Annotated in this window: 115 protein-coding genes, 6 tRNA genes and 1 pseudogene (1 of these 122 running past the window's edge); 55 read left to right on the top strand and 67 right to left on the bottom strand. The window is 68.7% G+C overall.

Annotation, left to right across the window (positions count from 1 at the left end):
* The first annotated feature begins 238 nt into the window (after window positions 1-238).
* On the top strand, window positions 239-1,237 hold the full coding sequence (locus FN829_RS07375) for a hypothetical protein (protein ID WP_142986354.1): 999 nt from the start codon (window positions 239-241) through the stop codon (window positions 1,235-1,237).
* Window positions 1,237-2,043 carry a mechanosensitive ion channel family protein gene (locus tag FN829_RS07380; RefSeq protein WP_142986355.1) on the top strand — a complete coding sequence of 269 codons (807 nt, stop codon included), beginning with the start codon at window positions 1,237-1,239 and terminating at the stop codon, window positions 2,041-2,043. The genes FN829_RS07375 and FN829_RS07380 overlap by 1 nt, the downstream gene beginning before the upstream one ends.
* Window positions 2,044-2,424: 381 nt before the next feature.
* On the opposite strand, the gene FN829_RS07385 is transcribed toward FN829_RS07380, so the two are convergent.
* Both FN829_RS07385 and FN829_RS07395 read right to left on the bottom strand, forming a co-directional pair.
* A complete protein-coding gene (locus FN829_RS07385; RefSeq protein ID WP_142986356.1) occupies window positions 2,425-3,261 on the bottom strand; it encodes an IS5 family transposase in 837 nt (278 codons plus the stop codon).
* Between the two features lie 1,084 nt (window positions 3,262-4,345).
* A tRNA-Gly gene (locus FN829_RS07395) sits at window positions 4,346-4,416 on the bottom strand.
* Window positions 4,417-4,546: 130 nt separating this feature from the next.
* Here FN829_RS07395 and FN829_RS07400 point away from each other — a divergent pair.
* The gene (locus FN829_RS07400) at window positions 4,547-5,947 is read left to right on the top strand and encodes a M28 family metallopeptidase (protein WP_142986357.1); all 1,401 of its coding nucleotides are present in this window, start codon (window positions 4,547-4,549) and stop codon (window positions 5,945-5,947) included.
* A 55-nt stretch (window positions 5,948-6,002) separates the two neighbouring features.
* On the opposite strand, the gene FN829_RS07405 is transcribed toward FN829_RS07400, so the two are convergent.
* Window positions 6,003-6,959: an NAD+ synthase gene (locus FN829_RS07405; protein WP_142986358.1), complete on the bottom strand. Its 957-nt coding sequence runs from the start codon at window positions 6,957-6,959 to the stop codon at window positions 6,003-6,005.
* Window positions 6,960-7,264: 305 nt separating this feature from the next.
* On the opposite strand from FN829_RS07405, the gene FN829_RS07410 reads away from it, so the two are divergent.
* On the top strand, window positions 7,265-7,834 hold the full coding sequence (locus FN829_RS07410; protein WP_142986359.1) for an Rrf2 family transcriptional regulator: 570 nt from the start codon (window positions 7,265-7,267) through the stop codon (window positions 7,832-7,834).
* Here FN829_RS07410 and truA read toward each other — a convergent pair.
* Together truA and FN829_RS07420 are read right to left on the bottom strand one after the other, a co-directional pair.
* Window positions 7,831-8,715, bottom strand: coding sequence for a tRNA pseudouridine(38-40) synthase TruA (gene truA, locus FN829_RS07415; RefSeq protein WP_142986360.1), 885 nt, complete (start codon window positions 8,713-8,715; stop codon window positions 7,831-7,833). The two genes, FN829_RS07410 and truA, sit on opposite strands and share 4 nt — an antisense overlap.
* A complete protein-coding gene (locus tag FN829_RS07420) occupies window positions 8,712-9,149 on the bottom strand; it encodes a universal stress protein (RefSeq protein ID WP_142986361.1) in 438 nt (145 codons plus the stop codon). The genes truA and FN829_RS07420 overlap by 4 nt, the downstream gene beginning before the upstream one ends.
* Before the next feature lie 80 nt (window positions 9,150-9,229).
* On the opposite strand from FN829_RS07420, the gene FN829_RS07425 reads away from it, so the two are divergent.
* Complete coding sequence (locus tag FN829_RS07425) at window positions 9,230-9,796, top strand: peptidylprolyl isomerase (RefSeq protein WP_142986362.1); 567 nt, start codon at window positions 9,230-9,232, stop codon at window positions 9,794-9,796.
* Window positions 9,797-9,852: 56 nt separating this feature from the next.
* Here FN829_RS07425 and FN829_RS15885 read toward each other — a convergent pair whose 3' ends face one another.
* Both FN829_RS15885 and FN829_RS07430 read right to left on the bottom strand, forming a co-directional pair.
* Window positions 9,853-10,002, bottom strand: coding sequence for a hypothetical protein (locus FN829_RS15885; RefSeq protein WP_185955714.1), 150 nt, complete (start codon window positions 10,000-10,002; stop codon window positions 9,853-9,855).
* Window positions 10,003-10,535: 533 nt separating this feature from the next.
* The gene (locus FN829_RS07430; RefSeq protein ID WP_142986363.1) at window positions 10,536-10,985 is read right to left on the bottom strand and encodes a universal stress protein; all 450 of its coding nucleotides are present in this window, start codon (window positions 10,983-10,985) and stop codon (window positions 10,536-10,538) included.
* A 129-nt stretch (window positions 10,986-11,114) separates the two neighbouring features.
* On the opposite strand from FN829_RS07430, the gene FN829_RS07435 reads away from it, so the two are divergent.
* Window positions 11,115-12,734, top strand: coding sequence for an amidohydrolase (locus FN829_RS07435; protein ID WP_142986364.1), 1,620 nt, complete (start codon window positions 11,115-11,117; stop codon window positions 12,732-12,734).
* A 35-nt stretch (window positions 12,735-12,769) separates the two neighbouring features.
* Here FN829_RS07435 and trpG read toward each other — a convergent pair whose 3' ends face one another.
* From trpG to FN829_RS07465, 6 genes are all read right to left on the bottom strand, one after another.
* On the bottom strand, window positions 12,770-13,390 hold the full coding sequence (gene trpG / locus FN829_RS07440; RefSeq protein WP_142986365.1) for an anthranilate synthase component II: 621 nt from the start codon (window positions 13,388-13,390) through the stop codon (window positions 12,770-12,772).
* A complete protein-coding gene (trpE, locus tag FN829_RS07445; RefSeq protein WP_142986366.1) occupies window positions 13,387-15,063 on the bottom strand; it encodes an anthranilate synthase component I in 1,677 nt (558 codons plus the stop codon). Before trpE ends, trpG begins: the two co-directional genes overlap by 4 nt.
* Window positions 15,060-15,704: a phosphoribosylanthranilate isomerase gene (locus FN829_RS07450; RefSeq protein WP_142986367.1), complete on the bottom strand. Its 645-nt coding sequence runs from the start codon at window positions 15,702-15,704 to the stop codon at window positions 15,060-15,062. The genes trpE and FN829_RS07450 overlap by 4 nt, the downstream gene beginning before the upstream one ends.
* Window positions 15,704-16,786 (bottom strand): anthranilate phosphoribosyltransferase, encoded by a 1,083-nt coding sequence (gene trpD / locus FN829_RS07455; RefSeq protein ID WP_142986368.1) that lies wholly within the window; start codon window positions 16,784-16,786, stop codon window positions 15,704-15,706. Before trpD ends, FN829_RS07450 begins: the two co-directional genes overlap by 1 nt.
* A 138-nt stretch (window positions 16,787-16,924) precedes the next feature.
* A complete protein-coding gene (locus tag FN829_RS07460) occupies window positions 16,925-17,593 on the bottom strand; it encodes a universal stress protein (protein WP_142986369.1) in 669 nt (222 codons plus the stop codon).
* A 95-nt stretch (window positions 17,594-17,688) separates the two neighbouring features.
* Window positions 17,689-18,972 carry a tRNA pseudouridine(54/55) synthase Pus10 gene (locus tag FN829_RS07465; protein WP_142986370.1) on the bottom strand — a complete coding sequence of 428 codons (1,284 nt, stop codon included), beginning with the start codon at window positions 18,970-18,972 and terminating at the stop codon, window positions 17,689-17,691.
* Between the two features lie 98 nt (window positions 18,973-19,070).
* Here FN829_RS07465 and FN829_RS07470 point away from each other — a divergent pair, with 98 nt between their 5' ends.
* Window positions 19,071-19,451, top strand: a complete 381-nt coding sequence (locus tag FN829_RS07470) for a DUF5830 family protein (protein WP_142986371.1) — start codon at window positions 19,071-19,073, stop codon at window positions 19,449-19,451.
* A 26-nt stretch (window positions 19,452-19,477) separates the two neighbouring features.
* On the opposite strand, the gene FN829_RS07475 is transcribed toward FN829_RS07470, so the two are convergent.
* The gene (locus FN829_RS07475; protein WP_142986372.1) at window positions 19,478-20,728 is read right to left on the bottom strand and encodes a DUF7115 domain-containing protein; all 1,251 of its coding nucleotides are present in this window, start codon (window positions 20,726-20,728) and stop codon (window positions 19,478-19,480) included.
* Window positions 20,729-20,885: 157 nt separating this feature from the next.
* Here FN829_RS07475 and FN829_RS15890 point away from each other — a divergent pair.
* Together FN829_RS15890 and FN829_RS07485 are read left to right on the top strand one after the other, a co-directional pair.
* Window positions 20,886-21,039, top strand: a tRNA-Met gene (locus FN829_RS15890).
* Window positions 21,040-21,132: 93 nt separating this feature from the next.
* Window positions 21,133-22,113, top strand: a complete 981-nt coding sequence (locus FN829_RS07485) for an NAD-dependent epimerase/dehydratase family protein (protein WP_185955715.1) — start codon at window positions 21,133-21,135, stop codon at window positions 22,111-22,113.
* Between the two features lie 43 nt (window positions 22,114-22,156).
* Here the strand turns inward: FN829_RS07485 and FN829_RS07490 are convergent, their stop codons facing one another.
* The 5 genes from FN829_RS07490 to FN829_RS07510 all read right to left on the bottom strand — a co-directional run bounded on the left by FN829_RS07490 (window position 22,157) and on the right by FN829_RS07510 (window position 27,558).
* Window positions 22,157-22,651 carry a metal-dependent hydrolase gene (locus tag FN829_RS07490; RefSeq protein ID WP_142986374.1) on the bottom strand — a complete coding sequence of 165 codons (495 nt, stop codon included), beginning with the start codon at window positions 22,649-22,651 and terminating at the stop codon, window positions 22,157-22,159.
* Between the two features lie 19 nt (window positions 22,652-22,670).
* Complete coding sequence (glmU, locus tag FN829_RS07495; RefSeq protein ID WP_142986375.1) at window positions 22,671-23,855, bottom strand: bifunctional sugar-1-phosphate nucleotidylyltransferase/acetyltransferase; 1,185 nt, start codon at window positions 23,853-23,855, stop codon at window positions 22,671-22,673.
* 88 nt (window positions 23,856-23,943) lie between these two features.
* Window positions 23,944-25,308: a phosphoglucosamine mutase gene (gene glmM / locus FN829_RS07500; RefSeq protein ID WP_142986376.1), complete on the bottom strand. Its 1,365-nt coding sequence runs from the start codon at window positions 25,306-25,308 to the stop codon at window positions 23,944-23,946.
* 67 nt (window positions 25,309-25,375) lie between these two features.
* Window positions 25,376-25,705: a 4Fe-4S dicluster domain-containing protein gene (locus FN829_RS07505; protein WP_142986377.1), complete on the bottom strand. Its 330-nt coding sequence runs from the start codon at window positions 25,703-25,705 to the stop codon at window positions 25,376-25,378.
* An 80-nt stretch (window positions 25,706-25,785) separates the two neighbouring features.
* On the bottom strand, window positions 25,786-27,558 hold the full coding sequence (locus FN829_RS07510) for a glutamate--tRNA ligase (RefSeq protein ID WP_142986378.1): 1,773 nt from the start codon (window positions 27,556-27,558) through the stop codon (window positions 25,786-25,788).
* A gap of 396 nt (window positions 27,559-27,954) precedes the next feature.
* Here FN829_RS07510 and FN829_RS07515 point away from each other — a divergent pair, with 396 nt between their 5' ends.
* The gene (locus FN829_RS07515; protein WP_142986379.1) at window positions 27,955-28,185 is read left to right on the top strand and encodes a hypothetical protein; all 231 of its coding nucleotides are present in this window, start codon (window positions 27,955-27,957) and stop codon (window positions 28,183-28,185) included.
* Between the two features lie 2 nt (window positions 28,186-28,187).
* On the opposite strand, the gene surE is transcribed toward FN829_RS07515, so the two are convergent.
* Together surE and carA are read right to left on the bottom strand one after the other, a co-directional pair.
* Window positions 28,188-29,141 (bottom strand): 5'/3'-nucleotidase SurE, encoded by a 954-nt coding sequence (gene surE / locus FN829_RS07520; RefSeq protein ID WP_142986380.1) that lies wholly within the window; start codon window positions 29,139-29,141, stop codon window positions 28,188-28,190.
* A 170-nt stretch (window positions 29,142-29,311) separates the two neighbouring features.
* Entirely contained in the window at window positions 29,312-30,373 is a 1,062-nt protein-coding gene (gene carA / locus FN829_RS07525; RefSeq protein WP_142986381.1) for a glutamine-hydrolyzing carbamoyl-phosphate synthase small subunit, read from the bottom strand.
* A gap of 231 nt (window positions 30,374-30,604) precedes the next feature.
* Between carA and FN829_RS07530 the strand changes: the two genes are divergently transcribed.
* Together FN829_RS07530 and FN829_RS07535 are read left to right on the top strand one after the other, a co-directional pair.
* Complete coding sequence (locus FN829_RS07530) at window positions 30,605-31,036, top strand: pyridoxamine 5'-phosphate oxidase family protein (RefSeq protein WP_142986382.1); 432 nt, start codon at window positions 30,605-30,607, stop codon at window positions 31,034-31,036.
* A 131-nt stretch (window positions 31,037-31,167) separates the two neighbouring features.
* A complete protein-coding gene (locus FN829_RS07535; RefSeq protein ID WP_142986383.1) occupies window positions 31,168-31,581 on the top strand; it encodes an Lrp/AsnC family transcriptional regulator in 414 nt (137 codons plus the stop codon).
* Between the two features lie 46 nt (window positions 31,582-31,627).
* On the opposite strand, the gene udk is transcribed toward FN829_RS07535, so the two are convergent.
* Window positions 31,628-32,326 carry a uridine kinase gene (gene udk, locus FN829_RS07540; protein WP_142986384.1) on the bottom strand — a complete coding sequence of 233 codons (699 nt, stop codon included), beginning with the start codon at window positions 32,324-32,326 and terminating at the stop codon, window positions 31,628-31,630.
* 154 nt (window positions 32,327-32,480) lie between these two features.
* On the opposite strand from udk, the gene FN829_RS07545 reads away from it, so the two are divergent.
* From FN829_RS07545 to FN829_RS07555, 3 genes are all read left to right on the top strand, one after another.
* Entirely contained in the window at window positions 32,481-33,098 is a 618-nt protein-coding gene (locus FN829_RS07545; protein ID WP_142986385.1) for a CBS domain-containing protein, read from the top strand.
* 52 nt (window positions 33,099-33,150) lie between these two features.
* A complete protein-coding gene (locus tag FN829_RS07550) occupies window positions 33,151-33,696 on the top strand; it encodes a GNAT family N-acetyltransferase (RefSeq protein ID WP_142986386.1) in 546 nt (181 codons plus the stop codon).
* Window positions 33,697-33,784: 88 nt separating this feature from the next.
* Window positions 33,785-33,858 (top strand) — tRNA-Thr (locus FN829_RS07555).
* A gap of 46 nt (window positions 33,859-33,904) precedes the next feature.
* On the opposite strand, the gene FN829_RS07560 is transcribed toward FN829_RS07555, so the two are convergent.
* Together FN829_RS07560 and FN829_RS07565 are read right to left on the bottom strand one after the other, a co-directional pair.
* Entirely contained in the window at window positions 33,905-34,246 is a 342-nt protein-coding gene (locus tag FN829_RS07560; protein ID WP_142986387.1) for a hypothetical protein, read from the bottom strand.
* Window positions 34,243-35,286, bottom strand: a complete 1,044-nt coding sequence (locus FN829_RS07565; protein WP_142986388.1) for an Mrp/NBP35 family ATP-binding protein — start codon at window positions 35,284-35,286, stop codon at window positions 34,243-34,245. The genes FN829_RS07560 and FN829_RS07565 overlap by 4 nt, the downstream gene beginning before the upstream one ends.
* A gap of 94 nt (window positions 35,287-35,380) precedes the next feature.
* Here FN829_RS07565 and FN829_RS07570 point away from each other — a divergent pair, with 94 nt between their 5' ends.
* Window positions 35,381-36,151 carry a response regulator gene (locus FN829_RS07570; RefSeq protein WP_185955716.1) on the top strand — a complete coding sequence of 257 codons (771 nt, stop codon included), beginning with the start codon at window positions 35,381-35,383 and terminating at the stop codon, window positions 36,149-36,151.
* 6 nt (window positions 36,152-36,157) lie between these two features.
* Here the strand turns inward: FN829_RS07570 and FN829_RS07575 are convergent, their stop codons facing one another.
* Together FN829_RS07575 and mvk are read right to left on the bottom strand one after the other, a co-directional pair.
* Entirely contained in the window at window positions 36,158-36,901 is a 744-nt protein-coding gene (locus FN829_RS07575; RefSeq protein ID WP_246066474.1) for an isopentenyl phosphate kinase, read from the bottom strand.
* A gap of 83 nt (window positions 36,902-36,984) precedes the next feature.
* Window positions 36,985-38,001 carry a mevalonate kinase gene (gene mvk, locus FN829_RS07580; protein ID WP_142986391.1) on the bottom strand — a complete coding sequence of 339 codons (1,017 nt, stop codon included), beginning with the start codon at window positions 37,999-38,001 and terminating at the stop codon, window positions 36,985-36,987.
* A 128-nt stretch (window positions 38,002-38,129) separates the two neighbouring features.
* On the opposite strand from mvk, the gene FN829_RS07585 reads away from it, so the two are divergent.
* Window positions 38,130-38,693 (top strand): mechanosensitive ion channel domain-containing protein, encoded by a 564-nt coding sequence (locus FN829_RS07585; protein ID WP_142986392.1) that lies wholly within the window; start codon window positions 38,130-38,132, stop codon window positions 38,691-38,693.
* A gap of 70 nt (window positions 38,694-38,763) precedes the next feature.
* Here the strand turns inward: FN829_RS07585 and rpsB are convergent, their stop codons facing one another.
* The 13 genes from rpsB to FN829_RS07650 form a co-directional block, all read right to left on the bottom strand.
* Window positions 38,764-39,603 (bottom strand): 30S ribosomal protein S2, encoded by an 840-nt coding sequence (gene rpsB / locus FN829_RS07590; protein ID WP_142986393.1) that lies wholly within the window; start codon window positions 39,601-39,603, stop codon window positions 38,764-38,766.
* Between the two features lie 15 nt (window positions 39,604-39,618).
* Window positions 39,619-40,821 carry a phosphopyruvate hydratase gene (eno, locus tag FN829_RS07595; RefSeq protein ID WP_142986394.1) on the bottom strand — a complete coding sequence of 401 codons (1,203 nt, stop codon included), beginning with the start codon at window positions 40,819-40,821 and terminating at the stop codon, window positions 39,619-39,621.
* Window positions 40,818-41,000, bottom strand: a complete 183-nt coding sequence (locus FN829_RS07600; protein ID WP_066417411.1) for a DNA-directed RNA polymerase subunit K — start codon at window positions 40,998-41,000, stop codon at window positions 40,818-40,820. Before FN829_RS07600 ends, eno begins: the two co-directional genes overlap by 4 nt.
* Window positions 41,001-41,003: 3 nt before the next feature.
* Entirely contained in the window at window positions 41,004-41,198 is a 195-nt protein-coding gene (locus FN829_RS07605; RefSeq protein WP_066417409.1) for a DNA-directed RNA polymerase subunit N, read from the bottom strand.
* Window positions 41,199-41,210: 12 nt separating this feature from the next.
* Window positions 41,211-41,609 (bottom strand): 30S ribosomal protein S9, encoded by a 399-nt coding sequence (locus FN829_RS07610; RefSeq protein ID WP_142986395.1) that lies wholly within the window; start codon window positions 41,607-41,609, stop codon window positions 41,211-41,213.
* A complete protein-coding gene (locus FN829_RS07615; protein WP_142986396.1) occupies window positions 41,603-42,052 on the bottom strand; it encodes a 50S ribosomal protein L13 in 450 nt (149 codons plus the stop codon). Before FN829_RS07615 ends, FN829_RS07610 begins: the two co-directional genes overlap by 7 nt.
* The gene (locus FN829_RS07620; RefSeq protein ID WP_142986397.1) at window positions 42,049-42,402 is read right to left on the bottom strand and encodes a 50S ribosomal protein L18e; all 354 of its coding nucleotides are present in this window, start codon (window positions 42,400-42,402) and stop codon (window positions 42,049-42,051) included. Before FN829_RS07620 ends, FN829_RS07615 begins: the two co-directional genes overlap by 4 nt.
* 38 nt (window positions 42,403-42,440) lie before the next feature.
* Window positions 42,441-42,525, bottom strand: a tRNA-Leu gene (locus FN829_RS07625).
* Between the two features lie 136 nt (window positions 42,526-42,661).
* Window positions 42,662-43,414, bottom strand: a complete 753-nt coding sequence (locus FN829_RS07630) for a DNA-directed RNA polymerase subunit D (RefSeq protein ID WP_142986398.1) — start codon at window positions 43,412-43,414, stop codon at window positions 42,662-42,664.
* Window position 43,415: 1 nt separating this feature from the next.
* Window positions 43,416-43,805: a 30S ribosomal protein S11 gene (locus tag FN829_RS07635; protein WP_142986399.1), complete on the bottom strand. Its 390-nt coding sequence runs from the start codon at window positions 43,803-43,805 to the stop codon at window positions 43,416-43,418.
* A 4-nt stretch (window positions 43,806-43,809) separates the two neighbouring features.
* Window positions 43,810-44,337, bottom strand: a complete 528-nt coding sequence (locus FN829_RS07640; RefSeq protein WP_142986400.1) for a 30S ribosomal protein S4 — start codon at window positions 44,335-44,337, stop codon at window positions 43,810-43,812.
* A complete protein-coding gene (locus FN829_RS07645) occupies window positions 44,334-44,855 on the bottom strand; it encodes a 30S ribosomal protein S13 (RefSeq protein ID WP_142986401.1) in 522 nt (173 codons plus the stop codon). Before FN829_RS07645 ends, FN829_RS07640 begins: the two co-directional genes overlap by 4 nt.
* 56 nt (window positions 44,856-44,911) lie before the next feature.
* Window positions 44,912-44,997, bottom strand: a tRNA-Ser gene (locus FN829_RS07650).
* Window positions 44,998-45,231: 234 nt separating this feature from the next.
* Between FN829_RS07650 and FN829_RS07655 the strand changes: the two genes are divergently transcribed.
* From FN829_RS07655 to FN829_RS07680, 6 genes are all read left to right on the top strand, one after another.
* Window positions 45,232-46,272 carry a zinc-binding dehydrogenase gene (locus FN829_RS07655; protein ID WP_142986402.1) on the top strand — a complete coding sequence of 347 codons (1,041 nt, stop codon included), beginning with the start codon at window positions 45,232-45,234 and terminating at the stop codon, window positions 46,270-46,272.
* Window positions 46,262-46,603, top strand: coding sequence for a hypothetical protein (locus FN829_RS07660; RefSeq protein WP_142986403.1), 342 nt, complete (start codon window positions 46,262-46,264; stop codon window positions 46,601-46,603). Before FN829_RS07655 ends, FN829_RS07660 begins: the two co-directional genes overlap by 11 nt.
* An 80-nt stretch (window positions 46,604-46,683) precedes the next feature.
* Window positions 46,684-47,262, top strand: coding sequence for a (d)CMP kinase (gene cmk, locus FN829_RS07665; RefSeq protein WP_142986404.1), 579 nt, complete (start codon window positions 46,684-46,686; stop codon window positions 47,260-47,262).
* Window positions 47,263-47,301: 39 nt separating this feature from the next.
* Entirely contained in the window at window positions 47,302-48,324 is a 1,023-nt protein-coding gene (locus FN829_RS07670) for an RNA-guided pseudouridylation complex pseudouridine synthase subunit Cbf5 (RefSeq protein ID WP_142986405.1), read from the top strand.
* A gap of 22 nt (window positions 48,325-48,346) precedes the next feature.
* Entirely contained in the window at window positions 48,347-49,507 is a 1,161-nt protein-coding gene (locus FN829_RS07675) for a succinylglutamate desuccinylase/aspartoacylase family protein (protein ID WP_142986406.1), read from the top strand.
* 46 nt (window positions 49,508-49,553) lie between these two features.
* Window positions 49,554-49,624 (top strand) — tRNA-Pro (locus FN829_RS07680).
* Window positions 49,625-49,837: 213 nt separating this feature from the next.
* Here the strand turns inward: FN829_RS07680 and FN829_RS07685 are convergent.
* The gene (locus FN829_RS07685; RefSeq protein WP_142986407.1) at window positions 49,838-50,308 is read right to left on the bottom strand and encodes a type IV pilin; all 471 of its coding nucleotides are present in this window, start codon (window positions 50,306-50,308) and stop codon (window positions 49,838-49,840) included.
* Window positions 50,309-50,614: 306 nt separating this feature from the next.
* Here FN829_RS07685 and FN829_RS07690 point away from each other — a divergent pair, with 306 nt between their 5' ends.
* Window positions 50,615-51,661 carry an AI-2E family transporter gene (locus FN829_RS07690; RefSeq protein ID WP_142986408.1) on the top strand — a complete coding sequence of 349 codons (1,047 nt, stop codon included), beginning with the start codon at window positions 50,615-50,617 and terminating at the stop codon, window positions 51,659-51,661.
* 21 nt (window positions 51,662-51,682) lie between these two features.
* Here the strand turns inward: FN829_RS07690 and FN829_RS07695 are convergent, their stop codons facing one another.
* Window positions 51,683-53,071, bottom strand: coding sequence for an NAD(P)/FAD-dependent oxidoreductase (locus FN829_RS07695; RefSeq protein WP_142986409.1), 1,389 nt, complete (start codon window positions 53,069-53,071; stop codon window positions 51,683-51,685).
* Between the two features lie 208 nt (window positions 53,072-53,279).
* On the opposite strand from FN829_RS07695, the gene FN829_RS07700 reads away from it, so the two are divergent.
* Both FN829_RS07700 and radB read left to right on the top strand, forming a co-directional pair.
* Window positions 53,280-54,635 (top strand): sodium-dependent transporter, encoded by a 1,356-nt coding sequence (locus FN829_RS07700; protein WP_142986410.1) that lies wholly within the window; start codon window positions 53,280-53,282, stop codon window positions 54,633-54,635.
* Window positions 54,636-54,772: 137 nt separating this feature from the next.
* Window positions 54,773-55,483 (top strand): DNA repair and recombination protein RadB, encoded by a 711-nt coding sequence (radB, locus tag FN829_RS07705; RefSeq protein WP_142986411.1) that lies wholly within the window; start codon window positions 54,773-54,775, stop codon window positions 55,481-55,483.
* Window positions 55,484-55,563: 80 nt separating this feature from the next.
* On the opposite strand, the gene FN829_RS07710 is transcribed toward radB, so the two are convergent.
* The gene (locus FN829_RS07710; protein WP_142986412.1) at window positions 55,564-56,703 is read right to left on the bottom strand and encodes a CBS domain-containing protein; all 1,140 of its coding nucleotides are present in this window, start codon (window positions 56,701-56,703) and stop codon (window positions 55,564-55,566) included.
* Between the two features lie 145 nt (window positions 56,704-56,848).
* Between FN829_RS07710 and FN829_RS07715 the strand changes: the two genes are divergently transcribed.
* Together FN829_RS07715 and FN829_RS07720 are read left to right on the top strand one after the other, a co-directional pair.
* Entirely contained in the window at window positions 56,849-57,523 is a 675-nt protein-coding gene (locus FN829_RS07715) for an HAD family hydrolase (protein WP_142986413.1), read from the top strand.
* Window positions 57,524-57,610: 87 nt separating this feature from the next.
* On the top strand, window positions 57,611-58,375 hold the full coding sequence (locus tag FN829_RS07720; RefSeq protein WP_142986580.1) for an aldo/keto reductase: 765 nt from the start codon (window positions 57,611-57,613) through the stop codon (window positions 58,373-58,375).
* A 42-nt stretch (window positions 58,376-58,417) separates the two neighbouring features.
* On the opposite strand, the gene FN829_RS07725 is transcribed toward FN829_RS07720, so the two are convergent.
* Window positions 58,418-59,020 (bottom strand): hypothetical protein, encoded by a 603-nt coding sequence (locus tag FN829_RS07725; RefSeq protein ID WP_142986414.1) that lies wholly within the window; start codon window positions 59,018-59,020, stop codon window positions 58,418-58,420.
* Window positions 59,021-59,291: 271 nt separating this feature from the next.
* Here FN829_RS07725 and FN829_RS07730 point away from each other — a divergent pair, with 271 nt between their 5' ends.
* On the top strand, window positions 59,292-60,185 hold the full coding sequence (locus tag FN829_RS07730) for a bifunctional methylenetetrahydrofolate dehydrogenase/methenyltetrahydrofolate cyclohydrolase (RefSeq protein WP_142986415.1): 894 nt from the start codon (window positions 59,292-59,294) through the stop codon (window positions 60,183-60,185).
* 239 nt (window positions 60,186-60,424) lie between these two features.
* Here FN829_RS07730 and FN829_RS07735 read toward each other — a convergent pair whose 3' ends face one another.
* Window positions 60,425-61,816 (bottom strand): bifunctional metallophosphatase/5'-nucleotidase, encoded by a 1,392-nt coding sequence (locus tag FN829_RS07735; RefSeq protein ID WP_142986416.1) that lies wholly within the window; start codon window positions 61,814-61,816, stop codon window positions 60,425-60,427.
* A gap of 230 nt (window positions 61,817-62,046) precedes the next feature.
* Between FN829_RS07735 and rpl7ae the strand changes: the two genes are divergently transcribed.
* The 4 genes from rpl7ae to ndk are packed head-to-tail and all read left to right on the top strand — an operon-like array spanning window position 62,047 to window position 63,312.
* The gene (gene rpl7ae, locus FN829_RS07740) at window positions 62,047-62,409 is read left to right on the top strand and encodes a 50S ribosomal protein L7Ae (protein WP_094529274.1); all 363 of its coding nucleotides are present in this window, start codon (window positions 62,047-62,049) and stop codon (window positions 62,407-62,409) included.
* Between the two features lie 6 nt (window positions 62,410-62,415).
* The gene (locus FN829_RS07745) at window positions 62,416-62,640 is read left to right on the top strand and encodes a 30S ribosomal protein S28e (protein ID WP_112077388.1); all 225 of its coding nucleotides are present in this window, start codon (window positions 62,416-62,418) and stop codon (window positions 62,638-62,640) included.
* Between the two features lie 3 nt (window positions 62,641-62,643).
* Window positions 62,644-62,832 (top strand): 50S ribosomal protein L24e, encoded by a 189-nt coding sequence (locus FN829_RS07750; protein WP_142986417.1) that lies wholly within the window; start codon window positions 62,644-62,646, stop codon window positions 62,830-62,832.
* Entirely contained in the window at window positions 62,833-63,312 is a 480-nt protein-coding gene (ndk, locus tag FN829_RS07755) for a nucleoside-diphosphate kinase (protein ID WP_142986418.1), read from the top strand.
* Between the two features lie 288 nt (window positions 63,313-63,600).
* Here the strand turns inward: ndk and FN829_RS07760 are convergent, their stop codons facing one another.
* The 5 genes from FN829_RS07760 to FN829_RS16370 form a co-directional block, all read right to left on the bottom strand.
* Window positions 63,601-64,851: an outer membrane protein assembly factor BamB family protein gene (locus tag FN829_RS07760; RefSeq protein WP_142986419.1), complete on the bottom strand. Its 1,251-nt coding sequence runs from the start codon at window positions 64,849-64,851 to the stop codon at window positions 63,601-63,603.
* Window positions 64,852-64,902: 51 nt separating this feature from the next.
* Window positions 64,903-67,389: a DUF2309 domain-containing protein gene (locus FN829_RS07765; protein WP_142986420.1), complete on the bottom strand. Its 2,487-nt coding sequence runs from the start codon at window positions 67,387-67,389 to the stop codon at window positions 64,903-64,905.
* On the bottom strand, window positions 67,379-68,863 hold the full coding sequence (locus tag FN829_RS07770) for a proton-conducting transporter transmembrane domain-containing protein (protein WP_142986421.1): 1,485 nt from the start codon (window positions 68,861-68,863) through the stop codon (window positions 67,379-67,381). Before FN829_RS07770 ends, FN829_RS07765 begins: the two co-directional genes overlap by 11 nt.
* A gap of 146 nt (window positions 68,864-69,009) precedes the next feature.
* Entirely contained in the window at window positions 69,010-69,495 is a 486-nt protein-coding gene (locus FN829_RS07775) for an Lrp/AsnC family transcriptional regulator (RefSeq protein WP_142986422.1), read from the bottom strand.
* A 136-nt stretch (window positions 69,496-69,631) separates the two neighbouring features.
* Window positions 69,632-69,757, bottom strand: a complete 126-nt coding sequence (locus tag FN829_RS16370) for a hypothetical protein (RefSeq protein ID WP_281286053.1) — start codon at window positions 69,755-69,757, stop codon at window positions 69,632-69,634.
* Here FN829_RS16370 and FN829_RS07780 point away from each other — a divergent pair.
* The 3 genes from FN829_RS07780 (at window position 69,734) to FN829_RS07790 (ending at window position 72,827) form a co-directional block, all read left to right on the top strand.
* Complete coding sequence (locus FN829_RS07780) at window positions 69,734-70,417, top strand: AAA family ATPase (protein WP_246066476.1); 684 nt, start codon at window positions 69,734-69,736, stop codon at window positions 70,415-70,417. The genes FN829_RS16370 and FN829_RS07780 overlap by 24 nt on opposite strands.
* A 131-nt stretch (window positions 70,418-70,548) precedes the next feature.
* Window positions 70,549-70,833 (top strand): translation initiation factor eIF-1A, encoded by a 285-nt coding sequence (gene eif1A / locus FN829_RS07785; RefSeq protein ID WP_066417331.1) that lies wholly within the window; start codon window positions 70,549-70,551, stop codon window positions 70,831-70,833.
* 149 nt (window positions 70,834-70,982) lie between these two features.
* Window positions 70,983-72,827 carry an SLC13 family permease gene (locus tag FN829_RS07790; protein WP_142986424.1) on the top strand — a complete coding sequence of 615 codons (1,845 nt, stop codon included), beginning with the start codon at window positions 70,983-70,985 and terminating at the stop codon, window positions 72,825-72,827.
* A 31-nt stretch (window positions 72,828-72,858) separates the two neighbouring features.
* On the opposite strand, the gene FN829_RS07795 is transcribed toward FN829_RS07790, so the two are convergent.
* Window positions 72,859-73,455 (bottom strand): hypothetical protein, encoded by a 597-nt coding sequence (locus tag FN829_RS07795; protein WP_142986425.1) that lies wholly within the window; start codon window positions 73,453-73,455, stop codon window positions 72,859-72,861.
* An 89-nt stretch (window positions 73,456-73,544) separates the two neighbouring features.
* Between FN829_RS07795 and FN829_RS07800 the strand changes: the two genes are divergently transcribed.
* Complete coding sequence (locus tag FN829_RS07800) at window positions 73,545-74,000, top strand: DUF5814 domain-containing protein (protein ID WP_142986426.1); 456 nt, start codon at window positions 73,545-73,547, stop codon at window positions 73,998-74,000.
* Window positions 74,001-74,159: 159 nt separating this feature from the next.
* Window positions 74,160-74,999 (top strand): COX15/CtaA family protein, encoded by an 840-nt coding sequence (locus FN829_RS07805; protein WP_142986581.1) that lies wholly within the window; start codon window positions 74,160-74,162, stop codon window positions 74,997-74,999.
* Window positions 75,000-75,011: 12 nt separating this feature from the next.
* Here FN829_RS07805 and FN829_RS07810 read toward each other — a convergent pair whose 3' ends face one another.
* Window positions 75,012-76,097 carry an alcohol dehydrogenase catalytic domain-containing protein gene (locus FN829_RS07810; protein WP_142986427.1) on the bottom strand — a complete coding sequence of 362 codons (1,086 nt, stop codon included), beginning with the start codon at window positions 76,095-76,097 and terminating at the stop codon, window positions 75,012-75,014.
* Window positions 76,098-76,362: 265 nt separating this feature from the next.
* Between FN829_RS07810 and FN829_RS07815 the strand changes: the two genes are divergently transcribed.
* Window positions 76,363-77,523, top strand: a complete 1,161-nt coding sequence (locus tag FN829_RS07815; RefSeq protein ID WP_142986428.1) for a sensor histidine kinase — start codon at window positions 76,363-76,365, stop codon at window positions 77,521-77,523.
* Here FN829_RS07815 and FN829_RS07820 read toward each other — a convergent pair.
* The 3 genes from FN829_RS07820 to FN829_RS07830 form a co-directional block, all read right to left on the bottom strand.
* The gene (locus FN829_RS07820) at window positions 77,520-79,043 is read right to left on the bottom strand and encodes a replication factor C large subunit (RefSeq protein WP_142986429.1); all 1,524 of its coding nucleotides are present in this window, start codon (window positions 79,041-79,043) and stop codon (window positions 77,520-77,522) included. The two genes, FN829_RS07815 and FN829_RS07820, sit on opposite strands and share 4 nt — an antisense overlap.
* Before the next feature lie 42 nt (window positions 79,044-79,085).
* Complete coding sequence (locus FN829_RS07825; RefSeq protein WP_142986430.1) at window positions 79,086-80,123, bottom strand: ATP-binding protein; 1,038 nt, start codon at window positions 80,121-80,123, stop codon at window positions 79,086-79,088.
* A gap of 96 nt (window positions 80,124-80,219) precedes the next feature.
* Window positions 80,220-80,888: a MarR family winged helix-turn-helix transcriptional regulator gene (locus FN829_RS07830; protein ID WP_221929827.1), complete on the bottom strand. Its 669-nt coding sequence runs from the start codon at window positions 80,886-80,888 to the stop codon at window positions 80,220-80,222.
* Window positions 80,889-80,985: 97 nt separating this feature from the next.
* Here FN829_RS07830 and FN829_RS07835 point away from each other — a divergent pair, with 97 nt between their 5' ends.
* Entirely contained in the window at window positions 80,986-82,380 is a 1,395-nt protein-coding gene (locus FN829_RS07835; RefSeq protein WP_142986431.1) for a response regulator, read from the top strand.
* A 105-nt stretch (window positions 82,381-82,485) separates the two neighbouring features.
* Here the strand turns inward: FN829_RS07835 and prs are convergent, their stop codons facing one another.
* From prs to FN829_RS07855, 4 genes are all read right to left on the bottom strand, one after another.
* Entirely contained in the window at window positions 82,486-83,361 is an 876-nt protein-coding gene (gene prs, locus FN829_RS07840) for a ribose-phosphate diphosphokinase (protein ID WP_142986432.1), read from the bottom strand.
* Between the two features lie 241 nt (window positions 83,362-83,602).
* The gene (gene serS, locus FN829_RS07845; protein ID WP_142986433.1) at window positions 83,603-84,973 is read right to left on the bottom strand and encodes a serine--tRNA ligase; all 1,371 of its coding nucleotides are present in this window, start codon (window positions 84,971-84,973) and stop codon (window positions 83,603-83,605) included.
* 424 nt (window positions 84,974-85,397) lie between these two features.
* Window positions 85,398-85,607, bottom strand: coding sequence for a DUF1328 family protein (locus tag FN829_RS07850; protein WP_142986434.1), 210 nt, complete (start codon window positions 85,605-85,607; stop codon window positions 85,398-85,400).
* A gap of 122 nt (window positions 85,608-85,729) precedes the next feature.
* Entirely contained in the window at window positions 85,730-86,215 is a 486-nt protein-coding gene (locus tag FN829_RS07855) for a hypothetical protein (RefSeq protein WP_142986435.1), read from the bottom strand.
* A 116-nt stretch (window positions 86,216-86,331) separates the two neighbouring features.
* On the opposite strand from FN829_RS07855, the gene FN829_RS07860 reads away from it, so the two are divergent.
* From FN829_RS07860 to yciH, 5 genes are all read left to right on the top strand, one after another.
* Entirely contained in the window at window positions 86,332-87,660 is a 1,329-nt protein-coding gene (locus FN829_RS07860) for a dihydroorotase (RefSeq protein WP_142986436.1), read from the top strand.
* Window positions 87,661-87,897: 237 nt separating this feature from the next.
* Complete coding sequence (locus FN829_RS07865) at window positions 87,898-88,959, top strand: AAA family ATPase (protein ID WP_185955717.1); 1,062 nt, start codon at window positions 87,898-87,900, stop codon at window positions 88,957-88,959.
* A gap of 4 nt (window positions 88,960-88,963) precedes the next feature.
* Window positions 88,964-90,130 (top strand): DUF58 domain-containing protein, encoded by a 1,167-nt coding sequence (locus FN829_RS07870; RefSeq protein WP_142986437.1) that lies wholly within the window; start codon window positions 88,964-88,966, stop codon window positions 90,128-90,130.
* A complete protein-coding gene (locus FN829_RS07875) occupies window positions 90,127-92,400 on the top strand; it encodes a transglutaminase TgpA family protein (protein WP_142986438.1) in 2,274 nt (757 codons plus the stop codon). The genes FN829_RS07870 and FN829_RS07875 overlap by 4 nt, the downstream gene beginning before the upstream one ends.
* A 102-nt stretch (window positions 92,401-92,502) precedes the next feature.
* On the top strand, window positions 92,503-92,796 hold the full coding sequence (gene yciH / locus FN829_RS07880; RefSeq protein ID WP_004046732.1) for a stress response translation initiation inhibitor YciH: 294 nt from the start codon (window positions 92,503-92,505) through the stop codon (window positions 92,794-92,796).
* A gap of 132 nt (window positions 92,797-92,928) precedes the next feature.
* On the opposite strand, the gene FN829_RS07885 is transcribed toward yciH, so the two are convergent.
* Window positions 92,929-93,762: a geranylgeranylglycerol-phosphate geranylgeranyltransferase gene (locus FN829_RS07885; RefSeq protein ID WP_142986439.1), complete on the bottom strand. Its 834-nt coding sequence runs from the start codon at window positions 93,760-93,762 to the stop codon at window positions 92,929-92,931.
* A gap of 156 nt (window positions 93,763-93,918) precedes the next feature.
* Here FN829_RS07885 and FN829_RS07890 point away from each other — a divergent pair, with 156 nt between their 5' ends.
* The 6 genes and pseudogenes from FN829_RS07890 (at window position 93,919) to FN829_RS07915 (ending at window position 99,635) form a co-directional block, all read left to right on the top strand.
* Window positions 93,919-94,962 (top strand): hypothetical protein, encoded by a 1,044-nt coding sequence (locus tag FN829_RS07890; protein WP_449272321.1) that lies wholly within the window; start codon window positions 93,919-93,921, stop codon window positions 94,960-94,962.
* A gap of 646 nt (window positions 94,963-95,608) precedes the next feature.
* Complete coding sequence (locus tag FN829_RS07895) at window positions 95,609-95,860, top strand: hypothetical protein (protein ID WP_142986441.1); 252 nt, start codon at window positions 95,609-95,611, stop codon at window positions 95,858-95,860.
* A pseudogene (locus tag FN829_RS07900) lies at window positions 95,857-96,325 on the top strand (nucleic acid-binding protein). The gene FN829_RS07895 and the pseudogene FN829_RS07900 overlap by 4 nt, the downstream one beginning before the upstream one ends.
* Before the next feature lie 354 nt (window positions 96,326-96,679).
* The gene (locus FN829_RS07905) at window positions 96,680-97,756 is read left to right on the top strand and encodes a metal ABC transporter substrate-binding protein (RefSeq protein ID WP_142986442.1); all 1,077 of its coding nucleotides are present in this window, start codon (window positions 96,680-96,682) and stop codon (window positions 97,754-97,756) included.
* Window positions 97,753-98,562, top strand: coding sequence for a metal ABC transporter ATP-binding protein (locus FN829_RS07910; protein ID WP_142986443.1), 810 nt, complete (start codon window positions 97,753-97,755; stop codon window positions 98,560-98,562). Before FN829_RS07905 ends, FN829_RS07910 begins: the two co-directional genes overlap by 4 nt.
* On the top strand, window positions 98,559-99,635 hold the full coding sequence (locus FN829_RS07915) for a metal ABC transporter permease (RefSeq protein ID WP_142986444.1): 1,077 nt from the start codon (window positions 98,559-98,561) through the stop codon (window positions 99,633-99,635). The genes FN829_RS07910 and FN829_RS07915 overlap by 4 nt, the downstream gene beginning before the upstream one ends.
* A gap of 82 nt (window positions 99,636-99,717) precedes the next feature.
* Here FN829_RS07915 and FN829_RS07920 read toward each other — a convergent pair whose 3' ends face one another.
* Window positions 99,718-100,395, bottom strand: coding sequence for a TIGR00266 family protein (locus FN829_RS07920; protein ID WP_142986445.1), 678 nt, complete (start codon window positions 100,393-100,395; stop codon window positions 99,718-99,720).
* Window positions 100,396-100,522: 127 nt separating this feature from the next.
* Here FN829_RS07920 and FN829_RS07925 point away from each other — a divergent pair, with 127 nt between their 5' ends.
* Window positions 100,523-101,839 (top strand): ArgE/DapE family deacylase, encoded by a 1,317-nt coding sequence (locus FN829_RS07925; RefSeq protein WP_142986446.1) that lies wholly within the window; start codon window positions 100,523-100,525, stop codon window positions 101,837-101,839.
* Window positions 101,840-101,916: 77 nt separating this feature from the next.
* Here FN829_RS07925 and FN829_RS07930 read toward each other — a convergent pair whose 3' ends face one another.
* The 4 genes from FN829_RS07930 to FN829_RS07945 form a co-directional block, all read right to left on the bottom strand.
* A complete protein-coding gene (locus tag FN829_RS07930; protein ID WP_142986447.1) occupies window positions 101,917-102,567 on the bottom strand; it encodes an HVO_0476 family zinc finger protein in 651 nt (216 codons plus the stop codon).
* A gap of 713 nt (window positions 102,568-103,280) precedes the next feature.
* Complete coding sequence (locus FN829_RS07935; protein WP_142986584.1) at window positions 103,281-103,754, bottom strand: GNAT family N-acetyltransferase; 474 nt, start codon at window positions 103,752-103,754, stop codon at window positions 103,281-103,283.
* Window positions 103,755-103,759: 5 nt separating this feature from the next.
* Window positions 103,760-105,163: a DUF92 domain-containing protein gene (locus tag FN829_RS07940; RefSeq protein WP_185955718.1), complete on the bottom strand. Its 1,404-nt coding sequence runs from the start codon at window positions 105,161-105,163 to the stop codon at window positions 103,760-103,762.
* A 344-nt stretch (window positions 105,164-105,507) separates the two neighbouring features.
* Entirely contained in the window at window positions 105,508-106,284 is a 777-nt protein-coding gene (locus tag FN829_RS07945) for an HAD-IIA family hydrolase (RefSeq protein ID WP_142986448.1), read from the bottom strand.
* A gap of 156 nt (window positions 106,285-106,440) precedes the next feature.
* On the opposite strand from FN829_RS07945, the gene FN829_RS07950 reads away from it, so the two are divergent.
* The 3 genes from FN829_RS07950 to FN829_RS07960 all read left to right on the top strand — a co-directional run bounded on the left by FN829_RS07950 (window position 106,441) and on the right by FN829_RS07960 (window position 108,701).
* Entirely contained in the window at window positions 106,441-107,214 is a 774-nt protein-coding gene (locus FN829_RS07950; protein ID WP_142986449.1) for a GTP cyclohydrolase III, read from the top strand.
* 1 nt (window position 107,215) lies between these two features.
* Window positions 107,216-108,409, top strand: coding sequence for a glycosyltransferase family 4 protein (locus FN829_RS07955; protein WP_142986450.1), 1,194 nt, complete (start codon window positions 107,216-107,218; stop codon window positions 108,407-108,409).
* Between the two features lie 61 nt (window positions 108,410-108,470).
* Window positions 108,471-108,701, top strand: coding sequence for a hypothetical protein (locus FN829_RS07960; RefSeq protein WP_142986451.1), 231 nt, complete (start codon window positions 108,471-108,473; stop codon window positions 108,699-108,701).
* Between the two features lie 23 nt (window positions 108,702-108,724).
* Here FN829_RS07960 and FN829_RS07965 read toward each other — a convergent pair whose 3' ends face one another.
* From FN829_RS07965 to FN829_RS07975, 3 genes are all read right to left on the bottom strand, one after another.
* Entirely contained in the window at window positions 108,725-108,931 is a 207-nt protein-coding gene (locus tag FN829_RS07965) for a hypothetical protein (RefSeq protein WP_142986452.1), read from the bottom strand.
* Window positions 108,932-109,004: 73 nt separating this feature from the next.
* On the bottom strand, window positions 109,005-109,463 hold the full coding sequence (locus FN829_RS07970) for a PaaI family thioesterase (RefSeq protein ID WP_142986453.1): 459 nt from the start codon (window positions 109,461-109,463) through the stop codon (window positions 109,005-109,007).
* Between the two features lie 232 nt (window positions 109,464-109,695).
* A protein-coding gene (locus tag FN829_RS07975; RefSeq protein WP_142986454.1) for a hypothetical protein crosses the window boundary here: on the bottom strand, window positions 109,696-110,540 show its 3' portion. 49 nt of this gene lie beyond the right edge of the window; 845 of the gene's 894 nt are visible here — the last part of the coding sequence; its start codon lies off the right edge, out of view; its stop codon occupies window positions 109,696-109,698.

Here is a 110,540-nt window from a genome sequence, read left to right on the forward strand (position 1 = left end):
TCCACCCTCGCGCGTGGTACCGCGAGTTCCGCGAGCTCGTGTTGACCGCCGTAGTCTACAACCTCGAACAGGCTCTCAAACAGTGATCCCCACGCAGTCATCGGATTCAACAAAGCAATCCCTTCCGAATCAATGACTGGTCCCAATCACGCCAGCACAATAACACGGGAGACCACGACTGGGGCGAAATCGACTTCGGATCCCGTACTGTCAACTGTCTGGACGCAAAGGTTAGAGGATGATAGATGACAGTGCCGGTGAAGGGGGACATCAGGAACCGGACGTTGACGTCTCCACGCTTCTCGGTGACGATTACGAGGCGTTCGAGGCGGTCCTCGCGGGTGAGGTGGATGGACCGGTCGCTGTCGTTGGCGATCCATTCTCCGGACGGGGTACCGTCTTAGACAGGGCGGTACGGGATCTGGACGCGATCCGGGTCTCCCTGAAGCCGGGTGATGGGATCGACCGTATCCGCGAGAGAATGAACGACGGACCGGTCGTGGTTGAGGACTGCCAGCACCTCTACGAACGACGCGTCGGAGGGTTCGCGGAACTGTCTACATTTCTCGACGACCTAGCGAGCGCCGATGCGACCGTGGTGACCGGCTGGAACCGGTACGCGTGGGCATACCTCGCAGCAGTGCAGGCCCTCGACCGGGAGTTTTCCGTCACTGTTGAGCTTCAGTCCCTCTCCGCAGAACGGATCGCAGAACTCGTGCTAGATCGGTACGACGAGATGCCGGCATTCGTTGCAAACGACCCCGAGCAACGCGGGTTGATCGACACGACACGCCACGAGATTGGCTGGCGGGACTGGTCGGTGTCGGTGCCGGTTCCTATGCTGGACCCAGTCGCGGTCAGGGACTTGTTTTCGGACGGAAATATGGATCCAAAGGACGTGACGTTCGGACGGCTCGCTGCGGTCTCGAACGGGAACCTCGGCGTCGCCACGGCGATTTGGGAGACTCATCACGGATCGGAAGTACGCCCGAGCGATATCGCCGTCCCCGCGTCCGGCCGGGACCTGGACCGCGAGGAGGCGTTCTGTCTGCGGCTCGTACTCGCGAAAGAGCGGATCGATCTGGCACAGCTCACGAGAATTGTTGACGGACTCGAGCGCGTCCTCGGGCGCCTCTCGCGCGACGGCCTCGTCTCGGTCGAGGACGGTATCGTGGAACTGACACCGGCGGTGATGCCAGCCGCCGCTGCGGCGACCGAACGGGGGCGGATACTGTGATGGTGCTTCAGGTGCTGGTGAACCTAGGAATCGATCAGGAGACGCTCACGGGTATCGTGGGATTGCTCGTGGCCGCGTACCTGGCCGGCCGGGTCGTCGGCTATGCGCTCACGGCGATTGCCGAGCGTAGCCCCCGCAGACGGATTAGCATCAAGATGTTGATCCCGATTGCGCGGTTTCTGATCTACGGGACCGCGGTGTTTCTGGTCCTGGGACCGCTACTTCAATTATCGACCGCACAGTTGCTCGCCGTGTCGGGACTGCTCGGGGCAGCCCTGGGGTTCGGGTTGAAGGACCTCTTCGCAGGGATAATCGGCGGGGTGGTGCTCGTCACCGAGCGCCCCTATCAGGTCGGCGACAAGGTCACCATCGACGGCGACTACGGCGAAGTGACCGACATCGGCCTCCGGGCGACGACACTGACGACGCCCGACGACAGCGCTGTCAGGGTCCCGAACGCCACGCTGTTCACCGCGAACGTCTCGAACGCCAACGATGGCCACCCGGAGATGATGGTCGTCGTCGAACTCGCGGTCACCGCCTCAACGGACGTCGATCGGGCGAGTGCGATAGTCAAGGAAGCCATGGTGACCTCGAAGTACGTCTACGTCGACGACGACCATCCGTTCACGGTTCTGGTCGAGGATGAGTCCTACTATCGAACGATTCGCGGCAAGGCTTATGTGGCCGACCTGCGCGACGAGTTCGCGTTCGCCTCGGACGTGACCAAGCGCTCGATGGGCGCCTTCGCCAGCGAAGGGATTGAAATGCCCGAGGCGCCCGTCCACGTCTCCGAGCACCGCTGACCGTTCGCGTCGCCCGCCGGGTTCGCCCAAGCGGAGGGAGTATCTCAGGGTCAACCCCCGAATGAATCACTTCCCGTCTCTAATCAGGTGCCCGCTTGTCGTAATAGTTCAGACCACGCTTAATATTTTGAAAAGAACTCCGGATCCTGCTGCATACAACCTCTGTATTCAGCAGTCCATTCCTCTCAGCAGTAGGGACATTCGCACTACGCTCTTGTGAAGCAGATTGTTGGTAAGTACTCTGAACCCGGAGGGACCAGCTAAGGGACATCTCTGCTCAGCCGCTCACACCCCGTTTTGAGTCAGGAGTCTCAAGACGCTACCGAGAACAAAACCGCTAGACAGCCCTCCACAACAATGTACTTCCCAAGAGCGTTCGCACTATTCATGCGAAACAGCGAGGCTTCGTTCCACGTTGTGAACGACGCACTTGATGACGAGTTCGCGGAACTGCTTCCACCACCGGCGTGACCGCACGAACGCACCGAACTTCTGTTTGATCGCCGCGTTGACTGTCTCGTTCACGTTCCGTTGATGGTAGAGATCGCCATCCAGCCGTGCATTCCACGCTTTGTGGAGTGAGGTGAACTCACGATGCTTGATGAGTGGTCGAATATCGTGGTCGCGGGCGAGCCGGCGGAGCTTCTGGTCGTCGTATCCCTTATCACCGGTCAAGACCGCGATGGACGCTGCGTTCCGTTTCACTACCTGTGGCGCAATCTGCGTATCGTGTTTTCGTGTCGTCGTTACGTGGATGTCGAGAACAGCGTTGGTCGCCGTATCGACCAATAGCGTTGTCTTCAACTGCTGGATAGTGAGGTTCGTCCGCTTCGTGTAGTGTGTTGAGGCATGCGCCCGCTCGAACCCGGACGCATCGATGCCGGTGACACCGTTCAGCGGCAAGTCCTTGAGCGAGACGTTCAGCAGCACCCGCCAGACGGCCATCTCCAAGCGATCGAACGCCTTGCAGAGTGTCGAGGGTGCGGGGATCGAATCGAGATCGAGGGCGTCACGAATGCGAGGCATCTCGATGAGTTCGTCAACAAGGTCACGGTATGTGGTCGTCTTCTTCACCTTGAGACAGAGCAGAACGACATGTTGGCGGAGCGTGAACCGCTTCCGTGAATAGCGAGTCGAAAACCGTGCCACAGCACGGCGAGCCAGCATCATAGCCCTTTCAACGAATCGAAGAAGTCGTGACTTTGGGACAGTATCCATTTCCTCCAGCTACTCACCAGTCATGTTTGTCAGCAAGGGTTTCAACAAGCCCGAATATCCCAGACGTTGCGTTCTTAGTCCGGCAAAACGGACACCTTGAGGTGGGTTTCAGTTTTGTCTGTTCGGACGCTTGATGTCTTCGGCGGCCTGGATTTCGTCTGTTTTCTCGACTTCGGCGAATAGCTCTCGATACGCGTCGGGCTCGAAGAGGTTGTAGAGACTGCAAGGTGAATACACCCGCCTTTAGGCGGGTGATGAAACCGACATGGCGTTGGATTTCCAGCGATAGTCATACGGCCGGAGTTTCCAATGTGTACTTTCAAGTGGAAAGAACCGCTATACAATGGCAAGGTTAGGTCGGAACAAAGCAGATTCCGAACGACCTTTGGAGGCGGCCTGTCCGCCCACAGTAACGAGGCAGTATCCGAAATGCCGATGTGGTGAACACGAATCCTCGGGGGGTTCGTCTCGTGCCTGTCGGCCTGAGCAAGCCCAAAGGTACCTCCAAATCCGCTGACGCACCAGCGATCCTCTGCTGGCAAAAACAACAGGTGAGGGTCAACGGTGCCGAGGATAGGAGTAACGGCCACTTGGCATGGCCAGGCAGCCACCGACCACGACGACTGGGTTAAACGAGCTCCCGTAAAGTGGCGGAGTCCGTGGTTACAAACCTGAAACTCCCACCGCTCGGGATTCCTCCGCCTTCAGGCGGAGGAGGATGTCAAGTCTTGAATGCTTGTAGAACGGGCGTTCGACGCTGATCGGGGTACGTAGAACGGGATCGTTGCTGTCGCGGTGAACTCGAATGCGGAGAACGTCTCTAAAACCCCAATCGCGAGGCACTCCGCGCCTCTGGCAGCCGGCGGCGGAGCCGCCGGCGACTGCCCCTTTGAGTCCCACCCGACCGCGACCGCCCCGCACCTCACGCCTCCCCAGCCTCGTCGCTGGCGCGGAACCGCGCCAGCGACTCCCTCGCGGGCTCCTCGTGCCCTGCGGGGCACTCGGAGGCGCGCCACCGCTTGGGAGATCGATAGGCGACTCGTCTGGGTGAAGCGAACGCTACCTGGCGGAGTCAGAGAGAAAATGCACCGTCCGGGAATTGAACCCGGGCTATTAGCTTGGGAAGCTAATGTCCTACCACTGGACCAACGGTGCTCGATTCGGAGTACCCGACGGCCCCACTTCAACGTAGCGTTTCGCGGGCCGTCCCCCGATCGCGTCGACCGCGTCAACCCGCTACCACCGGTTTCCACAGGATTAACCGGAACGCCCGGAAGGAACCCGCATGGACGAACCTCCCTCCGACCCGGACGCCGTCGAGCGAGTGCGGGACCGATACGCCGACCTCGCGCCCGCGCTCGCTCGGACATGGGCGTCCGAGGAGCCGTGGCGGTTCCTCACCGATCTCACCGCGATCGGGAGCCGAATGGCCGGTAGCGACGGGGAACGGCGGGCGGCCGACCTCGTCGCCGACGCCTTCGAGCGCGCCGGCCTCGACGAGGTCCGGACGGACCCGTTCGAGCTGACCGCGTGGGAGCGCGGCGGGGCCGACCTCCGGGTCACGGTCCCCGGCCGCGACGGAACCGAGCGGACCCGCGAGTTCGAGGCGATCGCGCTCCCGTACTCGCCGGCGGAGACGGTCGAGGGCGAACTGGTCGACGTGGGGTACGGCACGCCCGAGGAGATCGACGACGCGGACGTGACGGGCCGGATCGCGGTCGCGTCGACGACGACCCCGTCGAACTCGCGGTTCGTCCACCGAATGGAGACGTTCGGTCACGCGATCGAGGCCGGCGCGACCGGGTTCGTCTTCGTCAACCACCTCGAGGGCCAACTCCCTCCGACGGGCTCGCTCACGTTCGGCGAGCCGGCGGCGGCCCCGGCTGTCGGCGTCTCGGCGGAGACCGGCGACTGGCTCCGCGAGTACGCCGCGAACGCCGAGGGTCCGGTCGCGAGCGTCGAACTCGGCGTCGACGCGTCGTTCCGGTCGGCTGAGTCGCGGAACGTGATCGGGCGAGCCGGTCCCGACACCGACGAGCGGATCCTGCTCTTAGCCCACTACGACGGCCACGACATCGCGGAGGCGGCGCTCGACAACGGCTGCGGGATCGCCACGGTCGTGACCGCCGCGGGGATCCTCTCGGAGGCGGACCTCCCGATCGGCGTCGACGTCGTCGCCGTCGGCTGCGAGGAGGTCGGGCTGCTCGGCGCGGAGCGGCTGGCGGAGACGACCGACCTCGAGGCCGTCCGCGGCGTGATCAACGTCGACGGCGCGGGGCGGTTCCGCGACCTCCGCGCGCTGACGCACACCTCCGGGGCGGCCCGGTCGGTCGCGTCGGCGGTGTCGACGGCGACCCGACACCCGATCGAGGTGGACCCGGATCCCCACCCGTTCTCCGACCAGTGGCCGTTCGTCCGGCGCGGGGTGCCCGCGCTCCAGCTCCACAGCGACTCCGGTGAGCGCGGCCGGGGCTGGGGCCACACTCACGCGGACACGCGCAACAAGGTGGACGATCGAAATCTGCGGGAACACGGGATGTTGACGGCGCTGCTCGTCGCCGAGTTCGCGGCCCAAGGCCGGGACCCCGAGCGGCTCGAGGCGGACGCGCTCGTCGACGCGTTCCGCGAGACGGAGTTCGAGACGGGGATGCGCGCGGCCGACCTGTGGCCGGCGGCGTGGGAGTGAGCCTCGGCACGGAAGTGAGCGACGACGCGGGAGTGAACGACTGAGCCGGAGCGAGTCACTCCGACCGACGGCGGTCCGGCATCGGCGGCAAGGCGCGTTTGTGTTCGGTCGCCCGGTGGCGCTCGAGGAGGTCGTCGACCACCTCCCGCTCGAGACCGAGCCGTGACGCGATCTCGTCGACCGGGACTCCCTCGTCTATCGCGAGCCGGAGCGCGGGGTCGACGGCGTCGTAGTCGGCCCCGAGATCGTCGGCGTCGCGCTGTCCCGCGAGCATGCCCGCGGTCGGCGGCTTCTCGAGGACGAACCCCGGAACCTCGAGCGACTCGGCGAGCGCCCGGACATCGGTCTTGTAGAGGTGTCCGATCGGCAGGAGATCGACCGCCCCGTCGCCGTGTTTCGTCAGGTAGCCGAGCAGGTGCTCGCTGCGGTTCGTCGTCCCGCAGACGAGCCGGCCGGTCGCGTTGGCGGCGAGGTATGCGAGCGTCATGCGCAGGCGTGCGATGACGTTCCCGACGAGCGTCGGCTCGTCGTGGAGGCCGAACCGGTCGGGTGCGACGCTCCCGAACTGCGCGAGGAGCGGCTGGAGGTGGACCGTGTCGTGGTCGATCCCCAGCGCCTCCGCGAGCCCCTCGGCGTCCCGCGCGTGGTGAGCGCCGATCTTGTTACACGGGAGGATCAGTCCGTAGACCCGGTCGGACCCGAGCGCCTCGACCGCGATCGCGGCGGCCACCGTCGAGTCAAGCCCGCCGCTCATGTTGATCACGATCCCGTCGGCCGCCGCCGCCGACACCGTCTCGCGAACGAACGAGACGGCACGTTCCAGCTCTGTCGCCGGATCGATCGGGTCACCAGGAGCGGCCGGCCCGGTCGGACCGGTCGGAGCGGAACCGGCCTCGCCGCCCTCGCGGGGGGCGCTCGGATCGCGATCGGACTCGACTCGGGTGGACGTGTGCGGTCCGTCGCCGTCGTCCTCCGTTCCCGTCTCCGGGTCGCCGCGTGTGGAGGTGTCCATGGCGTCTCGCCGTCCCGAACGGACGCGTAAATACGCTCCGTGGGTATTGTTTAAGGTCGTTCTCCGACCGATAGCGGGCGTTCGCTGCCCCACGGGTCCCCGCGACCGGTCGGTCGATCACGAACCGACGCGATCCCGTCCGATACCGCAGGAAACCGATGCGTCGATCGAGGAAAATCACACGTTCCTTCCGTCTCGCAATTCGTTATCCATATCATGAAGAACAATCCGGTATAATGCCCGATAGAAGTATATTAGGTATTTATAACCGAACGTTTATACAATAATACAGCCATCTAACTCACATGTCGGCAATACAGTTGAGTTCGAGTCAGAAGCGGATCCTCACGTCGCTCGTGAACCTCGTCGACGACGAGGACGGCGTCGTCTGCGGGCGGGAGATAGCCGAGGCGATCGACCGGAACCCCGGAACCGTCCGCAACCGGATGCGGAGCCTTCGCTCGCTCCAGCTGGTCGAGGGCGTCCCCGGCCCGGACGGGGGGTACACGCCGACCCGCAGCGCCTACGAGACGCTCGATCTGGAGCGGATGGAGGACGCCGAGCCGGTTCCCGTCGTCCACGACGGCTCGCCGGTCGAGGGGGTCACCGTCCGCGAGATCGAGCTCTCGAGCGTCAACAATCCCGAGCTGTGCCGCGCGGAGGTCGTGTTGTGCGGGTCCGCCCGACCCTTCGAGCGCGGCGATCGCGTGACGGTGGGACCGACGCCGGCCTCGGGGCTCCGCGTGTCCGGCGTCGTCGACGCCGCCGACGTCGACGGCGACACCCTCATGGTCCGCGTCGAGTCGATGGAGACGGTCGCCGACCCGGCGGAGGCGACCGGCGGCTCGGTGGGGAAACGGTCCGCGAGCGACTAGTCCCCGAACGCCTCGCCGTCGGCTCTCCCGATCCGGTCCCGGATCGCGCCGGTCGCCGCGGCGACCCGCCGGGCGTCACGGTGGCGCTCGCCGAACGCGCCGACGGCGCTCGCGGCGGCCTCCTCGTCGACCTCGAAGTCGACGCCGTCGTACGCGACGTCCCACAGCACGAGCGGTTCCGGTGCGGCGGGACCGACGCCGTACTCGCCGGGGACCGGCTCGTCGGCGAGGAGCCGGTCGACGAGTTCCGAGTCCGCGGTCCCCCGGCCGACGGCCTCGGCCGCGCCGACGATCCGCCGGACGAGCGCCCGCGGAAAGCCGCCCGCGGCGACCTCGACGACGAGGAAGTCGCCCTCGCGGGTCGCCGTCGCCCGGAGATCGCGAACGGTTCCGGCGTCGTCGCTCGTGAGGTTGTGGAAGTCGTGCTCGCCCGAGAGTCGCGCGAGCGCGTCGTGAACCGCGTCGTCGTCGATCGCGTGCTCACCCCGCCGGTCGACGTCGACCGGCTCCGTCGCCGGCGCGTACAGGAAGTACCGGTACGTCCGCCGGACCGCGTCGTGGGTGGCGTGAAACCCCGCGTCGACGTCGGCGGCCGCCCAGATCCGGACCGATCCGGGGAGTCGACCGTTGAACGCGCGCGGCGTGAGCCACTCCGGAGCCTCGAACGCGACGGTCTGGGCCACCGCGGAGACGCCCGCGTCCGTCCGGCCCGCCGCGGCGTATCCCGGCGGCGTCGCGTGGGTCGGGCCGTCGCCGCGCGCGACGAGCCCGTGTTTCGAGAGCGCGGCGAGCAGCGTCCCCTCGACCGTTTCGGCGTGCGGCTGGCGCTGAAACCCGGCGTACGCCCGGCCGTCGTACGCGACGCGGAACGCCCGGGTCACGCCTCGTCGTCGGCCATCGGGACCGTGACGACCGGCACCGGCGACGTTCGCACGACCTTCTCCGTGACGCTCCCGAGGAGGACGCGCTGGAGCCCCGTCCGCGTGTGGGTCGGCATCACCACGATGTCGGCGCCGGTGTCCCCGATGGCGTTCTCGATCACCCGCAGGGGGTCGCCGTGGATCACGCTGCCGACGGCGTCGATCCCGGCGGCCTCGAGCTCCTCGGTCACCGTCTCGACGCGGCGCTCCGCGCCGGCCTCGACGCGCTCGGCGAACGCGCCGGCCCGCGGCCCCGCGAGCGTGTGCTCGAGCGTGTCGACCGCGCTCACGACGTGGACCGTCGCGCCGTAGCGCTCGGCGAGGCTCCGGGCGTGCGGGACCGCGTCGTTCGCGGCGCTGCCCGGCGCGACCGGCAGGAGGATGTCGTCGTACATGATCGGAAGTGGAGCCGCCGGGCGCAAAACGCTACCGGCGGATGGGTAGCGTTTTCCGACCGGACGACCTCTCTCGGGCCATGGCACGAGACGTTTCCAACGCCGACAACCCGCAGGTGACGCTTCACACCAACCACGGCGACGTCGTCGTCGAATTGTTCGCCGACCGCGCGCCGCGGACGGTCGAGAACTTCCTCGGACTGGCCCGGCACGACCCCGCCGCCGACGCCGACCCCGCCCGCGACACCAACACGTGGAAGGACCCCGAGAGCGGCGAGGTCCGCGGCGACTCGCTGTACGAGGGGAACGTCTTCCACCGCGTCATCGACGACTTCATGATCCAGGGCGGCGATCCGCTCGAGTCCGGCCGCGGCGGCCCCGGCTACCAGTTCGACGACGAGTTCCACGACGAGTTGACCCACGACGGTCCCGGAATCTTATCGATGGCCAACTCCGGGCCGAACACCAACGGCTCGCAGTTCTTCATCACGCTCGACGCCACCCCGCACCTCGACGGCAAACACGCCGTCTTCGGTCAGGTGATCGAGGGGATGGACGTCGTCGAGGAGATCGGCTCGGTCCCGACCGGCCGCAACGACGAGCCGCGCGACACCGTCTCGATCGACCGCGTCACGGTCGAGGAGTAACGCCGCGACGCGCCGGCGACATCGTCAGTCGATATCTCGTTCCGACTTGGTCGCGGTCATACAGCCACCTTTTTGATCGTCGGGTGCCCTCGCTCACTGCGTTCGCTTCGGGAACCACTCCTCGAAAAACCTGGAGGGAAAAATCCGACTCCGCCGTCTTCGACGGCTCCGTCGGTGAACCGCTCGCTTCGCTCGCGGATGCTCATTACAGGCGAAGCAACGATCACTTGTAATGCGGTGGCGCGCCTCCGAGCGTCCCAGAGGGACGCGAGGAGCCCGCGAGGGACGTCGCGAACGAAGTCGTTCGAAAGACCGGAGGTCTTTCGTGATGACGAAAATCTCCGATTTTCGAACCATGAGCGACGAGGCTGGGGAGGTGTGAGGTGCGGAGCTGTGTGGTTCGGGTGGGAATCAAAGGGGCAGTCGCCGGCGGCTCCGCCGCCGGCTGCCAGAGGCGCGGAGCGCCTCGCTGTCGCGAGGGCGACAGCGGCCGAAGTAAGCACCGCAGCGAGTGAGCAAAGCAAACGAACGAGGAGCACAACGAGGCCCCCGAGTCCTCGCGACTGGGGCTTTGGCGATGTTCGCTCCACCAGCAACGTTCCCGTTCTCATCAGCCCGATCTCCATCGAAACACCCGTCATATAGGCATCTTTCATCGACCAGTCGTTTCGAACGAAAACGTGCCGGAAAATAGGATCGCAACGGAGCCGACCACGACGCCGTGGTCGCGCCCCTCACCTCACTCCGAGACGGTCGTCTTCACGATGCTCACCGGCGCGGGCGACTGCCGGGAGACGCGTTCCGTGACCGAGCCGAGCATCCGCCGGTACTCGCCCGGTCGCGTCTTCGAGCCCATCACGGTGAGGTCGATGTCCTCCCGGTCGATGTACCGGAGGATCGATTCGTCCGGCTTCCCGTACACGAGGTCGGTCACGACCTGAACGCCCGCGCTCTCCGCGCGCTCGGCGACCGCCTCAAGCGCCTCGCGGCCGTTCTCCTCGAGGGTTTCTTCGGCCCCCTCGGAGCCGTCCACGAACTCGTCGCCGGAGTAGGCGTTGACGATGTCGCTATCGACGACGTAGAGCACGTGGAGCGTGGCGTCGTAGCGATCGGCCGCGTCGATGGCGTGGTCGGTCGCGCGGTCGACGCCCTTCGTGCCGTCCGTCGGGAACAGTATTCGATCGTACATATGCGAGGATTGGTCCGGTGACCGAATAAAACGTGTGCCCGGTTCCCGGGTCGAGGGAGCGTGTGGATCCCCTCGGGTCAGCCCGGTCCCGCCCCAAACGGTTAATCCGCCGCGCGCGGGAGGACCTTCATGAGCGAAGCCGCCGATCGGGTCTTCCTGAATGGGGAGGTCCACACGCTAGCCGAGTCCGACGAGACCCACGAGGCGGTCGCCGTCCGAGACGGGGAGGTCGTGCGACTCGGCCGGACGTACGACGTCGAGTTCCTCGCCGGCGTCGACACCGACGTCGTCGATCTCGATGGCCGGACGCTCCTGCCGGGCTTCATCGACGCGCACACGCACCTGACGACCGTCGGGCGAACGCTCGTTCACGCGGACCTCTCCGCCGCCGACTCGCCGGCGGAGGCGGTCCGGCTGCTGGCGGAACGGGCCGAGGAGGTCGAGCGAGCGGACGGCGGCGACGAGGCGGGTCCCGGCAGCGACGCCGCCACCGCCGACGCCGACCCCACGAGCGAGTGGGTGATCGGCTACGGCTACGACGAGTCGACGTGGGCGGAGAAGCGGTACCTGACGCGCGATGACCTCGACCGTGTCTCGACGGACCGCCCGGTGGCCGCGTTCCGCGAGGACCTCCACGTGGCCGCGGTCAACGGTGTCGTCCTGGACCGGTTCGCCGACGCGCTCGAGGGAGTCCCCGACGAGACGGTCCCGACCGACGACGCGGGCGAGCCGACCGGCGTCCTCCTCGAGGCCGCGATCGACCCGATCCGCGAGGCGGTCGAGCCCGGCGTCGCAGGGACGCGCGCGGCGGTCGAGGCGGGCCTCGAACTCTGTGCCGAGCGGGGGATCACGGGCTTTCACGACATGGTCCGGAACTCACACGCCCCGCGGGTCTACCGCGACCTCGACGCGGAAGGCGAACTGACCGCGCGCGTTCGCATCAACTACTGGACCGACCACCTGGACGCGCTCCGGGAGGTGGGGCTGGCGACGGACGCCGGCTCCGCGTTCGTCGAGACGGGCGCGATCAAGTCGTTCACCGACGGGAGCTTCGGCGGACGGACCGCCAAACTCTCCGAGCCGTACGCCGACGACGCCGAGGAGACCGGACAGTGGGTGATCGACCCCGACGAGCTACGCGAGTGGGTGCGCGAGGCCACCGAGGCGGGCTACCAGTTCACGGCACACGCCATCGGTGACGAGGCGATCCGGGCGGCTCTCGACGCTTACGAGGAGGCGGCAGCGGGCGATCCGGGCGCGGACCGCCACCGGATCGAACACGTCGAACTCGCCGCCGACGACGCCATCGAGCAACTCGCGGAGACCGGCGTCGTCGCGAGCGTCCAGCCGAACTTCCTGAAGTGGGCGGGGGCGGACGGGCTCTACGAGGCGCGACTCGGCGAGGAGCGAACCGCCGAGACCAACCGCTACCGCGAGATGCTCGATTCGGGCGTTCGGCTCGCGTTCGGCTCCGACGGGATGCCGATGGGGCCGCTCCTCGGCGTCCACCACGCCGTCAACGCCCCCGCGGCGGGCCAACGGCTCTCCGTGACGGAGGCGCTTCGCGCGTACACCCGCGGCGCGGCGTACGCCGGCTTCGACGAGGACCGGCTGGGCACCGTCGAGCCCGGCAAGCGCGCCGACTTCGTCGTCTTAGCGGAGTCGCCGTGGGAGAACCCGGAGGCGATCCGCGAGATCGACGTGGCGATGACGGTCGTCGACGGCGAGGTCGTTCACGACGCGCGCTGAGAAACGGGGTGGTCGGGGCCGGGAGGGTACGCGACCTACGCGACCGACTCGAGGAAGTTGCGGATCACGTCGTGGCCGACCGCGGTGAGGACGCTCTCGGGGTGGAACTGGACCGCCTCGATCGGGTGGTCGCGGTGCCGGATCCCCATCACGATCGGCTCGCCGTCGTGGTCGGTCGTCGCGGTGACCGCGAAGGAGTCGGGCACCTCCGTGGCGACGAGCGAGTGGTACCGACCCGCCCGAAAGCCCTGGTCGAGCCCGGCGAAGACGCCCTCGCCGTCGTGGTCGACTGGGAACGCCTTGCCGTGGACCGGCTCCGGCGCGTGCCCGACCGTGCCGCCGTACTCGTGGACGGCCGCCTCCAACCCGAGACACACCCCGAGGGTCGGCACGTCGGGGGACAGATCCCGGAGCACCGACGCCGAGACCCCGACGTCCCGCTCGTTCCTCGGATGACCCGGTCCGGGACTGATCACCACGGCGTCGGGCTCTTCGGCCTCGACCGCCGACAGCGACGCGGTGTTTTTGAGCACCGCTATCTCGACGTCGTCGGGTTCGCCGCCGGCGTTTTCCTCCCTGCCGATCGACAGCTCCGAGACGTACTCGACGAGGTTGTAGGTGAACGAGTCGAAGTTGTCGACGACGACGACCTTCATCGCCCGACCCCCTCGAGCGCGGGTTCTCCCTCGCGAACCCGGTCGATCGCGGCGAGAACGCCCTCCATCTTGCGCTCGGTCTCCTCGTACTCCGCTGTCGGGTCGGAGTCGGCGACGATCCCCGCGCCGGCGCGGACCGTGATCTCGTCGATCCCGTCCTCGCCGGTGGCGCTCTCGCCGTCGCTTGTGCCGATCCCCTCGCGTATCGTCGCCGTGCGGATCACGATCGCGAAGTCGGCGTCGCCGGTCCACGAGTAGTAGCCGACGCCGCCGCCGTACGCCTCCCGCGGGGTCGTCTCGAGGTCGTCGATGATCTCCATCGCACGCACCTTCGGGGCGCCGGTGAGCGTGCCCGCGGGGAACGCCGCCCGCGTGGCGTCGAACGGGTCGCAGTCGGCCGCGAGCGTCCCCGTCACCGTCGACTCGATGTGCTGGACGTGGCTGTACTTCAACACGTTCATGAACTCCTCGACGCGGACCGAACCCGGCTCCGACACCCGGCGCACGTCGTTGCGCGCGAGGTCGACGAGCATCGTGTGTTCGGCGCGCTCCTTCCCGTCCGCGAGCATCTCGCCGGCCAGCCGGCGGTCCTCGACCGGACTCGTCCCGCGCGGACAGGTGCCCGCGATCGGGTTCGAGACGACTCGGTCGCCCTTCACCGAGACGAGCGTCTCCGGGCTCGCGCCGACCACCGTCCGGTCGTCGTGGCTGAGGACGTACATGTACGGCGAGGGGTTGATCTCCCGTAGGGCCGCGTACAGCCCGAGCGGGTCGACGTCGCCGCGGAGCCGCCGGCTCCGGGATATCACGCCCTGGTAGATGTCGCCGTCGAGCACGTGGCGTTTCGCGGTTCGGACCGCCTCCTCGTAGGCCGCCTGCGGGTCGGCTTCCTCCTCGCGGACGCGGACGCCGCCGGGGTCCGGTGGGTCGGCCGCCGCGAGGTCGGCGGCGACTCGGTCGGCCTCCGCGGCGAGTTCGTCGTACACCTCGCCGGGGTCGTCGTCGACGTCGACGATCGGCGTGAACACCAGGTCGACGGTCCCCTCCTTCTCGTCGAAGACGACCGTACGCGTCGTGAGGAGGAACTCGGCGTCTGGGAAGTCGGTCTCGGGGCGCTCGACGCCGACCTCCTCGAGCCAGAGGTCGTACACCGCCTCGTACGCGAGGAAGCCGACGAACCCGCCGGAGAGTATCTGCCGGTCCGTCTCGGGGAAGCCGCGGCGGCTCACGTCGGGAAACGCCGCGCGGATCCGGTCGATGGCGTCGCCGTCGCCGTCGCCGTCGGTCGCACCGGCGTCGGTCGCGTCGGCGTCCACGTCGTCGATGAACTTCGCCGCGGAACCGAGCCGCGTCACGCGAGTCTCCTCGGGGTGGACCGAGACGACCGCCTCGGGATCGTAGCCGACGAACGAGTACCGGGCGTGTTTGTCGGCCTTGCCGCCGGCAGTGAACGCCCCGTCGGGGTCGCTCGAGGCCACCTTCTCGCCGGATTCGAGGAGGAAGCCGTACGGCTCGTCACCGACGAGCGTGGCGTACGCCGAGAGCGGGGTCGTCTCGGGATCGAGCGACGCGGCCGCGCGGACGACGACCGGCCGCTCGGCGTCCGCGACCAGCTCGACGAACTCGGCTCTCGAGCGGTCGAGCAGAGTCGTCCCGCCCCCGACTCCGGTCATACGACCTCCATCTCGCGACCCGCGTTGGCGACGAAGCGGGCGACCGCGTTGTGGTCCTTCCGCCCCTCGACGCGCTCGACGCCGGAGGCGACGTCGACGGCGTACGGGTCCGCGACCCGCACCGCCTCGGCGACGTTCTCCGCGGTGAGCCCGCCGGCGAGCACGACCGGAACGGTCAGTCGATCCGCCAGTTCACCGGTCGCCGCCCAGTCGTGGGTCTCGCCGGTGCCACCGGCCCCGGACTCGCGCGTCGAGTCGACGACGAGCGCGTCGGCGACGCCGTCGAACTCCTCGGCGCGCGCCGGGTCCTCGGCGTCGATCGCGACCAGTACCTTCCGCTCGGTCTCCGCGCGGATGAACCGGAGTTCGTCGGGCGTCCACTCGCCGTGGAGTTGGAGGGCGTCGGGGCCGATGGTCCGGACGAGTTCCACCACGCGCTCGGCCGAACTCGGCATCGTGACGAGCGTCGCCGTGACGAAGGGCGGCACGTCGGCGAGGAGGTCGGCCGCGTGCGCCGGATCGACCTCGCGGGAGGTATCGACCGGAACTTCGCTTATCACGCCGACCGCGTCGGCGCCCGCTTCCACGGCCGCCCGGAGGTCCGCACCGTCGGTGAATCCGCACACCTTCACCCGCGCCATCACTCGCCCTCCGACCCGGAGCCAGTCGCCGCGCCCGGCCCGCCCGACACGCCCGATCCGGCCGCCGCCGGCTCCGCGGGCGCCCCGTCGCAGAGCGCCGCGAGCTTGTCTGCGGCCGACCCGGAGTCGATCGCCTCCGCGGCGCGCTCGACGCCGGCCGACAGCGAGTCCGCCTCGCCGGCGACGTAGATCGCCGCGCCCGCGTTCGCGAGGATCAGGTCGCGTTTCGCCCCCGCGACCGAGCCGTCGACGATCCCGCGGAGGTCGGCGGCGTTCTCCTCGGGCGTCCCGCCGGCGACCGCCTCGATCGGCGCTCGATCCACGCCGAGGTCCTCCGGCGTGATCGTGAACTCTCGTACCGCGTCGCCGTCGACCTCTGCGGCGACCGTCTCGTCGTGGATCCCGATCTCGTCCATCCCCGCGCCGTGGACGACGAGGGCGCGCTCGACGGGCATGTGGGCGAGCGCGCGGGCGATCGGCCCGACCAGGTCGGGGTCGTAGACGCCGAGAAGCTGGGCGTCGGCTCCGGCGGGGTTCGTCAGCGGGCCGAGGACGTTGAAGATCGTTCGCATTCCGAGCTCCTTTCGCGGGCCGATGACGGCCTTCATCGCGGGGTGGAAGACGGGCGCGAGCATGAACCCGATCCCGTCGGCCTCGATGGCGTCCTCGACCGCCGCGGGCTCGGCCTCGACGTCCGCGCCGGCGACCTCGAGCACGTCGGCGCTGCCGGACGACGAGGAGACGGAGTAGTTGCCGTGTTTGGCGATCGGGACGCCAGCGCCCGCGGCGACGATCGCCGAGGTCGTCGAGACGTTGATCGTATTGTAGTCGTCACCGCCGGTCCCACAGGTGTCGACCAGCGGCGACCGGTCGGGCTCGATCGTCCGCGCCGCGTCGCGCATCCCTTGCGCGAAGCCCGCGATCTCCGCCTCGGTCTCGCCCTTCGCGCGCAGGGCGGCGAGCAGCGCCCCGATCTGCGCCTCGGTCATCTCCTCGAAGACGAGCCGCGCGGCCTCGCGCGCCTCCTCGAGCGACAGGTCCTCCCCGTTCGTCACGCGTTCGACCGTGTTTTGGATGTCCATGATGATCACCGATGTATGTGTTCGGGTTGTGATGTACAAGTATGTACACTAAGTTAACGCTGTCGCCGTCGCTGTGCGGTCGACGGTGCGCTCGCGGCGACGGTGTGGAGGATCAGGGAGATACGTGGGTTCGGGGTGTCACTCCTCGAGTATCGATGTCTCGCCGTCCGCCTCGACGACGACCACGGGAACCGCGGACTCGTCGACGACGGTGTCGGTCGTCGAGCCGAAGACGAACCGACCGACCGTCCCCGTGGTCGGCGTCCCGACGACGACGAGGTCGTAGTACGGCGACTGCTCGACGATCGCGCCGGCGGCGGTCCGGTCCTCGACGAGCCAGCGGTCGACCCGGTCGAAGTCGGCGAGGCGGTCGCGCGCGGCCGCGAGCAGCGGATCGCCGGTCGTTGCGGCGTCGGCATCGACCCCGACCGCGGTGGCGTCGGCCGCCGCCGCGTCCGCGCCGTCTCCCTCTCCGCCGGTTCCGTCGCCGTCGCCGAGCGCGGCCTCGGACGGGACCACGTGGAACAGCTCCAGCCACGCATCGGTCGCCTCGGCGATCCCCCGCGCGAGGTCGACGGCCGCCCCCGAGTGCGGGCCGGGGCCGACCGCGACGAGGATCGAGGCGATCCGGTCGGGCCGGTCCGCCCGGTCTACGCCCTCCAGCCGCGCGTCCGCGGCCGTCCCGGTCGTCGCGAGCGCCTCCGCAACGGCCGGCTCGACGACCGGCTCGCCGAGGTCCGCCGATCCGACGGTCGAGTCGCCGGCCGTCTCGTCCGCGGCCGCGTCGTCGGCGTCGCTCCCGTACATACCCTACGCGTCAGACGTGCGCATGATAAATCCCGTTGGTCCGACGCGTCTCGCCGGATGCTCGGGGTAGCTCTCGCGGAAGCTACTCCCGAAGACTACTCGCGGAAGAACGCCTCGTCCTCGAACGGCTCCGATTCGCCCTCCACGGCGATCACGTCGAGCGCGGTGACCTCGGCCCCGACGCCGAGGAGCCCGGCGAGGCTCGGCTCCGTCCGCCCCTCGTCGCCGGAGATCAGCTCCTTGATGTAGAGTCCACCCGCGCCGTGGATCTCGACGGTCGCGTGCCGCGAATCCTCGAGTTCGGCGGTCGCCTCGTACACGTCGCGCTCGCGGGTCAGGCTCGCGCGCCGGTGGTCGACGCGGTTCGGGGTGTACTGCTCGACGGTCGCTCCCTCGAGTTCGTCGATCGCGGCCGCCAGGTCGTCGACGTCGACGTCGGCGTCGAAGGTCACCTCGGCGCGGTAGCGCTTCGAGGCGTCGTGTTCCTTGACGCGTTCGACCATGTCGTAGGTCGCGAGTCGAAGCCCCTCGACCTCGACCGCGCCGTCGGCGAACGCGTTGACGTCGGCCTCGAGCCGGTCGGTGTCGACCCGCCGGCGACGTGGTTCCGCGATTTCGATCACGAACGGGCGGCCGGTGCCGAGCATGAGCGCGTCGACGTCCTCGCGGCCCGCGCCGTGGAACGTCGCCTCCGTGCCGTCCATCACGTCCTCGACGATCGGCGCGGTGTACTCCTCGACGCTGTCGTCGTAGAGGTACCCCGAGCCGCCGCAGTGGTCACACGGGTCCGCCCCTTGCCGGCCGGACCCCTTACACTCCCGGCAGGGCCACTCGGTCTGGGGGATGTCCCGCTCCAGCTTCCGGTAGCGCCCGTAGACGAACGCGGAGTTCACTTTCGCGTCGACGGCGTCCTCGGCGAGGTCGATCGTGAACTGGACGTCCGGGCGGTCGAAGGAGACCTCCGTGTCCGTGAGCCGACCGAACCGTTTGCCGACCTCGCGGTTGAACTCGGACTTGAACGGCTCGCCGGCGTCCGCCTCCAGCCCGGCCTCCTCGCGGAGCAGCGCCTCGTTCTCCTCGATCAGCGGCGGCGGCCGCGTCCCGACGTTGTAGGTCGAGAACTCGATCTCCTCGACGGCCTCGGCCGCACGCTCGGCCCACGCGTCGAACTCGGCACAGCGCCCCTCACACACCCAACAGTCCTCGGTCGCGACCGATTCGTGGTCGTCGTCCTCGCGCAACGCGAGCGAGACCCGCAGCGCCGACCCGCGCTCGGCGTTCGACAGCCCGAAGCTCCGGTCGGCGACGAGCCGACCGAGACAGGCGTCACACACCGGGCCCGTCGCGGTCGCGCGCGCGGCGACTTCCAGTACGTCCATGCGGTGGGAAGCCGGCCGCGGGGTAACTGTCTTGCCCTTGGACTCCACCTCCGCCCGCTCCCGACCGACTTATGTCCGTCACGACCGTCGGCCCGGCCGTGAGCGAGCCGGCGACGCGCGCGGAAAAGGTCGACCTCGGCGTCGAGCTCCTCGCACACCTCGAACGCGACGAGCTCCGGCTTCCCGAGGCGATGGACCGGATCGAGACGGTGACGACGAACCCCGCTCTCACCCGCGAGATCCTCGACACGGCGGAGAAACGCGGCGTGATCGACCGCGAGAACGCCCGCCTCCGCGTGCTTCGGGGCGGAACCTACGTGGAGTACGACAGCCAGGTGGTCGCGCGCGAGGGCGACTTCGAGTGTAAACGGTGCGGCGCGGGGATCACGACCGGGCACTTCGTCCGGTTGGAGGCCGGCGAACTCGGGCCGTTCGGCTCCTCGTGCGTGCGGAAGGTCATCGGTCGGGACGCCGACTGAGACGGGAGCGACCTCGAAAGGTCCCGTTACCGTCCCTGTCGCAATTCCTCGATGAGCCGCTCGATGAGTTCGGACTGTCGCTCGATCTTCGCCGACTGCGCCTCGACGGTCTGCCGGAGCGCCGTGACCTCGGTCGCGAGGTCGTCGTCCTCCACGCCCGCGCTCTCGAAGGGCGATCCCTCGAATCCGTCGCCGTCGATCGATTCCGTCGTATCCGGTGACCTGTCCGCGTTCGCCGGGTCCGCGGTCGCGTCGGCGTTCCCCGTCGAGCCGTTCGCGTCGGCCGCCGACGTCCCGAAGTCGTCGCCGAGCGGGTCGTCCCCGCCGGCCGCGTTCGCGTTTCCGCCGGCCGTGTTCGCGTTTCCGCCGGCCGCGTTCCCGACCGCTCCGCCGGTGCGGCCGTGGCTCTCCACGGACTCCGTACCGCCGCGGTCGAAGTCGGTTCCGATCGAGCCGCCGACGTCCGTCTCCGCGATCGCTTCGGATCTCTCTTCCGGATCGGCGTCCGAACGCGTTTCGAATCCCTCGCCCGTTTCGGCCGCTGCCTCCGCATCGGCCGCGGGTGACGCCGAGAGCGGGTCCGGTCCCTCGCCGAAATCGGTCGTCCCGGTCGTCTCCTCTCCCGCGTCCTCGGCGTCGTCCGCGACGGTCACTCGAAGTTCCTCGAGGCTTCCCACGTCGTGGAACGCACACACCGCGTCGACGAGGCTCTCCCTGACGGCCCGAGCCGATTCGTTGGGGGCCTTGAACCGCTCGGATCGTCCGCCGTGCGTGAGCACGACCGCGGTCGCGACGGTCCCCTCCTCGAAGTCGAGGTCGGTCAGGTCGGCGTAGGGGAACTCCTCGAACTCCTCGTCCCAGACGGCCGAGCCGACGTGTTTCACGAGCCGGCTGTCGGTGACGACGAGGGTGAGCTCCGAGAAGCGGAACGTCCGCGCGACCGACTCGCCGGGGTCGGTCACGCCCCGCGCGGAGAGGACTCCGGCGAGGACGGGGTGGACCACGTCGTCGAGGCGTTTCGACGGGACGGTAAGCGTCTCCTCGCCGTCGAGACCGTAGCCGAAGACGACCTTCGACTTCCGTCGGCCGGTCGAGACGGCGATCCGCTCGGCGTCGTGCGGGTACTCCTCGACGGTCTCGTCGGAGAGCAGGCCGTCGGCGCGGTACACGAGCGTTCGCGTGGGCGTGACCGCCAGGAGGTCGTCCCCCCCGAGCGGGACCCGTGCGACGACCTCCTCGTCGCCGGCGGCCCCCGACAGTAGTTCCGGAAGGCTCATACGCCGAACGTCCGGGGCGTCCGGCATAAATCCGCGGGGTCCGTTTCTCGGTCGTGGATCCGGTCGACGACGACGCTCGCGTGATCGCGTGCGGACCCCTCACAGACCCCCGACGGATGGGAAGCTTAAAGAGTGTCATCGCGATACGTAAGCGTGAGGCCGGGTGGCTTAGCTGGACATAGCGCCGCACTCATAGGGTTCGGAGATTCGGTGCGGTGACGCCTTGGAAGCGTCCGCGTCCTTCCCGTGGCTCCGCCGAGCCTCGGACCTGGGACATGCGGAGATCGTGGGTTCGGAGCCCACCCCGGCCATACTTCCTCTCGTCGACGGTACTCACTGACGTCCCCCGATCCGGATACTGCCGGGATCGATACATCCAATCCACGTCGGACGCCGATCAGCCCGTGACACCCTCCGACACCGACGCGGGAACCGAGACGGTACTGGTGACCGGCGGCACGGGCTTCATCGGATCACACCTCGCCCTGCGGCTCGTCGACGACGGCCACGAGGTCGTCGCCGTCGACGCCGCGCCCGACGCCGCGCTCCTCGATCGGCTCGGCGTCGCGGAATCCGTCGAGGTCCGACGCGGCGACGTGACCGACGTGGCCGCGATCGCTCGGGCGATCCGCGAGAGCGGAGCCACGCGGATCGTCCACCTGGCCGCGCTCTTGAGTGAGGACGTTCGAACCGACGAGCTCGCGACCACGCGAGTGAACGTGCTCGGCGCGAACCACGTGCTCGAGGCCGCTCGGCTCTTTTCGGACCGGATCGACCGCGTCGTGGTGACGTCGAGCGAGACGGTGTACGGCCCCGGATCGGCGTACGAGGGACCCGTCCCCGAGGACGCGCTGTTGTCGCCGGACTCGCCGTACGCCGCCGCGAAGCGCCACGCCGAGTGTCTCTCGCGACGCTATCGGGAGGACCACGGCGTCCCCGCGGTCGTGCTCCGACCGACGGGCGTCTTCGGACCGTTCAGACGGAGCTTCACGGCGTTTTCGGACCTCTTCGAGCGGCCGGCGGTCGGCGATCCCGTCCGCGTCGAGGGCGGTGGAACCGCCGTGAGCTGGCTCTCCGTGCGGGACGCCGCCGACGCGTTCCGGCGCGCCGCGCTGGCGTCCGACGGCGACCTCGAGCACGGCGTCTACAACGTCCGCGGCGAGGTCGCAACCGTCGCGGAGACCGCGGAGGCGGTCCGGCGGCTCCTCCCGGGCGCGGCGGTGACCGTGGCCGACGACGCCGACCACGACTGGTCCGCCCAGCGGCTCGCGCTCGACCGCGCACGGACCGATCTCGGCTACGAGATCGACTACGGCCTCGAGGAACTCACGCGCGAGTACGTCGACGCGGTTCGGCGCGACGCCGGGCTTGGCACCGTCGACTGATCCGGGGAGCGCGGCCGCCGCGACCGATCCCCGCCTTCCAGCCTCACCCGCCGACGGCCGTCCCGGTCAGGACCGCGATCCCGGCGACTACGCCGCCGGCGACGAGGAGGGCGTAGTTCGCGACTGGGTTCGCCGCCGTCACCAGATCGAGGGTGTAGTGGTCGTCTCGGACGGGCGCGTACGGGCGGATCCCCATCGGCGTGATCGCGTCGGCGAGGAGGTGCGAGACGACCGTCCCCGCGCCGAGGACGAACCCGAGTGCGGCGAGCGCGAGTGCCGCGATCGGTCCGCTCTCGATCCCTACTGCGCCGCCGACGAGACCGAACGCGACGCCGACCGCGAGCGCGAACCAGACCGTGTGGGTGATCCCGCGGTGTTTCACGAACGGGACGCGCGTGTCCAGATCAGGAAGCATCGCCGTCCAGGCGACGATGGCGGTTCCGACCGCCGCGAGTTCGAGGCCGGCGAACGCGGCGAGGCCGAACCCGACCGGCGCGTACACCGCGAGCGCGGCCCCGACGTGTCCCTTCCTGTACACGGTCGATCGCTCACTCGGTTCAGCGGTCCCGCAGGACCGTCTCGCCGGGCGCGACCGTCGCGCCCGCGGAGAGGACGATCCCGACGTTGATCGTACAGTTGATCCCGGTGCGGACCCCGTCGCCGCAGACGATCCCGAACTTCCGGCGGCCCGTGCTCACCCGGTCGCCCTTCACCGTGAGCTCGACCGGCTCGCCGTCGTGTCTGAGGTTCGCGACCGTCGTCCCCGCGCCGAGGTTGACGTCCTCGCCGAGCACGCTATCGCCGAGGTACGTGAGGTGTGGCACCGCCGAGTCAGCCATCACGACGCTGTTTTTCACCTCGACGCCGTGGCCGACGCGGGTGTCCGGCCCGAGATACGTCGTCCCCCGGACGTACGCGTTGGGGCCGACGTGGCTGCCGGCGGCGACGTACGCCGGCCCCTCGATCACGACGCCGGGCTCGATCGTCGCGTCGTTCTCGACGATCACCGTGCCCCGTAACTCGGCGTCGTCGCTCACGTCACCGCCGACCTCGCGGTCGAGGTCCGCGATCTTCCACTCGTTGGCGGCGAGCAGCTCCCACGGCCGGCCCACGTCCAGCCAGCGGTCGAAGGGGATCGAGCGCACGTCGGTCGTCTCACACGCCCGCTGGAGCACGTCGGTGAGCTCCAGCTCGCCGCGTTCGCTCTCGTCGACGTCGAGCCACGCGAGCGCTGCGGCGGGGAAGACGTACGCGCCGGTGTTCACGAGGTTCGAGGGCGGGTCCGCGGGCTTCTCGACGACGCCTTCGACCCGGCCGTCGGTGACGCGCAACACCCCGTACGACGAGGGATTCTCGACGCGGTAGGAGCCGACCGCGGCATCCGAGTCGTACAGTTCCTCGAGCGACTCGCGGTCGTAGAGGGCGTCGCCGTTCAACACGACGAACGGTGCCTCCTCGAGTTCGCTTCGGGCGGTGCGGACGGCGTCCGCCGTCCCGCGCTGTTCGGTCTGCGTGACGGTCTCGACCGGCACCGACCAGTCGCGCTCGGCGATCGCGGTCCGGACCGCGTCCGCCTCGTAGCCGACGACGACGACGACCCGGCTCGCGCCCGACTCGATCGCGTCCTCGAGACAGCGGACGACGAGCGGTTTGCCGGCGACCGGCAGCATCGGTTTCGGCGTGTTCGCCGTCAGCGGGCGCATCCGAGTCCCTTCACCGGCCGCGAGTACGACGGTCTGCATATACCCGAACGTCTCCGGACTCCGGGAAAGGTATTGCGACGTCGGACGACAGCGGCGACAGCGGCGGCCGCGCCGAGCGTGCCGAGCGTCAGTCTCCCGCGTCCGCGAGCGCGCGATCGACTATCCCGCTCGCGCGCTCTAGGAGGGCGTCCGCGGCGTCGGCCTGGCGGGCCTCCGCCGTGAGCCGGATCAGCGGCTCGGTCCCCGAGGCGCGGAGGAGGAACCACCCCTCGTCGGCGTCGACGCGGACCCCGTCGAGCGTCGAGACGTCGTCGAACTCGTCGGTCACGCGCTCCGCGACCAGCGCCATCGCGTCGGCCTTGTGGTCCGTCCGAACCGAGCGCCGCCGGATCGGGTAGCGCTCCATCGCCGCGACACGCTCCGAGAGGGGCCTCTCCGCGATGAGCGCGGCGAGCCGGACCGCCGCGAGCGGCCCGTCCGGACACAGCGTCTCCTCCGGGAAGATCCACGCGCCGGAGGGTTCACCGCCGAAGGCGACGCCCGCCTCGGCGGCGCGCTCGGCCACGTAGACGTCGCCGACGCGCGTGTAGACGAGTTCCGCACCGATCTCGGCGAGCGCGTCCGCGGCCGCGAGGCTTGTGTCGACCGGAGCAGCCACTCGATCCCCGTCTCCGGCCGCCGCCCGACCGAAGACGGCGAGGAGCAGGTCGCCGGGGACGAACTCGCCCTCCTCGGTGACCGCCATCATGCGGTCCGCGTCGCCGTCGTGAGCGATCCCGAGGTCGGCGTCGATCGCCTCGACGGTGGCAGTGAGCGTCGCGCAGTTCTCGGCGGTCGGCTCGCTCGGGCGGGCGGGGAACCGGCCGTCCGGCGTCGCGTTCAGCGTCTCGACGTCGGCACCCAGCTCGTGGAGCGCGTCGGCGGTCACGCCGCCCGTGCCGTTGCCGACGTCGACGACGACGGAGAGATCGGCGAGGGGATCGGAGGCGGCTGCTCCGGCCTCGTCCGTCTCCGTCGCGCGCTCGACGGCCGCGACCAGCGCGTCGCGGTGGCGGTCGGTCGCGGCGGTGATGCGCTCGTACTCGCCCTGTCCCTCCCAGTCGGCGAGGTCGAACGCTTCCTCGCGGATCCGCTCCTCGATGACGTCCTGTCGCCCCGGCGGGTACGCCTGCCCCGAGGGGGTCCACAGCTTGAGCCCGTTGTCGGGCGCCGGGTTGTGCGAGGCTGTCACGACGATCCCGGCGTCCGCGTCCCGCGTTCCGATCGCCCGCGCGACCGTGGGCGTGGCGGCACGGCCCACGTCGATCACGTCCGCGCCGGTCTCGCGGAGGCCGGCGACCAACGCGTCGCGGAGCGTCTCTCCCGTCTTTCGCGCGTCGCGTCCGACCACGACCCGGTCCGTCTCGGTGCCGACCGCGCGCCCCACGTCGAGCGCGACGGCCGCGGTGACGGTCTCGCCGACGGGGCCGCGGATCCCGCTGGTTCCGAACATACCTGTGGCTCCCGTCGGGGAGCCTTGTAACCTCGGGAAAGGAGGGGCGAGAAGGCGACGACCGATCTCAGATGCGGTTCTCGCGGCCGGGGTCCACGTCGATGGCGTCGACCGGGCAGACGTCGACACAGAGCATACAGTCGATACACTGGTCCTCGTCGGTCGGGTTCGCCTTCCGATCGGACTCGGGGTGGCCGGGCGTGTCGACCCACTCGAAGACGTCGACCGGACAGTCCTCCAGACACGCGCCGTCGGCCAGACAGATGTCGAAGTCGACGGCGACGTGGGTCCCGCGGACCCCGAGCTTCTCCGGCGGCTCGACCGGCCCCCACACGTCGACGTCGTGCTCCTCGCCGGTCCGCTCCAGGTTCCGCTCGAAGTTCGGGTCGATGCCCATCTTGCCGTGGCTTTCGCGCGTCGACAGTTAAACTCCGCGACGCGGATCGGCTGACGTCCCGTCCGGTCGGAGGCACCCGCTCAGGGATGCGCGTAGTACGCCACGAGGTCCTCCTCGCCGGTCGGCCCGTCGGGCTCGTCGGTGCCGGTCGGGTCGAACGAGTCGAGCCGGGCGAAGCCGATCCGCTCGAACTGGACCACGTCATCGACGGCGGCGTCGGCGATCCCCGGCTCGGCGTATCCCCGCACGTCGCCGTCGAGGGTCCGCATGAGCGTCTCGAGCGACTCCTCGACGGGAACCCAGTGGACCACGTCGACGTCGCCGTCGCGGACCACGTCGATGTCGGCGTCGAGGTAGACGAGCTCGTCGTCCTCGCGGCGCACGGGGCCGTACCCCTTCAGCCAGACCCGCTCGCCGGCCGGCGGGAGGTCGGACGCCTCGACGAGGACCCGTCCCGCCGGGATCGTCCGGTCGCCGCGGTCGGGGTGGTCGGGGTGTCGCGCGGGGCGGCCGGCGGCCGGCGCGGGCGCGTCGCCGTCGACGACCGGAAGCTCGACGGCCGGGTCGTCCTCGCGGTCGCGCACGAGGAAGAACCGATCGGCTCCGTCGTCGACGAGGTCGCGGTTGTTGGCGTACACCGACGACATCGCCAGATCGACGTCGGAGGTCGACATCCCGAGGTCGGTCATCGACTCGACGAGCGCCTCGCCGCGGATCCCTCGCCGGCGGACCGATCGAATGGTCGGCGCGCGCGGGTCGTCCCACCCCGTCAGCTCGCCCGCCGCGATGAGCTCCTTGATCGTCGACGTCGAGAGGCTCACGTCGTACTCGTCGAGCTGGACGTGACCCCAGTGGAGGACCTCGGGGTACTCCCAGTCGAAGTAGTCGTAGACGAACCGCTGGCGCTTCGCGGAGTCCTGGAGGTCGATGCCGCGGATGATGTGGGTGACGCCCGTGAGGTGGTCGTCGACGCCCGACTGAAAGTCGAGCATGGGCCAACAGCGGTACTCCGCCGCCTCCTCGCGGGGGTGCGGCGTGTCGATCATCCGGAACGCGACCCAGTCGCGCAGCGCGGGGTTCTTGTGGTCGATGTCGGTTCGCACCCGGAGGACCATCTCGCCGGCGTCGTACTCGCCGTCGACCATCGCCGCGAACTCCTCGCGGACGGTCTCCTCGTCCTTCTCGCGGTGCGGACAGGCCTCGCCGTCGTTCTTCAGCTCCGAGAACGCCTCGCCGGAACACGAGCAGGTGTAGGCCCCGCCGCGGTCGATCAGCTCGCGAGCGTGCTCGTAGTAGGTCTCGAGGCGGTCGGACGCCCGCAGGACGCGGTCGGCCTCGAAGCCGAGGTACTCGATGTCCTCGAGGATCGCGTCGTAGGCGTCGAGATCGGGCCGTTTCGTCTCCGGGTCGGTGTCGTCGAACCGGCAGATGAACTCGCCGTCGTACCGCTCCTTGTACGTCCCGATCACCGCGGGCATCCGGGCGTGCCCGATGTGCCAGGGGCCGTTGGGGTTCGGCGCGGCGCGCATCACGACCGCTCCCTCCTCGGCGTTCGGCAGGTCGGGGAGGACGTGTTCGTCCCCCTCGTCGTCGGCTTCGAGTTCCGCGAGCTGATCGGGCGCGAGGGTCTCGAGCCGCTCGCGTCGCTCCGTCTCGTCCATCCGGCCGACCTCGGCCACGATCGGAGCGATCACGCCGGGGATCTCGTCGCCGTGCGGGCGGAACTCGGGGTTCTCGCCCATCAACGGGCCCATGATCGCGCCCACGTCGGGGTCGCTGCCGTGTTTGAGCGCGTTGAAGAGCGCGGCCGTCTCGCCGGCCGCCTCGACCCGCTCGCGGAGTTCGTCGTCCATACTGTCGGGTTGTCGGGGTCGACTCAAAAACGCCGCGAAACCGTCGGCGTCACGGCGGGAGACGCGGATCGCGTCGGCGAGACGCCGGCGATCCGCCCGCTCCCGTCCCACCGTCGGGGCCGCGGGTAGGGGCGTGGACACGTCGGAGACGCGCGGCTATAAACGGTCGAGACCGTTCACGCCGTCGAGATTCGCTGACGGGCGTGAACGGTCGCGAGATTTATATATTAACGACGACCTACCGGGCGGATCCGGCAGGGTCGACGACCGGCGATCGCTGCCGATCGACCGGCAGTCGACCGCGTTCGGTCAGCGGGATTATATCGGCCCGGGACGTGGAGCGGGTATGGAGACGCGAGGGTTCGGACCGGGGCGCACACGCCCCGGGGGTACGGGATGGTAGAGCCGATGTCGCGGGAGGAACGCGACGCCGGAAATCGGAAGGTGAAGATCGGGTTCCTGCTTCTGGTGGCGGTCTCGCCGCCGCTCATCGCCATGCTCGGGGACCCGACGCCGGCCCAACTCGCGATCGCCGCGGTCGGCGGGCTCCTCCTCGGACTGCTCGTCGTCTGGTATCTGAGCCGGCTGGCCGCCGAGTTCACCGACGGCTCCCGACGGCTCCGGTAGGCCTACTCGCCGGCGGCCTCGAGCGTTCCGTCGTCGATATCGAGCGTTTCGCCCGCGACGTCGAACGTCTCGCCGACCCGGTCGCCGGCGACCGACCGCGACGAGGACAGCGGCGAGACGCTCACCTCGCCCTCGACCGTCGCGAGTCGGTCGGATCCCGGGTCGTCGGCCACGTCGCCCCGGAGGAACTCCCGCCAGAAGCGGTCGCGCAGTTCCATCCCCATCTCGCCGCGCCGCTCGCCGAATCCGGAGGCGTCGCCGCCGGGATCGCCCGAGCCGGCGGTGTCAGTCTCGCGTTCCCCGTCCTCGCCAGTCGCGTCCGTCCCCGGCGCTGCGGCCTCCGTCCCGGGGTGGAACTCGATCACGTCGAAGCCGCGGGCGGGTTCGGTCACCCGATAGGTCGGGTCGGCGGCGGCCTCGTCGTCCGCGGCGGGGACGTTGACGTTGAGCACGTCCGCGCCGAAGGGGAGACGCCCCCCGTCGTCGACGCGGGCGACGAGATCGGCCGCGACCCGCCCCGCGAGCGCGAAGTCGTCGTGGGAGACCGTCGGCGGGATCGGGAGGTTGCCGCGGTCGTACAACGAGACCGCGATCGCGGGCGTCCCGAGGAACGCCGCCTCCATTGCCGCGCCGACGGTCCCCGACTGCCCGAGGACGTGCGCGCCGATGTTCGGCCCGTGGTTACAGCCGGAGACGACGACGTCGGGCTCCAACTCGAGGGCGACTTCCGCGACGGCGACGCAGTCGGCCGGCGTCCCCTCGACCGCGTAGCCGAGGTCGCGCTCGGTGTACTCGACGGTGGTCTCCCACCACGACCGGTTTCCGCCCACGCCCGACTGGTTCGTCGCCGGTGCGATGACGGTCACGTCGTACTCGGCCGAGAGCGCCTCCGAGAGCGCCCGGATCCCGGTCGCGTCGATCCCGTCGTCGTTGGTGAGGAGGACCTCGCGTGTCATGGTGGTCTCTGGGAGGTCACGGGTGAAAACGCCGCCGGAAGCGGCCGAGTGGCGCGATAGGACGTACTATAGCGCGAAAGAGCGCCGGTGGAGGGCTGGTACTCCGACGGTGAGGTGGATACGGGGTGAGATGGATGCGGGGTGAGGTTCGGACCGAGTCGGGGTCGCGGTCAGTCGGCGGCGACCGGCTGGCGCGACTCCGCCAACTCCAGCACCTCGTCGAAGAAGCCGAGCGAGTCGTGCGGACCGGGGTTCGCCTCGGGGTGGTACTGGCGAGTGATGACGTCCAGCTCCTCGCTGTCGAGTCCCTCGACGGTGTCGTCGTTGACGTTCACCTGCGTCACCTCGAGCGGGCCGGTGTCGGCGACGGTGTAGCCGTGGTTCTGGGTGGTCATCACCACCTTGTCGGTGCGGAGGTCCTTGACCGGCTGGTTGACGCCCCGGTGGCCGAAGGACATCTTCTCGGTCGAGCCGCCGAGCGCGCTCGTGATCACCTGCTGGCCGAGACAGATGCCGGCCATCGGCAGGTCGCCGGCGTAGGCGTCGACGACCTCCTGGGCTGCGACGAAGTTCTCCGGGTCGCCGGGGCCGTTCGAGACGAACAGCACGTCGGGCTCGACCGCCGCCACGTCCTCGGGGGTCGCGTCGTACGGGAGGACGTGGACGTCCGCGCCGCGCTCGGTGAGCGAGGAGATGATCGACCCCTTCGCCCCGCAGTCGAGCAGCGCGATCGTCGCCTCGTCGCCGCCCTCGTGGACCGTCGGTTCCGAGACCGAGACGCCCGCGCCGATGTCGACGTGCGCGCTCATCGGCTCGCAGGCCTCCATCTCCTCGATCGCGTCCTCGGGGGTCGCATCCTCGCCGGCGGCGATCCCGCAGGCCATCGCGCCCTCCTCGCGGACGGTGGTGACGATCTCGCGGGTGTCGAGGTGGTCGATCGCCGGGACGCCCTCGCTCTCGAGCCACTCGGCGACGTCGTCGGTCATCTCGCGGGCGATCGCCGCGCGGGGCTGGACGGAATCGGACTCGAATCGCTCCTCTCGGACGCCGTAGTTCCCGATCAGGGGGTACGAGAAGGTCAGCACTTGCTCGGCGTAGGAGGGGTCGGTCAGCGATTCCTCGTAGCCGGTGTACGCGGTCGTGAACACGAGTTCACCGCGTGTCCGCCCCGGCGAACGGGTGCGCGCTTCGAGCACGCGTCCGTCGGCCAGCGCGATGTAGGCGTCCGACATTACGAGATACGTACGGAGGAACCGTATTAAATGCGTCGTTCGAAGTTCAGTTGCGAAATTCGTAACGGGATGTGTCGAGAAGCCGAGAGCGACCGTCCGTCAGAGCCCGATCCCCGGTCGTTTCCGATGATGGACGCCGGCTCGACGGAGTGACGACGCGATCGATGAGTCCCGAGAGGACGCCGTCGATCCGTACCACCTGTTTTGTCGCTCCGCGTCGTCTCGACGACTATGGACCACGTCGAGTACGTGTACACCGCCGGAATGACCGAATCCGAGATCGAAGACCGTTTGCGGTCGGGAGAGCACGGCGTTCTCGGATTGGCGAACGACGGCGACGCGTACGCGATCCCGCTGAGCTACCACTACGACGGCGATCGGCTCCTCCTCCGAGTGAGCGAACACGACGACGAGAGCGAGAAGGGGCGGTTCCTCGAGACGACCGAGACCGCCACGTTCGTGTGCTATGAAGCGTCGACGAACGAATCATGGAGTATTCACGTCCGCGGACCGATCCGGGAGTGGAAGACGGACGTCGACGAGACGACGGTCAACGAGTGGTTCCAGCCGTTTCGCCTGTTCGACGAAGCCGTTTCGAGCGTCGAATTCACCCTGTATGAGATCGGGATGAAGACCGTCATCGGTCGAAAAACGATCGAGTAACGGCGTCACGTGTCGAAAACCGCATCGAAATCGGCTACGAACATCGCACTCACGCTCCGTTGTCGTTGTGGAGTTCGAAGGGTAGTTACGATCTTCGTAAGCCGTAAGTCGCCGCCGTCCCTCCTCGCCGTATGGACGACCTCGACCGCCGGATCCTCTCGATCCTGCGACGGGACGCGCGAACCCCTTACACCGAGATCGCGGACCGGGTCGGCACCTCCGAGGGGACGGTCCGCAACCGCGTCGACCGGTTGACCGAGGAGGGCGTCATCGAGCGGTTCACGGTCACCACCCGGACCGGCAACGTGAAGGCGATGATCGAGATCTCCGTGGAGATGAACGTCGACACCGCCGCCGTCGGCGAGCGCATGGTGGAGTGGGAGGAGGTGGACTTCGTCTGGCAGGTCTCCGGCGAGGACGACATCGTCCTCGTCGTCGACGCGGTCGACACCCGCGCCGTCAACGAACTCATCACGCAGGCGCGCGAGCTGGACGACGTCAAGTCGACGAAGACCCGGCTGATCCTCGACGAACGGCTCGGTTGATCCGGACGAGCACGGTCGCGGTGAGCCCGCGAGCCGCCCGCCCGTCTCATTCGTCGGCGTCGAGATCGGGCGACCGCTTCTCGGCGAGTTCGCGCTCCAGGCTCCCGCGCTCCCAGTTACGCATCGCGTTCCCCTCGATCTCGGCGTGGAGCTTCTCCTCGATCAGGTTGACCGCCACGCTGTTCGCCCCCTCCGGGATGATCAGGTCGGCGTGGCCCTTCGTCGGCTCGATGAACCGCTCGTGCATCGGCTTCACGGTCGAGAGGTACTGGTCGATGACGCCCTCCAGATCGCGGCCCCGCTCGAGTACGTCGCGGCGGATCCGCCGGAGGATCCGCACGTCGGCGTCCGTCTCGACGTACAGCCGGAGGTCCATCATCCCGTTTATCGCCTCGTCGTGGAGCGCGAGGATCCCTTCGAGCACGATGACGTCGGTCGGCTCGACGGTGGTCCGCTCGTCCTTCCGGTTGTGGACCTCGAAGTCGTACTGGGGCATCTCGACCGGCTGGCCCTCCAACAGGGTCTCGAGGTGGTCGCGGAGGAGTTCCCACTCGAAGGCGGACGGGTGGTCGTAGTTGACCTCCTGGCGCTCCTCGAAGGAGAGTTCCGAGCGGTCCTCGTAGTAGTTGTCGAGCGGGATCCGCGTGACGTCGTCGCCGAGGTTCTGCGTGACGAGCCGGGAGACCGTCGTCTTCCCCGCGCCGGTCCCCCCCGCGATCCCGATCACGAACGAGGGTATGGTCATACCCGCGTTCCGACGCGGGGGCGTTTCAAGCCTCCCTTTCCGCTCGCCGTTTTCGGGGTTCTCCCGGCGTCATCCGCCGAACCGCGTTCTACGCCCGGAGGCGTGATAACGGTACCGGGGGCAGTTTTTAGCCGGTCGACGCCGATCCGCGAGTATGCGCATAGATACCACGGTTCGCGACGTGATGCACCGGGAGTTCCTCGGGGTCAGCGAGTCGGACACGCTCGCGGACGCGGCCGCGCTGTTGGTCGAGGAGGGAACCGACTGTCTGGTCGTCCTCCGCGGCGGGGAGGCCGTCGGCCGGCTCGCCGCGCGGGACGCGCTCGCGGCCGTCCTCGAGGGCGACGTCGACGACGCGACCGTGGGCTCGGTGATGCGACCGCCGCTGCCGACGGTCGCGCCCGACGACGGGCTCCGGGCCGTCGAGGAGCGGCTGGTCGCGGAGGGGATCGACCGCGTCGTCGTCGCCGCCGACGGGGAGGCGGTCGGGGTCGTCACCGCGCGCGACTCGCTCGCCGCGGGCGCGGCGCGGGACGAGGATCCTCCCGAGGAGCCGACGGGCGCCGCAGACGTGCGGAACGGCGCCCGTCTCGAGACGACTCGGTCGGGAACGGCCGACGCGGCGCGGGGGTCCGAGCGGGCTCGGACCGCCTCCTCGACGGACGCCGCCGGCGCACCGACCCAGGGCGTCTGTGAGGTGTGCGGCGCGCTCGCACCGGACCTCGCGGACGCGAACGGACAGGCCATCTGTCCGAACTGCCGGGAGGTCTGAGCCGACGCGTCGAGCGGCAGGCTCAAAGCACGGAAGGAGGCTACTACGAGTCGTGTCGAAACCCGATGAACCGCGGATCGTCGCGGCGACCGTCGACGACGTCGACGCGATCACGGACCGGTGGGTGGCGCTCGCCCGCGGCCAGCGCCGGCACGGGTCGACGCTGCTCGCGTCGGCGAACCGGGCCGCGGTCAGGGAGTGGGTCGCCCGAAGCGTGGTCACCGGCGAGCTGCTCGTGGCGCGGGACGGCGAAAAGGGCGGCGGGGAGAACGACGGGAACGGCGGCAGGAGCAACGACGGAGCGGACGCCGAGGACCCGATCGTCGGGTTCGTGGCGTTCTCGATAGAGCGCGACGGCTACGAGCGCGACCGGACGCGCGGCGTCGTTAGCAACCTCTTCGTGACGCCGGAGCGCCGCGGCGAGGGGATCGGAACGGCGCTGCTCGCGGCGGCGGAACGCGAGCTGGCGGACGCGGGCGCGGACGCGATCGCGCTGGAGGCGCTCGCGGATAACGAGCGCGCGCGCTCGTTCTACGCGGATCACGGCTACGACCTCCACCGGGTCGAACTCCGCAAGGAGATCGGCGACGGGGAGTGAGTCGTACCGGAGGTCGTTCCGAGACCCGTCCCGGGAGGTTCGCCGAAAGCGACACGCACTCATACGAGCGTCGAGAACGTTCGACCGCGCCAGGGGAGCATGGGTGGTTCATGCACTCGACTTGTAATCGAGACTTCCGGGGTTCAACTCCCTGCCCTGGCTTCCGACCGTCCGACGTCCCGGGCTTCGACCTCTCCGACGACCGCGACTACCGCTCGATCCCGCCCTGCTCTTTGATCCGCATGATGTGGCGGACGTTGAGATAGATCTCCTCGGGCGAGGTCGACTCGGCCGAGTCGTATAGGTCCGACACCCGGTACAGCACCGCCGAGAGCTGCTTGCTCTCCGAGCTGTCGCCCCGCACGTCCTCGGCGACCTCGCGAAGGAACTCCCGAACCTCGTCGTCGGGCGGGAACTCCTCGGCCGCCGCGTCGGTCGCCGAGTCCGGCACGACCGGATCGACGCCGGCGGCCGCGAGCGGGTCCGCGGACCCCTCGTCGCCGTCGGCCGACTCGTCTTCGCGTTCCACCCGTTCGTCCTCCCCGGTCATCGTCCCTCGCCGGCCTCGCGGCGGCGGACGACGCCGGCGTTGTTCGCGACGTTCTCCGTGATCACCCGGAAGGCGTCGGCGGTGTCGCCCTCGCCGAGCACGACGGGCGCGCCGTCGTCGCCGCCGGTCCGCACCGCGGGATCGAGCGGGATCCCGCCGAGGAACGGCAGGTCGTGGTCGGCCGCCATCGCCTTCCCGCCGCCGGAGCCGAATATCTCGTGGAACCCGCCGCAGTCCGGACACCGGAACCCGGCCATGTTCTCCGCGATCCCGAGCACGTTCGTGTCGTGTTTGCCGAACATCCGGAGGCCCTTCACCGCGTCGTCGAGCGCCACGTCCTGTGGCGTGGTGACTATCACCGCGCCCGTCAGCGGCAGCGTCTGGAGGATCGTGAGCTGGGTGTCGCCCGTTCCCGGCGGCAGGTCCATCACGAGGTAGTCGAGCTCGCCCCACTCGACGTCCTCGACGAGCTGGGTGATGATCTTGTGGACCATCGGCCCGCGCCAGATCACGGGGTCGTCCTCGCCGGTGAGGAAGTCCATGCTCATGAGCTTCACGCCGTACCGCTCCGGCGGCACGATCGTCTCGCCGTCCGTCTGCGGCCGCTCCTCCGCCGCGACCATCCGCGGGACGTTCGGGCCGTACACGTCGGCGTCGAAGAGCCCGACCCGCGCGCCGAGCTCCGAGAGCCCCGCCGCGAGGTTCACCGCCACCGTCGACTTCCCGACGCCGCCCTTCCCGGAGGCGACCGCGATCACGTTCTCGACGCCGGGCAACACCTGCTCGGCCGCCGAGAGGTCGTCGGGGATCGACGCCGACAGCTCCACGTCGAGGCCGGTGTCCGCGAGCGCGGCCCGCACGCCGTCGGCGATCGTCGACTCGTGTGGCGAGAACGGGGCACCGAGCGCCAACGAGACGTGAACCGTCCCGGCCTCCTCCTCGAGGTCGACCCCGTTCACCAGCCCGAGCGAGACCACGTCGTCGCCGAGATCGGGGTCCTCGACCTCCCGCAGCCGCTCTCTGACGTCCGCTTCGTTCATGTCCGAGAGGAGGGCGGTGGCGCGAATAAGGGTTCGGTACGGCGATCGGATCGGTCCCCGAAGCGTTTATGTCACGACGGAATACCGTTCACGTATGCACGACGGCTCGGAGTCGACCGCGCCGATCCGGCTCCTCCACGTCGAGGACGACGCCGCCTTCGCCGACCTCACGGCGACGTATCTCGACCGGCTCGCGCCGGCCGTCAGTCACGAACCCGTCCCCACGATCGACGAGGGGCGCGAGCGGTACCGCGAGGCGTCCTTCGACGCGGTCGTCTGTGACTACGACCTCCCCGACGGCACGGGGATCGACTTCCTCGAGCGGGTGCGCGAGGACGACACGGAGCTCCCGTTCGTGCTGTTCACCGGCAAGGGGTCGGAGGAAGTCGCGAGCGAGGCGATCTCCGCGGGCGTCACCGACTACCTCCAGAAGCGCGGCGGCGGCGACCAGTTCGAGGTGCTCGTCAACCGACTCCGGAACGCGGTCGACAGACACCGACTCATGCGACAGGTCGAACGGAGCATCGCCGCCCTGGAGGCGGCAAACGAGCCGATCGGGATCCTCGGTGCCGAGGGTCGGTACCTCTTCGCCAACGAGGCGTACGCCTCGGTGTACGGCCGGTCCTCCGAGGAGGTCGTCGGCCGCCACTGGGAACAGTTCTATCCCGACGACCAGATCGAGCGGTTCACGGAGGAAATCCTCCCGATCGTGACCGAGGAGGGACACTGGACCGGCGAGGCGACCGTCCGCGACGAGGACGATCGGCTGATCCGCGAACGGCTCGTCCTGACGCACACGACCGACGGCGGACACGTGTGTATCATCCGCGGGGCGGAGCCGATCGAGGCGTCGGACGGCGAGTGAGTCGAGTCAGTCGATCCGCGTTCCGACCGCCTCGCCGCGGAGGAACGCCTCCAACCCCGCCGGACCGAAGACCGACGCCGGCGCGTCGAGCGCCAGCAGCTCTCTCACCTTCGCCGCCATGCCGCCGGAGACGTCGGTCGCGTCGCTCGCGCCGAGCGCGTCGGCGACGGACTCGAAGGACTCGATCGAGGGGATCACCGACCCGTCGGCGTCGAGGACGCCGGCGACCGTCGAGCAGACGCCGACCCGATCGGCTCCGAGCCCCGCGGCGAGTTCGACGACGAGTTCGTCGCCGGAGACGACCGTCACGCCCTCGCCGGCGGTGGCGACCCCGTCGCCGTGGAGGACCGGGACGAACCCCTCCCCGAGCAACGTCGCCGTCGAGGAGAGCGGCAGGTCGAGGCTGCCGTCGACGCCTCCGGGTCGCGCCGCGAGCGAGAGCGGGTGAACCGGAACCGCGGGTACGCCCCGGTCGTGAAGCGACGAGAGGACGGCCCGGTTGAGCCGCACCATCGCGCCGTGGACGTCCATGACCGCGTCGGCGTCGTGGGTGCCCTCCGTCGTCGAGACCCCGTGTTCGCTGGCGTGGTGGTGTCCGAAGCTCCCGCCGCCGTGGACGACGACGAGCCGGTCGACCGAGCCGCGGTCGAGGGCAGCTGCGAGCGCGTCGGTGGCGGTCGCGAGCGCCGCGTCGTCGACCGTCTCGGGGCGGTCCTTCTCGGTGATCACGCTCCCGCCGAGTTTGAGCACGACGGGCGGGTCGGCGGCGGGGGCGGACGAGTCGTCGGCGGGGGCGGACGAGTCGTCGCCGTCCGAGCCGCACTCGCCGGCGGTCACGGCTCCACCACCCGGACGCCCTCGGTCGCCAGCTCGGCACGGAAGGCCTCCTCACATCCCTGGGTGTACGAGAGCGCGGTCGGCGTCTCGGCGTCGGAGTCGAGCGCGACGATACAGCCGCCGCCGCCGGCCCCGGTGAGCTTGGCTCCGTGTGCCCCGGCGTCCCGCGCGGCCCACACCATCGCGTCGAGCGAGCGCGCCGAGACGCCGAGCGCGGCCAACAGCCCGTGGTTGAAGTCCATCAGGTCTCCCAGTTCCTCGAGCAGCTCGCGGGAGGGGTCCGCCTCGGGGACCGCCTCCGCCAACAGCTCCTCGCCGTCGCGAACGATGTCGCCGATCGCTCGAACCGTGTCGGCGGCGAATCGGTACTCCTCGCGCAGTTCACGGACGCCGGCGACGAGCGCGCCGGTGTCGCCCGCGCCGCCGTCGAACCCGATCACGAACGGGAGGTTCGGCGCGTCGATCGCCTCGCAGTCGTCGCCCTCGACGCGGACGGCACCGCCCATCGTCGAGCAGAACGTGTCCGCGCGGGAGGCCTGTCCCTCCTGGACCTCGAACTCGGCGCGGTAGGCGCGGTCGGCCAGCTCCTCGCGGTCGAGCGGCTCGCCGAGCGCGCGCGTCGCGGCGTCGATCCCCGCGACGACGACCGCGGCCGACGACCCCAGTCCCGCACCCAGCGGGATCTCGCTCTCGACGGTTATGTCGAAGCCGGCGTCGGGCGCGTCGGCCGCCGAGCGGGCCTGTCGGACCGCGGCGTCGACGTACCCCATCGCGGCCTCGACGAGCGGCGCGGGCGCGTCGATGTCGGGACGGTCACCGGTCCCGCCGGCGTACTCGACGGTGAACCCGTCGAGCGAGAGGTCCTCGGCGGTGACCCGGACGTGGTCGTCCTCCCGCGGCTCGGCGGTCACCCGCGCCCGGCGCTCTATCGCCGCCGGGACCGCGGGCTCGCCGTAGACGACGGCGTGTTCGCCGAAGAGGTACACCTTCCCCGGCGCTTCACAGACGGTCATACGACCCACCTCTCCCCGCGGGTTTACAGGTATTGCGTTTGGCGGGTCGCCGGACCGGGACGCCGTGGAGACGCCGACGAGTCGGCCGTTCCCGTACCTTTTCACCGTCGGCCGTCCTCGTGCGCCCCATGACCCCGATACCGTCGCTTCTCACCGGGTCGCTCGCCGACTTCCTCGACGGCGTGTTCGCCGCGATCCCCCGGGCGCTGTCCGGGTTCGTCTTCCTCGGACTGGCGTACGTCGCCGTCAGGATCGTCCTCGCGCTGGTTCGGACCTCGATCGGGCGGCTGTACGTCGACGACCGTGAACTCGTCGGTGACCTCCTCGTCACCGTGATCGCCGTCTTCCTGTGGTTCGGCGTCGCGCTCACGTTCCTCAAGATCCTCGGCATGGGCGACATCGCGGCGAGTCTGGGCACCGCCGTCGGGTTCATCGCGCTCGGCGTCTCCTACGCGCTCTCGGAGATGATCGAGGACACCGTGGCCGGGATCTACCTGCTGAAGGACCCGGACTTCAACCCCGGCTACCGCGTGGAGGCGAAGGGCGTGACCGGCACCGTCGCCGCCATCGAGCTGCGGAAGACCCGGATCGACACGGACGCCGGCGACCGGATCGTGATGGCCAACCGGGAGATAGAGTCGCGGTGGACGCTCGACGTGCCGGAGTCAGAGACCGGCCCCGAGAGCGACTGAACGCCGGAGCCGTCGCTCGACGGGATAGAGCGGCGGTGAAAAGCGAGTCGAACTCGGATCGAAAGCCGGCTTACAGCTCGTCCTCGAAGTCCTCGAGGGCGAAGACGGTGTCCGTGCCGCGGCGGTCGAGCGTCTCGTTGGCGAGCAGCCAGTAGACGACCGACAGCGCGCGTCGACCCTTGTTGTTCGTCGGGATGACGAGGTCGACGTTCGACAGCTGGTTGTTCGAGTCGCACATCGCGATCACGGGGATGCCGACCGTGATCGCCTCCTTGACGGCCTGGGCGTCGCCGATCGGGTCCGTCACCACGACGACGTCCGGCTCGATGTAGCCGGCGTAGTCGGGGTTGGTGAGGGTTCCGGGGATGAACCGCCCGGTGCGGGCGCGAGCGCCGACCGCGTCGGCGAACTTCTCGGCCGGGAAGCGACCGTACTGCCGCGAAGAGGTGACCAGGATCTGTTCCGGGTCGTAGTTCGCGAGGAAGTCGGCCGCCGTGCGGATCCGGCCGTCCGTCTCGCTCACGTCGAGCACGTAGAGCCCGTCGTCGCGGACGCGGTGGATGAACCGCTCCATGTCGGCCGTCTTCTGTTGGGTCCCGATGTGGACCCCCGCGGAGAGGTAATCCTCGACGGGAATGAGCAGGTCGACGTCGTCGTCGGGCATGACGTCGTCGTCGAACGGCGAGGCCTCCTCCTCGTCCTCGAGGTCCGCCTCGTCGCCCTCGGCGGCCGCCTCGACGTCGTCGGCCGCGGCGGTCGTCTCTTCCGTTCCAGCGTCGGCGGAGGCCTCCTCGGCACCCGCGTCTGCGGTCGATTCCTCGGTCGTGTCGGCCTCCTCCTCGACGTCCGCGTCGACCGCCTCGGTCTCGGCGTCCTCGTCGAGTTCGACCGCGTCGTTGTCTTCACTCATGCGTGTGGGTATCCGTCATACCGCGTCGTCCGCGATGCGGACCAGTTCGTTCAGCTTGGCGGTTCGCTCGCCGCCGACCGTGCCCGTCTTGATGTAGGCGGCGTCGGTCGCCACGGCGAGGTGTGCGATGGTCGTGTCCTCGGTCTCGCCCGAGCGGTGGGAGATGACGCTCTCCATGCCGTTCCGGGTCGCGAGCTCGACCGCGTCGAACGCGTCCGAGAGCGTCCCGATCTGGTTCGGCTTGATCAGGATGCTGTTTCCCGCGCCGACGTCGATCCCCTCGCGGAGCCGCTCGACGTTGGTGACGAATAGGTCGTCGCCGCAGATCAGCGTCCGGTCGCCGACCCGGTCGGTCAGCGCCGCGAACGCCTCGTAGTCGTTCTCGTCGAGCGGGTCCTCGACGTACGCGAGGTCGTACTCCTCGACGAGGCCGGCGACGTACTCGATCTGTTCGTCCGTCGACTTGATCTCCTCGCCGTAGACGTACGCCTCTCGGTCGTCGTCGTACAGCTCGGCCGCTGCCATGTCGAGCCCGAAGCGGATCTCGAAACCGACCTCGTCTTCGACCGTCTCGACGGCCTCCGCGACGACCTCGAACGCCTCCGCGTCCGAGATCGGCGGGGCCCACGCGCCCTCGTCGCCCTTCGCCGCGGGCACGCCGCGCTCGTCGAGCACGTCCGCGACCGCCGCGTGGACCGCGGCGTTCGCGAAGACGGCCTCCGAGACGCTCGGCGCGCCGACCGGTGCGGCGAGGAACTCCTGGATATGAGTCGCCTCCTTGGCGTGTTCGCCGCCGCCGACGACGTTGCCGAGCGGGATCGGGAAGTTGTCGCCGCGGAACGCTCCTCCCAAATGCTGGTACAGCGGCGCACCGAGCACGTCCGCGCCGGCCTTTGCCGCCGCCATCGAGATCGCGACCGCGCTGTTCGCGCCGATCGCGGAGAAGTCGTCGGTGCCGTCGGCCGCGCGCAACGCGGCGTCGACCGACCGCTGGTCGCCGGCGAAAAGCCCCTCGAGCCGCGGAACCGCGCGCTCGCGGGCCTTCGCGATGGACTCCTCGGCGGGGAGCTCGATCGCCTCGAATTCGCCGGTCGACGCGCCGCTCGGCGCTGCCGCGCGACCGAAGCCGCCGGACTCGGTGAGCACGTCCGCCTCGACCGTCGGGTTGCCCCGCGAGTCGAGGATCCGACGGAGCGACACGTTCGTGATCCGGGTCACGCGTCGGCCTCCCTCCGGACCGTGAACGGAAGCGCGCCCGCGTCGTACTCCTCCGCGGCGACGAGGATCGGCTCCGTCTGGTCCGTCTCGATCAGCACGGGTGCCCCGTAGGACACCTGTAGGGCGCGCGCCCCGAGGATCCGCGCCTTCTCGTACCGATTGTATCTCTGTGTTGACATGTATTACTGGTACGGCGAGACGACGTCGACGAGGTCGCGGTGGCTGACCAGCATCCGCCGACAGCAGTGTCGGTTCACGCCGAGGTCGTCGAGCACCTCGCCGGGGTCCTCATCGCCCTCGCGAGCGCGCTCTTTGAATTCCTCCCAGTGTTCACCCACGACGTTGCCGCACGTGAAACACCGGACGGGGATCATCATAACTGGATCACCTCAGCGGTAGGACTTCTGGTAGCGGGCACGCGCGCCGGGTCCGCCCCACTTCTTGGGTTCGGACTGGCGCACGTCGTTGACCAGCAGCGTGCGGTCGAAGCTCATGTACGCGTCGCGCAGCTCCGCGTCGCCGAGGTGCTGGACGAGCCCACGAGCGATGGCGGTCCGCGTCGCGTCAGCCTGACCGCTGAACCCGCCGCCGGTCACGTCGATGTCGATGTCGACGCCGTCGCGGATGTCGTCGCCGGCGATGCGGAACGGCTCCAGCATCTTGAGGCGCGCCTGCTCTGGTTCGACCAGCTCGACCGGCTGGGAGTTGATTCGAACGCGGCCCTCGCCGTCGCGCACCGTGGCGCGGGCGACGGCCGTCTTCTTCTTACCGGAGGTGTTCGTTACCATGTGACGTTAGCTCCCAGGGACTCGGAGACGTCCCCGAGCGTGGTGAACTTGATGTTCGAGAGTCGGTCCAGCGACGTGCCGTCGAGAACGACCGCCTCGGCGTCCTCGTCGCGCTCGTAGGGGTTACCCACGTAGACGCGAACGTTCGAGAGGGCCTCGCGGCCGTCTTCGCTCTTGTACGGCAGCATCCCGCGGATGGCCCGCTTGAAGATGCGGTCCGGACGCTTGGGGTAGTACGGCCCGCTGTCCGAGCCGAGGTTCGCGCGAGTGTGGTAGGTGTCCATCGTCGCCTCCTCGTTGCCGGTGATCACCGCGTGTTCGGCGTTGACCACGGCGACCGTCTCCCCGTCGAGGACGCGCTGTGCGACCTTCGAGGAGACTCGGCCCAGGATACAGTCCCGGGCGTCGACGACGACGTCGGCGTCGACCTTCGCGAGGCTCATCGGATCACCCGGACGTTGCCGCCCTCGGGGTTGTCCTCGACGAACCGGTCGAGCGACACCGCCTCGCCGGCCTGATCGATCTTCGTGCGGGCGGTGCCCGAGAAGTCGACGGCGGCGACGGTGACGTTCTTCTCCAAGACGCCGCTGCCCAGCACCTTGCCGGGGACGACGACCGTCTCGTCTTCGTTTGCGTACCGTTCGATGCGACCCAGATTGACCTCGGCGTGGGTACGCCGCGGCTTCTCCAGTCGGTCGGCGACGTCCTGCCACACGTTGGCACCGGAGTCACGCGAGACCGACTTCAGATCGGCGATGAGGTTCTGTAAGTTCGGATTCGTCTTGCTACTCATAGCTGTCCCTCCCTGTGGGGGGTTCCTGAAAAGCGGAGTGCAGGGAGCAGGATTTGAACCTGCGGACCTCTACAGGACAGCGCCCTGAACGCTGCGCCGTTGGCCTGACTTGGCTATCCCTGCGTGCACTCCTGGGTAATCCGGCTCCCTTCAAACCACTTTCGGTCCCGCCGTTCGGAACCGCGCCGTCGTCGTCGACGGCGTCGCCGCTCGCGAACGGGGCGAGCGCCGTGTGGGTGGTTCGGGGAGTCGACATTCCTTAGACCGCGACCTTCGTTCGAAGTTCGTCCGCGCGCTCCTCGATGGAATCGATCGCGCGGAGCAGCAGTTCCTCGACCGTGAACGAGCCGTCCGTCTCGATGTGGAAGACGAACGCGCCGGGGACGTCCTCGACGCGCACCTCCTTTCCGGGGTACCGCTCCGAGAGGTCGTTACCGAACTCGTCGGTGACGACGACCTCTCCCTCCGGCGTCTCGATGACGCCGCGGAGGACTCGCGGCTCCTCGTCGTCGAACTCGCCGCGGTCGCCCTCGACCGTGACGCGCTGGAGGTGTCTGTAGCCGACGGAGACGCCGCCCTGATGTTTGGCGTGCTCCTTGCCGGCCTCGAGGACCGCGTCGGCCTCGAACTCCAGCCGCTGTCCCTCCTTCAGTTCGACGATGGGCACGTTCTCGTCGGCGGGCTCGACCAGCGGCTCCGCGGACTCGATGTCCCCGGAGTAGGCGGTCGCCGGCCCCTCGACGTCGAGCGCGAGCGTGACGGTGTCGCCGATCTCGAACTCGTCGAGCGGCGTCGTCAGCGGAACGAGCCCTAATCGCAGCCCGATCATCTCGTCGAACATCACGGAGGAGTTCTCGACGAACCGCACCGTGTCGATCGAGAACGTCGGGACGTCGGCGATCATCGCGCGGCGGATGCCGTTCGCGAACGCCGGCGTGAGCCCGCGGATCAGCACCCGCGCGCTGCGATCGTCCCGTTCGACGTACTCCACGTCGAAGTCGGCTTCCGTCATGTCAGACTCGCTTGTTCTTTGGCGCCTTCGTCCCGTCGTGCGGGATCGGCGTGACGTCCTCGATTCGACCGATCTCGACGCCGGCACGCGACAGCGCGCGGATCGTCGCCTGCGCGCCGGGGCCGGTCGACTTGTTGAGGTTGCCGCCGGGGCCGCGCACGCGGACGTGGACGCCCTCCAAGCCGGCCTCCTTGACCCGCTCTGCGACGACCTCGGCCATCTGCATGGCGGCGTACGGCGACGCCTCGTCTCGGTTCTGTTTCACCACGGTGCCGCCGGACGACTTGGCGATCGTCTCGGCGCCCGTCTCGTCGGTGACCGTGATGAGCGTGTTGTTGAACGACGCGTACACGTGGGCAATTCCCCACTTTCCGTCCTCGGATTGGCTCATGTGTTTACTCCTGTGACTCCGCGCGCTCGGGGTGTAGGTCGTCCGCGAGCGGACTCGTCTCGTCGAAGGCGATGGCGCCCTCGTCGCTCACGTCGACCTTCACCGAGGGGCGCGTCACGCGCGCCCCGTCGACGGTGACGTGTCCGTGAACGATGAACTGGCGTGCCTGCTTCGTCGAGGAGGCGAACCCCTGTCGGTACGCCACCGTCTGTAGGCGGCGCTCGAGGAGGTCCGTCACGTCGAGCGACAGGACCGTCGAGATGTCGTCGTTGTCGCCGAGCACGCCGATGCGGCGCAGTCGCGCGACGAACTCCGAGCCCGCCTCCTGGGCGGCGTCGACGTCACCCTGGGCCTCGCCGAGGAGGCGTCGCGCCTCCCGGCGCATGCGACGCAGTTCCGACTGCGCCCGCCAGAGTTCCTCCTTGTTCTTCAGACCGTACCGCGAGAGGAGGTCGGACTCCTCGGCGATCCGCTCGCCCTGGTACGGGTGGTTCGGCGTCTCGTAGCCTTTGGTGTTCTTGCCGGTGCTCATTCCTCGTCACCCGCTTCCTCGTCGGCCATCTCCTCGCGGATCTCCTCGACGTTGACGCCGATGGTCCCCTCGGTCCGGCCCGTGGACTTCGTCCGCTGGCCGCGGACCTTCTGGCCGCGCTTGTGTCGGACGCCCTTGTACGATTCGATCTGCTTCATCCGGTTGATGTCGTGACGCCGCTTCTCGTTGACGTCGGTGCCGACGAGGTGGGTCGTCTCCCCGGTGAAGAAGTCGTTCTGTCGATTGGTCATCCATGACGGGACGTGGTCCTCGAGGTTCTCGGCGACGTCGACCACCGCCTCGATGTCCGCCTCGTCGAGAAGCCCGAACGTGGACGTCCGGTCCACGCCGGCCTCCTCGGCGACCAGCCGCGCCATGCGCGTGCCGATGCCGTTGAGTTCAGATAGGCTTCGCTCGACCGTCTTCGTCCCGTCGAGGTCCGCGCCCCCGATCCGAACGAAGTACTGGAGGTCTTCCTCCTCCTCCGGCGAGTCGTCCTGTGATTCTTCCGTGCTCATGTGTTGATCGCAGTGAGCCCTACCGGCGCGATCCGGCGGTGCTCGGTCGTTTCGAGCGTTGCGGCGGGGATTCGAACCCCGGAGGCAGTGACGCCACAGAGTTAGCAACCCTGCGCCTTGGGCCAGGCTTGGCTACCGCAACTCGCGTCGTATCGTCGCCCTCGCGGACTCGGGGTCCGGTACCCCTGCAGTTCGTGCGTTCGAATGGACCACGCATCGGTACTTAAACGTCACGAAAGCCCGGAGACGTGGCTCTCGTTGACACGGGAGAGTCGGGCACTGGGGAACGCCCACGAGGGTGCCGGCGACGACGGCGATCGCTGCCGCCGCCACCGATTGCCATACCGTTTAGTGATCCGCTGCGATGGGTGTTCCCATGAAGGCCGTCCAGTTCGACGCCCACGGCGCCCGCGACGTGATCGAGTACGGCGAGTTCCCGGATCCCGACCCCGACCGCGGGGAGGTGCTCGTCGACGTCAAGGCCGGCGCGGTGAACCACCTCGACGTCTGGACCCGCCGCGGGCTGCCCGGCGTCGACCTCGACATGCCGCACGTCCCCGGCAGCGACGCCGCGGGCGTCGTCGAAGCGGTCGGCGAGGGCGTCGATCGGTTCGAGCCCGGCGACCGCGTCGCGGTGAGCGCGGGCGTCGCCTGCGGGAGCTGCGAGTTCTGCCGGGACGGCGAGGAGTCGCTCTGCGTCTCCTTTCACATCTTGGGCGAACACGTCCGCGGCGTCCACAGCGAACGGGCGGCGGTGCCCGCCGAGAACCTCGTTCCCGTCCCGTCGGGCGTCGACTGGGAGATCGCCGGCTCGGTCTCGCTCGTCTTCCAGACCGCTTGGCGCATGCTTCACACGCGTGCGGACATCGAGGCTGGCGAGAAGGTGCTCGTTCTCGGCGCGTCCGGGGGTGTCGGCCACGCCGCGGTCCAGATCGCCGACCACGCGGGGTGTGAGGTGTTCGCGACCGCCTCGAGCGAGGAGAAGCTCGCGCACGCCGAGGACTGTGGAGCCGATCACGTCGTCGACTACGAGGCGAACGACTTCGCCGAGGAGGTCGCCGACATAACTGGAAAGCGCGGCGTCGACGTCGTCGTCGACCACGTCGGCGCGGCGACGTACCCCGACTCGCTGAAGTCCATGGCGAAGGGCGGGCGGCTCGTCACCTGCGGGGCGACGACCGGGCCGAACCCGGACGCGGGGCTGAACCGGATCTTCTGGAACCAGCTCTCCGTGATCGGTTCAACGATGGCGACGCCGGGCGAGGTCGACGACGTGCTCGAGCTCGTCTGGGACGGCACCTTCGAGCCGCGGGTCCGCGAGACGCTCCCGATGAGCGAGGCCGCGCGCGCCCACGAGATGATAGAGAACCGTGAGGGCTTTGGCAAAGTGGTCCTGAAACCCGACAGTGAGTTCTGAGACCGACGCGGACGGCAGGTACGTCCACACGCCGGACGAGATCCCGGCCGACGGCGACGCGGAACGCTCCGCGACGGACGCCGAGGCCGCCGCGGACGCGGCCGACGAGACCGCGGAACCGGCCGCCGACGGCTTCGGCCGGAAGGGGTGGGCGCTGACCGCCGTGCTGTTCGCCTGCGTCCTCGTCATTCCCGGAATCATCTACGCGTACCCGTACGCCGCCGGGGCGTTCGGGTTCACCTTCTTCGCGACGTACCTCGCGCTCCCGCTCGTCCCCGCGGTCCTGCTCGGGCTCGTCGCGGTCTGGTCGATGACGGCCGCGACGGAGTAACACGCTATGAACTACCACGCTGCGTCGCGGTCCCGAACGCGAACGATAACCGTTTTGAACGGGCCTGCCGGAGGGTGGATATGTTGATCACCGTCTCCGGCCCGCCGGGAAGCGGGAAGAGCACGAACGCCGCGGGGCTCGCCGAGGCGCTCGGGCTCGACCACGTCTCCGGCGGCGACATCTTCCGGGAGATGGCCGCGGACCGCGGCATGACGCCCGTCGAGTTCAACGAGCACGCCGAGGACGACGGCGACATCGACCGCGACCTCGACCGTCGGCTCCGCGAGATCGCGACGACCCGCGAGGCGGTCGTGCTCGAATCGCGGCTGGCCGGCTGGCTCGCCGGCGAGCACGCCGACCTGCGGTTCTGGTTCGACGCCCCCGTCGCGGTCCGTGCCGAGCGGATCGCCGATCGGGAGGACAAGCCCGTCTCGCAGGCCCGCGAGGAGACGCTTCGCCGCGAGGCCTCCGAGCGGAAGCGGTACCTGGAGTACTACGACGTCGACATCGACGATCTGTCCATCTACGACGCCGCCTACAACACCGCCCGATGGGGACCCGACCGGTTCCTCGACGCGCTCGTCGCCACGGTCGAGGCCTACGACCCCGACGACGACGAGGGGAAAGTCCCGATCGAGGGCGTCTCCTACGACTTCTGAACGGTGCCGAATCCGGAATTCAGGCATACACCACCCGAAATGACCGACGACATCGACACCGACACCGATCCCGGATCCGCCGCCGCCGCGAGCGACGACTCCGCCGCCGCGGGTGACGACCCGATCCGCGCCCCGCCCGGCGAGCGGTCGGTCCCCGAACTGCTCAGGTTCGGCGTCGTCAACGTCGACAAGCCCGCGGGACCCTCCTCCCACCAGCTCTCCGCGTGGGTGCGCGACGCGATCAACGGGACGCTCGCGGTCCTCGATCCCGACGGGCCGCGGATAGACGGCGTCGCCCACGCGGGCACGCTCGATCCCAAGGTCACGGGCTGTCTCCCGACGCTCACCGGAATCGCGACCCGGATGGCACAGGTGTTCCTCGAGGGCCGGAAGGAATACGTCTCGGTGCTGGAGCTCCACGGGCCAGCGCCCGCGGATTTCCGGGATGTCGCCGCGGAGTTCGAGGCGGAGATCTACCAGAAGCCGCCTCGAAAGAGCGCGGTCACCCGCCGGCTGCGGACTCGGACGATCCACGACCTCGACGTGCTCGAACTGGAGGAGCGGCGCGCCCTGCTCCGGATCGGCTGTGAGTCCGGGACGTACGTCCGCAAGCTGTGTCACGACCTCGGGCTCGCCGCCGGCGTCGGCGCGCACATGGGACACCTCCGCCGGACCGCCACGGACCCCTTCGACGACACCGATCTCCACACGCTCGAAGACCTCACGGACGCGCTCGCGTGGGCGGAGGACGGCGACGACGAACTCCTCCGCGAGGTGGTCCGCCCCGCCGAGGAGGCGCTGGTCCACCTCCCGTCGGTGACGGTCGCGCCCTCCGCCGCGCGCAACGTCGCCACCGGGGCCCCCGTCTACGCGCCCGGCGTGATCGACAGCGACCTGGACGCGGCCGACGCCGCGGACACGCCGAACCGCGAAGACCAAACGGAGCCCCCGCTCGTCGCCTGTTACGTGCCGAACGGGACGGCCGTCTGTCTCGGCCGGTTCGTCGGCGATCCGGCCGCCGAGTCGGGGACGGTCGTCGCGCTCGAACGCGTTCTTTTATAGCTCCGCCGGCAGCCGTTCGTCCATGGAAGCCGACCGACACCGACTCGAACTCGGAAGCGCGAGCGCCGCACCCGGAACCGTCGACCGCGGCTGGCTCGACGTCGCCGACCTGCCGACCGGAACGCCCGAGCGACTCCCTGTGATCGTCGCCAACGGGGCCGACCCGGGACCGACGCTCTGGCTGACCGGCGGGGTCCACGGCGACGAGGCGACCGGAATCGCCGTCGTCCTCGAAACGATGGACGCGCTCGCCGACGACCCGGAGGCGCTGGCGTCGCTCGCCGGCGCGGTCGTCGCCGTCCCGGTCGTCTCGCCCGCGGGTCTCCGCCGGAACGCCCGGCACACCTACTACGACGACGAGGATCCCAACCGGTACTTCCCCGACGCAGACGCGACGTCTGCGCGTCCGCCGAAGCTCCAGGAGCGGATCGACGCCCGGCTCTACGGGGCGATCGTCGGCGAGGGAGACGCGGGCTCGGACCCCGCCGACGCCGTCGCCGCGGACGCCCTGATCGACTGTCACACCGCGGGCGTCGACAGCGAGCCGTTCGCGATCCGGGACCGGGTGCTGTACGGCGACCGCCGGAGCGAGTCGGCGGCGGAGGCGCTCGCGACCGAGCTCGAGTCCGTCGTCGACGCCTTCGGCTTTCCGACGCTCACGGAGTACCCCGCCGCGGAGTACGTCGAGGAGAACCTCCAGCGATCGCTCGCGGGAGCCGTCCTCAACGAGGCAGGCATCCCCGCGTTCACCGCCGAACTCGGCTCGCACTCCGTCGTCGACGACCGCCTCGTCGCGGGCGGCGTCGCCGGCGCGTTCGCGGTCGCGGTCGAGCGCGGCCTGCTCGCTCCCGACGACGTCCCCGCGCGCGTCGGCGAGCCCGCGGAGCACGTCGACGAGGTGCCCGTCGACTACCCGGTTCGGCGGTATCGCGGTCCGACGACCGAGACTTCGGGGCTCGTTCGCCATCGCGTCGACGCGGGCGAGTCGTTCGCCGAGGGCGACGTCCTCGCCGATGTCGTCTCCGCGACGGGCGAACAGCAGGAAACGATCCGGGCCGACCACGACGGGTACGCCATCTCGCGACGTGAAGGGCTGGCCGTCTACGAGGGCGACCCGATCGCGAGCCTGGCGGTGCGCGACGATGGCGACCTCGTCGTCCCCCGCGAGGACGGCGAAGACTGAAACGAAGTCCTTAATTACGGGACGGTCGTTCCTCCGAGTGCGACCCGGGACCGTGGGGTAGTGGTATCCTCTGCGGATGGGGTCCGTAGGACCTGAGTTCGACTCTCAGCGGTCCCATCAAAAATTTTACTGGTCTTCATTATCGAGGACTTCAGTACCCTCTAACGCCCGAAAGCGACATTCTGGGGTACGTTATGAACCGCCAGATCGGCGGGTCTGAAGAACCGATCGGCTACCGAAACAGCAACTGTCTCGAATCGTATAGGTCCTAGAAGTATCTTCGGCGTCAGTATCGGACGAGAATAACAAACGGGTGAAAGTGAGAGTCGTCTACGGTGAGCTGAAGCTTAAGTCATCAGCGAATGCGAAGTTATCCACGACTTCGAGTGTTCTGTCGACGAGGATGGAATCACTCGGCTGGTGAATGATTCGAACACGGACCTCTTCTCCGCTGCTAACATTGTTAGAACCGGTAGATGTGGTATTAATTCGATCTCCAACAGAAAGTCTATCACTAATGGTAGTCGTACCTTCATTATTGCCACTAGACACAATGACACGAAGCGTGTCCGATTCGATGGGATCTCCTCCACCGTGTTCGATCACGGTTTGATTATTTGTCTCGTCGAGGCTGACCTCTAGTTGTGCCGTCGGTTGACTGTCTCCGAGCGAATCCCCCAGACCGAGTACGAACGTCCCGATGACGGCCGCCAGGATCACCGTAATGGCGACCATAAGGATGACGCCGATAACGGGACTCACCGCGCGGTCGTCCGTGTTGAACAGGTTGTGTGGTTTCATTGTCTGAATCCAGCGGTTCGTCGGTTCGGGACGTCGAACCCCCTCGATCCCCCGACCGGATGCTGGTTAGTTGAAGGGAGGCGGACCTTCCATAAGTACTTGCTGCCATAAATATCAACGTTGAAAATTAGTTGTCGGTGAGAAATGATTGGACGATCGAGGTTTTCTCGGCGGAGTTCGTGGACGATCCGTGGGGCGGCGGCTGCGCAGCCAGACGTGCCGACACACCGCACGGATTTATACGGTCTCACGTTCCTCACGGACACACCCGATGCCCGAACGAACCCGCCGACGCCACCCATCGAGATGAGCGACGGCACAGCGTCCCGGCCGTCACCGCTGAACGGGCTGTCGGTTCTGGCGCTCGCCAGCGCCGTCTTCGCCGCCATTCTCATCGCCACGTACCTCCAGTACGTGTTGCTCGCGGTCGTCATCGCGTACGTACTCGCGCCCGTCCAACACCGCGCGGAGGAACACGTGCGGCCGGGAATGGCCGCGATCTCGGTGATCACGGGGGCGACCCTCGTGGTGTTCGTCCCACTCGCGTACGTCCTCACGGTCGCGCTCCGACAGGGACTCGCACTTCTCTCCGCCCTCCGACGCGGCGAGTTACGGGACCTCGTGGTCGACGAGATCGAGATATTCGGATACGTCGTCGACATCGACGTCCTCTACGTGACCTACCAGGAACCGATCAACACCGCGATACAGCGGCTCGCGAGCTGGGGACTCGGGCTGCTCCGCGGGATCCCGGACCTGACCGTGGGGCTGTCCGTGACGCTTTTCGTCCTGTTCACGCTGTTGCGCGACGGCGACCGACTCTTCGCGTGGGCGCTCACCGTCGCGCCGGTCTCCGAGCGCGTCCAGCGCGACCTGATCGCGGAACTCGACGACCTGATGTGGGCGTCGGTCGTCGGGAACGTCATCGTCGCGGGGATCCAGGCGCTGCTTCTCGGCGTCGGGCTGTTCTTACTCGGCGTGCCCGGCGTCACGTTCCTCACCGTGGCCGCGTTCGTCCTCACGCTGCTCCCGCTCGTGGGCTCCTTCGGCGTCTGGGTCCCGCTGTCGCTGTATCTGCTCGTGCGCGGTCGGACCACCGCGGCAGTCATCCTCTTCGTCTTCGGCGTCCTCGTCAGCCTCTCGGACACGTACCTCCGTCCCGCCGTGATCAACCGGGCCGGCGCGATCAACGTGGCGATCATCGTCGTGGGGATCTTCGGCGGGATCGTCCTCTTCGGCGGGGTCGGCCTCTTCGTCGGGCCGGTCGCGCTTGGCGGAGCGAAGGTAGTCCTCGACCTGTACGCGCGCGAGCGGGAGGCGGAAGCGAGAGTGATCGACCGTGGTGTGGAGTGAGAGAAGGGAGCCTAGAGGGACTCAGTAGACGTACTCGTCCTCGGCGATCGTCACGTAGTCGCGTCTCGTCTTCCGCTTGTTCCACTTGTAGCCGAGGATGAGCTTCAGCGACTCCCATCCCGACCGGTACGGCTGTGCGAGCAGCCCGCCGTCCGTCTCCGCGGCGAGCATCGCGTCCGCCGCGCCGATGATCCGGTCCCAGTCTGCCGGCTCGTAGTCGGCGACCATGTCCGCCATCGTGACGTTCCGGACGACCTCGTCGCCGATGGCCTCCTTCCACCGTCGGTTGTACGGAGCCAGATCGCCGGCGGCGGCGAGTTCACCCGCGATCGCGCCGGTGCGGACGGCGACGTGGTCGCCGCCCTCGTGGAACGCCGAGGTGGTCCCCATCGCGCCGCCGGCCACGGCGATGCCCGCCTCGGTCGGCGAGTCGATCGGCCGGGTCGAGGAGATCGGGTACGTCTCCGTCCCGCCGCGTTTGCCCGCGTCCTCGACGAGCGGGAAGTCCTCCTTGACGTCGTACTCGTCGCCGTACTGCCACTCCAGCAGCCGGCGGACGTACTCCGCACCGCTCGGAATCGAGTCGTCGTCCGCGGTGAGCAGCTCGTAGGCGTCGACGTCGAAGTCGTCGATGTCCATCCCGATCGGCATCGTGAGCCCGATCCGGCAGACGCGGTCGTCGTTCGGGAAGATCCACGGGTAGGCGGTCTCGCCGGGCATCACGCCCCACCAGAAGACGATCGCGTCCTTCACCTCCTCGTACACCGCCTCGGGCACGCGGCGGTACTCCTGGTAGGCGATGTGATTGGCCTCCGGCGGCGCGAGCCGGTCGGATCCACCCCGACCGGTCGGCAGGTACTCGTCGAGCACTCGGTTCGTCACCGTCCGCTGGGGTCCGTCCGCGAGCACGACGAAGTCGGCCCCGATCTCGTCGCCGTCGGCGAGGCCGAGCGTATGGCGGGGCGTCTCGCCGTTCGCTCCCGCGTCCAGGTCGGTGTCGACGCCGCGGACCGAGACGCCGACCCGGTACTCCGCGCCGGCCTCCTCGGCACGCTCGCGCAACCAGTCGTCGAAGCGGGCGCGCTGGAAGGTGTATCCGAACCCGTCGTAAGAGGACTCAATCCCCGTGTCGTACAGGGTTGCTGCGGACGACGGGCCGCGGAACTCCGCCCGATCCAGCTCCCGTTGAACGACGCCGTCGGCGAACTCGTCGGGGTGGATCCCCATGATATCGACCCAGTAGTCCAAGATCCCGGCGGCGTCGGTGGAGTCGGGACCGAGCCCCTCGCGATCGGCCCGCGGCACGCCCTTCTCCAACACGAGGGCGTCCGCGCCGCCGCTCGCGGCCGCGTGCGCCGCGGACGAACCGGCAGGCCCACCGCCAACGATCGCGACGTCTACGCGTTCCATACCCTGTGAGGTCGACCTCACGGCATTAAATTCACGGTCGCCGCCGGGATCCGAGCGACGCCAGGGGGTTCGGACGCCCTCGCGACCGGGTCGGTCGCTCTCGGCCCGCCGGGAATCGGTCGAAAACGATCGTTCATCCAGTTTTATCGGCGATTCTCGGCGTCGGAAAGACACGCTTTTGGTTCCCAACCGGGTCCGTCCGACAACGATGGCACGCGAGACGTGGGCGACACGAATGGGATTCATCCTGGCAGCGGTCGGGAGCGCGGTGGGGCTCGGGAACATCTGGCGGTTCCCCTTCATCACCGGACAGGAGGGCGGCGGAGCGTTCCTGCTCCTCTACCTGCTTTTCGTCGTGTTGATCGGCTTCCCGGCGATCCTCGTCGAGTTCGTGATCGGCCGGTACACCGAACTGAACCCGGTGGGGGCGATACGTGAACTCGGGAGCGGGGCATGGAACTACCTCGGCTGGCTGTTCGTCGTCACCGGCTTCGTCACCCTCTCGTACTACAGCGTCGTCGCCGGCTGGTTCCTTCGGTACACCCTGATCGGAGTCACCGACGGGTACGCGCTCGCGGGACCGGAGGAGGCGACCGCGCTGTACGGCTCGGTCACCACCGGACTCGACTCGCTCCTGTTTCACGCCGTGTTCATGGCGCTCGTCATCGGGATCATCGCCGCCGGCGTACGGCGGGGAATCGAGGTCGGCGTGAAGGTGATGGTGCCGGCGATCATCGTGGTGCTCGTCGGGCTCGCGGCGTACGCGTTCACGCTGGATGCCGCGGGCGCGGCGTACGCGTACTACCTCACGCCGGACTTCGGCTACCTCGCCGCGAACTGGACGAGCATCCTGCCGGCCGCCGCCGGACAGGCCTTCTTCACGCTCTCGCTCGGGATGGGGGTGATGATCACCTACGCCTCCTACCTCGGCGAGGACCGGAACCTCGCAACGGACGCGGGCATCATCGCCGCGCTCGACACGCTCATCGCCGTGATCGTCGGCTTCGTCGTCTTCCCGTTCCTCTTCGCGGCCGGGATCGAGCCCGGCGGCCCCGGTCCCAGTGCGATCTTCGTGAGCCTCACGTCCGCGTTCACGGGGATCCCCGGCGGTCGAATCATCGGGATCGTGTTCTTCGCGATGGTCGGGATAGCCGCGCTCTCCTCCGCGATCAGCATCCTCGAAGTGCTCGTCTCGTACCTGATCGACGAGTTCGACGTCGAGCGCGTCCCCGCGTCGGTCGCCATCGGCGTCGCCGTCTTCCTGCTCGGCGTCCCGGTGACGATCGACCTGATCTTCCTCGGGTTATACGACAATCTGGCCGGCGGCGTCCTGCTCGTGTTAGGCTCGCTGCTGCTCGCGCTGTTCGTCGGCTGGGTGATCCCCGACGTCGCCCGCAATGAACTGGAAAAGGGGATCGGCAGCCTCGGCGGACTCGGAACCGCCTGGATCTGGATCGTCCGGATCCCGATCGTGATCGTCGTCCTCGTCTCGCTGTATCTGGGAGTCGTCGGCTACGTCGACTTCCTGACCGGCGGCTTCGCCGAGTGGCTGGCGGCGCGATAGATCCGTCTCCTGCGGTCCTGCCGGTTCCGTTGACCGAACCCGTCCGGCGGTCCTGCCGATCCCGTTGACCGAACCCGTCCGGCGGTCGAACCGACCGTACCGACTGCTTAAAGGCGAACGGGACTGAAGCATCGTCAGTGAGCGAACCGATCCCGATCGGCTGTGAGCCGGTCGACGACCTGCTGGGCGGCGGGTTCGAACGCGGGGTGGTCACGCAGGTGTACGGTCCCCCCGCCGCGGGCAAGACCAACCTCGCGCTCTCCGCAGCCATCGAGGTCGCGGCGAGCGGCGACCGGTCGCTCTTCATCGACACCGAGGGGCTCTCGATCGACCGGTTCGAGCAGATGGCGGGCGCACGAGTCGACCGCCCGGACATCGACGAGGACGTCGAGGAGCTGGCCTCGCGGCTGGTGATCACCGAGGCGTACGACTTCGAGGACCAGCGCGAGGCCGTCCGCGACGCCGAGGAGCTCGCGGCAGAGGTCGATCTGGTCGTGTTGGACTCCGCGACCGGCTTCTACCGGCTCGAGCGCGCCGACGACACGGAGGGCGGTCAGTCGCTCCGGAAGGTCGCGAAACAGGTGACGCACCTCCTCTCGCTGGCGCGACGACACGACCTCGCGGTGGTGATCACGAACCAGGTGTTCACGGATCCCGAGAGCGACCGCGACCGCGCGCTCGGCGGCAACACGCTCAACCACTGGACCGGCGCGATCCTCCGTGTCGACCGCTTCCGCGGCGGGAACCGTCGAGCAACCCTGGAGAAACACCGGTCGAAGCCCGCCGGAGACTCCGCCACGTTCCGGATCGTCGAAAAGGGACTCGCGGCGGGCGCGAACGAGGACTAGCGTCGGAGAGAGCGGGTCGAGCCGGAAAACGATCGAACGTGGGCGAGCCGGAGTGTCGGGCCGAGGTGAGTCGGACGCGCTTAGAGCTCGCCGAGCTTCCGGAGCAGCTGGCCGCGGTACTCCTCGTCGGCGTTGACGCCTTTGATCTCGAGGACGTTCCGCTCCAGCTTGTCGAGCGCCACGTGGAACGCGTGTTCGGCGCCGTACCCCTCGCCGGAGCCGCCGACCTGTCCCTGGTCCGTCCGCAGGCGGATCTGACACTGGATGAGCGGGGTGCCGCGGAGCTTCTCCTTGTGCTGGTGGAGCCGGACGTGCGCGTGCATCACCTGCATCTGGGCGTACTTGTCCGCGACGCTTTCGATCGACTCGACGACGTGTTCGCGCGAGGTGTGCTCGAGGAGGTCGACGTTCGTGATCTGTACGTCGAGCGAGTCCTCTTCAGTGAACGTGAGCGCGCGCAACACGTCGGTCTTGGTGACCATCCCCGCGACCGCTTCGATGCCTTCGGGGGTGACGACGAGCCCGGAGACCTCGTTGTCGAACATACGCGAGACCGCCTCCTCCGCGGTCTCGTCGGCGGTCGCGGTCACGACCGGACTCGACATGATGTCGTACACGGGGAGATCGAGCATCCGATCGATGTCGCCGGCGCGGTCCCCGCTGCCCTGACGCTCCTGGTCGCGGACGACGAACTCGACGATGTCGTTCGTGGTGACGACGCCGGCGAGCATCCCGTCGTCGTCGAGCACCGGCAGTCTGGAGATCCCGTTCTCGCGGAGTCGGTTGATCGCTCGCCCCACGCTGTCCTTCTCGTTGATGCCGATCACGTCGGTCGTGGCGATCTGATCGACCGTGATCGCGTCGAGGCTCTCCAAGACGGCCTCAAGGATCTGATCGACCGTCACGATGCCGTAGAGCTTCTCACCCTCGTACACGGGCGCGATCTTCACGTCGCCCTCGACGAGGAGCCGGGCGGTCTCGCGGACGTCCTCCGTCCGCTTCACCGAGGGCGCGGGCTTGACGACGGCAGAGACCTTCGTGTCGTCCTCCATCCGTGAACGCAGCAGCTGTTTCTCACCGACGACCCCCGCGTACTCGCCGTCCTCGGTGACGACTATCCCCTTCGGATTCTCGCGCTCGAAGATGGATCGGACCTTGGCGAGCCGCTCGTCGGCGTCGACCTCGACGTACTCCGGCACTGCGATATCAGCGATGTTCATGGTCCAACCGGAACGTTGGACGCGCCGGGTATTGAAAGTACAGGGGTCGTGGTGGTGCGTGAGATTCCGACGCGAACCGCGGAACGCGGAGCGTCCGGAACGGTCCGGTGAAAGCTTTTTGACCGTTACCCCCCGAGAACGCGACGTGTACGACGCCGTCGTCCTCGATCACGACGGGGTGATCGTCGGTCGGACGCCGTTCGACACCCTCCGTGAAGCCGCCTGGGAAGCGTTCGAGCGGCTGGGCGTTGCCGATCCCGACCTCACGCACGTCGACGACGTCGCGGTCGGCGTCGATCCGGCGACGCTTTCCGACATCTGTGAGCGGTATGAGATCGACCCGGTGGAGTTCTGGCGCGTCCGCGACGAGACCGCGTCCGACGCGCAGATCGCCGCCTCGCGAGCCGGTCGCAAGACTCCCTATGAGGACGTCGACGCGCTCTTACATCTCGACGCCGCGCTCGGAATCGTCTCCTCGAACCAGCAGGCCACGGTGGACGACCTCCTCGCGCACTTCGGGCTCGCGGACCGCTTCGACGTCGTCTACGGTCGCGAACCCTCGATCGCCAGCCTCTCGCGGAAGAAACCCTCCCCGTACTACCTCGAGCGAGCGCTCTCCGACCTCGACGTCTCGACCGCGCTGTTCGTCGGTGACAACGAATCGGACGTCCGCGCGGCCGACAACGCCGGGATCGACTCCGCCTTCATCCGCCGGCCGCACCGCCGCTCGTTCGAACTCTCCGCGCAGCCGACCTACGAGATCGACGACCTCCACGACCTCGTGAGCCTCTGTGGTCGCTCGCCGATCGGGTCGCCGTAAGCGGTGGCTTCCGCGAAAGTCACGCGCCTCCGCCGGAACCGCGACGCCGACGTTTATGCGTCGCCGACCGTGATTCGAGACGTGAACCTGAACCTCCCGCCGGTGGGACTGGGAACGATGGGAATCGAGGACCCCGAGCCGATCGCGACCGCGCTCGGGGTCGGGTACCGCCATCTCGACACCGCCCGGATCTACGGCAACGAGGCGGTCGTCGGCGAGGGACTCGCCGCGAGCGACGTCGACCGCACTGACGTGACGGTCGCGACGAAGCTCTGGATCGACGCGCTCGCCGGCGACGACGTGGAATCGACCGCGCGAGAGAGCGCCGACCTCCTCGGCATCGACCGGATCGATCTCCTGTACGTCCACCGCCCCCGCGGCGCGTACGACCCGGAGACGACGCTCCCCGCGCTCGATCGGCTCGTCGACGCCGGGGTCGTCGGTGCGGTCGGCGTCTCGAACTTCGAGGTCGACGACCTCGAGCGCGCCCGCGAGGTCCTCGACGCGCCGATCGCCGCCCACCAGACCGAGCTCCATCCGCTGTATCACCGCCCGGAACTCCTCGAACACGCCCGCGAGCACGGCTACCCCATCGTCGCGTACTCGCCGCTCGCAGGCGGGAGGGTCGGAGAGGTCGACCCAGTCTGCGAGGTCGCGGAGAACCACGGGACGACGCCCGAGGCGGTCGCGATCGCGTGGGCGACCGCGAAGGAGCCGGTGGTGACGATCCCGAAGGCGTCGACGGAGCGGCACCTCCGAGCGAACCTCGCGGCCGCCGAGATCGAACTCGATCCCGAGGAGATCGCCGCGATCGACGCGGTCGACCGCGAGGAGGAGCTGTACCCGGAATGATCGGTGGACGGATCCGACGAGTGGAGAGTCGGACGACTAAGGTTAGTTATCTGTCCCAAATTCAGTCTTGGCATCCGTCACAAGTTCAGCTAAGATTTTGAGGTAATAACGGAGGTCGTCTCGTGCCTCCGTTGGTTTACTGTAGGACTCTTGTTCATTTAAGTCTGGAAAAAATAATCCAGTCTCCACATCAACATTATCAAAATCGATGTAGAATTTTACTTCCTCACCGTCCTCTGTTTCCACAATAAAACCAGATCCGCCCCATTGGTCACCAATGAAGATTGAGTCTGCCCAGCTAGGTACCTGCCTTTGGAGTTCAGCTATGCTTCCTGAGAATGAAGCGTGAGTGGCTACTCCCGAACCACCCTCGTGTTCCATCTCATTACGTAGATCCTTCATACGCCGGCAAACAGGATCCTGCTTTAGTACCTCAATTCGATCCTCGTACCAGTGCTCAAATTCAGCATCCTTAGATTTTGCTTTCTGTAGGGCGAACGTGAGATTCCTTCCAAACGAAACAGCGTTGTACAGTCCAATATACTTCTCCTCACCCTCTCCTGATTCAAATTGTTTTAATCCAGCATATGCGCCTTTCAACATACGATCTGCGCGCTCTACTGCTTGTTCCGGTTCCACGCTCATATCGTGACCTTTGGATTGTTTGCCGAAAAATCATCTGTTCAATCAGATTAGGACGAATCATCTACCGTATGGCGAGAAGCAGGTCCGTTTCGCCGGATCGATGAGTTGCCTCATACGCTCATACCGTTGTCTGTCCAAGAAATCGGCGGCAGGCGGATTCGACGAGCGATCGATAGAATAGATCCATGTTTGTGTATATTTCTCTACTGCCACCCGAATTGATCGACACGATCCCGGGCAGCTTTTACCCTTCCCGGCACCCCGTTCGGGTATGACCGAGGTCATCGACGGCGAGGCGGTGGCGGCCGACGTTCGATCCGACGTGGCCGACTGCGTGGGGACGCTCGCGGACGCGGGCGTGACCCCCGGATTGGCGACCGTGCTGATGAGCGACGATCCCGCGAGCGAGACGTACGTCTCGATGAAACAGCGCGACTGCGAGGAGGTCGGCATCGAGGGGATCCACGTCGACGTCGACGCCGACGCGCCCGCCGCGGAGCTGTTCGAGACCATCGACGACCTCAACGAGCGCTCGGACGTCCACGGAATCTTGGTCCAGTTACCCGTCCCCGATCACGTCGAGAAGCGCGAGGTGCTCCGGCGGATCGACCCCGAGAAGGACGTGGACGGGTTCCACCCCGAGAACGTCGGGCGGCTCGTCGCGGGCGACGCCCGCTACAAGCCCTGTACGCCCCACGGTGTCCAGAAGCTGCTCGCCGCCTACGACGTCGAGACCGAGGGGGCCGACGCGGTCGTCGTCGGCCGCTCCGACATCGTGGGCAAGCCGATGGCGAACCTCCTGATCCAGAAGGCCCCGCAGGGCAACGCCACCACGACGGTCTGTCACTCCCGCACCGAGGACCTGGAGGGGAGACTCGGAGACGCGGACATCGTGATCGCCGCCGCCGGCATCCCGGAGTTCGTCGACGGCTCGATGTTGAAGGCGGACGCGACCGTGATCGACGTGGGGATAAATCGGGTCGAGACGGACACGGAGAAGGGGTACGAACTGGTCGGCGACGTCGATTACGAGTCGGCGAAGGAGGTCGCGGGCGCGATCACGCCAGTTCCCGGCGGCGTCGGCCCGATGACCCGCGCGATGCTCCTGTACAACACGGTGAAGGCGGCCGGGCGTCAGCACGACGTCGCGGTCGATCTGGACTGAATCCGGCGTCGCGGCCGCTTTCCCGTCGCGTCCCGTCTCACTCGAACGCCCCGCACAGCCCCGCACTGCCCCGCACCTCACACCTCCCCAGCCTCGGCGGACGGTCCGTCGCGGGCGAGCCGCTCCGGCCCGCCGCCTCCCTCGCGCGGACTCCTCCCGCCCTTCGGGCGCTCGGAGGCACGCGCCACCGCACTACAGATCAGTAGCGCTCGCCGTCGCAGATCGTCGATTCCCGTAGCTCACTCCTCCCGGTTCCGGATCTCGATCCGCCCCTCTATCTCGGGGTCGATACCGCGCTCGCGGGCGAAATCGGCGAGCACCTCGTACTGGATGTCGGTCTCGCCGACCCGGTGGCGCTCCTCGAGCGTCGGGTACTCGTGATCGGAGTGGAGCAGGTACTCGGAGGTGGCGACGGTGTACCGGGCGTCCGGATCGATCGCGTCGCCGTCGACGGTCGCCTCCGTGATCGCCTCGCGTTCGGCGTCCCAGACGATCCGGGCGTTCGAGACGTGGCCGTGCCACCAGTCGTCCTCGCCGAAATCGACGTCGGGCGCGGCCATCTCCCGGAGGACGCGCCGCAGCTCCTCGCCGTCGATCTCGGTGAGAACCACCGGCTCCTCGAAGGGGATGAGACTGATGAGGTCGGCCTTCGTCACGTCGCCGGCCCAGGGGTCGCCCTGCCGGAGGCCGCCCGCGTTCGAGAGCCCCACGTCGGCGTCGTGCGCCCAGCGGAACGCGTCGGCGACGAAGTTGCCGACGCGGCACTCGCCGCCGTGGACGACGTCGCCAGTCCGCTCGATCGGCTCCGTGACGCGGTCGACGACCTCGCCGAGGTCGGCCGCGCCCATCCGCTCGGCGAGCGCCCGCTCGAGATCCGCGTGGGGGGCGACGCCGTCCGGCTCGTGGAGGGTCGCGGTGGCGGAGGCGTCGGGGTTCGTCGGGTCGCCGAGGTCGACCTCGGCGACCGCCTCGCCGTTCACGCCCGGTCGGACGAGGAGCGTCCCGTCGACGCGCTCGTTCCGCCGGCTGTGGACGTGGCCGCCCAGCACCGCGTCCACGTCGAGCTCGCGGGCGAGGTCGTCGTCGCCGCCGCCGAGGTGCGAGAGGACGACCCGGTGGTCGACCTCGGGACCCTCGCGTTCGAGGTCGGCGAGCGCCTCCCGCGCGGCCGCGACCGGGTCGTCGAACGAGAGCGGCGCGGCCATCGGGTTGAGCGAGTCGGTCGCGGGGTCGGTGACGCCGACGAACCCCACGGTCGCGCCGTCGACCGCGCGGGTCGTCCAGGGGACGACGCCCTCCGATCGGCCGAAGGGGTCGCCGTCCTCGTCGCGGACGTTCGCGGAGACGAACTCGACGGGCGCGTCGTCGACGAGCCCGCGGAGGGCGTCGGGGCCGTAGTCGAACTCGTGGTTGCCGAAGGTGTCGAGGAGGGTGTCGGTGGCCGCGTAGAAGTCGATCGTCTGTCGTCCCTTCGCGACGAGCGACAGGACGCCCGGCGCGGTGGTGTCGCCGGTGGCGACGACCGCGGCGTCGGGGCCGTCGAGGGCGCGGATCCGGCCGGCCAGCCGGGCCGCGCGCTCGGGGACGTCGAAGACGTTCTCGATGTCGGAGTAGTGGAGGAGACGAGCCATGCGTGGATGCCCCTCGGTCGGGCGCGAACAAAAACGATCGCAAGCGGAACCGATCGGGGAATCCCCCCGTCACGCCCTGGCACGCCTCCCGAGCGCTTTGAAAGCGCTTTTATGCTGTCCAAGAGTACCCGGGAGTACACCCTCTGTGGGGTCGATGATGTGCCGTTCCGATAGGGATCGACCACGGGACGGACACGCGAGCCCACACGGAGGACATAGGTGAACAACACATGCCAGTTTACGTAGACTACGACACCCCGGCCGACCTCGCCGAGCGATCGCTTGAGGCGTTCGAGGTCGCCCGAGACACCGGTACCGTAAAGAAGGGAACGAACGAGACCACCAAGTCCGTCGAGCGCGGCAACGCGAAGCTCGTCCTCGTCGCCGAGGACGTCTCGCCCGAGGAGATCGTGATGCACCTCCCCGAGCTCGCCGAGGAGAAGGGGATCCCGGTCGTCTTCGTCGACACGCAGGACGAGGTCGGCCACGCCGCGGGCCTCGAGGTCGGCTCCGCCGCCGCCGCGGTCGTCGAGGCCGGCGACGCCGCCGACGACATCGAGGACATCGGCGAGAAGGTCGCGGAGCTTCGATAACCACCCATGAGCGCAGAAGAGGGACCCGGCGATTCGACCACCGCCGAGGTGATCGAGGTCGTCGGCAAGACCGGGATGCACGGCGAGGCCATGCAGGTCAAGTGCCGCATCCAGGAGGGATCGAACCAGGGACGGATCATCACGCGAAACGTCCTGGGTCCCGTCCGGCTGGGCGACGTGCTCCAGTTGCGCGAGACCCAGCGTGACGCCGACGCCATCGGAGGCCGATAACCCATGGTCGAGACACGCACCTGTGATTACACCGGCGAGGAGATCGAGCCCGGAACGGGCACGATGTACGTGAAGACGAACGGCCAGATCCTCCACTTCGTCGACTCGAAGGCGGAGAAGAACTACTTCCTCGGCCGCGAGGCGCGCGACCTCGAGTGGACCGAGGAAGGCCGCAACGAGGGAGGCGAGTAGATGAGCCACCACGACGAGCGCACCTTCGTGATGGTCAAACCCGACGGCGTCCAGCGCGGACTCATCGGCGAGATCGTCTCCCGGTTCGAGGAGCGCGGGCTGAAGCTCGTCGGCGGCAAGTTCATGCGGATCGACGAGGATCTCGCCCACGACCACTACGGCGAGCACGCCGACAAGCCCTTCTTCGACGGGCTCGTCGAGTTCATCACCTCCGGGCCCGTCTTCGCGATGGTCTGGGAGGGCGCTGACGCGACCCGGCAGGTCCGCGCGATGGTCGGCGAGACCGACCCCGCCGAGTCCGCGCCCGGCACGATCCGCGGCGACTTCGGCCTCGACCTCGGCCACAACGTGATCCACGCGTCGGACCACGAGGACGAGGGCGCGAACGAACGCGAGATCGACCTGTTCTTCGGCGACGACGAACTCGTCGAGTACGCCCTCGACACCGCGGCGTGGGTGTACGAGGACGAGGATCACTGAGGCCGACGACCTCATCTCGAAGCCCCGAAATTCGACTCCCCGGAACTCGACGCCCTCCTGACGGCCCATCTCACCGGTTCTCCCGTCGGAGCACCCCGACGACGACCGCATAGCGGCCGCTTCGTTGACACACCTCGTTTCCGGTGAAAACGGACCGGCATCCCGCTTCAGTCACTCGATTCTTCGACTGGGGACGTATATAAGTCGACCCTCCCGGACGCCACGGCTCACCGAACGTCGGCAGGCGTGATCCGTCGGGTGTCGGCAGCCGTGGCTCGTCGAGTGCCGCTACGTCGACAGCGCCCGAACCACGCCGCGCTGGTCGACGACGAGTACCTCGTCGGTTCCGTCGTCGTCCGCGTCGGCGAACAGCGGTCCCGCGTAGACGACCGTCTGCGGGACGCTCCCTCGGAGGACGACCTCGCCGGTGGGGGTCAATCCGAGGACCTCACCCTCCCGATTGACCGCGGCCGACTCGGACGTGTCGTCACCCGTCACCTCGCCGATACCGGGCGCGTTCACCCGCGTCTGGCCGCCGTACTGTTGTTTCCAGACGACCTCGCCGTCGAGCAGACTGACGGCCCAGATGCTCCCGACGCCGCCGACGAGGACGCGCCCGTCGTCCGCATCGCCGACCGCGACGGGGCGGTCCTGGAGGCCGACCTCGTACCGCGAGGAGCCGTCGGCGACCTCCAGCGCCTCGAGGTTCCCGTTGGCCCCGCCGAGCGTCAGGACGGGACCGCGGCGCGTCACCGCGGCGTTCCAGCTCACCGCCGTCACCGTCGGCGTCGCGCTCCAGCGCGTCTCGCCGGACTCGCCGAGGAAGTGGACGGTTCCGGGATCCGTTCCCGCGGTCGACACCGCGACGCCGCCGGGGATTCCTCCCTCGCGTCCGTCGGGGTCGGGGTCGGGAGCGACGACGAGCGGTCTCCGCTCGATCCGCCCGTCGATCGACGCGTCGAAGACCGGCTCACCATCGGCGTCGACCGCGAGCACGGACCCGTCCGTTGCGGTCGCGACGACGAGGTTCGATCCCTCTCCGACCGGATCGCCGATCGCGGGGGTGACGCCACCGGGGCCATCGAGGTCAACGACGAACCGTTCGCTCCCGTCGACGGCGTTCAACACGACCAGCTTCCCCGGCGCAGTCGTGAACGCGACCACCGGGTCGCCGGCGAGCGTGCCGGTCGCGAGTCGACTCACGTCGACCGGGTCGGTTCCGTTCTCGACGCTCTCGCCGGCCCTCTCGTCGGTACCGACCGGTATTCGGGTCGTCCACGCCCGACCTTCGCCCGGCGTCAGCGCGCGCACGGCGCGGTCGTCGTCCTCGACGGTCGGCTGGACGACTCTCGTCTCCCCGTCGACGACGACGGTCGCGACCCCGGTGCCGTCGTCTCCCTCCGCGGGTTCCGACTCCCAGACCACCGTCGCTTCGGTGTTCGCGTCGTCGAGGCCGACGAACGCGAACGTGGCGACACCGACGCCGGTCGCGCCGCCGGCGAACAGGATCAGGACGGCGAACAGGACTCGACGATCCATTGGCGTCGATTCGGCCGGCGCCGGCATACGGCTGTCGGATGCGGGCCGGGATCAGTCGTCCGCGACCGCGGGAGCGTTCGCGGGCCTCTCTCGGGCCTCCGGGCGCTCGACCGGCGGCGTCCACTCGAGGTCCTCCTCGTAGTGGAACGCGCGGTGGTCCTTCGTCGGGTCGACGACGGTCAGCGAGAGCCAGTCGTTGTCGAGCAGTTCGGACAGTTCCTCGTGGTCCGCTAGGACGTCGGTGACGCGGTCGACCGGCGCGTGAACGACCGTGGAGAGCCGGAGCGGCTGGTGGTAGGGCTCGTCGTCGGCGATCATCAGCGACTGGAGGGGAAGACCGGTCATCAGGTCACCGCCGTTACCCTGGTAGACACCGACGTTGCCGACGGGGTTCTGGGTGACCTTCGAGCCGCTCCCGTACACGGCGTTATCGACCGTCGAGAAGTAGTACTGGGCGTTTATCCACTGGGTGACGACCATCGGTCCGGCCAGGATCGCCTCGAGCGCGTCGCCGTCCGGATCGGTCGACCAGTCGTACGAGTGGAGGAAGGCGCGGCCGTCGAGGTCCAGCCCGCTGGTCAGCTCGCGCGGTCCGATCACGAACCCGGCATTGCCGGCCAGTCCCCACTCGGGACGGGCCTCAGCCCAGTCGGCGGCGCGGCGTTCGGTCTCGTCGATTCCCCCGGATTCGTCGGCCCCCATCGAAGCGAGGCGCTCTGCGGTCGCGCGCTCGCGGGCCGCGGCGAGGTCCTCGCGCAGCCGGTCGAGGTCGGCGGCGTGGCTCTCCGGGACGTGGCCGTCGTACAGCTCCACCTCGTCGGTCGTGGTGTTGTGCTGGGCGGCGAGGAAGACGGTGTCCTCGGGGACGTCGAACCCGCGGTCGAGGAGTCCGGCCTTGACCCGCTCGTCGTTACAGACGGCCGCGAGGACCCGGGCGTTCGGGCCGCCGGGGTTGCCGGCACACGCGCCGCAGTCCAGACTCGAGTCGTAGGGGTTGTTGGTCGTCTCGCTGGCGTGGCCGGTGAAGACGACGAGCCGGCCGAACGTCTCCCATCCCATCAGATCGAAGGCGGTCGCGGCGTACTCGACTCTCTCCTCGTGAGCCAGGCCGATCGGGAGCGCTCCCCCGTCGACGTGCTCGTGGTCGAGGGCGGGCTCGCAGAACTCGTGGTCGTCGGGCACCGCGTCCGTGACGCCGTCAAGCAGGTCGCGGACGCGGCCGGGAACGAGCGTACGGGCCGCGAGCGCGGCCCCGTACCCCCCGCCGGCGTTCTCGACGAAGCCGAAGGCGGTGGCGGGGTTGCCCTTCAGCGCCTCGACGATCCCGCCGGCGGCCTCGCGGAGGGTCGACCAGCGGTCGCGACTCGCCCGGGCGTCCTCGTCCGTCGGAGTCTCGGTAATGCGGTGTTGCGGGTCGAGGATCGGTGGGCAGGCGTCGACGGACACGTCCGAACCGTACCCTCGGTACTCGATGGGCACGCCGAAGAAGCCCGCGTAGCCGTGCGTCTCGTACGCGCCGGTCTCCTCGAGGTGCCGCCGGATGACCTCCGACCGCGTGTCGATACAGAAGACCAGCTGTGCGTCCGGGCGGTCCGGAGACGAATCGCCGGCGGTAGGGGAATCGTCGTCGTCGGAGTCGGCAGTGGAGTCGGCGGCGCGGGCCTCGCTTTCGGCCGCGACGCGCTCGACGACCTCGCCGCGATAGCTCGCCTCCCACGCGCTTAAGAACGCCTCGGCGACGTCGTCGCCCGTTCCGGTCCCCGTTTCCTCGGGACCGGTCGACGGCTTGAGGTCGACGCCGAACCCGTCCGCGAGCGCGAGGCGGACGGCGAGGTAGCCCTCGAGCGTGATCGGATACGCCGACTGCCACGCCCCGTCGTCGTCGGCACGCCGTTTGACGAGGCCGGTCCAACCGGGGAGCGCGGCGAACTGCTCCTCGAAGAGCGGCACCCACTGGCTCTCGGGATACGGTTCCAGTACCGACGCGACGGCGTCGAGCGGCGACGCCGGGAGGTCGGCGACGACTCCCTCGTCGGGAATCCGTCCGTCGTGGGGAGCGATCGACCGGAAGGCGTCGTAGAACCCGTCCTCGCGGTTCGGCATCGACCACTTCGCGCTGCCCTCGTCGAGGAACGCCGACAGCCACTTCGTCAGGACGCGGTCGACCCGATCCTCGTCGGGATCGGCCGGTTCTTCGCCGGGATCGGCCGTCTTCACGTCGGAAACCGGCTTCCCCGCTTCCGCATCCATGCGCTCCAACAAGGCTTCGGGACTGTCCTCCAAGCCGCGCGCGTCCAGTTCCGCCTTGAGCGTCTCGCGGTCGATCCGTCCGTCCGCTAAGGCGGCCCGGAACGTCTCCGGACTCGGATAGCCGCGGCCGCCGAAGAGGTCCGAGGCCTGGGAGACGGCCTCGTCGAACGATACGTCCTCGAAGCCCGCGAGCGGGTTGGCCGTCACGAACGAGTGGATCGGCCAGACCGATCCGACGGTGGTCGCGGCCCTCTCGATGCCGTCCTCGATGGCGAACTCAGTACTCATTGTACTCCTCCGTGGTGGTCAACAGGGTTCCCGAGGCCGGCCGGCTCGCGTTCACCAGCGCGACGTAGAGACGCCGGCTGCGTTCGTGGAGTCCGGCCTCGATCGCGACGTAGGCGGCGACGAACGCGAGCGCGACGAGTGCGTGGAGGACGCTCAGCTCGGTCGGGGCCGCGACGACCGGTAGACCGGACAGAACGCCGGAGACGGCCTCGTAGACGAGCGCGTAGACGGCGATAGCCGGAAGGAAGACGAGCGGAACCGCGCCGTACCGGGCCGCCGCCGGGAGCGAGGCGCGTTCGACGGCACCGCGGGCCGCGTGGAGCGTGGTGAGCACGACGAACGCCACGAGGAGGAGCCCGCTGTCGACGCTTGTGCCCTTCCCCGTGAGCGCCGCGAACACCACGCCGCCCGCCAGCCCGGTGGCCAGAACCACGGCGACGCCCGCGGCGGTTGCCTCGCGGGTCTCGCTTCCCGTCGGCGCGGTGCGTTCGACCCGTCCGCCCGCGCCGAGGAAGTGGTACGCCTTGTAGAAGCCGTGGAGGATGAGGTGGGTGACCGCGGCCCCGAAGAAGCCGAGACCCGCCTGCATGATCATGAATCCCATCTGTCCGACCGTCGAGCAGCCCAGTTCGCTCTTGACGTCCGTCTGGACGGTCTTGAGCAGCTTCCCGAGCAGGGCGCTCGCCGCGCCGACGACCACGATGCCGAGCATGAGGGTCGCGTCGACGGTCACGACGGGGGCGAATCGGATCAACAGGACGCCGCCCGCGTTGACGAACCCGGCGTGCATCAGCGCCGAGGCGGGGGTTGGGGCGGTCATCGAGGAGAGCAGCCAGCCGTGGAACGGGACGAGCGCGGACTGGATCATCGCCGCGAGGACGAGCGCGACCGCGGCGACGAGCCACACCGGGCCGCCGAGACCGTCGGCGGCCGCGGCGATGCCGGAGACCGTCGTCGCGCCGGTGGCGTGCCACAGCGTCGTCAGCGAGACGGCGAGGAGCGCGCTGCTCGCGAGGAAGTACCGCCGGGCGACGCTCGCGGCGACCCGCGCCTGGTTCCAGCCCTTCATCGTCCCGATGAGCCGCGCCATCACCAGACCCATCGTCAGCCACGAGAGCGCGAACAGGGCGACGTGGTCGGCGGCCACGAGCCCCATCACGGCGATCGTGAAGCTGAACACGTTGCCGAAGAACTCGACCCCGTGCTCGCTGCCGGCCATGTACCGGCGCGAGTAGCTGTGAACGACGCCGCTGAAGAACGTGACGACGACCCACATCAGCGCGGTCAGACCGTCGACCCTGACCGCGCCGGGGATCTCCCAGGCGGCATCGAATCGGACTCGAGCGAGGAGGACGACGACGCTCGCGGCGAACAGCGACCACGCGATCCACGTCAGTGCGACCGGCACGACCGGCGAGTCCGCCGTCGCGTCCGGGAGCGCTCCGACCGTCGGTTTCGAGGTGCGTCCTGACATCATTCGGTCCGGGGACGACCCGTACCGGTCTCGGGCGAGTCCGAATCCGGTTCCGGTCGTTTCTACCCCACACGAGAACAGAACGTCGTATAAGCCTATCTATATTCACAAACCGTTCGTAAATTGGGCATTATAGAACGTTACAGTTATGCGTTATCTTCGGTCCGGGTTTCCGCGTCGAACTGTCCGAAGGGCGTCGTCTCGTGGGTCCGAACGAGGACCTCGTCGGCGACCGTGAGTCCCATGTCGAGGAGTTCCTGTGCGACGGACGTGATGTCGTCGTCCGTCTCGCCGACGGCCGTCACGAGGAGGTTCTGCTCGCCGGTGACCAGCTCCTGGACCGACACGACGCCGTCGATCGCGAGGACGTCGGGTATGAGGTCACCGCGTTCCGGGATCGAGGCCGTACAGTAGAGCAACATGCGGAGGGGATACCCCGACCGCTGATAATCGACGTTGGCGCTGTACCCCTTGATCACGCCGTCGGACTCGAGACGCCGGATGCGCTTTCGGACGGTGCTGTCCGAGGTGCCCGCCCGCTCCGCGATGTCCCCGGACGACACGTTTCGAGCGTCCTCCTGGAGCGCGTACAGGATCGCCCTGTCGACGTCGTCTATCTCCCTGCTGGCCATACGGTCGTCTCCGCGGGTGAGACACTTTACTCTTTGATGTGTTCGACCGTCCGGTTCGCCGCCCGACTCCCGCGTGTACCCCCGGTTGCGCCGAGGGATGGCCTGTCGCGCCGAGGGGAGGCGGGCGGGTCGCGGATTAGATCACGAGACCGACCGCCTGGTAGATCAGCCCGACGACGAAGACGGCGATCAACGCGATCGTCGCGACGACGACGAACGGCGAGAGGTGCTCCGTCTCCTGCTCGAAGGTGAGTGCGTCCATGGACGAGCGGTCGCTCGGACGCGGTTTGAAGGCTTCGCTCGATCCGTCGGGAGGACGGGAACCCCGACCGCGACGACCGAAGGGAAGGTTCATGTACGTCTCGACGGACCCTCCTCTCGAATGAGTCTGGACGGATCCGGGCCGGGAGATCTCGTCGTCGTCTGCGGGCTGCCGGGCGTCGGGAAGACGACGGTCGCGGAGCGGGTAGCCGAGCACGTCGACGGACGGATCCTCCGCACGGACGTGATCCGCAAGGAACTGTTTCCCGAGCCGACCTACGCCGCCGAGGAGACGGAGGCGGTGTACGAGGAACTCCTCGACCGCGCCCGCGCTCGCGTGGCCGACGGGGAGTCGGTCGTCCTCGACGCCACGTTCGCGGACGAGCGGTTCCGGGCGGCCGCGAGCGAGACCGCCGAGCGCGCGGCCGCCCGGTTCGCGCTCGTGAAAGTCGAGTGCGAGGAGTCCGTCGTCGAGGAGCGGATCCGCCGCCGCGACGGGATAAGCGACGCCGACTTCGACGTCCACCTCCACTTCAAGGAGACGTTCGACCGGATCGACGCGGACGACGCCGCCCGCGGTACGGACGGAGACGTGGTCGTCGTCGACAACTCCGGCGACGAGGCGGAGACGCGCGCGCAGGTCGACGTCGCATTCGAGTGAACTCGTCGACTTCGGATGAACTCCCCGACGACCCCGTTCCCGTGCCATCAGTATCCGTGACACGGAAACCCATGGTTCTCGCGCGCTCGCGTCTCCCATCACTTATACGGGCGTGCCTCCTACCGAACGGCGTGAGCGAAGAATCCGGGCGTCGGAACCTCCGAATGCCCTCAGATGACGAAGTGTTCGCCGTCGTGACCGAGCACCTCGGCGGCAACCACGTCCGCCTCCGGTGTGTGGACGGCAAGGAGCGGCTGGGGCGGATCCCCGGCCGAATGAAGTATCGCACGTGGATCAACGAGGGCGACGTCGTCCTCGCGGAGCCGTGGTCGTGGCAGGACGAGAAGGCCAACGTCGAGTGGCGCTACACCGACGACCAGGCCGATCAGCTCCGCCGTGAAGGCCACATCGAGTAATACGACTCGCCCGTTTCTCGAAGTCACACCGCCGTCGTCCGAGCGGCAGCCGTGTCCGACATCCGAACGGCAGCCGTGTCCAACGCCCGATCGACGGTCACGCCCGGCGTGACCGAAATCATATACCGCCGGTCCGACTGTGGTAGGTCATGCTCTTCGCCGGCGTTCCGACCGCCGCGCTCGTCGTCTTCGCGCTGATCGGCGTCGCGCTGGCGCTGTTCGTCTCCGAGGTCATCCCCAACGACGTCACCGCGATCGGGATCGTCGTCGCACTCGCGGCCTTAGAGCCGTGGACCGGCGTCGGCGCGCGCGGGGCCATCTCCGGGTTCGCGAACACCGCGACGGTCACCATCGTCGCGATGTACATGCTGAGCGCCGGGGTCCAGCGGACTGGGCTGGTCCAGCGGCTCGGGGTCCACCTCGCGCGGTTCACTCGCGGCAGCGAGACGCGCGCGCTGGCGGCGACGATCGGGACCACCGGGCCGATCGCGGGGATCATCAACAACACGCCGGTCGTCGCGGTGTTCATCCCGATGATCACGGACCTGGCGAGAGAGGCCGGCGTCTCGCCCTCGAAGCTCCTCCTGCCGCTTTCATACGCCGCGATCCTCGGCGGTACGCTGACGCTGATCGGCACCTCGACGAACCTGCTGGCCAGCGAGTTCGCCGCCACGCTGCTCGACCGGGGGCCGATCGGGATGTTCGAGTTCACCGCGCTCGGGACGGTGGTTCTCGTCGTCGGGCTCGCGTACCTGATGACCGTCGGCCGGTGGCTCACCCCGGCGCGGATCCCGGTCGACGCGGACCTCGTCGAGGAGTTCGAACTCGAGGACTTCCTGGCGGAACTGGAGGTGCCCACGGAGTCGTCGCTGGTCGATCGGCCGATCGAGCGGCTCGCCGACCGGACCGACGCGGCCGTGACCCCGCTCCAGGTCCGACGGAACGGGGAGACGTTCCTCGCCGCCGAGACCGACCAGCGGTTCCGGGCCGGCGACGTGGTCGTCGTCAACGGCCCGCGGGCCGCGGTGAACCGGCTTCGACGGCGGTTCGATCTGGACCGCGTCGACCGCGGCGCGGTCACCGAGGAGACGTTCGCCGACGCGGACTCGCCCGACCGGCTCGGGAAGGCCGTGGTCCCCGAGACGTCCAAGTTCCTCGGCGAGACGCTCTCAGAGTCCCGTCTGGAGGCGTTCCACGGAATGACGGTGCTCGCGATCCGACGGGGATCCGACCTGATCCGGACGGACCTCGAGGAGGTTCCCCTGGTGGCGGGCGACCTGCTCCTGGTACAGACCACGCCCGAGTCGGGCGAGTACTTCGCCGACGGCGACGACCTCCTCGTGATCCCCGAGGACGCGCTCGACCGGCTCGACGAGGATGAGCCGGAGGAGATCGCCCCGCTCTCGCCGGAGACGCCCGTCGCGGTCGCGATCATGGTCGCCGTGGTGGGGCTGGCCGCCCTCGACGTCCTCCCCATCGTGATCGCCGCGCTCGGCGGGGTGTTCGCGATGGTCGTCACGGGCTGTCTCTCCTCGGCTGACGCCTACGACGCGGTCTCGTGGAACGTCGTCTTCCTCCTGGCCGGCGTGATCCCGCTCGGGCTCGCCATGGAGGCGACCGGCGGGGCCGCGCTCATCGCCGAGGGGCTCGTCGCGACCGGCTCCGTCCTCCCGCTCGTGGCCGTGCTGCTGTTGTTCTACGTCGTCACGGGGCTGCTCGCGAACGTGATCACGCCGGTGGCGACGGTCGTGTTGATGATCCCGATCGCGGTCGACGCTGCGGCGAGGCTCGACGCGAGCGGGTTTACCTTCCTGCTCGCCGTGACCTTCGCGTCCGCGACCTCGTTCATGACCCCCGTAGGGTACCAGACGAACCTGATGGTGTACGGCCCCGGCGGCTACGAATTCGCCGACTTCCTGCGCGTCGGCGGCCCGCTCCAACTCCTGCTCTCCGTCGTGACGACCCTCGGGATCGTCGCTCTGTGGGGGATCTGAGCCGATCGGTTCCTTGGCGGACCGTTCCGACTCACGCGAACAGGACGACGATCAGCGCGATGAAGAGCAACTCGCCGCCGACCAGTAGGACCGCGATCACCCAGTCGCGGTACTCGCGGACCCACTCGACGGTCGCCGACCACCCCGACCGGACGGCCCGCCGAGCGGTCGGGGCGTTTCCGGGGTCGGAGTCGTCGCTGGCGGCGTCACCGGATCCGGTCCGATCGGCTGCCCGCGCCACCCGCCATCCCGTCTCGGGGTCGAACGCCGCTGGCACGCGCGCGCCGACGAGGTCGTCGAGGTCGAGCGGGGAGACGCCCGCGGCTTCGAGGAACCCGAGGAACTCCGTACACTCCTCGAGCGAGCCGTGTCTCGGCGCGTCGAACCGCTCGACGTGCGTCGTCTCCCCGTGTGGCGGTCGGGTCTCGACCACGACCTCGTCGCCCGCCATTCGGACCGCGGTCACGACGAGCGCATCCTCCTCGTCGTTGAGGTACGCCTCCCGGAGTCGACGCTTGAGCTCCTCGTCGACGGCGGCGTCGGCCGGGGCGGCCACCGAATCACCCGTCTCGGCCACCGAGTCCGGGGTTTTGATCGTCTGATCCTCCCTGGAGGACTGCTCGGCCATTCGGCCGTAGTTGGCGTCGCGGCCGCTTAAACGCACGGCACGGGCGACCACGCCCCTTTTGAGTCCGGACGGCCTACGGAAGGCAAGCCGTGGCGTTCACCGACAAGATATACGTGAAGAACCACCGTCAGCTCGCCTCCCAGCTGGAGACGAACGTGCCCAAGAGCGCGTTCGCGGGCGCGACGCTGGACATGCTCTTTACCGGCGACGGGCTCTCGAAGCTCGACTCGACCACCCGCGACCGGATATTGGACTTCGCGGAGGACTTCCTCGATTGCGACTGCCAGTCGAACCCCTACTGCGGCTGTCCCGAGCGGAAGTTCATCCGGTACGTGCTCGAGTTACGCGCGCAGGGGCTCGGTCCGGGCGCGATCGTCGACGTGATGACCGACGACTACATGGTGTACGCGTACGCGGGCGACGTGCGGTCGTTCCTCGACGACGCGGTCCGGAAGCTGGAGGCCGTCGAGACGCTCGCGGACGTCGAGGGTAACGAGGAGATGTCGTCGAAGGCACGCCGGGCTCGCAACCAGCTCTCGGGTTGAACGCTGACTCCCCCGATCGATAGTTGCTCCGACCGATGTCTCCCTTCTCACCGTCTCGGACCGGTCGAACGGTCTAAGTACGCGCGAGCCCGATCCCGGACAATGAGTCTTCGGCCCGCGTGGCTGACGTTCCGGCGGTACGCGGCGGCGACGACGGGGATGACGCTGACGCTGTTCGCGCTCGGCGTCTACACCGCGGCGACGGGGTCCGGACTGGCGTGTCAGGCCCAGTGGCCGCTCTGTTCGGACCAGCTCATCCCCGCGATGACGATCAACCCCGACTTCATCGAGTGGTTCCACCGCGTATGGGCCATGGTCACCGGCTTCCTGATCATCGGCGTGGCCGGGTGGAGTTGGATCGACTCGCTCGACCGGCGGACCCGGATCGCGGCGACGCTCGCGGTCGCGATCCTCCCGGTCCAGATCGCGGTCGGCGCGATCACCGTCACGATCGGCGGGCTCGTCCCCGGCGGGTACACGGTGTCGACGCACGCCGCCCACCTGATCGTCGCGCTGTGTATCTTCACGCTGCTCGGCCTGACGACGGTGTGGGGTGGCGACCGGCCCGCGTCCGCTCGACTTCTCCGTGTCGCGCTCGGCGTCGCGGTCGCGGGGATCCTCGCGAGCGCCGTCTTCTCCCGAGCGGTGCCGCTCCTGACCTACTCGCCGGGGGGGCAGGCTGCCTTCTACATCGCCGGCCTGAGCGCGCACCTCGGGCTCGTCGCGACTCTCGTCGTCGCGACCGAGGCGAAGGAGGGGGCGGTGTCGGGGGTCGACGCCTCGACCGCGCGGACGGTTCGTCGGCTCGCGGCCAGCTCGATGGGCACACTCGTCGTCACTCTGCTTCTCGGCCGTGACCTGGTCCTGTACACCGTCGCGTGGCAGCGGGCGAACCTCGTCGCGCTCGCGCTCGCGCTCGCGCTCGCCGCGAGCGCGGCATGGGTGCTTCGAGGAGCCGACGCCACGACCGGGAGATCGACCCCGGTCGGCGGCGACTAACGGCTGCGGCGATCAGAACTCCGTGACGACCTCGACGCCACGCACGTCGTAGTCGTCCATCGCGGCGAGCCGGTCCGATACCTCCGACAACGACAGTTCCCGCGTCACGAGCGAGCCGGGATCGATCCCGGTCGCCTCGACGAGCGCGAAGAGGTCGTCGTAGTTCGTCGGCGGCATGCCGCGCGCGCCGAGAAACGACACCTCCCAGCGTGTCATCCAGTCGGTCGGCAGCGACACCTCGCCGCGCTCGGCCTCCGTGGTCAACCCGACCTGGACGTGGGTCCCGCGCGGACGGACGGACCGGACGGAGTTGCGACACGTCTCCGCGATCCCCAGCGCGTCGACTGAGACGTCGACGCCGCCGTCGGTGAGCGAGCGGATCCGCTCGGGGACGGACGCGGTCTCCTCCGGGTCCGTGGTCTCTCCCCCGCCCGCCAGCACCGTCTCCGACGCGCCGAGGTCCGCGGCCCGCGAGAGCGCGTCGTCGTCGACGTCGACCGCGACGACGCGCGCGCCGACGGCGGCCGCGATCTGGACCGCCGAGAGCCCGACGCCGCCGCAGCCGTGGACTGCTACCCGGTCGCCGCCGGAGATCCCGGCGCGCTCTAAGAGCGCGTGATAGGCGGTCATGTACCGACAGCCGAGCGCGGCGGCGTCGCGGGCGGGCAGCCACGCCGGCCGCTCGACGAGGTTGTAGTCGGCGCGGGGGACGGCGACCCGCTCGGCGAACGCGCCGGGCGCGTCGGGCTCGAAGCCGAGGGCGTTCCCGTCCGCACAGACGTTGCCGTGGCCGCGCCGGCAGTGCGGGCACGTCCCGTCGCCGAGCGAGAAGGGAACGACGACGCGGTCTCCGGGAGTGAACCGATCGACCGCGTCGCCGACGGCGACGACCTCGCCGGCGGGCTCGTGGCCGAGCACCTGCCCGCGCGGGACCAGGTCGTCGGCCCACTCGCCGTGGCCCTTCCAGGCGTGCCAGTCGCTCCGACAGACCCCGCAGGCGTCGACGCGGACGACCGCGTCGTCCGGCCCCGGCTCCGGCTCTGGGAGGTCTCGGATCGCCAACTCCTCGCCGTACTCGCGTAGGACGGCCGCGCGCATGGTGGGAGGTCGTCGTCCGGTGTGATACGTGTTGTGTCCCCGGCGCGGATCGATCCCGCCGTCCGCTCCGACGCGACCGCGATCGACCGACACGTCTAACGGATCGGAGAGGTCCGCCGTCGAACGTCGTCCCCGTTCAACTGCGACATCCCGGAAATTCCGGAGAGAAGACCGTTAATCCTACGTTCTCTGTCAGTGAGATATCCGTCCGATACATGTTGTTCAGACAAACTTTATGTCGGTTCACGAATGAACCCCGTGACACATGTCTCCTCGAGCCGACCCGCGACCGGGAGTCGCCTATCGACGATCGGAGGGCGATCCCGCCCGAGTCGTGCTCGAGTCCTCCGGGGACCCGGAGCTTCCGGTCGAGGACCTCCCGCTCGAGTCGTGGCTCGAGGCGGTCCACCCCGAGGATCGCGATCGCCTGCGTGAGGAGCTCGTCGACGGCGACGTCGACGTCGCCTACCGCATCGTCCGCGATGGTACCGATCCCACGTGGATCCACGAGCACGGTCGACGCACCGAGGCGGGGGACGTGATCGGTTACCTGTTCCCCGCCTACGAGCGGATCGAGAGACAGCGCCGGCTCGAACAGCAGCGCGAGCGGCTCGAGGAGTTCGCGAGCGTCGTGAGCCACGACCTCCGAAACCCGCTTTCGGTCGCGGTCGGCAACCTCGAGTTGGCCCGCGAGTTCGACGGGGACGACGCGGTCGAACGGATCGATCGCGCCCACGACGCGCTGGACCGGATGGACGACCTCATCTCCGACCTGCTCTCTCTCGCCCGCGAGGGGCGCTCCGTCGAGTCGACCGCCGAGACCGACCTCCGGATCGTCGTCGACCGGGCGTGGGCGACGGTCGGGCGGGCGGCGAACGCGGGGCTGGTCGTCGAGGACCCGCTGCCGCGGATCGAGTGCGACCACAGTCGGCTTCGACAGGCCCTCGAGAACCTCTTTCGGAACGCGATCGAACACGGCTCTGACGCCGAGGTCGACCCGGACCCGGACACGGCGCCCCGCGACGGGGACGAGACCGGCGATCGTCGAGCCGCCTCCGACGGCGTCCGCGTCTTCGTCGGCCGGACCGACGACGGGTTCTACGTCGCCGACGACGGACCGGGAGTACCCGAAGACGACCGCGAGCTGGTGTTCGAACCCGGCCACACGACCGCGGAGGAGGGAACGGGATTCGGGCTCGCCATCGTCGAGCGGATCGCCGAGGCGCACGGCTGGTCCGTCTCCGTGGCCGAGAGCCGCGCCGGCGGTGCCCGATTCGAGTTCACCGGCGTCGAAACGCACGAGGAGACGGGAGAGACCGCGTGCGACGAGGATACGGGGGGTGAGGATACGGGCGACGAGGCCGCAGACGACGGAACCGCGAGCGGGGCGACGGCCGGCGATACGACCCCACGCTCCGTCGACTAAACGAAGTCGCTCAGCCCCGACTGGCCGTCGTCGTCTTCGGCGTCGACGTCCTCGTCGGCGGCACTTCGGTCGTTCGGTCCTCCACCGTTCGGTCCGCCGTCGTCCGCCGTGCCGTCGGCGGCCGATCCGGCTTCGCGCCCCTCGCGGTCGGGGGCGGCATCGTCGCCCGCGTCGAGCGAGTCGTCCGCGCGTGCCGCCCCGCCGGCGAACGCCCCCTCCGCGTGATCGGCCATGCGCTCCTCGCGGCGTTCCCGCGCGTCCTCGACGATCGACTCCACCTTGTTCGTCGACTCCCCGGAGCCGGTGACGAACGCCACGCCGGCCTCGTCGAGGTCGTAGGCGGCCGCCATCGCCACGGTCAGATCGCGTGGTTTACAGTGGTGAGTGACCGCGGAGAGGAACGGTAACACCTCGCGGCGGGCGGTCGCGACGCTACAGCCGCTCGCCTCGGCGATCTTCCCCACTACCTCGTCGGCGGTCGAATCGGAGGAGGGCCAGAACTGCGGGCGGCCGTACCGGGTCCACCCGCCCTTGGTCCCGTCGCGGGCGGCGGCGACGCCCGCGGCCGCGTTGTCGGTGGCGTACCGCCAGTAGGAGTAGTTCTGGCTGGCGCGCACGCGACCCAGCCAGACGTCGGCGTTCGCGAGGAAGTCGTACGCGCGGGTCGCCTCGCCGGCGTCGTACACGTCGAGCATGTTGTCCTCGATCCACTTCGTGAGGTCGTCCGGCGTCTCGTCGACCGCGTACGCCGACCGGAGCGACTCCTCCGCGGACTCCTCTTTGAGGACCGCATCGAGGAACGGGAAGATCCCCATCGCCTTGTCGCGATCGGCGGTGACGACGTCCTCGACCGCGATCGACGACCGGCCCTCGCAGGCGGCCTGGAGGTCGTTTATCGCGCCGCGAAGGTCGCCGCGGTTTCGCTCGGCGATCCGCTGGAGCGCGTCGGACTCGAACTCGATCCCCTCCTTGCGGCAGACGTCGCGCAGGACGGGAACGATGGAGCGCGCGGAGACGTCGCGGAACTCGATGTCCCGACACGCGTTCCGCAGCCCGCGCGAGATGTCGTAGAACTCGTTGGCGATGAGCACGATGGGCTGGCCCGACTCCTTGACCAGCTTCGTGATCGCGGAGGCTCCGCCCCGGTCGTAGTTGCCGTGGATGTTGTCGGCCTCGTCCAAGATCACGAGCTGTCTGGAGGCCGTGTCGCCGCCGCTCGCGCCGCCGCCGGCCGCGCTCCCGCCGAGCGTGGCGTTGCGCGCGGCCCGCCCGGCGAACCGCTCTATCACGTCGGCGGTCCGCTGGTCGGAGGCATTCAGCTCCACCGTCTCCCAGCCCATGTCGCTCGCGAGCGCGTGCGCCGCGCTCGTCTTCCCGACGCCGGGGCTTCCGTGGAGGATGACGGCCTCGCGGTGGTCGTCCCACGAGCGCGCCCACTCCGCGAAGGCGTCGCGGGCCTTGTCGTTGCCGCGGACCTCCGAGAGCGTGCTCGGGCGGTACCGCTCCGTCCAATCGGCCATTACCGGAGGGAGGCGCGAGCGCCGTTTAGTGGTTGCGGAGCGTTACTCCTCGTCGGCGTCGACCTCGTCGAGACGCGGGAGCGCGAGTGTCACGCGGGTCCCGCCGCCTTCGCGCTCCTCGATCGAGACGGACCCGCCGAGCGACTCGGTACAGCGCTTGATGAGCCAGAGGCCGAGCCCCTGGCCGTGGTCCACGCTCGAGACGCCGCCCTCGAGCGCGTTCAACTCCATCTCCGGGATCCCCGGTCCGTCGTCGAGGACGTGGACGTGGACGTACGAACCGCTCGAGTCGACGCTCGTCCGCACCGTTACGTGAGCCGCGTCCGAACCGTTGTGTCGGACCGCGTTGTCGAGGGTGTGTTCGACCGCGAGTTTCAGCCCCTCGTCGGCGCTGATCCACAGCCCGTCCGCCAGCTCCGTCTCGACCGCCGCCTCCGGGTACTTCCGTCGGACGTTCTCGATCGCCTCGGTGACGAGGTCGGCCACGTCGATCCGCCGCCGTTCCGTCGCGTCCTCCTCGATGAGCCGTTCGAGGTACGCCACCGACTCGCTGAACCCGCCGACCTTCGCGGCGGTCCGTCTGATCACCTGGATCTGCTCCTCGAGGTCGTCCGCCTCGATGGCTCGCTCCAGGTTCGATGCGTACCCCTGGATCACGCTCATGTCGTTTCGGAGGTCGTGACGGAGCACCCGGTACAGCAACTGGAGCCGGCGACCGCGGGCCTTGTACTCGGTCAGGTCGCTGAGTTCGACGAGGACCGAGGCGGGGCGGTCCGAGAAGCGGGCCGGGCTCAACGTGGCCGACACCCACCGGTGTTCGCCGTCGGCGCGTCGTATCTGCCACTCGAAGGAGACCGTCTTCCCGTCACGGACGCGCGTCAGCGCGTCCCGGACGTCATCGGCCGTGATCGCGGTCCGTCCCGGGATCAGGGTCGCGAGCGTACACTCCTCGAGTCGCTCGTGGGAGTAGCCGAGGAAGTCCGCGGCGGCGGCGTTCTGATCGGTCGGATCCCCGTTCGGATCGAGCAACAGCACGCTCCTCTCGAGGTCGTCGAACGCGGCTGGGAGCTCCCCGGTCATACGCGGCCTTCGCCGCCGACGTTTGAATAGGATCGGTATGCGGCTGGTATGTGATCGTCTCGGGTCGGCGACCGGTTCTCGCGGACGATCGACCGATCACGAGAGCAGGGAGACGACGTCCTCCGAGAACGACGGAACGCGGACGTCGTGGTCGTTCTCGAAGGATATCATCACCCGCTGACCGTCGCCGTACAACACCTTGAGAACGGAGAAGCTCCCGAAACGCATGACCTCCGACCAGCACTCCTGATCGGACAGCTCCAGCGTCTCTATCGAGTGCTCCAAGAGGAGGTTTCGCGCCCCTCGTTCGAACTCCTCGTCGGAGTAATCCGCGAGCACGTCGTCCTCGTCGTGGAGGATCCGCACCGTCTCGCCGTCGAACGCGACGACGAGCCGCAAGTAGTCCCCGAACTCCTCTCGGGCCAACTCGACCACGGACCGCATCGCCGGACCGGACGGCTCCGCGGAGAACCACTCGATCGACTCCGCGTTCTCTCGGATTACGGACCAGACGTCTCTCCCTCGCTCCGTGAGACCGTAGTATCGTTTGACCCGCCGCGACTCCGAGACGCGGAGTTCGACCACGTCGCGGTCCTCGAGTTCCGAGAGCGCCCGCGAGACGTGGGGCTGCCTGACGTCGGCGCGTTCGGCGATCTCCGTCGGCGTCGCGTCCCCCCGATCGAAGAGGTGTTCGAGGACGGTGAGTCGATATTTCGAACTCCGGATATATGCCCGGATGTCCGACATCTCGTCGGTATCGCCCATCTGTGAGGGTAGGGTCTCGACGGAAATGTAGCTGCTGTTATATACCAACTACATACCACCATTTTTTTGAATCGTCGTTCTCGAAATCTCGTGCATCATGTGTGCCAGCGACCGCGATCGGCCGATCCGGATCCTCTGTGTCGACGACGATCCGTCGATGCGAGAGCTGGTCTCGACGTACCTCGAACGGATCGACTCCCGTTTTTCCGTCGCGACGGAACCGTCGGCGGAGGCGGGCATCGATCGCCTCGAGAGCGCGCCGTTCGACTGCGTCGTCAGCGACTACCGGATGCCGGGGATCGACGGCGTCTCCTTTTTGCGGGCAGTCCGTGAGGTGTATCCGAACCTCCCTTTCTTCCTCTTCACGGGAGAGGGTAGCGAGACCGTCGCGTCGAAGGCCGTCGACGCGGGAGCGACCTCCTACGTTCGAAAGGGCGGATCGGAGGTGTACGAGCGGCTCGCGAACCGAGTCCAGCACGCGGTCAAGCGGCGACGATCGGCACGACAGGCCCGGGTCACCCGCGAGCGACTCCTCGAGTTGTACGAGCGGGTCGACGGGTTCTACCTCGTGGACGAGGACTGGACGGTCCGGTACTGGAACCACGAGATGGTCGATCGAACGGGCACGCCGGTCGAGGACGTCCTCGGTGAATCGCTCTGGGACGTCTTTCCCGAGGCCGTCGGGACGGAGGCGTACGAGCGGTACCGCGAGGCGATGGCGTCGCGAGAGCCCGCGGAGTTCGAGACCCGGAGTCCTCCGCCGTACGACTACTGGGTCGAGGTTCGCGCCTATCCGACCGACGAGGGGCTGTCCGTCCACTCGCGGGACGTCACGAAGTCGAAGGAGCGCGAACAGCAGCTACAGTACCGAAACGAGCTGTTGGAGTCGTTCGCGAGCACCGTCTCACACGACCTCCGGAACCCGCTCACCGTCGCCGAGGGAAACCTCCGGTTGGCCCAGGAAACGGGAGACTTCGACCACCTCGAGGAGGTCGCACAGGCGCACAACCGGATGCGGAACCTCATCAACGAACTGCTTCACGCCGCCCGCGGCGACGAGTTGGACCTGTCGACGGTCTCCCTCCGGGAGATCGCGACCGACTCTTGGGAGACGGTCACCGACGACGGAGCGACCCTCGAGATCGACGACGACGTCCTCCTCCGGGCGTACGAGAGCCAGCTTCAGCGGCTGTTCGAGAACCTGTTCTGGAACGCCCTCGACCACGGCGACGCCGACGAGGTCCGCGTCGGTCGTCTCGAGGGCGGGTTCTTCGTCCAGGACGACGGGAGCGGGATCTCGCCCAAACACCGGGAGGACGTGTTCGAGTCCGGCTTCTCGACCGACATCGACAGCCCCGGATACGGCCTCTCCATCGTCGACGGGATCGTCGACGTCCACCGGTGGGAGATTCGCGTCGTCGAGGGCGCGGACGGCGGAGCCAGGTTCGAGGTCACCGGCGTGGAGACGGAGGAGTCGCCGCGGGCGGGGTGAGCTCTCGGACGACGGTCCGCGGTTTCACGCCCACCGCTCCGGCGTGAAACTCCGCTCACTGCCCCACCGTGAAACTCCGCTCACTGCCCCACCGTGAAACTCCGCTCACCGCTCCCGTGTGAGCGCCCCGGCGGCGAGCGCCTCCGCGATGACCGGCGCGGCGCTGACGACGCTACAGCCTCGCTCGATCGTGTCGGTGCCGACGATCCGGTCGACGCCGGCGGCCCGCAGCTTCGTCACCGCGTTCGCAGCCAGCATGGGGTGGACGCAGGCGGCGACGACCCGCTCGGCGCCGCGCGCTCGCAACACGTCGACCGCCTCGCTCATCGTCGATCCGGTGGCGACGATGTCGTCGACGACGACGACGTCGCGGTCGGCGGCGGAAGCGTCGGAGGGAGACACCTCGACGTCGCCCGTCCCGCGGTCGCGGTGCTTCTCGAAGTGGTCCGTCTCGCCGCCGCCGTACGCGTCTCTGACGGTCTCGGCGATCCCGATCGCTCCCTCGTCGGGCGCGAGAAAGAGCGGATCTCGCAGATCGGAGAGCGGGGCGGCGAGGACGCCCGCCGCGTCGACGGTCTCGACCGGCACGTCGTAGAAGTCGGCCACGGTCGGCTCGTGCGGATTGACGAGCACCACGCGGTCGGTCCCGGTCGACACCGACCGCGCCATCGCCCGAGCGGAGACGGGTTGGCCGTCCCGGAACGACTCGTCCTGTCTAGCGTATCCCATGTACGGCACCACGGTCGTCACGCGCTCCGCGCCGGCCTCGCGGACGGCGTCCTGTAACTGGAGGAGCTCGACCCACGCCTCGTCGGAGTCCGTCGACGCGACGACGACCGCCTCCTCGCCGTCGAAATCCGGGACTGCGGCGAGGCCCTCGCCGTCCGGGAAGCGGTCGTACGTCGCGGTCGCGAGCGGGCGACCCGTCTCCTCGGCGAGCGCGGCCGCGAGCAGTTGCGAACTCGATCCGGGTACGATCATACGCGCCCGTTCCGCCGACACCGGTAAACCAGTTTCTGTACTCCGCCGCCGATCTGCCGATCCACCGATCCACCGATCCGCCGATACGCCGACGCGTGACCGGTATCCCTCGGGACGTACACGGCCGGCACGTACACGAGAGAGCCGCTCGCGAGAACCCCACGACGAACGCGGTGGCCACGTCGATCGCGACCGGAACCGACCCGCAGACTACGGAGGAGTTCGGCGGGACCCGATCGGTCTACCCGTCGCCGAGTTTGCTCTCGCCGACCGCGTCGTGACCTTCGATGACCTCCGTGCCGCCCATGTACGGCCGCAGCGGTTCGGGGACGGTCACGGTGCCGTCGTCGTTCTGGTAGTACTCCAGAATGGCGACGACGATCCGCGGGACCGCGAGCCCGGAGCCGTTGAGCGTGTGGAGGAACTCGGCGGACTCGTGGTGCTCCTCGCGGAACCGAATCCGAGCGCGGCGCGCCTGGAAGTCCTCGAAGTTCGAGACGGAGGAGACCTCGAGCCAGCGGCCGCCCTCGGCGGGACCCTCGTCCATGTCGTCGGCGGGCGCCCACACCTCGAGGTCGTACTTCTTCGCCTGCGTGAACCCGAGGTCGCCGGTACACATCTCCAGGACGCGGTAGGGCAACTCGAGCCGCCGGAGCACCTCCTCGGCCTCGTCGACGAGTCCCTCGAATCGTTCGTAGCTCTCCTCGGGCCGCACGAAGTTCACCATCTCCACCTTGTTGAACTGGTGGACGCGGACGATCCCGCGGGTCTCCGTGCCGTGTTCGCCCGCCTCCTGTCTGAAGTTCGGCGTGTATGCCTGGTACTTGAGAGGGAGGTCCTCGCCGAGTAAGATCTCCTCGCGGTGGAGGTTCGTGACGGGGACCTCGGCGGTCGGGAGCAGCCAGAGGTCCTCGTCGTCGTAGGCGTCCTCGTTCGTCCCCTCGACGCGGTAGGCGTCCTCGGTGAACTTCGGGAGCTGGCCGGTCCCGCGCATCGACGCGGAGTTGACCGGGATCGGCGGGAAGACGTCGGTATATCCCTGCTCGCGGTGAACGTCGAGCATGAACTGGATCAGCGCGTGTTCCAAGCGCGCGCCGTCGCCCTTCGCGACGTAGAAGCCGCCGCCGGCGACCTTCGCGCCGCGCTCGAAGTCGAGGATCTCCAACTCCTCGCCCAGGTCGTAGTGGGGCTCGACCGACTCGGGAAGCTCACGCAGGTCGTCGAAGCCCTCCCGGCGCACCTCCTCGTTCTCCGACTCGTCCGCGCCGACCGGGACCGATTCGTGGGGGATCTGCGGGAGTTCGAGCAGCGACTCCTCGAGCTCGGCCTCCAACTCCTCTGCGCGCTCCTCGATCCCCTGAAGCTCCGATTTGAGCGCCCCGGAGCGCTCGATCGCCTCCTGGGCCGCCTCCTCCTCGCCGTCGGCCTTGAGGTCGCCGATCCGCGAGGAGACCTCGTTGCGCTCGTGGCGCAGGTCATCGCCGCGGCGTTTGAGCTCGCGCCACTCCTCGTCGACGTCGAGTATCCGGTCGAGGTCCACGTCGACGCCCTTGTTCTCGAGCGCCTCGCGGACGGTCTCGGGGTTCTCCCGGACGAACTGTCGGGACAGCATCTACCGGTCGTTCCGGCGGCCGGGCCAAAACCGTATCGGAGCGTCGCGGGCATCCCGTCGGAACACCCGGAACGATCTACCGATACCGAAAGGCGTCGGAGGACCGTTCTCATGGGTGAGTGAATCGTTCAGTAAAGAGGGCTCACAGCGCACGAGAATTCTTCAGCAATCGTAGCAGCATAGCTAAAGTCAGCATCATCACAACGGTGAACGTAATTGCGATAATAAGGGTTCCTGTACCGATCATGCCTGTTTTCAAGTGTACAACCTGAATAACACATCGGCTCAAAGATCCCTCTGGGACTGCGCGGGCCGATCAGTTCGCATGGACGCTATGACGACCGTTTCACGTCGTTTCATATCCGAAAAAGAGGGTTTCAACGGAACCACGGTTTCCATAGGATCCACCTCGACCGGTTCCGGCTCAGAGAACGAACGTGACGATGGCGAGCACGATGAAGACGATGACGAGCCACTTCGCGATGTTCATACTCAGCCCGGCGACTCCGCTGGCACCGGCGACCGCCGCGATGATCGCGAGGACGAGAAAGAGGATCGCCAGTTCGATCAGATCCCCGCCGAACTGTAGGGGGACGCTTAGAGCTCCGTCGTAAACCGTCTGGGTGATTCCCATGTCCGACCCTTCCTTCCCACCCACTTAGTTAGGGGATCCGTATCGGTCGATCGTTGGACACCCCGGTGTCTAAGGGTGATTATAACGGCTCGTGGCCGTAAACGAAGATCCTCTCGACGCCCTCAGTACCCGCCGGGCAGTGCCATCCCGATCGCGAGCGCGACCAGCGGCACTGCGGCGACGACCGCGTACCACAGCCCGGCCGCGACGAGCAACGCCCACGTCGAGGGGCCGTACCCCGTCGGGTCCCAGTCGACGCCGAGCCGAGGCAGTCCGACCACGGCGAGCGTCGGTGCGACGAACGCGACGGCGATACCGCCGAACAGCGCGGTGTCCATGAATCCCTCGCTCCACCCGGGACCCGCCGAGTCGACGAGGCCGACGGTGAGCAGGAGGCCAGCGAGATACGGGATCGAGAGCGTCAACGCGACGCCGACGTACGAGGGAACGAGCCGTCCACGCGGCGGCAACGCGAGAAACAGCGCCCGAAACCGTGCCGAGATCGGGAACGGGGACCAGAGGAGCGCGGCGACGAGTCCGGGGAGCGCGAACAGCACGAGCGTCCAGAGCCAGCCGACCGCGCCGTCGACGAGGGAGGGGAGGGCCATGTCTCGAACGGCTACCGGGCGAGGCAAACGCTTTGTGGTCGGTCGACTCGGACCGCCGCCATCCCGGTGACGGCCGGACCACCACGGTTTAACCGGCGCGACGCGAGCGCGTAGGCATGCTCATCACAGGCGCGGAACTCGCCGACGGGCGGGTCCGGGACGTCCGGGTCCGAGACGGGACGATCGTCGCGGTCGAGGAGGGGCTCGACCCGGTCGCGGGCGAGCGCGTCGTCGACGGCCGCGGGCGACACCTGCTTCCGGGGGCGATCGACGTCCACGTCCACTTCCGGGAGCCCGGCGGGAGCCACAAGGAGACGTGGGAGACCGGCTCGAGGAGCGCGGCCGCCGGCGGCGTCACGACCGTGGTCGACCAACCGAACACCTCGCCGCCGACCGTCGACGGCGACGCCTTCGATCGGAAGGCCGATCTCGCGGCCGCCTCGCACGTCGACTACGGGATCAACGGCGGCGTCACCCCCGAGTGGGACCCGGACGCGCTGTTCGACCGGCCGCTGTTCGCGCTCGGCGAGGTGTTCCTCGCGGATTCGACGGGGGAGATGGGGATCGACGCCGACCTGTTCGCCGAGGCGGTCGAGGCGGCCGCCGCCAGAGACGTCCCGGTGACGGTCCACGCCGAGGACGCGACCCTGTTCGACGAGTCGGCGCTCGACGGCGACCTCGGCGGGGTCGGTACCGCCGCGAACGCGGACGCGTGGTCGGCCTACCGCACGGCGGCGGCGGAGGCGGCGGCCGTCGAGCGCGCCCTGGAAGTCGGCGACGACGCCGGGGGGCGGATCCACGTCGCGCACACGTCGACGCCTGAGGGGATCGACGCGGTTCGGGCGGCCGACGACGGAGGCGTGGACGCCACCTGCGAGGTCACCCCGCACCACCTCTTCCTCTCGCGGGAGAACGCCGGCCGGCTCGGCACGTTCGGCCGGATGAACCCGCCGCTCCGGTCGGAGGAGCGCCGGGCCGGCGTCTTCGAACGCCTCCGCGACGGCGACGTCGACGTGGTCGCCACCGACCACGCGCCCCACGCGGTCGACGAGAAGCGGACCGGACTCGCGGACGCGCCGAGCGGGGTGCCGGGCGTCGAGACGATGTATCCCCTCCTCCTGGAGTCGGTCCGAACGGGCGAGCTGTCGCTCGAGCGCGTCCGCGACGTGGTCGCCGCCAACCCGGCGTCGATCTTCGGGCTCGACCGGAAGGGACGGATCGCGGAGGGAGCGGACGCCGACCTCGTCCTCGTCGACCTGGCGAACCCGCGGGAGATCGAGGCGGGCGCGCTCCACTCGAAGTGCGGCTGGACGCCCTTCGAGGGCTCCCGCGGTGTGTTCCCCGAGATGACCGTCGTCCGCGGCGAGCCGGTGTACGAGCGCGACCCGATCACCGGCGCGGAGGAGTTCGGCGACCCGGTCGGCTGGAACGTCCGGGAGCGATAACAACGTCGGCGGCGTCAGCGGGGGAACCGGATGTCGGCAGCGTCAACGAAGGCACCGGACGCCATCGGGAGAACGTGCGAGCGCGTCGACTAGTCGGCGACGCCGCGTCGCCGGCGGAACGCCTATGCCGTTCCTGCCCTTACGATCGTGTACGAGACACATCATGCGTCGTGTTCACATAGTTCATTACGGTCGGGGAGCGAGCGTCGTCGCGACGACGGGGGACGTCGGAGACCGATGAACGACTCGCCCGACGCGACCGGCGTCGACGACGCGGCCGACGTCGACGACCCCACGACAGCCGCCGATTCCGCGACCGCCGGCGACGACGCGGTCGGTCCGGGGGACTCGAACCCGGATCTCGCGGATCGACCCGCGCTGGACGTCGACGCCGCGGCCGACCTGGTGGACCGGCTCGTCGAGAACGTCGAGTCGGTGATCGTCGGGAAACGCGAGGCAGTCGAACACGTCCTCGTCACGGTGCTCGCGCGCGGGCACCTGCTCGTCGAGGACGTCCCCGGCGTGGGCAAGACCACGCTGGCGAAGGCGGTCGCCCGCTCCGTCGACGCCTCCTTCAAGCGCGTCCAGTTCACGCCGGACCTCCTCCCCTCCGACGTCACCGGCGTCAACGTGTTCAACCAGCGCACCGACGAGTTCGACTTCCGGCCCGGTCCGGTGTTCGCGAACGTCGTGCTCGGCGACGAGATCAACCGTGCCCCCCCGAAGACCCAGTCGGCGCTTCTCGAGGCGATGGAGGAGAACCAGGTGACGACGGACGGCGTCACCCGGGCGCTTCCGGACCCCTTCTGCGTGATCGCGACCCAGAACGACGTGGAGCCGGGTCGGACCTACGAGCTGCCGGTCGCCGAGGTCGACCGGTTCACGAAGAAGATCCGGCTCGGCTACCCCGACGTCGAGGCGGAGGCGGCGATCCTCGACCGGACCGTCGGCGACCACCCGATCGACGCGGTCGAGCCGGTCGCGACCCTCGAGGACGTCCGACGGGCCCGCGCGACCGTCGCGGCCGTCGAGGTCAGGGAGCCGGTTCGGAACTACGTCGCCCGGCTCGCGGAGTACACGCGCCGAAACGCGGCACTCGGCGTCAGCCCGCGCGGGAGCCTCGCGCTGTTGCGAACCGCACAGGTCAGGGCCGTCCTCGACGGTCGCGGCTACGTGGTCCCCGACGACGTCCAGACGGAGGCACCGACGGTGCTCGCCCACCGGATCCGAACCGATGCCGGCGCGGCCGGCGGCGACGACGTCGTCGCGGAGGCGCTCGACCGCATCCCGGTGGAGTGAGGTGATGTTCGACGCCTCGCTCACCCGTCGCGGTCGAGTCGTCCTCGCGGTCTGTCTCGCCGGCGCGGTCATGGCCGTCGCTGTCGGGGGGCGGTCGCTCAACGCCGTCGTCCTCCCCGGCGTCGTCGCGCTCGCGGCCGGCTACGTCCAGATGTCGCGGCTGGAGACGCCGGGAGCCCGCCGGTCGGGGCTCGTCGACGGGTTCGCCGGCGAGGTGCGCGAGGTCCGCGTCGACTTCGACGGCGGCGCGCCGGGCGCGCCCGTCGACCGCCCCTTCGTCGCGGACGTCCGCGACCGCCTCGAGGACGGGCTGACCGCCGAACACGCGACGGGCGACGCGGTCCGGGCCGCCGTGGGAGTCGAGCCGGCGACGTACCGTCTCCGGCTTCTCGAGCGAGGCGAGCGGCGGCTCGGACCGATCGAGGTCCGGGCGACCGACGTGTTCGGGCTGTTCGAGAGACGTCTCGTCGTCGACGAGCGCGACCGGGTCGTCGTCTACCCCGCGATCCGCGCGATCCCCGCGTGGTTCCGGCGGGGGCTGTACGCCGACGAGACGCTCGGGTCCAGTCGCCAGCGAGAGGAGTTCGACCGGCTCCGCGAGTACGCGCTCGGGGACTCGCTCCGGGACGTCCACTGGCCGGCGACGGCCAAACACGACGAGATCGTCGTCAAGGAGTTCGCCGCCGAGACCGACCACCGCCGGGTGTCGATCGCGGGCGAAACGCGCTACTCGGCCGACGCGGACGCGGCCGACGCGCTCGCGACCGCGACCGCGAGCCTCGCGTGCTCGCTCCTCGACGACGGCGTCCCCGTCGACGTGCGGCTTCCCGCCGGCGAGGTCGCCGCCGAGCCCGGTCCCCGCGGGCGACGCGAACTCCTCGAGCTCGCCGCACGCACCGGTCCGGGCTCGATCGACGGCGATGCTGACGTCCGGGTCGTCGCCGGGCGCGACGACGCTCGGATCCTGACCGAGGACCGAACGGTCCGGTTCTCGGAGATGGCGGCCGCGTCGAGCGGATCGAGCGGGAGAGGTCGCGCCCCGAGCGCCTCGACGGGCTCGAAGGGTCCGGCGGGCTCGACCCCCAGCGACCGCGACGGGGGTCGAACCGGCCGGCGGTCCGAAGCCGTGGCCGGCGACGGAGGGATCGGCGGCGGAGGGGCCGGGCGATGACGCGCCGAACGCCCGACGAGTCGACCAGGACGCCCCCCGATACCGGGCCGTTCGACGCGATCCCGGGCGGCCTCACGGAGCCCGCCGCGCTCGGAGTCGCCGTCGCCGCCGTCGCGTACGTGAGCGCGTTCGCCGCGGTCACGAACGTGGTCGGCGGAACGGCGAGGCTGCTGGCGGTCGTCGCGGTCGCCGCCGTCTGCGGGGCGACGCTGGCGCGGACCGTCTCACCGCGGAGCGCGATCCGGCTGACGGTCGCGCTCTTCGTCGCCGGGCTGGTCGGGTACTACCTCACGATCCCCGGCAGCCGCGTCGCGCTCGGCTCGCTCGGGGCCGTCGCCCTCGACGTGGTCTCGCTCCTGACCGGGCTCTCCGTGCTCCGGCTCGTGGCGGTCGACGTGTGGGTACTCGTGATCGCGCCCGTCCCGACGTTCCTCGTGGCGTACCTCGCCGGGCGCGGCCGTCACGTCGCCGCCGTCACGGTGGCCGGCGGGACCCTCGGGTTCTTCGTGCTCACCGGCGACGCGGGCGACGCGGTGACGCTCGCGGGGGTCGTCGGCGTCGCGCTCGCGGTCGGGCTCTCGACCGTGTCGGTCCCCGGCGGGATCCGGAGCCACGGCGGGACCCTCGCGACGGTGCTCGCGGTGATGGTGCTCGCGAGCGCGACGGTGACCGTGTTGCCGGCGGGCGCCGCACAGCCGTGGGCCGTCGACCGAGGCGCGCCGGGACTGGAGTCGAGCGTCGTCGGCGGCGACGAGCTCGATATCGTGGGGACGACGCAGCTCTCGCCCGAGGTGCGGTTCACGATGGAGAGTCCGGTCGAGCGGAACTGGCACGTGGCGTCGTACGACACCTACACCGGCGACGGGTGGGTCAGGTCGGGCGAGGAGCGGCCGCTCGACGGGCGGCTGTCGGGGCCGCCGGGGGACGCGAAGACGGTCGAGTCGACGTTCACGGCCGAGACCGACCTGGAGACGATCCCCGCGCCGTGGCAGGCGGTCGCCGTCGGCGGGGTCATCGGGGAGGCGGCCCAGGTCGACGAGCGCGGGACGATCCACCCCGGCGGACCGATACTCGAGGGCGACCGGGTCGCCGTCGAGAGCCGGGTCCTCGACGCCTCGCCGGCGGAGCTCCGGAACGCGAGCACCGACTACGACCCGGCGATCGAGGAGCGGTACACCCAGCTCCCCGAGAGCACGCCCGACCGCGTGGGCGAGCGGACCGCGGAGATACTCTCTGACGCGGACGCCGAGAATCCCTACGACCAGGCGACCGCGATCGAGTCGCACCTGATCGAGGAGTACGACTACTCGCTGACGATAGACCGCCCCGAGGGCGACATCGCGGACGCGTTCCTCTTCGAGATGACGGCCGGCTACTGTACGTACTTCGCGACGACGATGGTCGCGATGTTGCGCTCACAGGACATGCCCGCGCGGCTCGAGACCGGCTACACGAGCGGCCAGCAGGTGGGTTCCGACGAATACGTGGTCCGGGGACAGAACGCCCACACGTGGGTGTCGGTGTACTTCCCGGAGCACGGGTGGGTCGAGTTCGACCCGACGCCGGGCGCGGAGCGCGACCTCGCCCGCTCGATCAGGCTCGCGGAGGCCCGCTCGGACGGCGTCGAGGGGATCGACACCAACAGCTCCGGCTTCGAGATCTCCACCGTCGTCCAGGAGGAGCCGACCCGCTTCCCGGACGCGAACGCAACCGAGAACGGGACGGTCGACGACGGGAACGCGTCGTTCGACGGGACGAGCTCGACCGTGAACGATTCCGTGTCGGAGGAGGCGCGTCCCGACCGGGGCACGTTCGACACCGCGGCCGCCGATGACGGCGGCCCCTCGCTCCCCTCGCGGGAGGTCCTCGGATACTGGCTCCTCGTCGCGATCGTCGCGACCGCGGGCGCGCGCCACGTCGGCGCGACCGACCGGGCGTACCGCGCCGCGCGGATACGACTGCCGGGTCGGTCGCGGACGCCGCGTTCGGACGCGAAACGCGCCTTCGCGGACCTCGAGCGGATCCTCTCGCGGCGGTACCGCGAGCGTCGCGCGGGCGAGACGCCGCGAGCGTACCTCGAGGCGCTCCGCGAGCGCGGCGTCGACGATCGGGTCCACGCGGTGGGCGAGGCGTACGAGCGGGCGGCGTACGCCGGGGACGTGACCCGCGAGGAGGCCGACGCGGCGAGGCGGGCGGTGCGACGGATCGCGCTGGAGTCGACCCCTCTCGTCGGCCGGTTCTTCGAGGAGGAGTCGACCACTGAGGAGTGAGAGACCGGTTCGGACCCGTTCGCGTCGGGATCGAGGAGGCCGGCCCGATCGGGCGGGCTGCCGACACTATTTAATACGGGCACCCTGTACTCTCGAACTGTAATGTCGGAAGTCTGCTCGACGTGCGGGCTGCCCCAGGAACTCTGCGTCTGCGAGGACGTCGCGAAGGAGTCCCAGCAGATCAGCATCCGCATCGACGAGCGCAGGTACGGTAAGGAGGTAACGGTCATCGAAGGCTTCGACCCGAAGGACGTGGACATGAGTTCGCTGTCCTCGGACCTGAAATCGAAGTTCGCCTGCGGCGGCACCGTCGAGGACGGCGCCATCGAGCTACAGGGGAACCACTCGGGTCGCGTGGAGGACTTCCTCCGCGATAAGGGATTCAACGTCGCGTGACCGCCACCTGAGTACCCGTCGTCGAGCGCTTTTCACCGTTTTTCACGTTCGGCGAGCCGTGCGGCCGTTCCCCCTAGGGGCCGGTCGTCATCGGTGCGACGACCGTTCTCGGGAGGAGAGAGACGATCGCATTCAGAACAGGAGCGCCGCGCGCCCGACGACGAACGCCGCCGTCGCGAGGAAGGTCCCGTACTTGAAGCGGCTCTGTGCGGTGGTCGGGTCCGAAAAGCCCTCGTAGCAGGCGTACAGCATCACCGCGTCCGCGACCGCGACGACGACGAGGTAGATAGCACCGAAGGTGCCGAGGAGGTACGGGAGCGGGCTGACAGCGACGGCGACGGCGAGGGTTCCGGCCCCGACCCACAGCGCTCGGCGCTCGCCGATCGCGACGGGAAGCGTCCGGAGCCCCTCCTCGCGGTCGCCGGCGAGGTCCTCGACGTCCTTTATCACTTCGCGGGTGAACGTCGAGAGCGCGGCCAGCGCGGCCAGCGCAAACGGGGCCTCGAGGCTCCCGACGGCCGCCCCGCCGAAGAGGAACGTCGAGCCGACGAGGTAGGAGACGAGGGCGTTCCCGAGCCCCGGCGTTCCCTTGAACACCGTGGTGTAGGTGACGAGCGCGACCAGGTTGACCGCGGCGATGGCGAGGGCCGCGACCGGCAGCAGCGCGGCGAGACCGATCGCGAGGCCGAAGAGCGCCACCGAGAACGCGAACGCGCCACGCGGGGAGACCGCGCCGCGCGGTATCGGGCGGTCCGGTCGGTTGATCGCGTCGATCTCGCGGTCGAAGTAGTCGTTGATCGCGTTGCCGGCGGCGACCGCGACCGCGGTCGTGACCACCGCCACCGCCGCGACGAGCGTCGCGTCGCCGATCCCGGCCACGAACGCGCCGGTGGCCGTCAACACGCCGGCGGCGACGCAGTTCCCCGGCCGCGTCAGCTCCAGTAGCCCGCGTAACGTGTCTTTCAACTCGTTTCCGTCCACCGGCGCACGCGACATAAACGACGCGGGATCGGTCCGGCCACCGACGACGCGGGCTCCGGTCACTCGACGAACGGGTCGACGGGGATTCGATCCCCCTGGCGCTCACTAACGTTTATGCCATGTGGAATGAAACGGACGCACATGGCTAAAGGCCTGGACGTCGGTACGATGAACATCCTCTCGGGGCGACAGGAGGGCTCCGAGACCGTGTTCGTACAGCAGCGCAACTCGTTCGTCGAGATCGAGTACAGCGATATGGCCGAACAGATGCTCTCCCGAAGCGAGGTCCTCCACATCCGGAAGGACGACAAGGTGTACGTCGTCGGCGACGACGCGCTCAACTTCGCGAACATCTTCAACAAGGAAACGCGGCGGCCGATGCAACACGGGATCTTATCGAGCGACGAGTCCTCGGCGATCCCGATGATCAAACTCATCACCGAGCAGGTCGTCGGCGAGCCCTCCCGCCCCAACGAGCGGCTGTTCTACTCCAGCCCCGCCGACCCGATCGACTCGCCGCTCACGACGCTGTATCACGAGAAGACGCTCGAGTCGATGCTCGGCGACATGGGATACGACCCCGAGCCGATCAACGAGGGGATGGCCGTCATCTACTCCGAGCTCGCCGACAACAACTTCACGGGGCTCGGGATCAGCTTCGGCGCGGGGATGACGAACGTCTGTCTCGCCTACTACGCCGTGCCCGTGATGAAGTTCTCCATCGCCCGCGGGGGCGACTGGGTCGACGAGCAGACCGCGCAGGCGACCGGGACGCCCGTCGACAAGGTCACGAGCATCAAGGAGGACGACTTCGAGCTCGACTTCCGCACGGACGTCGGCGGCGTCGAGGGCGCGCTCGCCATCTACTACGAGAACTTACTCGATTACGTCATCGAGAACATCACGCGCGAGGTCGACGAGGAGGACGTCGAGGAGGGCCTCGACGTGCCCGTCGTCGTCACCGGCGGCACCTCCAGCCCGAACGGCTTCGAGGACCTCTTCGCCGACCACCTCGCGGACGCGAACATCCCGTTCTCGATAAGCGGCGTCCGCTCGCCCGACGAGCCGATGTACAGCGTCGCCAGCGGCGCACTGGTGGCGGCCCGCTCCGAGGAGGGCGCGGACGGCGACGCCGGCTCCGCGGAGACGGAGGCGGCCGAGGCGTCCCCCGAGTCCGAGGACTGACCGGGACGACCGTCCTCGCCCGCCCTCGCCCGCGCCCTTCCGATCGGTTCCCGGTTTCACCTCCCGTGAGCCGAGGCCACGCCGACGTCGTTCACGTATCGACGGCGTTCGTGCGGCGGCAACGTTCGAAACTACACGAACAATTATTAAGGATAGTGGCCTAGGAGTGAGTGTGGCATCCGTAGTACACGACTGATCGGCGATCGGAACCCGACCCGGCGGGTGCGGTTCCCGTCGGGCGCGGAGATCACGAGACGGACGACACGGACGACGAACTACCGACGGCGGCCGAGGCGGTCGCGCGGGCGGCCGCGACGTTCGACCCGACGGACACGCGACGGATCCCGAACGGGACCGACGAGTGGAACGGGTACGCGGGGTCGTGTCACGTGGAGGAGTGACCTCACGTCGGACCCTTTTAGACGCCCGAACGAGTAGCGCCGAACGGCCGATGACGATCCACCGCTCCGAGCCGGACTCGGCACCCGGCCACGACGAGCCCTATGAGTGCCGAGGCCGCCATTTTCGACGGTAGAAGGGATTTCTGAGGACATCTGGTTGTGGCCACGGTAGACCTAAGCCCCAGTCAGGTTCTCGCCGAACAGGCAGACACGGATTTAAGAACGTTGCCGAGCAATCGTGTTTCATGGCCGCCGAAATTTCCGACCGGGTTCGAGAAATCGCTGAGGCTCGCGGCCTTCCGGAGTCCGAGGTATTCGAGCGGGCACTCGAACGCGGTCTCGAAGACCTGTTGGAGGACCTCGTTCTCGCGCGGTACCTCGACGGCGAGCTCGATCGCGAGGAGGCCATCGATCGCGTCGGTCGGACGAAAGTCGAGCGAGCGGACCGAGAGCGCGAGGTCGTCGAGGAAGACGTCGACTGGGGCCTGAACGCGTGACGCTTGCGGCTGTCTCGGACGCTGGACCGCTCATTCACCTCGCCGAAATCGGTTCACTCGAACTCCTCGCGACGTTCGACACACTCCTCGTTCCAGAAACGGTGTACGAGGAGATCGACGCCGGTGGTGTTCCAGACGGGTTGGCCGACCTCTCGTACGAACTCGTCGAAGCCGACGAAAGCCGAGTCGGAACTGAAGAACTGGACGCCGGAGAACGCGCCGCGATCGCGGTCGCTGAAGGGGGGAATTGTTCTCCTAACCAACGACCTCGCCGCCCGAGAGACGGCATCCGACGCAGGCGTCGAAGTGCGCGGTTCTATCGGCGTCATCGCGCTCGGTTACGGCCGCGGATCGCTCGACAGGGACGAAGCGGCATCGCGTATGCGAGCACTCCAGCGTGAGACGAGTCTCTTCGTGACCGAAGCGGTTGTGGAGCGCGGCATCCAGATGCTGGACGACCAGTAGCGGGACGAGCGGCTCTATAGACGCGCTAAACACATTCACTAATGGATAGATCGTGAGTCGTGAGTGCCGAGGCCGACGAGTGTAGGACCACCGTTCGTCCTTTGACATCCACCCGCGCCTGAAGACGTGGGAATCCCACGGCACCGCGCCGATAACTCTCGGAAAGCGCGTTTAGAGGACGTTTTTCCCGGCGAGTCACGGAGTCGTCTCTCGTTCGTTCAACTGGCTTGGAAGGTATCCATTCCGCCGGCGACGTATGGTCCGTCCAACCTTCTTTTGAGAGCACAACATATAAATATGCTAGCGGATAACAATAGATTAGATGAGTCTAATTAATATATTCGGCGCCATTATATGACACACGGAAAGGGCGCCGGACGAGCAGTCACGCGACGGGACGCGCTACGCGCCGGCGGTGCCGCGACAGTCGTGGGGTTATCCGGTTGTACGGCACTGCCGAGCGCTCCGGGACAGGCCGGAGGCGAGGACGGCAGCGACGGGCCGGTCGCCGTGGCCTCGTTCTTCAGCTTCTTCGACTTCGGACGGCAGATCGCCGAGGGTACCCCGCTGACGGTGGAGAACCTCGTTCCGACGGGGCTACACGGTCACGGTTGGGAGCCCAACGCCAGCATCACCCGGCGCGTCATCGAGGCGGACGCGTTCGTTCACGTCGGGGAAGACTTCCAACCCTGGGCCGATCGCGCCATCCGAACGATCGAAGGTGACGACGTGGACACGGCGCTCATCAACGCCCGGGAGGGAATCGACTTGGTGGATCTCGCCGCGTCCCTCGATCGTGAGGAGGAAGGTGTCGGCGCTCAACGCGGGAAGGACCCGCACTTCTGGCTGGATCCTCGACGCGCGATGGCGTCCGTCGACAACATCGCCGACGGGTTCGCCGAGGTCTTCCCGGAACACGCCGACGCCTTCCGCGAGAACGCCGAGACGTACAACTCCGAGGTGCTCGAACGGATCGACTCGGACTACGAGGCCGTCTTCGACCGAGCCGAGCGCGACGTCGTCCAGTTGGCCGCGCACAACGCCTTCCAGTACATCGGGGTGCGTTACGGCGTGCGAATGCGACCGCTGGTGACGAGTCTCGCGGCGAGCGGCGACGTCAAGCCCGCGGACATCCGGGAAGCGGAGGCGGTCATCCGCGAGAACGACATCGAGTACATCGCCAACGGAGTCTTCGAGTCCCAGCGCCCGGCCCAGCAACTCGTCCGCGAGACGGGCGTGAAGGCGTACTTCCCCGTGACGCCGTATGCCGGCGTCCGCGAGGAGTGGGTCGAGGAGAACTGGGGGTACGAGGAGATCGCGTACAACATCAACATGCCCACGTTCGAGATCGTCCTCGGCAACGAGACGCCCGAGGACGCGGCCCCGACCGACGGCTGGGTCGAACAGTGGCGGAACTTCGAGCCGGTATGAGCGCGAACGACGCGGACCGCGCGACCGTCGCCGGACGCGCAGAGGGCGAGACCGCCACCTCCGAGGACGGGCCGGTCGTCGACCTCTCCGGCGTCACGTTCGGCTACACGGCGACGCCGGTCGTCGAGGACGTGTCGCTGACCATCGATCCGGGTGAGTACGTCGCCGTCGTGGGGCCGAACGGCTCGGGAAAATCGACGCTGATGCGACTGATGTTGGGTCTGCTTGAGCCCGACGCGGGCACGGCACGGCTGTTCGGCGAACGTGCCGATCGCTTCGACGACGGCGAGCGGATCGGCTACGTCGCCCAACAGGCCAGCGCCGCGAAGGGGATGCCCATCACCGTCCGCGAGGTGGTGAAGATGGGGCGATTCCCGCACGTCAGGTTCGGCCGACTGTCGAGCGAGGACTGGGCCATCGTCGACGACGCGCTCGCGACCGTCGGGATGAGCGCGTTCACCGACCGACGCGTCACGCAGCTCTCCGGGGGCCAACGTCAACGCGCGTTCATCGCGCGGGCACTGGCGAGCGAGGCCGACCTGCTCGTGCTGGATGAGCCGACCGTCGGCGTCGACGCCGAGTCGGTCGACGCCTTCTATAACCTGCTGGCGGCGCTCAACGCCGAGGGGATCACTATCATCCTCATCGAGCACGACCTCGGGGCGGTCGTCGAGCACGCCGACCGCGCCGTCTGTCTGAATCGCGAGATCTACTTCGACGGTTCGACCGACGAGTTCGTCGAAAGCGACGCGCTGGTCCGAGCGTTCGGGGCCGAAGCACGGCTTCTCACGGGGGTGAGAGAATGAGCGCAGGCGTGGTGGCCGTGCTCGCGGCGAGCGGCCTCGCCACCGCGGATCCGGCGCTCGTACTCCCCCTTCAGAGCGGACTCGGCGACTCGGTGTTCGGGATCCTCCTGTGGTTCCTCGATCAGTGGTACTGGCTGATGGACTGGGTGTACTACTTCACCGGACTGGAGATGCTGAACCCGCGCTACCGGTTCATGCACCGGGCGATACTCGTCGGGCTCTGTGTCGGCGTGATGGCGCCGCTCATCGGGACGTTCCTCGTTCATCGACAGCTCGCGCTCATCGGCGACGCGCTGGCTCACACCGGGTTCGCTGGGGTCGCCATCGGGCTGTTCTTGAACGCCGTCTTCGATCTGGGTGTCTCGCCCTATCTCACCGCCGTCGTCGTGGCGATGATCGCCGCGCTGTTCATCGAACTCATCTCGGAGGTCACGGACGCCTACAACGACGTCTCGATGGCGATCGTCCTGTCGACCGGGTTCGCGTTGGGAACGACGCTCATCAGCCTCAACGCGGGTGGGCTCGCCGTCGGCGTCAACCAGTTCCTCTTCGGCAACCTCGCCACGGTGTCGCCCCAGAGTGCGGCCATTCTCTTGGTGTTGTTCGTCGTCATCGTCGGGACGGTGGCCGTGACGCGCAACCAGCTCCTGTACGTGACGTTCGACGAGACCGCGGCCGCCGTCTCCGGAATCTCCGTCAACTGGTACAACCGGGTGATGGTGATGCTGACGGCGATGGTCGTCGTCGGCGCGATGCAGATCATGGGGGTCATCCTCGTCGCGGCGATGCTCGTGGTTCCGGTCGCGGGCGCGACCCAGGTGTCCCGTAGTTTCTCCGAATCGCTCGTCGTCTCGGTCGTCCTCGCGGAGCTCGCGGTGTTGCTGGGCATAGCCGTCGCCTACTACGGCGGCGTCACGGCCGGAGGCATCATCGTCCTCGTCGCCGTGGGGATCTACGTCTGCGCCGTCGCGCTGGGCAAGGTCCAGTCCGCCCGCGGCGAACGGGACGCGCCCGAGATGGGTAGCATCGAGGCAGATAGCGTCGATGTCGGCACCGAGACGGGGGACGACTAACGGGAACCGTCAGTGAGGGCGATTCGCCGAGCGACGGCCACGAGCGGGTATCGACCCCTCGCGATCGGCGCGTTCCCCTCCGTTACTCCCCCTGGCTCGGCATCCGCCGCGCGAGCACCGACACCAGCGCGTCCATGTCGCGCGTCTGGTACCAGGCCGTCCCCGGCCCGGAGAACTCGAAGACGAGCCCCTCGCCGCCGAGGAGGCTCGATTTGAGGCCGCCGACGCGCTCGATCGAGTAGTCGATCGTGTCGTCCCAGGCGACCAGGTGTTGGTTGTCCAGGACGTACGACTCGCCGGCGTCCAGTTCGATCGTCTCGAGGCCGCCGTAGGAGTCGACGAAGACCGTGCCGGTTCCCTTCAACGCCAGCGGCGTCAGGCTGGCCTCGCCGAGCATCGACTTGAGGCCGCCGATCTCGGAGTCGATGTCGATCCCGTCGGTCGCCGCGAGGAACGCGCCGTCGACCGTGTAGAGGGTCTCATCGCGAAGCTCGTGGGCCGCGACGTCGCCCGGCGACGGCGGAGCGAACGTCACCGTCCCCGTCCCGCCCTCGGCGGTGAACTCGTTGGCGAAGGCGGACTCCCCGCCCAGGAGCGACTTCGCCGAACTGAGCAGGCCGTCCCGGCTCGTACCGGTGTCCATCGAGACGGTCGCGGAGTGGCCGACCATCGCGCCCGGCTCGGCGACGATCGACTCTCCGGGCTCCAGCGTGACGATCAGGTGCGTGTACGACGGCTTGTGGGTAAAATCGTACTCCATGGGGATCTCCGCGGATGAATTCCGCGGATTAGTACTTAAATTGATGCCTCGGCGGCCCGATGGGTCCCGCTCCGAAACGGTTCCGCCCGCCGGTCGATTTATGACCGCCCGATCGCAGTGATCTGGCATGACAACGGATGTCTCACGAGAGGCGATCGGCGAGCACGTCGAGGAGAACCGAGATCGATTGGTGGCGTTTCTGGAGGAGCTCGTCTCCGCCCGATCGCTTCCCGGCGAGGAGAGGCCGGCACAGGAGGTGATGAAGGCGAAGTTCCGCGATCTCGACCTCGCCGTGGACGCCTGGGAACCGGACGCCGACGCCCTCCAGGAGCATCCGGGGTTCTTCGAGACGACGGCGTATCGGGAGTACGGATACGAGGGTCGTGAGAACGTCGCCGCGGTCGACGAGGCGGCCGGCGAGGGGGGCCGCTCGCTCGTGATGAGCGGCCACGTCGACGTCGTCAATCCGGATCCCGTCGGCGACTGGACGTACGATCCGTGGGATCCCACGGTCGAGGACGGGCGAATGTACGGTCGGGGGACGATGGACATGAAGGGCGGCATCGCCGCATTCGTCCACGCCTACGAGTGTCTCCGTGACCTCGGCATCGACCTCGCCGGCGAACTGACGCTCCAGACGACGATCGAGGAGGAGGCCGGCGGGGTCGGCGGCGTCCTCTCGGCGCTGGAGCGTGGCTACCGTCCCGACGCCGCGATCGTCGCCGAGCCCTCGGGCGTCCCGAGGGTCGGCGTCGCCAGCGCGGGCGTGCTGTACTTCCGCGTCATCGTTCCCGGAAAGACGGCACACACCGCCTACAAGTTCCTCGGCGTCGACGCCGTCGGGAAGGCGTTCGAGGTGTACCGGGCGCTTGAGGCGTACCACAACGAACTCAACGGCCGGATCGAGGACTACGGCCCCGCGCTCAACCAGTACCCCGAGGCGGCGGGCAGCACCGCCAACCTGAGCCTGACGAACGTCGAGGTCCCGGGATCGTGGACGTCGACCGTTCCCGGCGAGGCGGTCATGGAGTTCCGGGTCGGGTGGCCGCCGAGTGCGAGGATGGACCGCCACGCGGTCCGCGAGGAGGTGGAGGAAGTCGTCGCGGAGGTCGCGGCCGGGGACGAGTGGCTGAGCGAGCATCCCCCGGAGATCGAGTGGTTCGGCTGGAGCACGGACCCGCACGAGATCGACTTCGAGACCGACTTCTACCGCCTCGTGTGCGAGGAGACGGAGGACGTCACCGGTGGGAGCGTGGAACACCGGGGCGGTCTCGGCGGCAACGACGAGCGGTTCTACAACCGATATTACGGGATCCCGACGCCGAGCGTCGGTCCGGAGGGAGGAAACGGGCACGGGGCCGACGAGTTCGTCGAGATCGACTCGCTGGTGGAGACGGCCGAGATCCACGCGCTCACGATGATCGATTGGTGCGGGGTGGCCTGAGTCGAGGTGATTCGGGGTGACGTGAAATGGCGTCGGTTCCGCGGAGTCCGTCGGCGCGCCGATCAGCCGGTCCGAGCCTACCAGGCGGACCAGGCGGTCAGGCTCTCATCGCGGCCGTACATCCGCTTGAGGTCCTTCGCGTACGCCATGTCGCCGGCGTGATCGAGTTTCTCGTGGCGGTACTCGGGGGCGTCCTCGCGGATGTGGAGCCCCTCGATCGTGAACTCCTCGTCGCCGAACTCGACGGTCTCGCCGACGACGAACTCCATGTCGCCGGGGACGTTCACGCGAACCGATCGGGTCCTGTCGGCGTCCCCGTCCTTCGGGTGGAGCGTGACGTCGACGGCGACGTTGTCGACTGCGCGGGTCCACAGCGTCTCGACGCTGGTGATCGCGGCGTCTTCGACGCGGTGTTCGGGGCCGAGTTCGATGCCGGTGATCCGGACCTGCATCAGCGCGTCCTCGGTGTCGACGACGAACTCCTCGCCGGTCTCGACGCCGCCCTCGGCGGGAACCTCCATCTCGGTGGTGAAGGAGTCGCCGCCCTGCGAGACGACGATCGTGAGGTCGATGGTCTCCGTTTCGGGGATCTCGGCTTTGTGCGTGTGGCCGCAGTCGGTACACCGGACGGTGGCCTGGCCGCCGGGTTTCAACACCTCGTGGACGGTCTCCTCGCCCGGCGAACACGACGGGCAGACGAGACCGACTCGGTCTCCGGTTTCGGTCATTACGGCGTCGTTCCCGCCGCGCGCGTAAATATCCGCTCCCCTAGGTCCCGTGTGCGTGCCACTGCCAGCCGTGTACGGGAGAGTGTCATAGGAGATTTTCTACCCAAACAGGAATCGCTCAGTACAGCCACCTTTTTCATCGTCGGGTGCCCTCGCTCACTGCGTTCGCTTCGGGAACCACTCCTCGAAAAAACCTGGAGGGAAAAAGCCGACTCCGCCGTCTTCGACGGCTCCGTCGGTGAACCGTTCGCTTCGCTCGCGGATGCTCACTACAGATGAAAGAACGAGCGATCGTGGTGGCGCGCCTGCGAGCGCCCCGCGGGCGCGAGCAGTCCGTGAGGGACGCGGTGAGCGCTCGGAGAGCGCGAACCGCGAGGCTGGGGAGGTCTGAGGTGCTGGGCGGTTGCGGCCGGGTGGGACTCAAAGGGGCAGTCGGCTCCGGGAAGACGGCCGACGTAAGGACCGCAGGAGCGAACATAGTGAGCGACGAGGACCGCAGCGAGGCCCTCAACCGGAGCCGACTGGGGCTTTGGAGATGTTCTCCGCGATCGTGATCACCGCCCCAGCAACGATCTCTTTTTTATTACCTCTAGAATTCACGAAACGCCCGCTCTATAGGCATCCAACTCATACAGATGGTTCACAATTCAGACACGAAACGAGATCAGGATCCTCACGTCTCGTTCCCGAGTGCGTGACGCCACGATCACGCTCTACTCTCGGCGCAACACGAGCGCGTCGCCGTCGGCGTACGCGTCCTTCCGCCGATCGACCACGTCGAACCCGCACGTCTCGTAGAGCGCGAGTGCGGCGTCGTTTCCCGGATGTGCCTGGAGCGTCACGGGGCCGGACACGTCGTCGACGACCGCTGCGAGGAGCCCGCGGGCACGACCCTCTCGTCGGAAGTCGGGATCGACGACGAGTTCCGCGAGGTGACAGCCGGGACGGGTCGCCGCGTCCACCGGGAGCGCGTAGCCGACGACCGAACCACTCCCCGCGATCGAGCCATCTCCCGCGACCGAATCAGTTTCGGAGACGCTCACGAATCCCGACCCGATCGCGACCCCGTACTCCAGCAGGTCCGAACTCGGCTCACGGAGGTGTTGCTGGAGGGATCGAACACGGCCGGCGTCGGCGGGGCGGATCCGCCGAACGCGCGGGTCGGAGTGGGCGTCGAGATCGGTCATCCGGGTCACCAGAGCGCGACGCCGACCGCGACGCCGACCGCGACGCCGACGCCGACGCCGACCGCGAGGGCCGCGCCCGAAAGCGTCGCGAGGAAGTTCACGGCCTGGTTACCGATCCGATCTCCCTCGATCAACGCGCCGAGGGCGCTGTCGACGGTCATACCGAACACGCCCGCGAGAACGACGACTCCGCCGGGGCGGAGGACGCCGCCGCCGACGACGGGGGCGACCGCCGGGAAGGGAGCCGTGGCGAGGACGGCGATCAGCGCCGCCCCGACGAGGCCGGCGACCTCGCCCTGCCACGTCACGGCGCCGTCTGTCCCCGGTTCCACCGGCCGGAGCGTCGTGATCAGCCGCGGATCGTCGAAGAGCCCGCCGATCTCCGAGGAGAGCGTGTCCGACATCGCGGTGGCGATCGCGCCTGCGAACGCGAGCCGGAAGACCGATTCGGGGACGGCGACGTGCGGGGCCGCGGCGTAGCCGAGGAGCGCGACGAGCGCGACCGCGGAGTTGGCGAGGACGTTCCCCGTCCCGCGCGCGCCTTGGTTCTCCTGGGCGACCCCGCGGTCGGCCTTCTCGTCGAACCGGTACTTCGAGGCGAGCCCGCCGACGGCGTAGAAGGCCATCAGCGTGAGGAACCAGGCCACGCCGCCGAGCACGACGGTGAGAAGCGAGAGCAGGACTCCGGTGAGCATCCCCGGCACCGAGGCGGCCCCGAGCGCGTAGGAGGCGTAGCCGAGCGCGGCCGTCACGGCGAGCGCCGCGACGACGCCGACGGCGGTCACGGTCGGGTCGAGCGCAGTGAATCCCCACGCGATCAGCGCGACGACGACGACCGTGATGTGGGCGTCCCGCGCGTACACGAGCGAGCGGACCAGCGCCGCCGTCAGCACCGCGACGGCGCCGAGGAACGCGAACTCTGGGAGCGAGCCAACGAGCGAGCCGATGAGCGCGCCGAACCCGCTCCCGGAGACGATCAGTTCGGCCGTCCCGTCGGAGACGACCTGTCCGGCGACCGCGGCGACGCCGCCGGCGACGAGGTAGCCGGCGACGAGCCGGAACTCGTCGTCGGAGCGAGTCCGGACGAGTTCGCGACCGAGACGGCCGCCGCCGACCGCGAGCGCGGCCGACGCGAACGCTCCGGCGGGCAGCGGAACGGGTGGAAACGTGGCGACGGCGGCGAGCCCGGCGAGCGCGAGCGAGAACGCGCCGACGCCGTAGAGTCGCTCTTCCTCCCTGTCGCCCGGGAGTGCGAGGGTCTCGAACCACTCGCCGTCGCGGATGGCGAGGAGGAACACGGCGGCTGCCAGAAGGAACGGGACGACGGCGGCGGTGCCGACCGCCGGCGAGAACGCCGCGAGCGCGGCCACCGCGGCGAACACGCTCGCTCGCCTGACCCTCCGATACACACCGACGAGTATCCGCGACGACCACTTAACCCTCCCGACAGCGGGGCGGCGCGATCCGGCGGCGGCCGGCTGAACGACGGGAGCGGACGGAGAACGCGAGAGACGACGGCTCGGCCGACTCGAGGAACTCACACCGGAGAACGGAAATACGAACGGACTCCCCGCGGCTCAGTACCGGTACTCGTTGAACTGGACCGCGTGACCCTCGATGACCCGGATCTCGTTTTCGGAATCGGGCTCGTCGTCGTCCGCGGTCGCGTCGTGTGAGTCAACCGCTGTCATACTTCGGTAGTTACCGTACTCCTACATAAACTATGCGGAAATAACGACCGGTTCCGGCGCGGTCAGAGCACCCGGTCGATCTCGCCGAGGTGGTCGAGGACGTGGTCGGGTTCGACGTCGCTCGCCGCGAGGTCGTTCTCGTTAGTGACGCCCGACAGCACGAGGACGGTGGTCATGCCGGCGCGCGCGCCGAGCGCGACGTCGGTATCGAGGCGGTCGCCGACGACGAGACACTCCTCGGGCGGGTACGGGAGCCGCTCTCGAATTGTCTCGATGGCGGGATCCGAGGGCTTTCCGAGGACGACGTCCGGGTCGCGCCCGGCGACGGCCGCGACCGCCCGGATCACCGCGCCGGACCCGGGAACGTCCCGCTCGGCCGCGGGGATGACCACGTCGGGGTCCGTGCCGATGAAGGGGATCCCCCGATCGAGCGCCCACAGCGCCGCACAGAGGTCGTCGTAGTCGAACGACCGGTCGATCGAGGCGACGAGCGCGTCCGCGGCGTCGACGTCGTCCGTCGTCGAGAGCCCCGCGTCGGCGAACTGCTCGAGCAGGCCGGGCGCGCCGAGACAGAGCAGATCGTCGCGAGCGTGGTGCTCGCGGAGGTACGCCGTGGTCACGCTCCCGGCGGTGATCACGTCGTCCGCGGTCGCGTCGTACCCCGCCGCACCCAGCCGATCGACGTACGCCGGCGGCGCCTTCGTCGGGTTGTTCGAGACGAACAGGATCTCGACGCCGGCATCGCGAAGCCGGCGGTAGCCCGACGGTGCGCCGGGTATCGGGTCGTCACCGCGCACGACCGTCCCGTCGACGTCGAGGACGGCACCGGAGAAGTCCATGTCCGTCCCTGGGCCGCCGTCGCCGTATGGGTTGCGCTCGGCGGCGCGTTGGGGCCGTCGACCGGCCGAGTGGCAGGTTCGTTCCAATATCGTGATCGGTCGCACTCACGGGATAACGGAAGGGTAAAGCGGCGGCGGTCCGAATCGAGGTGTACTGTGACGACGACTCAGGTGACCCTCGTCCAGATCGACAACTACGGGCCGTGGACGGTGACGCCGGAGCCCCGCCGGGAGATGGACCTCCAGAGCCTCCAGTCCCGGCTCTTCGCCGACATCGCCGAGTTCCTCGGCCACCGCGACGGGTACGCCTTCTTCACCCGCTTCGACAACATGATCGCGGTGACGAACGGGGTCGACGGCGACGCCCACGCCACGCTCCAGGAATCGATCGGCAACCGCTACCCGGTGACCGTCAGCCTCGGGACGGCCGTAAGCGATCGGCCGATCGACGCCCTCGAGGCGGCCAACGCCCGGCTCCAGACCGAGGGAAGCGCGCAGGACGAGGGCCGGACCGAGGTGCTCGCCGGCGAGTACCTGACCGAGAGGAGCCCCGGAGACGTCCAGATCGCCCACTTCGACGTGGTGAACGTGACCGGCAAGTACACCGACCGGCTCAACGAGTTCGACACGTTCATCGACATCGAGCGAGCGTACGCCTCGCTGATGCGGCACCTCCGACGGGAACACGGCGCACTCTCCTTCTTCGTCGGCGGCGACAACGTGATCGCCGTCTGCCCGGACATGCCCGAGGCCGCGTTCGCGGACGCGGTCGACCACGTCGTCGCCGACGTCGACGTGGAGCTCCAGGTCGGCGTCGGGAGAGGAGAATCCGCCCACGAGGCGGGCTTCGCCGCCAAACACGCGCTGGAGGACTGCCGCCACGCGGGGACCGCGGTCGAACTGTTCGGCGCGCCGGCGGCGAGCGACTGAGATGGACGGTCGGGGCGGCGGCCCCGATCCCGGCCGCGTCGACGCCGGGAGCGACACGGACGCCCCCCGCGTCGGGATCGTCGTCTACGGCGATCTCGATTCCCGCTCCGGGGGATTCCTCTACGACCGCCGGCTCGCCGACCACCTCGCGGACCGAGGTTGGACGGTCGAGGTCGTCTCGCTGCCCGAGCGATCCTACCGGCGGTCGCTTCTCACGAACCTCGCACCCGGACTCGTCGACCGGCTCGAACGCTTCGACGTCGTCCTCGAGGACGCCTACTGTGGCCCCTCGCTGTTCCTCGCGAACCGCCGAGTCGAAACGCCGGTGGTCGCGTTGGTCCACTACCTCCGGTCGGCGGTCGTCGGCGAATCCGTCGGCGACCGGGCGGTTCGGGCGATCGAACGCGACTACCTCCGGACCGCGGACGCGTACGTGTTCAACAGCCGCCCGACGCGGGAAGCGGTCGCCGATCTGTGCGGGCTTGAGGTCGTGGAGTGGACCGAGGGAACGGCCGGAACATCGCTCCCCGGCGTCGTCGCGCCTCCCGCCGGCGATCGACTCGGGACGGCTCCGGCGCTCTCGGGGGACCGGCTGACCCGAGACCCGTTCCGGGTGATCGCGGTCGGTAACGTCACCCCGCGGAAGGGGATCGCGACCCTGATACGGGGGCTATCGCGTCTCGACGACGGGATCGACTGGCGGCTCCGCGTCGTCGGCGACACCGACGTCGCGCCCGATCACGTCGCGTCGCTGCGGGCGCTCGCGGACCGACACGGAGTCGCGGACCGCGTCGCGTTCGCCGGCCGCGTCGACGACGACGCCCTCCGGGAGGAACTGCGCTCGGCGCACGTTCTCGCGGTCCCGTCCCGGTACGAGCCGTTCGGGATCGTGTATCTGGAAGGGATGGCCTTCGGGTTGCCGGCGATCGCCTCGGCGAACGGCGGCGCGAGCGACTTCGTCGGCGACCACAACGGCGCGCTCGTCCCCCCCGGCGACGCCGGGGCGGTCGCGAACGCGATCGAGCCGCTCGCGCGCGACCGCGACCGCCTTCGCCGGTCGAGCGAGGCGGCCCGCGAGACCTTCCGAACGCACCCCACCTGGGAGGAGACCTGCGATCGCGTCCGGCGGTTCCTCCGCGGGATCGTCGACGGACAGACGCGTTCCGGGTCGCTCGAGACCTCCGGGCCACACTGATCTCACGACTGATAATTCGCATGTGAGGTTTTTATATTCATGCGGGAAACGGCCGGATAGCATGTCAGAAGAGATAGTTTTCGTCTGTACGGCGGAGGGGTGTGACGCCGGACCGTGGGAGGGCGCTCACGACGCCATGGCTCACTGTGAGGAGACCCCGGACCACGGCTACACCGGTCGCCCTCGATCGGAAGTGGACGGAGTGATCCCCGCGACCGCGGTCGAGAAGCGAGACAACCGGAACCTCCAGCACAAGGGTCACCCCGAGGGCGCGCTGGCGAACGACGACTGAGTCCGAGCCTCGCGGCGTCGGTCTCAGCCCTCCTCGAACAGCCCGAGGTCGTCGGCGACGAGGTCGGCCAACTGGTCTTTGAGCCCCGGATCGACCTCGGCCACCTCTTCGCCGCCGTGTTTCCCCTCGTTATGTCGGGAGAGCGCGTCGGCAACGTCCGAGAGCGGGACTCGCGTCTCCGTCTCGCAATCGGTACACACGATCGGGACGGTCGGCTCCTCGGAAGACATCGCTCGGAGAGTGGCGGGTGCCCGGTATAGTCCTTCGGGGACGCGTCGACGTGAGGCGATTCCGCCGGGACGCTCACCGGAAGAGCCGGAACGAGCCCTGCCCGACGACGACCTCCGAGGAACCGTTCTCCGTCGTGCTCGTCACCGACATCTCGCTGACACCGATGGACCCGCCCGACCGGACGACGGTCGCTTCCGCCTCGAGGTCGCCGTTCGCGGGCCGGAGGTAGTTCGTGTTGAGATTCACCGTCGCTACGCCGCCCGAGAGCGGATCCTCGAAGGCGGTCCGTTGAGCGAGTCCGCCCGCCGTGTCGATCAGCGTCGCCGCGACGCCGCCGTGGATCGTCCGTCCGTCCGCGTTCGTCAGTTTCGAATCGAACGGGATCGACAGCACCATCCGCCCGCGCTCGACGACGTCGACCGACGTGTTGAGCCACGAGAGGTAGCCGTGCTCCTCCTCGATCCGGCGTTTCATGACCGACACCGCCTCCGCGGAGAGCGGATCCATCTCCGAGACGTCCTCTTCGTCCATGCCCGGAGATCGCCACCGGTCCGTTTGTATCCCCGGATCCGTGCCAGCGACCCGTCGATTCATATCCGATCCCGAACCAGCCTCCCCGTGACCTGACGAACCGTCCGCGGCGGCCGAGACGGGAGCCCGGCGCACCGCCGCGGAACACGACTCCGAGCGCCGGCTGTTCGCCCGACACGTTCTCTCGAAGTGCGGCCGGAATCCGTACCATCACCCGCCGGACGCCGCCACTTCACCCGACGCCGAGTCGGATCGGGTCGTCGCTCGCCGCGAGGTCGATCGAGACGTGGTCGCCGATCGCGAACTCGTGGCCCAGACAAACCACCTTCGCGCCGTAATCGGCGTCTCGAGCCGCGAACAGCGACAGTCCGGTGACGCGCTCCCCGTTCGCGGTCACGTCGATGGGCTTCCACTCGATCCCTCGGTCGGTGGCGACGCCGGTTCGAGTTCCCCACAGCGACACGCTCTCGCCGGCGTCGAGCGTCGCGAACGCGCCGCCGCCCGCGTAGTGCGCGAGCCCGCCGTCGAGCGGGACGCCCTCGTCGCTCCCGATCGCCGCGAACCGCTCGCCCGGATCCGGATGTGCCGGTCCGTCCAGCGTGACGTGGCTCGGCCCGCACTCGACGACCACCCCGGTGCCGTCCCAAGGGACGCTGGTGACGTTCACGTCCACGCCGATCGGGAGCGATCCGCTCGCTCGGAGCGCGTTCGTCCCGGGCGACCGGAACTCGAGGTGGACGTGATCGTCGACCCACCGACCGAAGAAGCCGGATCGCGTCATCGGTCCGAGAGCGTCGCCGACTTCGACCCGATCGCCCGGTTCCACGCTCGGAGTCACGTGAAGGATCCGCGCGAGCGTTCCCGGTTCAGCGTCGGTCCGCCGACACCACTCCTCGTCAAGGTCGACGACGATCAGGTGGTCCTCGGACGCGGCGTACGATCGCTCCGGACAGCCGACGGTGTGCGTCTCCCGGACGATGCCGGCGACGGGTGAGATACCGTCCCCGCCGGGAGGATAGAGATCGACCGCACACCCGGTGTCGTGTGCTGGGTACGGGGAGTTGAACCGCGAGAACC

Source organism: Halorubrum cibi (assembly GCF_900182635.1).
GTDB lineage: Archaea > Halobacteriota > Halobacteria > Halobacteriales > Haloferacaceae > Halorubrum > Halorubrum cibi.

Bases quoted from the DNA above. Each gene is read 5' to 3' on its own strand.
- FN829_RS07375 (WP_142986354.1), top strand. From the start codon at position 239: ATGATAGATGACAGTGCCGGTGAAGGGGGACATCAGGAACCGGACGTT.
- FN829_RS07380 (WP_142986355.1), top strand. From the start codon at position 1,237: ATGGTGCTTCAGGTGCTGGTGAACCTAGGAATCGATCAGGAGACGCTC.
- FN829_RS07385 (WP_142986356.1), bottom strand. From the start codon at position 3,261: ATGGATACTGTCCCAAAGTCACGACTTCTTCGATTCGTTGAAAGGGCT.
- FN829_RS07400 (WP_142986357.1), top strand. From the start codon at position 4,547: ATGGACGAACCTCCCTCCGACCCGGACGCCGTCGAGCGAGTGCGGGAC.
- FN829_RS07405 (WP_142986358.1), bottom strand. From the start codon at position 6,959: ATGGACACCTCCACACGCGGCGACCCGGAGACGGGAACGGAGGACGAC.
- FN829_RS07410 (WP_142986359.1), top strand. From the start codon at position 7,265: ATGTCGGCAATACAGTTGAGTTCGAGTCAGAAGCGGATCCTCACGTCG.
- FN829_RS07420 (WP_142986361.1), bottom strand. From the start codon at position 9,149: ATGTACGACGACATCCTCCTGCCGGTCGCGCCGGGCAGCGCCGCGAAC.
- FN829_RS07425 (WP_142986362.1), top strand. From the start codon at position 9,230: ATGGCACGAGACGTTTCCAACGCCGACAACCCGCAGGTGACGCTTCAC.
- FN829_RS15885 (WP_185955714.1), bottom strand. From the start codon at position 10,002: ATGAGCATCCGCGAGCGAAGCGAGCGGTTCACCGACGGAGCCGTCGAA.
- FN829_RS07430 (WP_142986363.1), bottom strand. From the start codon at position 10,985: ATGTACGATCGAATACTGTTCCCGACGGACGGCACGAAGGGCGTCGAC.
- FN829_RS07435 (WP_142986364.1), top strand. From the start codon at position 11,115: ATGAGCGAAGCCGCCGATCGGGTCTTCCTGAATGGGGAGGTCCACACG.
- trpG (WP_142986365.1), bottom strand. From the start codon at position 13,390: ATGAAGGTCGTCGTCGTCGACAACTTCGACTCGTTCACCTACAACCTC.
- trpE (WP_142986366.1), bottom strand. From the start codon at position 15,063: ATGACCGGAGTCGGGGGCGGGACGACTCTGCTCGACCGCTCGAGAGCC.
- FN829_RS07450 (WP_142986367.1), bottom strand. From the start codon at position 15,704: ATGGCGCGGGTGAAGGTGTGCGGATTCACCGACGGTGCGGACCTCCGG.
- trpD (WP_142986368.1), bottom strand. From the start codon at position 16,786: ATGGACATCCAAAACACGGTCGAACGCGTGACGAACGGGGAGGACCTG.
- FN829_RS07460 (WP_142986369.1), bottom strand. From the start codon at position 17,593: ATGTACGGGAGCGACGCCGACGACGCGGCCGCGGACGAGACGGCCGGC.
- FN829_RS07465 (WP_142986370.1), bottom strand. From the start codon at position 18,972: ATGGACGTACTGGAAGTCGCCGCGCGCGCGACCGCGACGGGCCCGGTG.
- FN829_RS07475 (WP_142986372.1), bottom strand. From the start codon at position 20,728: ATGAGCCTTCCGGAACTACTGTCGGGGGCCGCCGGCGACGAGGAGGTC.
- glmU (WP_142986375.1), bottom strand. From the start codon at position 23,855: ATGCAGACCGTCGTACTCGCGGCCGGTGAAGGGACTCGGATGCGCCCG.
- glmM (WP_142986376.1), bottom strand. From the start codon at position 25,308: ATGTTCGGAACCAGCGGGATCCGCGGCCCCGTCGGCGAGACCGTCACC.
- FN829_RS07505 (WP_142986377.1), bottom strand. From the start codon at position 25,705: ATGGGCATCGACCCGAACTTCGAGCGGAACCTGGAGCGGACCGGCGAG.
- FN829_RS07510 (WP_142986378.1), bottom strand. From the start codon at position 27,558: ATGGACGACGAACTCCGCGAGCGGGTCGAGGCGGCCGGCGAGACGGCC.
- FN829_RS07515 (WP_142986379.1), top strand. From the start codon at position 27,955: ATGGTAGAGCCGATGTCGCGGGAGGAACGCGACGCCGGAAATCGGAAG.
- surE (WP_142986380.1), bottom strand. From the start codon at position 29,141: ATGACACGCGAGGTCCTCCTCACCAACGACGACGGGATCGACGCGACC.
- carA (WP_142986381.1), bottom strand. From the start codon at position 30,373: ATGTCGGACGCCTACATCGCGCTGGCCGACGGACGCGTGCTCGAAGCG.
- FN829_RS07530 (WP_142986382.1), top strand. From the start codon at position 30,605: ATGGACCACGTCGAGTACGTGTACACCGCCGGAATGACCGAATCCGAG.
- FN829_RS07535 (WP_142986383.1), top strand. From the start codon at position 31,168: ATGGACGACCTCGACCGCCGGATCCTCTCGATCCTGCGACGGGACGCG.
- udk (WP_142986384.1), bottom strand. From the start codon at position 32,326: ATGACCATACCCTCGTTCGTGATCGGGATCGCGGGGGGGACCGGCGCG.
- FN829_RS07545 (WP_142986385.1), top strand. From the start codon at position 32,481: ATGCGCATAGATACCACGGTTCGCGACGTGATGCACCGGGAGTTCCTC.
- FN829_RS07560 (WP_142986387.1), bottom strand. From the start codon at position 34,246: ATGACCGGGGAGGACGAACGGGTGGAACGCGAAGACGAGTCGGCCGAC.
- FN829_RS07565 (WP_142986388.1), bottom strand. From the start codon at position 35,286: ATGAACGAAGCGGACGTCAGAGAGCGGCTGCGGGAGGTCGAGGACCCC.
- FN829_RS07570 (WP_185955716.1), top strand. From the start codon at position 35,381: ATGCACGACGGCTCGGAGTCGACCGCGCCGATCCGGCTCCTCCACGTC.
- mvk (WP_142986391.1), bottom strand. From the start codon at position 38,001: ATGACCGTCTGTGAAGCGCCGGGGAAGGTGTACCTCTTCGGCGAACAC.
- FN829_RS07585 (WP_142986392.1), top strand. From the start codon at position 38,130: ATGACCCCGATACCGTCGCTTCTCACCGGGTCGCTCGCCGACTTCCTC.
- rpsB (WP_142986393.1), bottom strand. From the start codon at position 39,603: ATGAGTGAAGACAACGACGCGGTCGAACTCGACGAGGACGCCGAGACC.
- FN829_RS07600 (WP_066417411.1), bottom strand. From the start codon at position 41,000: ATGTCAACACAGAGATACAATCGGTACGAGAAGGCGCGGATCCTCGGG.
- FN829_RS07605 (WP_066417409.1), bottom strand. From the start codon at position 41,198: ATGATGATCCCCGTCCGGTGTTTCACGTGCGGCAACGTCGTGGGTGAA.
- FN829_RS07610 (WP_142986395.1), bottom strand. From the start codon at position 41,609: ATGGTAACGAACACCTCCGGTAAGAAGAAGACGGCCGTCGCCCGCGCC.
- FN829_RS07615 (WP_142986396.1), bottom strand. From the start codon at position 42,052: ATGAGCCTCGCGAAGGTCGACGCCGACGTCGTCGTCGACGCCCGGGAC.
- FN829_RS07620 (WP_142986397.1), bottom strand. From the start codon at position 42,402: ATGAGTAGCAAGACGAATCCGAACTTACAGAACCTCATCGCCGATCTG.
- FN829_RS07630 (WP_142986398.1), bottom strand. From the start codon at position 43,414: ATGACGGAAGCCGACTTCGACGTGGAGTACGTCGAACGGGACGATCGC.
- FN829_RS07635 (WP_142986399.1), bottom strand. From the start codon at position 43,805: ATGAGCCAATCCGAGGACGGAAAGTGGGGAATTGCCCACGTGTACGCG.
- FN829_RS07640 (WP_142986400.1), bottom strand. From the start codon at position 44,337: ATGAGCACCGGCAAGAACACCAAAGGCTACGAGACGCCGAACCACCCG.
- FN829_RS07645 (WP_142986401.1), bottom strand. From the start codon at position 44,855: ATGAGCACGGAAGAATCACAGGACGACTCGCCGGAGGAGGAGGAAGAC.
- FN829_RS07655 (WP_142986402.1), top strand. From the start codon at position 45,232: ATGAAGGCCGTCCAGTTCGACGCCCACGGCGCCCGCGACGTGATCGAG.
- cmk (WP_142986404.1), top strand. From the start codon at position 46,684: ATGTTGATCACCGTCTCCGGCCCGCCGGGAAGCGGGAAGAGCACGAAC.
- FN829_RS07670 (WP_142986405.1), top strand. From the start codon at position 47,302: ATGACCGACGACATCGACACCGACACCGATCCCGGATCCGCCGCCGCC.
- FN829_RS07675 (WP_142986406.1), top strand. From the start codon at position 48,347: ATGGAAGCCGACCGACACCGACTCGAACTCGGAAGCGCGAGCGCCGCA.
- FN829_RS07685 (WP_142986407.1), bottom strand. From the start codon at position 50,308: ATGAAACCACACAACCTGTTCAACACGGACGACCGCGCGGTGAGTCCC.
- FN829_RS07690 (WP_142986408.1), top strand. From the start codon at position 50,615: ATGAGCGACGGCACAGCGTCCCGGCCGTCACCGCTGAACGGGCTGTCG.
- FN829_RS07695 (WP_142986409.1), bottom strand. From the start codon at position 53,071: ATGGAACGCGTAGACGTCGCGATCGTTGGCGGTGGGCCTGCCGGTTCG.
- FN829_RS07700 (WP_142986410.1), top strand. From the start codon at position 53,280: ATGGCACGCGAGACGTGGGCGACACGAATGGGATTCATCCTGGCAGCG.
- FN829_RS07710 (WP_142986412.1), bottom strand. From the start codon at position 56,703: ATGAACATCGCTGATATCGCAGTGCCGGAGTACGTCGAGGTCGACGCC.
- FN829_RS07725 (WP_142986414.1), bottom strand. From the start codon at position 59,020: ATGAGCGTGGAACCGGAACAAGCAGTAGAGCGCGCAGATCGTATGTTG.
- FN829_RS07730 (WP_142986415.1), top strand. From the start codon at position 59,292: ATGACCGAGGTCATCGACGGCGAGGCGGTGGCGGCCGACGTTCGATCC.
- FN829_RS07735 (WP_142986416.1), bottom strand. From the start codon at position 61,816: ATGGCTCGTCTCCTCCACTACTCCGACATCGAGAACGTCTTCGACGTC.
- rpl7ae (WP_094529274.1), top strand. From the start codon at position 62,047: ATGCCAGTTTACGTAGACTACGACACCCCGGCCGACCTCGCCGAGCGA.
- FN829_RS07745 (WP_112077388.1), top strand. From the start codon at position 62,416: ATGAGCGCAGAAGAGGGACCCGGCGATTCGACCACCGCCGAGGTGATC.
- FN829_RS07750 (WP_142986417.1), top strand. From the start codon at position 62,644: ATGGTCGAGACACGCACCTGTGATTACACCGGCGAGGAGATCGAGCCC.
- ndk (WP_142986418.1), top strand. From the start codon at position 62,833: ATGAGCCACCACGACGAGCGCACCTTCGTGATGGTCAAACCCGACGGC.
- FN829_RS07760 (WP_142986419.1), bottom strand. From the start codon at position 64,851: ATGGATCGTCGAGTCCTGTTCGCCGTCCTGATCCTGTTCGCCGGCGGC.
- FN829_RS07765 (WP_142986420.1), bottom strand. From the start codon at position 67,389: ATGAGTACTGAGTTCGCCATCGAGGACGGCATCGAGAGGGCCGCGACC.
- FN829_RS07770 (WP_142986421.1), bottom strand. From the start codon at position 68,863: ATGTCAGGACGCACCTCGAAACCGACGGTCGGAGCGCTCCCGGACGCG.
- FN829_RS07775 (WP_142986422.1), bottom strand. From the start codon at position 69,495: ATGGCCAGCAGGGAGATAGACGACGTCGACAGGGCGATCCTGTACGCG.
- FN829_RS16370 (WP_281286053.1), bottom strand. From the start codon at position 69,757: ATGGACGCACTCACCTTCGAGCAGGAGACGGAGCACCTCTCGCCGTTC.
- FN829_RS07790 (WP_142986424.1), top strand. From the start codon at position 70,983: ATGCTCTTCGCCGGCGTTCCGACCGCCGCGCTCGTCGTCTTCGCGCTG.
- FN829_RS07795 (WP_142986425.1), bottom strand. From the start codon at position 73,455: ATGGCCGAGCAGTCCTCCAGGGAGGATCAGACGATCAAAACCCCGGAC.
- FN829_RS07805 (WP_142986581.1), top strand. From the start codon at position 74,160: ATGACGCTGACGCTGTTCGCGCTCGGCGTCTACACCGCGGCGACGGGG.
- FN829_RS07810 (WP_142986427.1), bottom strand. From the start codon at position 76,097: ATGCGCGCGGCCGTCCTACGCGAGTACGGCGAGGAGTTGGCGATCCGA.
- FN829_RS07815 (WP_142986428.1), top strand. From the start codon at position 76,363: ATGTCTCCTCGAGCCGACCCGCGACCGGGAGTCGCCTATCGACGATCG.
- FN829_RS07820 (WP_142986429.1), bottom strand. From the start codon at position 79,043: ATGGCCGATTGGACGGAGCGGTACCGCCCGAGCACGCTCTCGGAGGTC.
- FN829_RS07825 (WP_142986430.1), bottom strand. From the start codon at position 80,123: ATGACCGGGGAGCTCCCAGCCGCGTTCGACGACCTCGAGAGGAGCGTG.
- FN829_RS07830 (WP_221929827.1), bottom strand. From the start codon at position 80,888: ATGGGCGATACCGACGAGATGTCGGACATCCGGGCATATATCCGGAGT.
- FN829_RS07835 (WP_142986431.1), top strand. From the start codon at position 80,986: ATGTGTGCCAGCGACCGCGATCGGCCGATCCGGATCCTCTGTGTCGAC.
- prs (WP_142986432.1), bottom strand. From the start codon at position 83,361: ATGATCGTACCCGGATCGAGTTCGCAACTGCTCGCGGCCGCGCTCGCC.
- serS (WP_142986433.1), bottom strand. From the start codon at position 84,973: ATGCTGTCCCGACAGTTCGTCCGGGAGAACCCCGAGACCGTCCGCGAG.
- FN829_RS07850 (WP_142986434.1), bottom strand. From the start codon at position 85,607: ATGGGAATCACCCAGACGGTTTACGACGGAGCTCTAAGCGTCCCCCTA.
- FN829_RS07855 (WP_142986435.1), bottom strand. From the start codon at position 86,215: ATGGCCCTCCCCTCCCTCGTCGACGGCGCGGTCGGCTGGCTCTGGACG.
- FN829_RS07860 (WP_142986436.1), top strand. From the start codon at position 86,332: ATGCTCATCACAGGCGCGGAACTCGCCGACGGGCGGGTCCGGGACGTC.
- FN829_RS07865 (WP_185955717.1), top strand. From the start codon at position 87,898: ATGAACGACTCGCCCGACGCGACCGGCGTCGACGACGCGGCCGACGTC.
- FN829_RS07870 (WP_142986437.1), top strand. From the start codon at position 88,964: ATGTTCGACGCCTCGCTCACCCGTCGCGGTCGAGTCGTCCTCGCGGTC.
- FN829_RS07875 (WP_142986438.1), top strand. From the start codon at position 90,127: ATGACGCGCCGAACGCCCGACGAGTCGACCAGGACGCCCCCCGATACC.
- yciH (WP_004046732.1), top strand. From the start codon at position 92,503: ATGTCGGAAGTCTGCTCGACGTGCGGGCTGCCCCAGGAACTCTGCGTC.
- FN829_RS07890 (WP_449272321.1), top strand. From the start codon at position 93,919: ATGGCTAAAGGCCTGGACGTCGGTACGATGAACATCCTCTCGGGGCGA.
- FN829_RS07895 (WP_142986441.1), top strand. From the start codon at position 95,609: ATGGCCGCCGAAATTTCCGACCGGGTTCGAGAAATCGCTGAGGCTCGC.
- FN829_RS07905 (WP_142986442.1), top strand. From the start codon at position 96,680: ATGACACACGGAAAGGGCGCCGGACGAGCAGTCACGCGACGGGACGCG.
- FN829_RS07910 (WP_142986443.1), top strand. From the start codon at position 97,753: ATGAGCGCGAACGACGCGGACCGCGCGACCGTCGCCGGACGCGCAGAG.
- FN829_RS07915 (WP_142986444.1), top strand. From the start codon at position 98,559: ATGAGCGCAGGCGTGGTGGCCGTGCTCGCGGCGAGCGGCCTCGCCACC.
- FN829_RS07920 (WP_142986445.1), bottom strand. From the start codon at position 100,395: ATGGAGTACGATTTTACCCACAAGCCGTCGTACACGCACCTGATCGTC.
- FN829_RS07925 (WP_142986446.1), top strand. From the start codon at position 100,523: ATGACAACGGATGTCTCACGAGAGGCGATCGGCGAGCACGTCGAGGAG.
- FN829_RS07930 (WP_142986447.1), bottom strand. From the start codon at position 102,567: ATGACCGAAACCGGAGACCGAGTCGGTCTCGTCTGCCCGTCGTGTTCG.
- FN829_RS07935 (WP_142986584.1), bottom strand. From the start codon at position 103,754: ATGACCGATCTCGACGCCCACTCCGACCCGCGCGTTCGGCGGATCCGC.
- FN829_RS07945 (WP_142986448.1), bottom strand. From the start codon at position 106,284: ATGGACTTCTCCGGTGCCGTCCTCGACGTCGACGGGACGGTCGTGCGC.
- FN829_RS07955 (WP_142986450.1), top strand. From the start codon at position 107,216: ATGGACGGTCGGGGCGGCGGCCCCGATCCCGGCCGCGTCGACGCCGGG.
- FN829_RS07960 (WP_142986451.1), top strand. From the start codon at position 108,471: ATGTCAGAAGAGATAGTTTTCGTCTGTACGGCGGAGGGGTGTGACGCC.
- FN829_RS07965 (WP_142986452.1), bottom strand. From the start codon at position 108,931: ATGTCTTCCGAGGAGCCGACCGTCCCGATCGTGTGTACCGATTGCGAG.
- FN829_RS07970 (WP_142986453.1), bottom strand. From the start codon at position 109,463: ATGGACGAAGAGGACGTCTCGGAGATGGATCCGCTCTCCGCGGAGGCG.